At 37.8% G+C, this 115,343-nt stretch carries 95 protein-coding genes (2 of these 95 cut by a window edge); 50 read left to right on the top strand and 45 right to left on the bottom strand.

Annotated features, from left to right (window positions below; translation table 11 throughout):
- The 6 genes from B154_RS0111600 to B154_RS0111625 form a co-directional block, all read left to right on the top strand.
- Positions 1–2,569, top strand: the 3' portion of a protein-coding gene (locus B154_RS0111600) for a hypothetical protein (RefSeq protein ID WP_157580677.1). Its footprint begins 275 nt before the window's first position; the window shows 2,569 of its 2,844 coding nt (coding positions 276–2,844); the start codon falls outside the window, past its left edge; the stop codon is at positions 2,567–2,569.
- A gap of 133 nt (positions 2,570–2,702) precedes the next feature.
- On the top strand, positions 2,703–4,082 hold the full coding sequence (locus B154_RS0111605) for a GH39 family glycosyl hydrolase (protein WP_018614389.1): 1,380 nt from the start codon (positions 2,703–2,705) through the stop codon (positions 4,080–4,082).
- Between the two features lie 80 nt (positions 4,083–4,162).
- A complete protein-coding gene (locus B154_RS0111610) occupies positions 4,163–4,747 on the top strand; it encodes an NADPH-dependent FMN reductase (RefSeq protein ID WP_018614390.1) in 585 nt (194 codons plus the stop codon).
- 186 nt (positions 4,748–4,933) lie between these two features.
- The gene (locus B154_RS0111615) at positions 4,934–5,542 is read left to right on the top strand and encodes an OmpH/Skp family outer membrane protein (protein ID WP_018614391.1); all 609 of its coding nucleotides are present in this window, start codon (positions 4,934–4,936) and stop codon (positions 5,540–5,542) included.
- Between the two features lie 201 nt (positions 5,543–5,743).
- Positions 5,744–6,733 carry a bifunctional heptose 7-phosphate kinase/heptose 1-phosphate adenyltransferase gene (locus B154_RS0111620; RefSeq protein WP_018614392.1) on the top strand — a complete coding sequence of 330 codons (990 nt, stop codon included), beginning with the start codon at positions 5,744–5,746 and terminating at the stop codon, positions 6,731–6,733.
- Positions 6,734–6,841: 108 nt separating this feature from the next.
- Positions 6,842–7,786 carry an isoaspartyl peptidase/L-asparaginase family protein gene (locus B154_RS0111625; RefSeq protein ID WP_026260128.1) on the top strand — a complete coding sequence of 315 codons (945 nt, stop codon included), beginning with the start codon at positions 6,842–6,844 and terminating at the stop codon, positions 7,784–7,786.
- Between the two features lie 347 nt (positions 7,787–8,133).
- On the opposite strand, the gene B154_RS0111635 is transcribed toward B154_RS0111625, so the two are convergent.
- The 3 genes from B154_RS0111635 to B154_RS0111650 all read right to left on the bottom strand — a co-directional run bounded on the left by B154_RS0111635 (position 8,134) and on the right by B154_RS0111650 (position 13,586).
- On the bottom strand, positions 8,134–11,193 hold the full coding sequence (locus B154_RS0111635; protein WP_026260129.1) for an efflux RND transporter permease subunit: 3,060 nt from the start codon (positions 11,191–11,193) through the stop codon (positions 8,134–8,136).
- 137 nt (positions 11,194–11,330) lie between these two features.
- Positions 11,331–12,260 carry an efflux RND transporter periplasmic adaptor subunit gene (locus tag B154_RS0111640; RefSeq protein WP_018614396.1) on the bottom strand — a complete coding sequence of 310 codons (930 nt, stop codon included), beginning with the start codon at positions 12,258–12,260 and terminating at the stop codon, positions 11,331–11,333.
- A 93-nt stretch (positions 12,261–12,353) separates the two neighbouring features.
- Complete coding sequence (locus B154_RS0111650; protein ID WP_018614398.1) at positions 12,354–13,586, bottom strand: TolC family protein; 1,233 nt, start codon at positions 13,584–13,586, stop codon at positions 12,354–12,356.
- Positions 13,587–13,974: 388 nt separating this feature from the next.
- Here B154_RS0111650 and B154_RS0111655 point away from each other — a divergent pair, with 388 nt between their 5' ends.
- The 4 genes from B154_RS0111655 (at position 13,975) to B154_RS28380 (ending at position 17,500) form a co-directional block, all read left to right on the top strand.
- A complete protein-coding gene (locus B154_RS0111655; RefSeq protein WP_018614399.1) occupies positions 13,975–14,427 on the top strand; it encodes a DUF2147 domain-containing protein in 453 nt (150 codons plus the stop codon).
- A 171-nt stretch (positions 14,428–14,598) separates the two neighbouring features.
- Entirely contained in the window at positions 14,599–15,615 is a 1,017-nt protein-coding gene (locus B154_RS0111660; protein WP_018614401.1) for a DUF5074 domain-containing protein, read from the top strand.
- Between the two features lie 148 nt (positions 15,616–15,763).
- A complete protein-coding gene (locus B154_RS0111665; RefSeq protein ID WP_018614403.1) occupies positions 15,764–16,747 on the top strand; it encodes a phosphatase PAP2 family protein in 984 nt (327 codons plus the stop codon).
- A gap of 33 nt (positions 16,748–16,780) precedes the next feature.
- On the top strand, positions 16,781–17,500 hold the full coding sequence (locus B154_RS28380; protein ID WP_018614405.1) for a phosphatase PAP2 family protein: 720 nt from the start codon (positions 16,781–16,783) through the stop codon (positions 17,498–17,500).
- Between the two features lie 9 nt (positions 17,501–17,509).
- Here B154_RS28380 and B154_RS0111675 read toward each other — a convergent pair whose 3' ends face one another.
- A complete protein-coding gene (locus B154_RS0111675) occupies positions 17,510–18,778 on the bottom strand; it encodes a sensor histidine kinase (protein WP_018614407.1) in 1,269 nt (422 codons plus the stop codon).
- 3 nt (positions 18,779–18,781) lie between these two features.
- On the bottom strand, positions 18,782–19,453 hold the full coding sequence (locus B154_RS0111680; RefSeq protein WP_018614409.1) for a response regulator transcription factor: 672 nt from the start codon (positions 19,451–19,453) through the stop codon (positions 18,782–18,784).
- A gap of 346 nt (positions 19,454–19,799) precedes the next feature.
- On the opposite strand from B154_RS0111680, the gene B154_RS0111685 reads away from it, so the two are divergent.
- The 8 genes from B154_RS0111685 (at position 19,800) to B154_RS0111725 (ending at position 34,950) form a co-directional block, all read left to right on the top strand.
- Positions 19,800–22,907 (top strand): SusC/RagA family TonB-linked outer membrane protein, encoded by a 3,108-nt coding sequence (locus B154_RS0111685; protein ID WP_018614411.1) that lies wholly within the window; start codon positions 19,800–19,802, stop codon positions 22,905–22,907.
- A 26-nt stretch (positions 22,908–22,933) separates the two neighbouring features.
- Complete coding sequence (locus tag B154_RS0111690; protein WP_018614413.1) at positions 22,934–24,430, top strand: RagB/SusD family nutrient uptake outer membrane protein; 1,497 nt, start codon at positions 22,934–22,936, stop codon at positions 24,428–24,430.
- 302 nt (positions 24,431–24,732) lie between these two features.
- Positions 24,733–28,026, top strand: a complete 3,294-nt coding sequence (locus B154_RS28385; RefSeq protein WP_018614415.1) for a VCBS repeat-containing protein — start codon at positions 24,733–24,735, stop codon at positions 28,024–28,026.
- A gap of 109 nt (positions 28,027–28,135) precedes the next feature.
- Complete coding sequence (locus tag B154_RS0111700; protein ID WP_245542589.1) at positions 28,136–29,533, top strand: glucoamylase family protein; 1,398 nt, start codon at positions 28,136–28,138, stop codon at positions 29,531–29,533.
- A gap of 136 nt (positions 29,534–29,669) precedes the next feature.
- Positions 29,670–29,969, top strand: coding sequence for a GIY-YIG nuclease family protein (locus tag B154_RS0111705; RefSeq protein ID WP_018614417.1), 300 nt, complete (start codon positions 29,670–29,672; stop codon positions 29,967–29,969).
- A gap of 130 nt (positions 29,970–30,099) precedes the next feature.
- A complete protein-coding gene (locus B154_RS0111710; RefSeq protein ID WP_018614418.1) occupies positions 30,100–31,827 on the top strand; it encodes a family 43 glycosylhydrolase in 1,728 nt (575 codons plus the stop codon).
- 202 nt (positions 31,828–32,029) lie between these two features.
- The gene (locus tag B154_RS0111720; protein WP_018614421.1) at positions 32,030–34,189 is read left to right on the top strand and encodes a glucoamylase family protein; all 2,160 of its coding nucleotides are present in this window, start codon (positions 32,030–32,032) and stop codon (positions 34,187–34,189) included.
- A gap of 92 nt (positions 34,190–34,281) precedes the next feature.
- Positions 34,282–34,950: a GDSL-type esterase/lipase family protein gene (locus tag B154_RS0111725; RefSeq protein ID WP_018614423.1), complete on the top strand. Its 669-nt coding sequence runs from the start codon at positions 34,282–34,284 to the stop codon at positions 34,948–34,950.
- Positions 34,951–34,970: 20 nt separating this feature from the next.
- On the opposite strand, the gene B154_RS0111730 is transcribed toward B154_RS0111725, so the two are convergent.
- From B154_RS0111730 to B154_RS0111745, 3 genes are all read right to left on the bottom strand, one after another.
- Positions 34,971–36,152, bottom strand: coding sequence for a hypothetical protein (locus tag B154_RS0111730; protein WP_018614425.1), 1,182 nt, complete (start codon positions 36,150–36,152; stop codon positions 34,971–34,973).
- 255 nt (positions 36,153–36,407) lie between these two features.
- Complete coding sequence (locus B154_RS28390; RefSeq protein ID WP_157580679.1) at positions 36,408–36,722, bottom strand: LytTR family transcriptional regulator DNA-binding domain-containing protein; 315 nt, start codon at positions 36,720–36,722, stop codon at positions 36,408–36,410.
- Between the two features lie 320 nt (positions 36,723–37,042).
- Positions 37,043–37,453 (bottom strand): hypothetical protein, encoded by a 411-nt coding sequence (locus B154_RS0111745; protein WP_018614431.1) that lies wholly within the window; start codon positions 37,451–37,453, stop codon positions 37,043–37,045.
- 368 nt (positions 37,454–37,821) lie between these two features.
- Between B154_RS0111745 and B154_RS0111750 the strand changes: the two genes are divergently transcribed.
- The 6 genes from B154_RS0111750 (at position 37,822) to B154_RS0111775 (ending at position 43,456) form a co-directional block, all read left to right on the top strand.
- A complete protein-coding gene (locus tag B154_RS0111750; RefSeq protein ID WP_018614433.1) occupies positions 37,822–38,667 on the top strand; it encodes a class I SAM-dependent methyltransferase in 846 nt (281 codons plus the stop codon).
- A 214-nt stretch (positions 38,668–38,881) separates the two neighbouring features.
- Positions 38,882–39,457 carry a dihydrofolate reductase family protein gene (locus B154_RS0111755; protein ID WP_018614435.1) on the top strand — a complete coding sequence of 192 codons (576 nt, stop codon included), beginning with the start codon at positions 38,882–38,884 and terminating at the stop codon, positions 39,455–39,457.
- Between the two features lie 27 nt (positions 39,458–39,484).
- Positions 39,485–39,910: an SRPBCC family protein gene (locus B154_RS0111760; RefSeq protein WP_018614437.1), complete on the top strand. Its 426-nt coding sequence runs from the start codon at positions 39,485–39,487 to the stop codon at positions 39,908–39,910.
- A gap of 17 nt (positions 39,911–39,927) precedes the next feature.
- Positions 39,928–40,617 (top strand): hypothetical protein, encoded by a 690-nt coding sequence (locus B154_RS0111765; protein WP_018614439.1) that lies wholly within the window; start codon positions 39,928–39,930, stop codon positions 40,615–40,617.
- Positions 40,618–40,968: 351 nt separating this feature from the next.
- On the top strand, positions 40,969–42,162 hold the full coding sequence (locus B154_RS0111770; protein WP_018614441.1) for a glycoside hydrolase family 172 protein: 1,194 nt from the start codon (positions 40,969–40,971) through the stop codon (positions 42,160–42,162).
- 127 nt (positions 42,163–42,289) lie between these two features.
- Positions 42,290–43,456 carry an SAM-dependent methyltransferase gene (locus B154_RS0111775; RefSeq protein WP_018614443.1) on the top strand — a complete coding sequence of 389 codons (1,167 nt, stop codon included), beginning with the start codon at positions 42,290–42,292 and terminating at the stop codon, positions 43,454–43,456.
- A 23-nt stretch (positions 43,457–43,479) separates the two neighbouring features.
- On the opposite strand, the gene B154_RS30120 is transcribed toward B154_RS0111775, so the two are convergent.
- The 3 genes from B154_RS30120 to mnmA all read right to left on the bottom strand — a co-directional run bounded on the left by B154_RS30120 (position 43,480) and on the right by mnmA (position 47,523).
- Positions 43,480–45,411 (bottom strand): S8 family peptidase, encoded by a 1,932-nt coding sequence (locus tag B154_RS30120; RefSeq protein WP_083934952.1) that lies wholly within the window; start codon positions 45,409–45,411, stop codon positions 43,480–43,482.
- Positions 45,412–45,492: 81 nt separating this feature from the next.
- On the bottom strand, positions 45,493–46,245 hold the full coding sequence (locus B154_RS0111785; protein WP_018614445.1) for a hypothetical protein: 753 nt from the start codon (positions 46,243–46,245) through the stop codon (positions 45,493–45,495).
- 174 nt (positions 46,246–46,419) lie between these two features.
- On the bottom strand, positions 46,420–47,523 hold the full coding sequence (gene mnmA, locus B154_RS0111790; protein WP_018614447.1) for a tRNA 2-thiouridine(34) synthase MnmA: 1,104 nt from the start codon (positions 47,521–47,523) through the stop codon (positions 46,420–46,422).
- A gap of 235 nt (positions 47,524–47,758) precedes the next feature.
- On the opposite strand from mnmA, the gene B154_RS0111795 reads away from it, so the two are divergent.
- Positions 47,759–48,220 carry a single-stranded DNA-binding protein gene (locus B154_RS0111795; RefSeq protein ID WP_018614449.1) on the top strand — a complete coding sequence of 154 codons (462 nt, stop codon included), beginning with the start codon at positions 47,759–47,761 and terminating at the stop codon, positions 48,218–48,220.
- A 237-nt stretch (positions 48,221–48,457) separates the two neighbouring features.
- The gene (glmM, locus tag B154_RS0111800) at positions 48,458–49,837 is read left to right on the top strand and encodes a phosphoglucosamine mutase (protein WP_018614450.1); all 1,380 of its coding nucleotides are present in this window, start codon (positions 48,458–48,460) and stop codon (positions 49,835–49,837) included.
- 49 nt (positions 49,838–49,886) lie between these two features.
- Here the strand turns inward: glmM and B154_RS30685 are convergent, their stop codons facing one another.
- Positions 49,887–52,538, bottom strand: a complete 2,652-nt coding sequence (locus B154_RS30685) for a PAS domain S-box protein (RefSeq protein ID WP_018614452.1) — start codon at positions 52,536–52,538, stop codon at positions 49,887–49,889.
- Positions 52,539–52,858: 320 nt separating this feature from the next.
- Positions 52,859–54,586, bottom strand: a complete 1,728-nt coding sequence (gene ggt / locus B154_RS0111810) for a gamma-glutamyltransferase (protein ID WP_018614453.1) — start codon at positions 54,584–54,586, stop codon at positions 52,859–52,861.
- Positions 54,587–54,882: 296 nt separating this feature from the next.
- On the opposite strand from ggt, the gene B154_RS0111815 reads away from it, so the two are divergent.
- The 12 genes from B154_RS0111815 (at position 54,883) to B154_RS0111870 (ending at position 71,846) form a co-directional block, all read left to right on the top strand.
- Positions 54,883–57,720: a TonB-dependent receptor gene (locus B154_RS0111815; protein ID WP_018614455.1), complete on the top strand. Its 2,838-nt coding sequence runs from the start codon at positions 54,883–54,885 to the stop codon at positions 57,718–57,720.
- A gap of 192 nt (positions 57,721–57,912) precedes the next feature.
- The gene (locus B154_RS0111820) at positions 57,913–60,420 is read left to right on the top strand and encodes a M14 metallopeptidase family protein (protein ID WP_026260135.1); all 2,508 of its coding nucleotides are present in this window, start codon (positions 57,913–57,915) and stop codon (positions 60,418–60,420) included.
- 336 nt (positions 60,421–60,756) lie between these two features.
- Positions 60,757–61,611, top strand: a complete 855-nt coding sequence (gene hisG, locus B154_RS0111825; protein WP_018614458.1) for an ATP phosphoribosyltransferase — start codon at positions 60,757–60,759, stop codon at positions 61,609–61,611.
- Positions 61,612–61,851: 240 nt separating this feature from the next.
- Positions 61,852–62,385, top strand: a complete 534-nt coding sequence (locus B154_RS0111830; protein WP_018614460.1) for a GNAT family N-acetyltransferase — start codon at positions 61,852–61,854, stop codon at positions 62,383–62,385.
- A complete protein-coding gene (gene hisD / locus B154_RS0111835; protein WP_018614461.1) occupies positions 62,379–63,662 on the top strand; it encodes a histidinol dehydrogenase in 1,284 nt (427 codons plus the stop codon). The genes B154_RS0111830 and hisD overlap by 7 nt, the downstream gene beginning before the upstream one ends.
- Before the next feature lie 87 nt (positions 63,663–63,749).
- Complete coding sequence (gene hisC, locus B154_RS0111840) at positions 63,750–64,820, top strand: histidinol-phosphate transaminase (protein WP_018614462.1); 1,071 nt, start codon at positions 63,750–63,752, stop codon at positions 64,818–64,820.
- A 14-nt stretch (positions 64,821–64,834) separates the two neighbouring features.
- Positions 64,835–66,121, top strand: coding sequence for a PQQ-dependent sugar dehydrogenase (locus B154_RS0111845; protein WP_018614463.1), 1,287 nt, complete (start codon positions 64,835–64,837; stop codon positions 66,119–66,121).
- Position 66,122: 1 nt separating this feature from the next.
- On the top strand, positions 66,123–66,542 hold the full coding sequence (locus B154_RS0111850) for a c-type cytochrome (RefSeq protein WP_018614464.1): 420 nt from the start codon (positions 66,123–66,125) through the stop codon (positions 66,540–66,542).
- A 136-nt stretch (positions 66,543–66,678) separates the two neighbouring features.
- Positions 66,679–67,818, top strand: a complete 1,140-nt coding sequence (gene hisB / locus B154_RS0111855) for a bifunctional histidinol-phosphatase/imidazoleglycerol-phosphate dehydratase HisB (protein ID WP_026260137.1) — start codon at positions 66,679–66,681, stop codon at positions 67,816–67,818.
- Positions 67,819–67,953: 135 nt separating this feature from the next.
- A complete protein-coding gene (locus B154_RS0111860; protein ID WP_026260138.1) occupies positions 67,954–69,909 on the top strand; it encodes an ABC-F family ATP-binding cassette domain-containing protein in 1,956 nt (651 codons plus the stop codon).
- A gap of 38 nt (positions 69,910–69,947) precedes the next feature.
- Positions 69,948–70,469 (top strand): hypothetical protein, encoded by a 522-nt coding sequence (locus B154_RS0111865; RefSeq protein WP_018614467.1) that lies wholly within the window; start codon positions 69,948–69,950, stop codon positions 70,467–70,469.
- Between the two features lie 165 nt (positions 70,470–70,634).
- Positions 70,635–71,846 (top strand): MFS transporter, encoded by a 1,212-nt coding sequence (locus B154_RS0111870; protein WP_018614468.1) that lies wholly within the window; start codon positions 70,635–70,637, stop codon positions 71,844–71,846.
- Positions 71,847–71,985: 139 nt separating this feature from the next.
- On the opposite strand, the gene bamJ is transcribed toward B154_RS0111870, so the two are convergent.
- Complete coding sequence (bamJ, locus tag B154_RS28405) at positions 71,986–72,432, bottom strand: BamJ family beta-barrel-assembly machinery protein (RefSeq protein ID WP_342664113.1); 447 nt, start codon at positions 72,430–72,432, stop codon at positions 71,986–71,988.
- A gap of 92 nt (positions 72,433–72,524) precedes the next feature.
- A complete protein-coding gene (locus B154_RS0111880) occupies positions 72,525–73,337 on the bottom strand; it encodes a glutaminyl-peptide cyclotransferase (protein ID WP_018614470.1) in 813 nt (270 codons plus the stop codon).
- Positions 73,338–73,519: 182 nt separating this feature from the next.
- Here B154_RS0111880 and B154_RS0111885 point away from each other — a divergent pair, with 182 nt between their 5' ends.
- Complete coding sequence (locus B154_RS0111885; protein ID WP_026260139.1) at positions 73,520–74,281, top strand: DUF4197 domain-containing protein; 762 nt, start codon at positions 73,520–73,522, stop codon at positions 74,279–74,281.
- Between the two features lie 92 nt (positions 74,282–74,373).
- The gene (locus B154_RS0111890) at positions 74,374–75,138 is read left to right on the top strand and encodes a PIG-L deacetylase family protein (protein WP_018614472.1); all 765 of its coding nucleotides are present in this window, start codon (positions 74,374–74,376) and stop codon (positions 75,136–75,138) included.
- A gap of 108 nt (positions 75,139–75,246) precedes the next feature.
- Here B154_RS0111890 and B154_RS0111895 read toward each other — a convergent pair whose 3' ends face one another.
- Complete coding sequence (locus B154_RS0111895) at positions 75,247–75,429, bottom strand: hypothetical protein (RefSeq protein ID WP_018614473.1); 183 nt, start codon at positions 75,427–75,429, stop codon at positions 75,247–75,249.
- 555 nt (positions 75,430–75,984) lie between these two features.
- On the opposite strand from B154_RS0111895, the gene B154_RS0111900 reads away from it, so the two are divergent.
- Positions 75,985–76,344, top strand: a complete 360-nt coding sequence (locus B154_RS0111900; RefSeq protein WP_018614475.1) for a DUF4288 domain-containing protein — start codon at positions 75,985–75,987, stop codon at positions 76,342–76,344.
- Between the two features lie 433 nt (positions 76,345–76,777).
- Here B154_RS0111900 and B154_RS0111905 read toward each other — a convergent pair whose 3' ends face one another.
- From B154_RS0111905 to B154_RS0111930, 6 genes are all read right to left on the bottom strand, one after another.
- A complete protein-coding gene (locus B154_RS0111905; RefSeq protein WP_018614476.1) occupies positions 76,778–78,316 on the bottom strand; it encodes a Gfo/Idh/MocA family protein in 1,539 nt (512 codons plus the stop codon).
- An 11-nt stretch (positions 78,317–78,327) separates the two neighbouring features.
- On the bottom strand, positions 78,328–79,077 hold the full coding sequence (locus tag B154_RS0111910; RefSeq protein WP_018614477.1) for a 3-keto-disaccharide hydrolase: 750 nt from the start codon (positions 79,075–79,077) through the stop codon (positions 78,328–78,330).
- 270 nt (positions 79,078–79,347) lie between these two features.
- Positions 79,348–80,247 (bottom strand): PIG-L deacetylase family protein, encoded by a 900-nt coding sequence (locus tag B154_RS0111915; protein ID WP_018614478.1) that lies wholly within the window; start codon positions 80,245–80,247, stop codon positions 79,348–79,350.
- Between the two features lie 87 nt (positions 80,248–80,334).
- Positions 80,335–81,186: an ROK family protein gene (locus tag B154_RS0111920; protein WP_026260140.1), complete on the bottom strand. Its 852-nt coding sequence runs from the start codon at positions 81,184–81,186 to the stop codon at positions 80,335–80,337.
- A gap of 6 nt (positions 81,187–81,192) precedes the next feature.
- Positions 81,193–82,446 carry an MFS transporter gene (locus B154_RS0111925; protein WP_018614480.1) on the bottom strand — a complete coding sequence of 418 codons (1,254 nt, stop codon included), beginning with the start codon at positions 82,444–82,446 and terminating at the stop codon, positions 81,193–81,195.
- A gap of 192 nt (positions 82,447–82,638) precedes the next feature.
- Positions 82,639–83,880 (bottom strand): multidrug effflux MFS transporter, encoded by a 1,242-nt coding sequence (locus B154_RS0111930; protein WP_018614481.1) that lies wholly within the window; start codon positions 83,878–83,880, stop codon positions 82,639–82,641.
- A gap of 86 nt (positions 83,881–83,966) precedes the next feature.
- Here B154_RS0111930 and B154_RS0111935 point away from each other — a divergent pair, with 86 nt between their 5' ends.
- Positions 83,967–84,584 carry a hypothetical protein gene (locus B154_RS0111935; RefSeq protein ID WP_018614482.1) on the top strand — a complete coding sequence of 206 codons (618 nt, stop codon included), beginning with the start codon at positions 83,967–83,969 and terminating at the stop codon, positions 84,582–84,584.
- Positions 84,585–84,655: 71 nt separating this feature from the next.
- Here the strand turns inward: B154_RS0111935 and B154_RS0111940 are convergent, their stop codons facing one another.
- A complete protein-coding gene (locus B154_RS0111940) occupies positions 84,656–84,877 on the bottom strand; it encodes a hypothetical protein (RefSeq protein ID WP_018614483.1) in 222 nt (73 codons plus the stop codon).
- A gap of 467 nt (positions 84,878–85,344) precedes the next feature.
- Here B154_RS0111940 and B154_RS33615 point away from each other — a divergent pair, with 467 nt between their 5' ends.
- Both B154_RS33615 and B154_RS0111955 read left to right on the top strand, forming a co-directional pair.
- Positions 85,345–85,476, top strand: coding sequence for a hypothetical protein (locus tag B154_RS33615; protein WP_018614485.1), 132 nt, complete (start codon positions 85,345–85,347; stop codon positions 85,474–85,476).
- An 82-nt stretch (positions 85,477–85,558) separates the two neighbouring features.
- A complete protein-coding gene (locus B154_RS0111955) occupies positions 85,559–86,569 on the top strand; it encodes an SDR family oxidoreductase (RefSeq protein WP_018614486.1) in 1,011 nt (336 codons plus the stop codon).
- 229 nt (positions 86,570–86,798) lie between these two features.
- Here the strand turns inward: B154_RS0111955 and B154_RS0111960 are convergent, their stop codons facing one another.
- Positions 86,799–87,266, bottom strand: a complete 468-nt coding sequence (locus B154_RS0111960) for an SPW repeat domain-containing protein (RefSeq protein WP_018614487.1) — start codon at positions 87,264–87,266, stop codon at positions 86,799–86,801.
- The gene (locus B154_RS0111965; protein WP_018614488.1) at positions 87,218–87,778 is read right to left on the bottom strand and encodes a vitamin K epoxide reductase family protein; all 561 of its coding nucleotides are present in this window, start codon (positions 87,776–87,778) and stop codon (positions 87,218–87,220) included. The genes B154_RS0111960 and B154_RS0111965 overlap by 49 nt, the downstream gene beginning before the upstream one ends.
- Before the next feature lie 507 nt (positions 87,779–88,285).
- On the opposite strand from B154_RS0111965, the gene B154_RS0111975 reads away from it, so the two are divergent.
- Positions 88,286–88,639: a DUF1622 domain-containing protein gene (locus B154_RS0111975; RefSeq protein WP_018614489.1), complete on the top strand. Its 354-nt coding sequence runs from the start codon at positions 88,286–88,288 to the stop codon at positions 88,637–88,639.
- Positions 88,640–88,711: 72 nt separating this feature from the next.
- Here B154_RS0111975 and B154_RS0111980 read toward each other — a convergent pair whose 3' ends face one another.
- The 19 genes from B154_RS0111980 to B154_RS0112070 form a co-directional block, all read right to left on the bottom strand.
- Positions 88,712–89,104: a cupin domain-containing protein gene (locus B154_RS0111980; protein WP_018614490.1), complete on the bottom strand. Its 393-nt coding sequence runs from the start codon at positions 89,102–89,104 to the stop codon at positions 88,712–88,714.
- A 53-nt stretch (positions 89,105–89,157) separates the two neighbouring features.
- Positions 89,158–89,469, bottom strand: a complete 312-nt coding sequence (locus B154_RS0111985) for a hypothetical protein (protein WP_018614491.1) — start codon at positions 89,467–89,469, stop codon at positions 89,158–89,160.
- 3 nt (positions 89,470–89,472) lie between these two features.
- A complete protein-coding gene (locus B154_RS0111990) occupies positions 89,473–89,904 on the bottom strand; it encodes an RrF2 family transcriptional regulator (RefSeq protein WP_018614492.1) in 432 nt (143 codons plus the stop codon).
- Positions 89,905–89,908: 4 nt separating this feature from the next.
- On the bottom strand, positions 89,909–90,232 hold the full coding sequence (locus B154_RS0111995; RefSeq protein WP_018614493.1) for a metal-sulfur cluster assembly factor: 324 nt from the start codon (positions 90,230–90,232) through the stop codon (positions 89,909–89,911).
- A complete protein-coding gene (locus B154_RS0112000) occupies positions 90,232–91,515 on the bottom strand; it encodes a heme-copper oxidase family protein (RefSeq protein WP_018614494.1) in 1,284 nt (427 codons plus the stop codon). Before B154_RS0112000 ends, B154_RS0111995 begins: the two co-directional genes overlap by 1 nt.
- A gap of 1 nt (position 91,516) precedes the next feature.
- Complete coding sequence (locus tag B154_RS0112005; RefSeq protein ID WP_018614495.1) at positions 91,517–92,332, bottom strand: DUF2249 domain-containing protein; 816 nt, start codon at positions 92,330–92,332, stop codon at positions 91,517–91,519.
- 86 nt (positions 92,333–92,418) lie between these two features.
- Positions 92,419–92,709 (bottom strand): cupin domain-containing protein, encoded by a 291-nt coding sequence (locus B154_RS0112010; protein WP_018614496.1) that lies wholly within the window; start codon positions 92,707–92,709, stop codon positions 92,419–92,421.
- Positions 92,710–92,836: 127 nt separating this feature from the next.
- Positions 92,837–93,787 carry an iron-sulfur cluster repair di-iron protein gene (ric, locus tag B154_RS0112015; protein ID WP_018614497.1) on the bottom strand — a complete coding sequence of 317 codons (951 nt, stop codon included), beginning with the start codon at positions 93,785–93,787 and terminating at the stop codon, positions 92,837–92,839.
- A gap of 393 nt (positions 93,788–94,180) precedes the next feature.
- Positions 94,181–94,525 carry a 2Fe-2S iron-sulfur cluster-binding protein gene (locus B154_RS0112020; protein ID WP_018614498.1) on the bottom strand — a complete coding sequence of 115 codons (345 nt, stop codon included), beginning with the start codon at positions 94,523–94,525 and terminating at the stop codon, positions 94,181–94,183.
- Between the two features lie 6 nt (positions 94,526–94,531).
- Positions 94,532–95,020, bottom strand: a complete 489-nt coding sequence (locus tag B154_RS0112025; RefSeq protein WP_018614499.1) for a hemerythrin domain-containing protein — start codon at positions 95,018–95,020, stop codon at positions 94,532–94,534.
- A 74-nt stretch (positions 95,021–95,094) separates the two neighbouring features.
- Positions 95,095–95,466 carry a DUF488 domain-containing protein gene (locus B154_RS0112030; RefSeq protein WP_018614500.1) on the bottom strand — a complete coding sequence of 124 codons (372 nt, stop codon included), beginning with the start codon at positions 95,464–95,466 and terminating at the stop codon, positions 95,095–95,097.
- A 27-nt stretch (positions 95,467–95,493) separates the two neighbouring features.
- Positions 95,494–95,910: a hypothetical protein gene (locus B154_RS0112035; RefSeq protein WP_245542591.1), complete on the bottom strand. Its 417-nt coding sequence runs from the start codon at positions 95,908–95,910 to the stop codon at positions 95,494–95,496.
- 23 nt (positions 95,911–95,933) lie between these two features.
- Positions 95,934–96,332: a group III truncated hemoglobin gene (locus tag B154_RS0112040; RefSeq protein ID WP_018614502.1), complete on the bottom strand. Its 399-nt coding sequence runs from the start codon at positions 96,330–96,332 to the stop codon at positions 95,934–95,936.
- The gene (locus B154_RS0112045; RefSeq protein WP_018614503.1) at positions 96,329–96,733 is read right to left on the bottom strand and encodes a hypothetical protein; all 405 of its coding nucleotides are present in this window, start codon (positions 96,731–96,733) and stop codon (positions 96,329–96,331) included. Before B154_RS0112045 ends, B154_RS0112040 begins: the two co-directional genes overlap by 4 nt.
- Before the next feature lie 6 nt (positions 96,734–96,739).
- The gene (locus tag B154_RS0112050) at positions 96,740–96,994 is read right to left on the bottom strand and encodes a hypothetical protein (RefSeq protein WP_018614504.1); all 255 of its coding nucleotides are present in this window, start codon (positions 96,992–96,994) and stop codon (positions 96,740–96,742) included.
- 50 nt (positions 96,995–97,044) lie between these two features.
- Positions 97,045–98,070, bottom strand: a complete 1,026-nt coding sequence (locus tag B154_RS0112055) for a cytochrome c (RefSeq protein WP_018614505.1) — start codon at positions 98,068–98,070, stop codon at positions 97,045–97,047.
- Positions 98,071–98,142: 72 nt separating this feature from the next.
- Complete coding sequence (locus tag B154_RS28410) at positions 98,143–100,305, bottom strand: cbb3-type cytochrome c oxidase subunit I (RefSeq protein WP_018614506.1); 2,163 nt, start codon at positions 100,303–100,305, stop codon at positions 98,143–98,145.
- A gap of 31 nt (positions 100,306–100,336) precedes the next feature.
- Positions 100,337–100,771: an RrF2 family transcriptional regulator gene (locus tag B154_RS0112065; RefSeq protein ID WP_026260145.1), complete on the bottom strand. Its 435-nt coding sequence runs from the start codon at positions 100,769–100,771 to the stop codon at positions 100,337–100,339.
- A gap of 246 nt (positions 100,772–101,017) precedes the next feature.
- Positions 101,018–104,626 (bottom strand): T9SS type B sorting domain-containing protein, encoded by a 3,609-nt coding sequence (locus tag B154_RS0112070; protein WP_018614508.1) that lies wholly within the window; start codon positions 104,624–104,626, stop codon positions 101,018–101,020.
- 1,156 nt (positions 104,627–105,782) lie between these two features.
- On the opposite strand from B154_RS0112070, the gene B154_RS0112080 reads away from it, so the two are divergent.
- The 3 genes from B154_RS0112080 (at position 105,783) to B154_RS0112090 (ending at position 109,569) form a co-directional block, all read left to right on the top strand.
- Positions 105,783–107,393 (top strand): alpha-L-fucosidase, encoded by a 1,611-nt coding sequence (locus B154_RS0112080; protein ID WP_018614510.1) that lies wholly within the window; start codon positions 105,783–105,785, stop codon positions 107,391–107,393.
- Positions 107,394–107,559: 166 nt separating this feature from the next.
- The gene (locus tag B154_RS0112085) at positions 107,560–108,363 is read left to right on the top strand and encodes an SGNH/GDSL hydrolase family protein (protein WP_018614511.1); all 804 of its coding nucleotides are present in this window, start codon (positions 107,560–107,562) and stop codon (positions 108,361–108,363) included.
- 189 nt (positions 108,364–108,552) lie between these two features.
- Positions 108,553–109,569 carry a zinc-binding alcohol dehydrogenase family protein gene (locus B154_RS0112090; RefSeq protein ID WP_018614512.1) on the top strand — a complete coding sequence of 339 codons (1,017 nt, stop codon included), beginning with the start codon at positions 108,553–108,555 and terminating at the stop codon, positions 109,567–109,569.
- A 58-nt stretch (positions 109,570–109,627) separates the two neighbouring features.
- Here the strand turns inward: B154_RS0112090 and B154_RS0112095 are convergent, their stop codons facing one another.
- Entirely contained in the window at positions 109,628–110,671 is a 1,044-nt protein-coding gene (locus B154_RS0112095; RefSeq protein WP_018614513.1) for a LacI family DNA-binding transcriptional regulator, read from the bottom strand.
- Positions 110,672–110,942: 271 nt separating this feature from the next.
- Between B154_RS0112095 and B154_RS0112100 the strand changes: the two genes are divergently transcribed.
- Positions 110,943–113,291, top strand: a complete 2,349-nt coding sequence (locus tag B154_RS0112100; RefSeq protein ID WP_018614514.1) for a right-handed parallel beta-helix repeat-containing protein — start codon at positions 110,943–110,945, stop codon at positions 113,289–113,291.
- Between the two features lie 417 nt (positions 113,292–113,708).
- On the top strand, positions 113,709–115,343 hold the 5' portion of the coding sequence (locus B154_RS0112105; protein WP_018614515.1) for a SusC/RagA family TonB-linked outer membrane protein. It continues 1,428 nt past the right edge of the window; 1,635 of the gene's 3,063 nt are visible here — the first part of the coding sequence; the start codon lies at positions 113,709–113,711; its stop codon lies off the right edge, out of view.

Here is a 115,343-nt window from a genome sequence, read left to right on the forward strand (position 1 = left end):
TGCGGGTGACATAGATGAATTGACAGCTGTAGTAAATTGGCCGACACCATCCGCATCGCCGCGAATGCTAGCGCAACATAAAGATACTTATTCGGTCAATGGAAATGGGATATGGGGATATCTGTTGGAAAAAGGTTCGCCTGGTCAGGTATCACGATTGAAGGAGGATTCATGGAAACAGCCCGATGCGCCAAAACTTACGATTCAACTAAATGAGGAAGGAACGCAGGGCTTTTCCATTAGCTTGGAACAACTCGTAAAACACCGCGCTATGTGGTTGCCCGAGCAGGACGTTTTTATAACCCGCGCCGATAAACCAATTGATTTTAAAACCCATCTTTCTTCTCTAAAGGGGCAGCGCATTCTTAACGTTGTGAATAAAAGCCCTGACGCATCCCTTGAGCAGTTTAAAAAAGTATGGACTGACTTCGGTAACCCCTTGCAGTGGAATGAGCCGTGGCAGACTACATATATGGGCACGACGGGACATTTAACAGTAACAGCTGCAGCACATGGCTCTATATATAAATTCGCTGTTGATCGGTTTGGAAAAGTACGGCCTGATTTTGCTTCCCCATATAAATTCAGCATATACCCCGTTTGGGAGAAAAGCGTTTGGAAGAGACAGAAGATAACAAATGGATTACCAATTGTAGTTACTAATCTTGAAAGGAACGGACAATTTTGTGAAATGCAGCAATTTGCTTCCCCACTTGCTCACATGTCAACTTCTAATACTGGTGATATTAAAAGTGTAATGTTTACTGAGGTGAAACTTTCGGGAAAGCCCGGTCCTGTCAACTTTCGTTTTAGCTTCAATACTGTAGCGAAGTCGGGAGAACTGGAGGTTAAAAAAATCAACGATAGCTGGGTCGTTACCGATAAACAGACAGGGGATGTTTTACTGATGTTGGAAACCAGTCATGGACTATCTGTAATAACGGACAAAAATGAAGCCTTTGAAAAAGGGCAACAAATACTTTTAACCTTATCGGGCGATTTGGCAGCAGGAGAAACTAAAAAGTGTGTGGTAAAGTTACCTTCACCATCGGTTGCTTCGACAGAATTAGCCACGTTAGGTGCACTTAATAATGTAGACGCAAAGAAAAGTACCATGAGCTATTGGGAAGATTGGATTAGCAAGGGCGCCCGTTTTGAGGTGCCGGAATCAGCGGTAAACCAACTGTTTCGGGCTAATTTGTGGCATTCGCTTATTTTACCCCGGCATACAATCGATAGTCTTGGCGAATTTCATATGGATCTGCCATATGCCAATACAGCTTATGGACAAAAAAATGCAGATTGGCCGATAAACCAGGCTGTTTACGTCGATTACATGATTTATGGTTTGCGGGGGTATGATAGTGTGGCTGAAGATGAAATCGCTGCCATGTTTAAAAGCCAGCAAGAATCAGATGGCCGAATTAGTGGCTTTGCTAATTGGGGCGTGTATTCACCCGCCCATTTGTACACAATAGCGCAGAATTATCTTTTATCGCGAAACGGCGAGCAATTTAAAAGATTGCTTCCCAACTCACTGAAAACCGTTGACTGGTGTCTCTCTCAGATCAGTAAAGCAAATGCAGGATCAATCAAAACGGGGCTAATTTTAGCGCCTTTAAATGATCTTACTCACGATGAAAGAGAATGGGCATTTACTCAGGCATATTTTGTTGCGGGCCTTGAAATTTTTGGTAAGGCCTTGTCTGTATACCACCATCCGCGCGCTGAAGAGATAATCACCATTGCCGCCAAAATGAAAAAAGATGTAGTAAAAGGCTTTGCACGAGCCAGCGTACAGTCTGCGGTTGTTCAACTGGCAGATGGTAGCTGGATCAATTACGTGCCCACCGATGCTATGACTCCTCGTCGATTGCTGGATCAATGGTATCCTTCCGACGTGGATTGTGGCCCGTTGCATCTGTCAAGGCTCGGGGTATTTGATCCATATAGTTGGCTAACTTCTTCGATGCTCAACGATCATGAAGATAACTTGTTTTTCAAAAATCAGGGAGCTGCCAATGAGCCGGTGTACGTGCAGGCAGGAAATACATATTTATTACGAGACGATCCCAAGGCAGCTATCCGGTCATTCTATAGCCTGATGGCTTGCGGATTTTCGCATGAACAATTAACTTCACTTGAGCATCGTTGGGCATGGGGCCAGTATTATGGCCCGCCAAGTACAGATGGAGCATGGTTCGAATTATACAGGAAGATGCTTTTAAATGAGTTGGGCTATGACACCCTACTGATTGGCCAGGCCATACCACGAAAATGGTTAGAGAATGGAAAACAAATTGACGTTAAGAATGCCCCAACCTATTTTGGTCCTGTTTCTTTTACTATCAAAAGTGAGACTTCACAAAATAAAATAACAGCCGCCATCAGTATTTCAAACCGCAACCCTCCAAAAGAATTATTGATACGATTTCGGCACCCACAAGGCAGACTCATTCGTTCCGTTGTTGTTAATCACCACATTTGGAAAAATTTCAATGCAAAGAAGGAGTACATTATCATTGCTAAACCATCGGAAAGAAACTATGTAGTTGCTGCTACCTATTAATCTGAATCATGCATTACACGTCGTTTCGTCATAATTATAATCATCGTTTCTATAAACCCTGCGCTCTAAACAGTAAAATCTGTCAAAAGAGTTGCTTCATTTTACATATCGATTACTTTAAACTGAATTTATTTTGAAAATAAAACCCCTTTTCTTATTTATTTCCATTATTGTCAGCAGTTGCATCGCAGCGCAGGAAACTGATGTAACCGTAGGATTTGCCAACGAACTTGGCCCGATGAAAATGGAGCAAATGGGCCTAGGCCAGGGCGGACTGTCTGAAGAGCCTATGCTGGATGGCAGGTTAACAGAAATCAGGGCATTACATCCCGGTGTTATCCGGTTATTTGTCAGTGAGTATTATAACGTTCTCTCAAAGCGGGGAAAATACCATTTCAGTTCGCTTGACAGCATGGTATTGTCAATCATAAAAACAGGAGCCAAGCCACTGATGAGTTTCTGTTTAAAGCCCAAAGTGTTCTTCCCTGTAATCGACCAGGATATAGTAGAGCCGAACGATTACAAAGGTTGGGAAGAATTTGTTGCCACTATTGTAAGACATTACCTGCATATGGGTATCGGTATCAAGTATTGGGAGGTTGGAAATGAAGTGGACATTGGGGAAGATGGAGGAACCCCTTACCGTTTTAAACCCGAAAGTTATGCCCTCTATTACCAGCATACCGCAGCAGCCATTCTGCGTGCAGATCCACATGCACGAGTAGGGGGTCCCGCTTTAGCCTCGTACCAGTCGCCCATTTTGCCAAAACTGCTTAGTGTATGTTCAGCTAATAAATTGCCCCTGCATTTTGTATCGTTTCACAATTATAATAATAGTCCCGCCGCTATCAGAATGCAAATTGAATATGTAAAGAACCTGCTGCGAAATTATCCTGATTTGCACCCCGAAACCATCATGGATGAATGGAATATTGATTTGTTTAATCCTGTACTTGACCCGAGGTTTCAACCCTGTTACGTAGCTGAAACAATATGGCAAATGAAAGACGTTGGTTTAGACTGGTCTTGTTATTATCAAATCAGGGACTGGTATGTATCATATGAAACATTTGCGAAGGAATTTTCACGTAATGGCGCAGCATTTATGACCCGTTGGTGGAACAGGCAAGCGCAATTTAGTGGCCTGATTGACTATCAAAATCAAATTCGTCCCGCCTACTATTCTTTTAAGTTGCTATCCCGGATGGCAGGCAACCAATTAAAAGTATCGTCAAATGACAAAGTGCATGGTTTTGCCACACACGATACAAAGTTGCAAATGCATAATCTTATGCTTTGGAATTTTTCAGATACTGCTGTATTTATTAAGCTCCACCTTGACGACCTTCCTAAGAACATGCGTATTCGCCATATTGTCCTCGATGCGAGCGGGACCGGGCTAGACGAAAATCAGCGGTTGCGAGCTGACCCATTTATTCACTTAACAAAAGGCAGTCAAGTATTATCATTGAAATTGGAACCGTGGGGTGTACATTACTGGTCCTTTGAATGAATAGAAGTGAGAAAAGGAAAACTCGCAACAATGAAAAAAAATATAATATTAAATGTGATTAAACAATTCCATTACTTCAAATGAAAAATACGATCGTTCGAAAAAAAATCATAGCAATTTCAGGGAGTACAAGATTACGATCCACAAATCATAGTTTGATAAAAGCTATTTCCGAACTGTATGTCGGGCAGTTGGATGTAGCAATTTTTAATGGACTTTCAGAATTACCTCATTTTAATCCGGATGACGATACAAGTCAAATTGGAGGTAAAGTCGCTAATTTTAAACAACAATTAAAGCGCTCTGACGGCATTATTATCTGCACTCCTGAGTACGCTCATGGGGTTCCCGGAACTTTAAAAAATGCAATTGACTGGACTGTTTCTTCATGCGAATTTTCTCATAAGCCCACACTTTTGATTACCGCGTCAACTGACGGAAGATATGGGCACAAAGCTTTGTTGGAAACTTTAAAAGTCATCGAAGCAAAAAATATTGACCAGCTTCAGCTATTAATACAATTTGCTAAGACAAAGATTAATAGCGATAACAAAATCATTGATAATAAAACGCTTGAAGACGTAAAAGAAATTATGAATCGATTTATTGAAACAGTTAACGAAACGGCAAGTGAAAATGGATCAGAAATAAGTATTGGCAGGTAATAAGTGGTAAGAAAATAAACTTGCTATTCAGAAAAAACAAAGAGTTGAAAGAGCGAGTGGAAGTGTTCGTAAAATAATTTGAACTGGTTGTGCATTTATCAAAAAAATAAACATAATAATTCGTACTTAGCTTTTTAACACTTTTATTTTTGTCTTTACTTTTACTTTGCCACAATAATTAGAACTATGAATAGAAACTTTCTGCTTGCTTTTAACGTTGTTTTATTGATTTTAGTTGGAATATTATTTTATCTGCATTTTTCTTCTGCAAACAAAGCAGACACCACCGCCCCGGTTACTGTTGCTGATTCTGCTCCGACTGCACCCGGCTCTTTTAAGATCGCATATTTTGATATGGACAGCATAGAGAAAAATTATGATTATCTGAAAGACGTAAAGAACGAACTTAAGACTAAGGAAAATCAATTGAACGGGCAATTAAGTGCGCTAAAGAACAGTTATATGAGTAAAGTAACAAAGTTTCAGCAGGAAGCCCAGACCATGACACAGGAAAGACAAGGCGCCATGCAAAAAGACCTGATGCAGGAGCAAAAGGTGATACAAAATAAAGAACAAGCTGTCAACGGAGAACTGCAGGATGAATCTTTTAAAAAGATGCAGGACGTAAATAGAACAATAGAAGATTTTTTAAAGGACTATAATAAAAACAAAGAATACGCTTACATTCTAGGATATCAGACCGGTACTATTTATTATAAGGATCCGAAGTATGATATTACAAGTGCTGTTTTAAAAGGCCTTAACGACAGATATAAAAGTAAAAATAAAGAGTAATCTTAAAAATAGTCTTTAAGTTTCTTTTCTTATCCTGCCTTTAAAAAGACAGGATTTTTTTTGTCTTATATAACCTTTGGTGAGGAAAATGAGTATGTAAGAATCAATAATTATAGTATGAAAATTGATTTTTTATAATTGTCGTAATGGTATTCCTATTTATTTCATTTCTTTGAAGGGCTCAAAACATCAATTGGAAATATGCACGATTTTGATAAATTATTTGATGAGTTTTCTAAAACTAAAGTAGCTGTCGTTGGTGATATAATGTTAGATACGTACTGGTGGGGAAACGTAGATAGAATATCTCCTGAAGCACCTGTGCCGGTTGTTGTTTTAGATGAAAAAGAACTGAGAATTGGCGGAGCCGGAAATGTAGCGCTCAATACAGTAGCATTAGGTGCGCGCACTGTTTTATTTTCGGTAATAGGACATGACGATGACGGAAGAACGTTACTCAATTTGTTGAAAAGGAATAATATACATACAGCGAATATAGTTGTTAGCGATGACCGGATTACTACCAATAAAACCCGCATAATCAGTCGGAATCAGCATATGCTTAGGCTCGATGCTGAAATGACTAAAGATATTAATGAGAGTGAGCAACTGCTGTTATTAAATGCATTTACCGAGTTTATTGAATCGGAAAAACCATCAGTTGTGATTTTTGAAGATTATAACAAAGGTGTGCTAACAGCAGAAGTGAACCAGAAAATGATTGACATCTGTAAGGAGAACAATATAGTAACAACTGTTGATCCTAAACGGAAAAATTTTTTTTCTTATAAAGGTGTTACCATATTTAAACCAAACTTAAAAGAGGTAAAAGATGGACTGAATGTGTTGATCGATGATGTAAATGAAATTTTTCTAAACGATGTTCACCAGCAGTTGGAAAACAGGTTGAACCATTCCATTTCTTTAATTACACTTTCTGAAAAAGGGATTTTTTACCAGGATGAAAATCATTTCAAAATAATTCCCACCCATATCAGAAGCATAGCGGATGTAAGTGGGGCAGGAGATACCGTAATAGCCGTTGCTTCTTTGGTATATGCTATAACAAAAGACATTCATTTATCTGCTGCCATAGCAAACATAGCCGGAGGGCTGGTGTGTGAAGAAGTTGGTACAGTTGCTATAAATAAAGATAAACTCTTAAAGGAATGTTGTGAATTATTGGGCTGATGCGCCATAAATTCGTTGTTCTTGCAGCAGCATTATTTAAAATTCTTATTTCGTTACTTCGATAACGAACATTTTATTCTCTTAATTTAGATACCAAATCAGATTTTTATGCAAAGAATTACGATGGTTATTCATGGAGGAGCAGGTACCATCAATAGAGAAGATTTGACACCTGAGTTGGAGGCGGCTTATTTGCAAGGTTTACAAGATGCATTAGATGGGGGGTATGCGGTGCTTCAGGAAGGAGGTTCTGCCGTGAATGCTGTAAAAGCTGCTGCTGTAATACTTGAAGACAATCTTCTCTTCAATGCAGGAAGAGGTTCTGTCTTTACTAAAAAGGGTTTACAGGAGATGGATGCCGCAATAATGGATGGTGAAACGCTCGAGGCGGGGGCAGTTGCTGGAGTAAGAAATGTACGCAATCCTGTTGAGTTGGCTACAGAAGTTTTACGCAACAGCGATCATGTTTTTTTAAGTGGTAAGGGAGCAAATGATTTTGCAATTAAGCAAGGTGTAAAGCTTGAACCTGATGAATACTTTTTCTCCCAATTCAGGTATGACCAGTGGAAGGCAGTGCGCGATTCTGATAATTATAATTTAGATCATACTGTGCAGGATTTAAATGAATTTAAAGAAAAGAAATTTGGTACTATAGGAGCTGTGGCATGTGACCAAAGCGGTAATGTCGCTGCTGCCACAAGCACTGGAGGCATGACTAATAAAAAATATGGCAGAATCGGTGATACTCCACTTATAGGGTGTGGAACTTATGCCAACAATAATACCTGTGCAATAAGTTGCACTGGTCACGGTGAAGTTTTTATACGTGCAGTTGCGGCTTATGACGTAAGTGCTCTTATTGAATATAAAGATCTTTCACTTGCAGACGCGTGTAATGAAGTTGTGTTAAACAAGCTTGTAAAAATGCAAGGTGAAGGCGGATTAATAGGAGTAGACAGCAAAGGAACTTTTGCCCTGGTTTTTAATAGTGCCGGTATGTATCGTGGAGTTAAAAGCAGCGACGGCACCAACGAAACCGCCATTTATAAATAATTATTAACAAGTTGGTGATAAATCCTGAGGTCTTTTATAAAAACCCTCACAATACATGGCATAATTTTGTCAGATGAAATTATTAGTCATTAATCTAAAATTTTATGGAAATAATCGCATTGTTAGCCGTACTGCTGTTTGCATCATCTCTTTTCATGATTGCATACGTTGTTATTACTAATTACTATGCCGCAAAAAAAATTAATAAGGAGCTGGAATAAAATGAGGAGCCGCCGTCGTTAAAAAAATAATTAATAGTTATTTTCTTATTAACCTTTTTTATTGCAAGTGTGTAATAAAGGTCATAATTACAAAAATTATAGTCGTCTATGTAAATTTTTCACGCTTTAATTTTCTGACACAGCTACCGCTATTCTCTTTTTCTTATGTATTATTCTTAACACCGTCGGCAATACAACCAACAACAATGGCAGTGCTATTATAAACCCTCCTATAACTGCTATTGCTAAAGGTTGATGCAATTGTGCACCTGTTCCTATGCCCAAGGCGAGAGGCAACAGCGCAATAATAGCACCTAGTGCCGTCATTAACTTGGGTCGAAGTCGCGTAGATATGGAATAAATAACAGAGTCGTCCACGCTCTGAGTTTGTAACGCTTCCCGGAATTGTAAGAAGGTAAAAATGGCATTCTCGCCAATAATTCCTACAATCATTATAAGCCCTGTATAGCTTCCTACATTTAGTGCTGTGCCAGTTAGGTATAAGGCAAGATAGCTTCCTGAGATACCTAAAACCGCAATTACTATTATTGCCAAAGCTGCCAGGAAATCTTTAAACAAGAAAAGTATAACACCAAATACCAGCAGGCTCGACGTAACCAGAATAATAAGTAACTCATGAAAAGACTTTTGCTGATCTGCATACTCTCCACCATACTCTATATGATAACCCCGGGGTAAAGTTACCTGAGAAGAAATTTGTTGTTGTATGTCTTTAATTGTGCTGCCTAAATCCCTGTTTTCAAGCCTGGCAGTAATTACTCCCATCGATTGCAGGTTTTCCCTTTGAATTTCCGCATCGCCTGCATTTAGTTGTATTGAAGCAAGATCGGTTATTGATTTCAATCTTCCTGATGGTAAGAATATCTGGAGGTTTTTTATTCCTTGTACACTTTGTTCCCGACTGCCGGGGTATAATAATCTTACGGTTGATAATTGCTCTTTTTCTAAAATATTTCCTACAACTGTGCCTTGAAGTGATAGTTGAACCTGTGATTGAAAAGCTGCCGCTGTTAATCCAAATTGTGCCAACTTACCATTATCAGGAATAATACTTACCGAAGGGCCGGCGATCACAATTCCGTTGAATACATCTGCTGTACCCTGCACCTTTTCTACGATACCCGCAATCTTCTTTGAATAATCCTCCAGCATATTTCTATTATCACCAAATATTTTTATTTCTACCGGTTGCACTGAAGTCATTAAGTCGCCCAACATATCGCCAATTACCTGCCCAAAGTCGATAACTAATGCAGGTTGCGACATTTCTATTTTCTTTCTGATTTCTGCAATCACATCTTCCGTTGTTCTGTCTCTATTCTTTTTTAATTGTATGAGATAGTCTCCGCGGTTTGGCTCTGTTATAAAAAATCCCATCTGCGTTCCGGTTCTTCTTGAGTAAGCTTTAACCTCTGGTGTTGAAGTAATAATCTTTTCAACTTCACGAAGTATTCTGTCTGTCTCTGCCAGGGAGGTTCCGGGCGGCGAACTATAATCCAATACAATACTGCCTTCATCCATTTCTGGTAAAAAGCCTGTTTGTAACCGGGGAAGTATTAAATAGATACTAACAGCAAGCGCTGCCATTATTATAATACTTATCCAGGGTTTATGTATGAAGACGGACACCCACTTCTGCTTTTTTAACTCAACGGGTTTGTGCTGTCTTTTTATTGAAGTATTATTTTTATTACTAGTTAGCACCAGGTAAATAACGGGAAGTAAGATCCAGGTTACAAAGAAGGAGCAAACCAAAGTAATAATCATAGTATTGGTTAATACTTTGAAATAAGCACCGGCGACGCCGCTCATCATTTCGAAGGGAATAAAAATAACAATAGTGCTGACCGATGATCCAATCATAGCGGGAAACAGGTAATGAATAGCTTTTTGCAAAACAATTCTTGTAGGTTCATCAGGATGTTCTTCATGAGATCTGTGAATCTGCTCAACAATAACGATGGCATCATCTATGATTAAGCCTATAGCTGCTGCAACAGCACCCAGGGTCATTATATTTAAAGAGTACCCAAAAGAATATATACCAATAAGTGAAAGGCATATGGTAACAGGTATCGTGAGCAATATGGTTGTGCTTGCCTTTACTGACCTAAGAAAAATGATGGCTACAATTATGGCGAGCAACAAACCGACCCATAGGCTATCGGTAACGCTTTTAACCGAATCATTTACGAAATCTGCCTGCACATAATACGGTTTTATGCTAATCCCCTGGGGCAAAATTTTCTTCAGCTCTTCCACCTTGCCTTGCATTTGGTTCGATATTTCAATAAGATTGGCATTAGGTTGTTTTATTACTGCCACCAGCAATCCTTCCCGCCCGTTCGCATTAATCTTTGTATATTCTACAGCTTCATTAATCTTTACATCAGCAATATCTTTCAACTGAACAATCCTATTGCCGTTATTAGCTACTATAACCTTTTGTAATTCATTGAGAGAGTGAACAGTTGCATCAGTAACGGTCAAATAAAGCAGCCTGTAATCAGATAAATAACCATTAGATTGAATAAAATTTGTTTGATTAAGCGCATTGGTTAAAGCTTCAGGTGTAATGGAAAGTGTACTCATTTTTTGAGTATTAAGCGTAAGCCAATACTCCTTTTGTTTTCCCCCAATAATACGTACTTCGGCTACACCCGCTACCTGCGATAAGAAAGGCTTCACGGTATACAGTGCGACCTGTTTCATATCGATTGGTGTTTGACTGCTGCTATTACTTTCGAGGCTATAACCAATTACAGGAAGAATAGACGGATTCATTTTTTCTACTGAAATTTGTACGCCTGGAGGCAAGTCGTTTTGTATCTCCGCAATCTTCGATTCTATCCTTTGCTGACTTAGGTCAATATTGGCATCCCAATTTAGAAAAGCAGAAATTTCACAACTCCCGCGGCTGGTAATGCTTCTTACATCTGCAAGGTCAGGTATTTGTTTGATTGCGTTTTCTAACGGTTTTGTAACCGTAACCATCATTTTATTTACGGGCTGCAGCCCTGCGTCAGCAATAACTTTTATTTTTGGAAAAGTTATTTCCGGAAATAATGAGGTTTGCAGTTTGGTATATGCAAACACTCCGCCGGCTATTATCATTATGATAACAACAATGAGAGGATTTTTATATGATATAAAGAAGTTTTTCATTTTTTAAAAAGATAAGAGGTGGAAGAGATCAGATAGCAGTAAAAAATTAAAAAAGCTTTACTACTTCTACATCTATCCTCTGTCATGCAACAACGGTCGACTCTTTCCCGAGGTTAGCTAACAACCGTCGACTTATTCTATTCTTTTAATACTTTAACTTTAGCAGTATCGGGCAAACCATAGTTTCCTTTTATTATTATTTTGTCTGTCGGTGAAAATGACGGTTGCACAATTTCAACTTTATCGCCAGTTTCTATTCCTTTGACAACCGGTACTTTAACTGCAGTAACGGAATCAATCATTTTCATTACCCAGAAACTATTTTGGGATTCATCTGTAAGCACCGCTTCTTTTGGTAGTGACGTCGCATTGTTTTTCGCATTTTTTACAATACGAACCCTGCCGATCAAATTTTGAGGAATGGAGGAAGGTGCATCTACCTTTATTAAAACAGCCTCTGTTTGTGAAACTGAATCGACAGCCGGCATCACGTGAGCAACAGTCCCCTTCAAAACCGTTTTGTCGGGCAGTACAACTTCTACCGTTTTATTATTCATTAAGTACTGCCTAAGCTCGTAGGGTAGATTTAGTAAAAATCCAAAGCTTTTTGCATCACTCAATACGGCCACTTGTTCACCATCCTGCACATAATCGCCTGGTTGATGGTCTACTGCTGTTATGTATCCTGTTTGTGTTGCATGAATTTTTATTAAACCAGAGAACCGGAATGAGGAATCTAGTTCATTTATTGTGTTTCCTAATGCTTTCGCCTCCTTTGTCTGCATTATAAAAGCAAGTTGCCCTGCATGTACAAACTGTCCTAATTTAATATTTGAAGATTTAATATATCCATTTGCAGTTGCCTTTATAAAGCTGCTTTGCAGAAAGGAAGACATAGCATTTAATTCCACATATTCCTTCAAAGCTTCGTTGCTTACGTTTGTAACCGTTACCGGTGTCTGCACTTCTTCTGCAACGTTATCTTCCTCTTTTGGTTCTTCTTTGCTTTTGCAGGAACTGGCCATAAGAGTTGCTAAGCAAAACAAAATACAATAAACTCTTTTCATGCCTTTTTTGTTTTATGGTATAAAAGGAAGCCTGTCTACACCTTTCCAGGTTTTGCCTTTTACCCTATACCTTGTGGTTTATACTTTAGCGCTTCACCTGTTCCAATAATTAATCTGGTTTACTATTCTTAACCTGTTTATATAGTTCTGGTTCAAAATATTTCTTGCGTTTATATAATTAGTAATAGCAAGTACATAATCTGATATTTTTATATCTCCTGTTTCCAACAGTTTTGCGTTTGCGCTTATTAATGTTTTTACGTACTTTATCTGCTCATTAATTGTTTTAACCAGCAGGTCACTTGCGTGCAGCTGCTGGTTGAGTTGCGCAATCTGTTGCTTATATTGGTTTAAAAAAAATAGTTTATTATTCACACGCGTTCTTTCTCTCAGGTCAACCTGGCTCAAACGGTATTTTCTCTGGTGCGCATCGTAAATGGGAACTGTAAGGCTAAGACCAAAGCTAAAACCAAAATTTCTGTACGGATTTGCGGTAAGTGTTGATATATAACCAGCATCTGTATAAGCACCTATCCGGGGTTTATATTCATAATTAATAATCGCTTTTTCATTTGCAAGACGCATGCTGTCTGTTGCGAATCTCTGGTAAAAAACAGAATGGTAAAAATCGAACTGCGTGCTATCATTTAATGCAGGCGATTGTATTCTTTCAACAGTGGTATCAACAATTCCCGCAAGATAATTTAAAGTGAGATAATCTGTGTTGTATTGAATTTGTGCCTGCAAGTACAAAAACTGTTGCTGCTGTAGTGTTGTATAAAAGGCCAGGTAATCAGCCTGTTTATAAACACTTGACTGGGTGAGCTTTTTCAAAACCTCCTCTTCTTTTTTTAGCAGGTTATATATTTCCTGGTTAAAATCCATAATTACCAAATCGCTGTAAGCCGTTATGTATTGGTCAGTTACTGCCCTTTTTATATCCTGTTCTGAAATATGGATAGTGTCAGAAAGCGACTGACTTTGAAGGCGAATGGCGGCGAGTTGGGTTGCTACGTTATTTTGAGTTAGAAAATTACGATTAGCCTGTACTACTGCCGATATGTTTGCTCCATTGGTAATGGCTCCATCATAGCCAAAACCTTTTACAACAGGTGCATAACTATTACTACTTATAAAATTTACCTGCGTTTTTAAAGATGCTCTTAAGATGAGGCTGTCGAGCCGATTTGACAATATCTGGTTATTAAAATCCTTTATCAAAGGGCTGTTATCTCTTGCCTGACCAATGAAAAACTCCAATGTATGACTCTGACCAAAACAGCTACAAGAAATCAAAATAATACTAACGGTTAAAAAATATTTCATCCCTGGTTAAATGTAATTTCAAAAGCCGTAACTCTTCTTAGGCTTTTAAAAAAATCAGTCTTTTGGTTCTTTAATAAATTTTTAGTGTCAATCAAATATCACATCTTTTCCTTAAGATTAATTTCATTAATGTTTCTAATACTTATTTGGATTATCTTGGTAAAGCCGAAAAAATAAAATTGCGTTCAAAATCTGTTTTAAATCTGTAGAAAATATTTTTTGATCAGGAAACTATTGCAGGGTATGTAAACGTTTAAGATTAGTGGGCCAGTTCTTATAATATTTTAAGTAAATATTTTATTTAAGTCTGTACCTAATATACATTTTACATAATATTATTTTTTACTTTAGTTTATGATCCAATAACTTATTAAACTTATTTCTTTATATGCCAATAAAATACATAGCAGTAATTGTATTTGCAGCGATTTCTTCACTAGCTGTTGCTCAAAATAGTCCCGATGCCATTGTTGGCAAATGGGAAGCTGTTCCACAGAAAAACGTGATTGTAGAAGTGTATAAAGACCAAAGCGAATATAAAGCGAGGGTTGTGTGGTTTAATGATAATGATGATAAAACAAAGCCTATGAATGTAAGGCAGGACGATAATAACGTAGATCCATCCCTCAGGAAGAGGAGAATTCTTGGCCTCCAGGTACTTAATAATATGATATATAATTCAAAAAACAACAAGTGGGAAAATGGAAAAATCTACGATGCAAAATCGGGCAGAACATGGAATTCATCTGCCTGGATCACAAATAATAATACTTTGCAAGTAAGAGGTTTCTGGCATCTTGAATTTATTGGTCAAAATATGACGTTTAAAAAAATAGGTTGACTATGATTCAGATGGATGGTTGTGAGTTGTAATTAAGCCTGCCTCTCAAAAAAATGCTTTATCCCTTAAAAGAGTTATTGCCCTGAATTTCATATCTATATTCATTTGAAACTTCAGAAATACTACAGAATTTACGTATACTTTTAGCCTTTCATCATCAACTACCTCCGTATGTCTCTGCTAAAAGCACTAACTGTGCCGTCTCTTTGTATTTTATTTTTTATAAGCGTAAATGCTCAAAAGTCGTCTGGTTATAACGTTGTACAAACATTTCATATTCCAGGCGCAGGCGGTTGGGATTATCTTGCTGTTAATGATAATAAACTGTATGTTTCTCATGGTACCCATGTAAATATATTAAATAAAAATACAGGTGACAGTATAGGTGTTATTCTAAACACAGAAGGTGTGCATGGAATAGCGTTTGTAAAAAGCTTAGGTAAAGGTTATATAAGTGATGGACGTACTAATAATGTAACTGTTTTTGATTTAACAACAGGTAAAACATTACGGCAAATCGCAACAGGTGAAAACCCTGATGCGATTATGTATGATGATTTTTCAAAAAAAATATACACTTGCAATGGAAGAAGTAAAGATCTTTCAGTAATTGATCCTGAGACAGATAGAGTCATAAAGACCATAGCATTGGGAGGGAAACCTGAAACAGCGGTATCTGACGGTGCAGGTAAAATTTATATCAACATAGAAGACAAAAGTGAAATTGCAGCAGTAAACACAAATTCTTTCGAAATAGAAAAGCACTGGTCAATTGCACCAGGAGAAGAGCCAACAGGTTTAGCTTATGATAAAAAGACAAAAAGACTTTTTGCAGGATGTGATAAATTATTAGTTGTATCAGATGCGACAACCGGAAAGGTCGTTTCTAAAGTAGCAATTGGTAGCGGTTGTGATGGCATCGCTTTTGATGAGACAACGAATAATATTTTTGCTTCAAATGGCGAAGGTACTTTATCTGTGATACATGAAAATGCAGCAAACAATTATACACTAGCGGAAAATGTTGTTACCAAACGGGGTGCACGAACAATTTGTTTGGATGTTGAAACTAGGCGGTTATACTTACCCACTGCAGAGTTTGAGCCTTTGGCAGCAAGTGCAGATAAAAGAGAAAGACCAAAAGTAATCCCCGGAAGCTTCCAGGTGTTGGTCATAGAGAAAAAATAATAATACCCCGAAATTATTTCTCCTGACAACGAAAATAATAATATACTTTGCCGGAGTTTGAGTTTCCTCAAACCAAAAAACAGCGTGCTAACTTGTTGATCATGCACCAGCAAAAGTCAGCGGCTAAAGACGTAAAAGAACTAAGAATATGAAAGAATTGAGTAGGTTTTTGGTGTTATTGATATTTGTTCCAGTGGTTGGATATGCGCAGCAAACAGATACTTTAGTAAAGAAGCTTGACAGTTTAAATGTGCAGCAGGATACCCTCAAAAACGGGCAGAAAAACAATATTGCTCCCGCTGCGTATGAAGGTGCAAAACTTGATTTTCACACTTATTCTGTTTTATTGGCCGATGATATTAAGCAAGCGGTAACAAAACCTTTGCATACGAAAGGGAAAGACTGGTTAAAAGTTGGTGGTTTTGCAGTGGTAACAGGTGCCGTTTCTTTAGCTAATAAACCTGTTAATGACTATGCAGTCACCCTGCACAAAAATAACCCCGGACTTTCTTCTGTCAGCAAGTATGTTACCAATTTTGGCGGCGCTTATGAGCTATATGCCATCGCGGGATTTTACGCGTACGGTCTTATTTTCAAATCTCAAAAGGAAAAGACGACTACCGCACTGGCTACACAGGCATATATAACAGCTGTTGGAATATCTTTTGTTGCAAAATATTTGGCGGGTGAACAAAGACCTTATTACACTGATCCTCTCACCAATAAAAGAGGCCCTATTTTTCATGGACCTTTTTATGCATTTAAAAAAGGTCCGGACGGCAAAAGGCTGGGTACCGAAAACTTTTCCTCCTTTCCATCGGGCCATACAACTGCAGCATTTGCAGCCGCTACAGTCTATGCAATGGAATACAGGGACAAACCACTGATTCCGATTTTATCTTATAGTGCAGCTACTTTGGTAGGACTAAGCAGAATAACAGAAAACAAACATTGGCCGGTAGACATTCTGGTAGGAGGGATGTTAGGATACCTGAGCGGGCGGCAGGTTGTTAACAATTTTCACAGGTATTCAAAAATAAAAAAATCTGAAAAAACGGCTCTTCATCCGGTTTCTTTTAATCTTCAATATTTTAATAAACAAATAATACCTGGCCTGGTATATTCATTTTAAGGTACTTATTAAATATTAAATGACTTTCGTCTTATGCCCGAAAACACATCTGAAACAACCAGAAAAGTGAAAGGTATCTCGTTAAGGCTTTTGATGGCCTTAGCAATATTTGCCATTATTCTTTTGGTGTTTCTTTTTATAACTGACGAAATCGTACTTGAACATGAAACTGCTTTTGATAACAGCGTTTTTCAATTTCTGCACAGTTATACAACTACCGATGTTACCAATAAAATGATATTTCTTACTTTTTTTGGTTCTACTAAATTTTTGTTGCCTGCTTATAGTCTTTTAGTATTATACTTTCTTCTTTTTAAAAAGAACACTATTCGCTCTTTTAATATAGCGGCAATTGGTCTTGGTTGCGATGCACTTTTATTCATAATGAAAGATATCTTTAAACGCCACAGGCCGGTGCATCCTTTATTGCCAAATGTAAAAGGCTTTAGTTTCCCAAGCGGACACTCTTTTTCAGCTTTTACTTTTTGTGGTTTGCTCATTTACATTTTATGGGAGACGAAGACGAACATCTTTGTAAAATGGATAGGTTCAATTGTCTTATTTGTATTCGCTGCCCTGATTGCTACCAGCAGGGTTTACCTGCACGTACATTATGCCAGTGATGTGATTGCGGGATTTTGCCTGAGTGTTTTATGGTTAACTGTCTGCATTTTAGTTTTGCATGCACTAGAAAAGAAACAAAGATTGAAGAAAAATGATGTGGAATTAGAAACGTCAACGAATAATGGATGAAAAAAACAGTTAACGCTGTGTTTGATGTTTTGCGTTAAAAATAATTGTAAAGGCATGTTCATTCGTTCCGCTCGCATAGGTAATAGTGAAATTGCTATTTTCACAAATTTGTTGAACTACTGCAAGACCTAAACCCGTGCCGGAAGAGTGATCGCCTTTTTGAAAACGGTTAAATATCTGCTTAGGGTCAAAGGTTAAAGGTGGGCCGCTATTTGATATGGTAATACTTTCAGGAGTAAGAAAACAATTGATATAACCATTGCTGTAATTGTGTTTTACAGCATTGCTGAAAAGATTATTAAAAAGTATATCAGCTAATTCTTCATTAATATCAATAAATACCTCTGCAAGTTCAACACGTAATTTAATATTTCTTGCTGTAATAAGTTCTTCAAACTGTTGAAGTTTCTGCTCAATCAAATTTTTAAGATCAACCTTGTTCTGCCTACTGTATTGTTCATTATTAATTTTTGTCAGCAGCAACAAAGCCTGGTTAAGACGGGAAAGTCTTCCCGTTGCATTATAAATCGTTTGTAGTTGTTCTGCCTGCTTTTCATTCGAACTTTGGAGCAAAATATCGAGCTTTGAGTTAATGATTGCCAAGGGTGTTTGCATTTCGTGTGAAGCATTATCGGTAAATGTTTTCAACGATTCGAAGTCGCGGTTAACACGGCTCGTCATTTCTGATACTGACTTATTTAACTCGTTAAATTCATTTATTTCTGATAAGGGTAATTTCAAGACTTTCGAATGTTTTAAATCATACGCTGTAAGTTGCTGAAGTGTATAATAAAAAGGTTCCCATAATTTGCTTAACAGCAAACGATTTATCAGCCATATAATAACAAGAAGTAAAAGAAAGATTGCAGCAGTAACCAACACGATTAATTTGACTAAGCCTTCGGCTTCTACCTGCGATTTTATTACAATAGCCTTATGTAAGACTCCTTTTACAAAAACAGGAAAAACAAGCATTCGAACAGGTTCATCTTCATCTTTTCCCGTATCCGGTACAGTAGTTACGATTTTTCTTTTCACCTTAGAAGATGGAGGCGATGGTTCAAACCTGATCTCCTGTCCTTTGTAAGCAGAAGCATTGGGCAGCGAGTTATTTTCTTTTATATATTCATGTATTTCCTGTTCTTCTACTTTCAGATCTTTGTCAATCTGCTGTATAAGTATAGAACGAATAATAAAATAATACGTAATACTGCTGACAAGTAATATTACAATGGCTGTGATGAGATTTGCGCGATTATACCTTGTTAATAATTTCACTGCTTATGAAAATTTATAACCCATTCCATATACTGATTTTACGTAGTCTGCACTTCCTTTTTCCATTAGTTTTTTTCTGAGGTTTTTTATATGAGTGTAGATAAAATCATAGTTATTCGCCATATCCATTTCATCGCCCCAAAGGTGTTCCGCAAGCGCATTTTTTGAAATAACCCGTCCCTTATTGGTAACAAAATATAGAAGAAGGTCAAATTCCTTTTTTGTAAGGTCTAAAGGTTGTTGATTAAAAAACGCAACTTTTGCTATAGTATCAATCGTTATTTCATTAAAACTGAGCAAAGAATTTCCCTTGAAATTTTTTCTTCTGATAATGGCTGCTATGCGTGCGCTTAATTCTGTTAAATGGAAAGGTTTTGGCAGGTAATCATCAGCTCCTGATTGCAGGCCTGCAACTCTATCTGTTACTGAGTTCTTCGCAGAAATGATTAATACTCCATCCATCTTGTTATTTAGTTTTAATTGCTTTAGCAGGTCAAGACCGGTACCACCGGGCAGAGAGATATCAAGAAGAATGCAATCATAATCGTATAACTCTATTTTACTCAGTGCCGAATTAAAATCTTTTGCAGATTCACAAACATAATTTTCTTCTTTTAAGTAACTTATTATACTTCTAACAAGTTCAATTTCATCTTCTATAATAAGAATTTTCACTTCTGCAATTTCACGTAAAATACGAATTGAATTTTGAAGGAAAACTAAAGATTATACAGGAGTAAGCAGGTATGTGATTTGCAACAGAAATTATAAAAATTTAAGCTGATTTTAATTTTTTCTTTTTTTTCTAATATTATTTTAATCAAGCGCAGCATAAATGGTACTTCACGGTGTCTTAACACTTGCATAATCGTGGATATTTTTTAATCTAATTATTACATATGAAATACTTACTTCTACACCTCACAGCTTTACTTCCTTCCTAAGTTTTTATTAAAGCTTTTTATCGCTCTCGGTACTCCGGTACAGTTGTACGGGATTTTTTTACCTATAATCATCAATCATGAAAAGACATTTTACGAATGTTAAAAACAATTTTACTACGTTTCATATCACCTTTATTCTTATTGCTTCCTTACTGCTGTTTTTTTCCAATATTGTTATAGCTCAGCAATCCGCTGTTTCAGGTACTGTAACTGGTGAAAACGGGAATCCTTTGAATGCTGTAAGTGTAAGTGTAAAGGGGAGTACAAGAGGAACCTCTACGGATAGCTCAGGAAAATTTTCAATTTTAGCCCCTTCAAATGCTACCCTTGTTTTTTCATCTGTGGGTTATACTCCACAAGAAGTTAAAGTGGCAGGAAAATCAGATGTAACGGTCTCCCTGGTATCTTCAAACAGAGAGTTAGAACAGGTGGTTGTAATAGGATATGGAACTGCAAATAAAAGAGACCTGACCGGGTCAATCGCGCGGGTATCGGGGAAAGACATTGCAGATAAACCAAATACAAATCCTGTAGCATCCCTTCAAGGAAGTGTGGCAGGTCTTACGGTTGTCAATAATGGACAACCCGGAAAGGAGCCAGACATCCGCATCAGAGGTACTGTAAGTATTGGCTCTGTAAGACCATTGTATGTAGTAGACGGAGTGTTTAATGACAATATCGATTATTTGAATCCAAATGATATTGAGTCAATTGAAATTTTGAAAGACCCATCATCCCTAGCCATTTTTGGTGTAAGAGGTGCTCCCGGCGTTATAGCTGTGACTACTAAGAAAGCAAAAGCTGGTCAGGTAACTATAAATTTTAATACGAGTTACAGCATTAAGAAACTTGTAGATAAAATTAAACTGACAAATGCAGATGAATTTAAGACGCTATATAATGAACAAAAAGCAAACGAAGCTGCAGATAATGGAGGTACATATACACCGTTTGATTTTTCCAAATATACAGGTAACACTGACTGGATTAATGCTTTAACTCAAACAGCCAACCAAAGTATAAATAATTTAAGTGTTGCAGCCAGTTCAGAAAAAAATAGGTTTTATATGGCGGTAGGGTACACGTCTGATGAAGGCATAACAAGAAAAGAATTATTACAAAGAATTACGCTAACGGTAAATGATGAATATAAAATAAACAAAGCAATAAAAATAGGGTTCAATTTCACAGGAGCGCGCCAGCACTTGCCTTACGACCAAACAGGAGACCCTGGAAATCCTTTGAGTGGGGCTCGCTATATGCTTCCCATAAATGAGCCTTTTGACACAAAAACGGGATTATACAATATTATGCCTAATACGTTGCAAACGAGCCAGGCTAATCCCTTAATGGAAATTAATAATTATGCGGACAGAATTAAGCATTACGAAAATAGAATAGTGGGTAGCGTGTTTGCAGAAATTAATTTTCTTAAAAACTTTACCCTCAGAACTACATTATATGGAGATATAAGCAATGGCGACAGAACGCGTTATTTCCCTATTATAAAAGTTCATGATCCTTTGACTGATGCTGTCTATGTAGATCCTTCAAATAACTATACACGTTTAAGCGTAGATGATTATAGAACTAATAAATACCAGCAGGACCATATTCTTACTTATAAAAAAGGATTTGGAGGTCACAACTTTACAGCTACTGCAGGATGGACAACGTATTACCAGGCTGAGTTCCATCACATCGGTGTTGTGTCTCAAAAAATTGGTGCTGATCCAATTCCTGACGATCAAAGGTTTTGGTATTTGAGTAATGGATTTGAAGATCCATCAAGCTCTAAAGCTACAAGTAACCAGTTTGAAAGAGCTACTGCTTCTGCTTTATTTAGAGTCTTATATAATTACCAGAATAAATATTATTTAAATGCTTCCTTTAGAAGAGATGGATCATCCATTATATCTCCATCGCAACGTTATCAGAATTTTTATGCAGTAGGTGCCGCCTGGGAGTTGACAAAAGAAAAGTTTATGAGTAATCAGAATTTGTTTGATTACTTAAAAATAAAAGGCTCATGGGGTGTATTGGGTAATCAAAATACATATAGTTATAATTATCCTTTCTATCCGGGATTAATAAGCGGGGCAGGTGCTGTATTTGGAGGTAATGTATTTCCTGTTTATTCGCAGGAATATCTACCCGATCCAAACTTGAAGTGGGAGACTGTAAATTCGAAAGAAGCAGGATTTGAACTAAATTCCTTTAAAAACCGCCTTCATTTTGAAGCAGTGTATTATAACAAACGTACAGATGGTTTATTGGCAATTGTGCCGGGAACAAGCGGTCAGCCAAATGGTTTAAGAAACCAGGGAAGTATTTCAAACCAGGGCTTTGAATTTACAGCGGGTTGGACACAAGCCGTTTCCAGGGATTTAAATTTTAATGTAAATGCTAACCTGGCAACTATAAAAAATAAAGTAATATCTCTTTCTACTGAAGGCTACGCTATTTATCCTGAAGGTACAGAAGTCGCACCTACCAAAATTGCAGCTGGTCTGCCTGTTGGAGCATTTTATGGTTTTGTACGCGAAGGAATTTATCAAACCCAGGACGAAATCGATAAGTCACCTAAAGTAACAACAGGCGGTTGGACTCCAAAACCAGGTGATCAAAAATTTAAGGATGTAAATGGAAATGGTGTAATTGATGATAGTGACAGAACGTTGATAGGTAATCCTACTCCAAAATTTACTTATGGAGCGTCTTTTAGCGTTAGCTACAAAGGATTTGATTTAGGTGTTACAATTAATGGTGCGTATGGAAACCAGATTTACAGAGTGTGGGGCGTTTCTGAACACTTGTTTAACCAGTATAACTACCCGGCGTCTCAGTTGAACCGCTGGCATGGGCCCGGCACTTCAAATACAGTACCTATATTAGCTACAACACGCGATATAAATTTTAAAGGAGTTTCAACGCTCGGCATTGAGAGCGGCAGTTACTGGAGGATTCGAAATCTGCAGTTGGGATACAATTTTAGTCAGGGTATTATATCCAGGGCTCATATTAAAAGCCTTCGGGTTTTTGTAAACGCTCAGAACCTAAAAACATTCAAACATAATTCCGGATACACACCCGAATTTGGCGGCAGTGCTATAGATTTCGGTCTCGATACAGGAGGGGGCGCAATACCTGCGGTATTCACTGGTGGCATTAATGTTACATTTTAATCATTTCTATTTTTAAATTCACAGGTATGAAAAAAATAATAAATATAAGTTGGAGCATCCTGTCTGCTATCTCCATTTTTATAATGTTTTCCGGTTGTCAAAAGTTTTTAGACCGGAAACCTTTATCGGCCACTCTAAATGATTTGCCCGGCGGTGGTCTGGAAGGACAGGTATTAGGCTTATATGATGCTTTAAGACAAAACGGACATGGCGGCGACGGATTTAACTCTCTGCCTTTTATGTGCATGCACGAAATTCGTTCCGATGATGCGATTTACGCGGTTGACCCTGGTGCTGCAAGTTATAAGCCCTGGCTCGATCAATTCAAATATGATAAGACAGCTTGGTTTAACGGCCTTTACTGGAGTGATCACTATGCGGTAATTGGTAAAGCAAATACAGCATTGCAATTTGCAGATTCATTAAAACTAACAGATTCTGCTTCTACTGTTTTTGTAGCTGAGGCAAGATTTGTGCGTGCCTATTCTTATTTTGACCTTGTAAGAACCTACGGCCAGGTGCCTTTATTAACTAAACGTGTCTATAACAGCGCCGAAGCTAATATTCCAAAATCTTCCGAAGCTGATATTTATAAGCAAATAGATGAGGATTTAGCTTATGCAAGTGCCCATTTGCCTTTGACATGGAAGGGAACTGCGTATATCGGGCGGCTTACAAGTGGTGCTGCTAAGACACTACAAACCAAAACTTACCTGTTCAGGCATCAATACCCACAAGCTCTTGCAACTGGCAATGATATTATTAATTCGGGTGTTTACAGTTTGAACCCAAATTATTCGGCAAATTTCAATTATTCTACCTCTAATGGGCCTGAATCAATTTTTGAATACCAAGCTTATGGTAGTCCCGGAGGAAGTGTTCGGTATGATGTAGAATGGGCCGAGCCGCAACTAGTTAGGGGATCAGGTGACTGGAATTTGGGTTGGGGATGGAATATTCCTGATAAACCTTTAATAAATGCTTTTGAACCGAGTGATCCTCGCTTAAATGCCACTATTCTATTTTCCGGAAAAAATGACGGTTATGGTAATACAGTGCCTGATACTCCTACGGTAGCCTCTCCTTACTGGAATAAAAAAGTATATACAGATCCGGCATTAAGAAAGACTTTTGCTGATAATGGCAGTCATTTTTTAAATCATGTTATTTATCGCTATGCTGATGTTTTGTTAATGACTGCAGAGGCTGCCAATGAAACAGGCGATGGGGCAACAGCAGCTCCTTTGTTAGAACAGGTACGAGCGAGAGCCAGGGGACTTAATACTAACACATTGCCACCTATTCCTTTTGTAGACCAGGCGCAAATGAGAGCTGCTATTCAGCACGAACGGAGGGTTGAATTAGGAATGGAATCAGAACGGTTCTTTGATTTAGTCCGATGGGGACTTGCTGTTCAGGTACTGGGGCCGGCAGGTTATACAGATAAAAACAGGTATTACCCGCTACCTCAGGACGTAGTGACGCAGTCGAACGGAGTGCTCGTACAAAATCCGGACTACTAAATAGATTAAAATGGAAATTTCGTCGTGAGAAATATTGCGATAAAGTTTAAGTAAAAGATAGTTAGTTTAAGAATTGTTCTGTAAGAGGTTACCTCGGATTTTTGAGGTAGCCTCTTTTTCAATTAATACGGAAAGACGTTATATTGTGATTATGAACAGCATTAAATCAAAATGATTGCGGTCTAATTAAGATGAATGGATATAACAATCTTTTACTTTACTTATAAAAATGTTTATTCCTTAGTTACTATTAGTTTTATAGTATGTGAGCTTGTAATAGCAAGCTTCATAAAAAGTTAATTATGCCTTTCAAAAGTCTTTCAATATTTTATTTTGTAGCAGCAACCTTTTTTTTCATATCGTGCCACAAGTCCGGCAAGTTATTTACAAGTTTATCTTCTTCCGATACGAATATTCGTTTTGCTAATAATTTAGAAAAGCGAGAGGGCTTTGGCATCTTGTATTACTTATACTACTACAATGGCGGAGGAGTTGCTACGGGCGATATTAATAATGACGGGTTGCCTGATATTTATTTTACTGCAAATAGCAATGGTGGAAATAAATTATATTTAAATAAAGGTGATTTTAAATTTGAAGATATTACAGAAAAAGCAGGAGTGGCAGGTGCATCCGATTGGTGCAGCGGTGTTACAATGGCAGATGTAAATGGTGACGGATTTGTTGATATATATGTTTGCGCTGTTAGCAATGCGTATGGGTTAAAAGGCCGCAACCAGCTTTTTATTAATAATGGTAATGGTTCATTTACTGAAAGTGCTGCAAAATATGGACTCGATTTCTCTGGTTATTCCGTTCAGGCTTCTTTTTTTGATTATGATCATGATGGAGATTTAGACTGTTTTCTTCTGAATGAATCACTTGCACCTAATGAGAAAATAGTCGATACCAGCTACAGGAGAAAATTTGATCCCTATGCCGGTGGAAGGCTGTATCGAAATGAGGTGAATGCCTCTGCTCATAAGTTTACAGATGTTTCCGGGCAAGCTGGTATTTACCAAAGCAGTGTTAGTTATGGATTAGGGCTTGCAGTTGCCGATATTAATAACGACGGATGGGAAGACATATATGTTGGTAATGACTTTCACGAAAATGATTATTATTATATTAATAATCATAACGGAACTTTTACGGAAAGTGGTGCCAGTCATTTTAAACACTACAGCCGGTTTAGTATGGGCAATGACGTCGCAGACTATAACAACGATGGAAATTTAGATATCATTACTGTAGATATGTTGCCACCTGATGAACCAACTTTAAAAACATACGGCAGTGACGACAGGATGGATATTTACAATTATAAAATTATTAATCCCGGTTATCAGCCCCAATATTCCCGCAATTGTTTGCAAAGAAATAATGGCGATGGAATAAGTTTTAGTGATGTTGGCTTAATTGCAGGAGTATCAGCAACGGATTGGAGTTGGAGTGCTTTAATGAACGATTTTGATAACGATGGAAATAAGGATATTTTTATTTCAAGTGGTATTGTAAAACGACCGGGAGATTTAGACTATATACGTTTTGTCTCAGATTTAAGCAGGCAAAAAGGTATGGAACAAACAACAAAGTATGATGAGATGGCTTTGGAAAAAATGCCAGATGGTGCAAGTCATCCTTTCTTTTTTAAAAACAACGGTAAATCCGGCTTTGCAAATGTTAGCGACACCTGGGGAACCAGCGACATGAAAGGTTATTTCAATGGAGCCTCTTACGCAGATTTAAATAATGATGGAAATATGGATGTGGTAATTAATTGCATAAATGCTCCAGCTGTGGTTTTAAAGAATAATGCTGAAAAGAAAAATTATATCTCCATTTCTTTTAAGGGTGATAATCTAAATTCACAAGGCATAGGGGCAAAAGCTTATCTTTTTGCTGCTGGTAAAATGCAATACCAACAGCTAATGCCTACACGGGGCTTTCAATCTGCCTCAGAGCCACGACTGCACTTTGGTTTAGATACTTTATCCAGGGTAGATAGCCTTTTGATTGTTTGGCCAAATCAAAAATTCCAGGTGATTAAAAACGTCTCTATCAATAAACAATTACTGGTAGGTCAGAAAGATGCACCTGCTGATTTTAACTACGAGTTATTTTTCCCAAAAAGGAAACAGGTATTAGAAGATATTTCAACACAGGTTCAATGTAATTGGAAACATAAGGAAGACGATTTTAATGATTTCAGCCTACAATACCTTATACCTCACGAGGAAAGTACAAGAGGTCCAAAACTGGCGGTTGCAGATGTAAATAAAGATGGATTGGATGATTTTTTTGTTTGTGGGGCAAAAGGCCAGCCCGGATGTCTCATGTTACAAACTAAAAATGGAAAATTTTTGAACTCAGATACTGCCGTCTTTAACAAAAACAGGGAAAGTGAAGGTGTTGATGCAGTTTTTTTTGATGCAAACAATGATGGCTACATGGATCTATATACTGTAAGTGGTGGTAATGAATATGAAGATGGTAATATAAACCTTGCTGACCATTTATACTTAAATAATGGAAAAGGCCATTTCGAAGAAAGTAAGGACGCGTTACCTAAAATTCTTACTAATAAATCCTGTGTGTCTTATGCAGATATTGATAAAGACGGCGATATAGATTTGTTTGTTGGGGTGCTGGCCAATGCAAAAACATACGGTCTACCACAATCCTCAAATTTGTTGTTAAACGATGGAAAGGGACATTTTACATTGGCTGACCAGTCAATGATTAATTTAAAGGAGATCGGCATGGTTACTACGTCCGCTTTTGCTGATATAAATAACGACGGATGGACAGATTTATTGGTAACGGGAGAGTGGATGCCAGTAAAAGTTTTTATCAATAGCAAAGGCACTTTTGTATCAAAAGATCTTGATCATTCTTCAGGTTTATGGCAAACTATTTATTCCACCGATGTTAATGGTGATGGCTTTACCGATATACTTGCCGGGAATTGGGGACAAAATTCAAAATTGTATGCAGGAAAAGATGGTCCGCTAAAATTGTATGTAAAAGATTTTGACAAAAATGGAACCGTTGAACAGGTTATGGCTTATACCGTTAATGGACAAGAATATACATTCCTGCCAAAAGATGAACTTGAACAATCTCTTCCGGTCCTTAAAAAGGCATACTTGACTTATGGCGAAGTAGCGGGTAAAACGGTTCAGTATATGTTTTATGATTTGTTCAAAGACTACAAGGAGCTAAAGGCGGAGACTCTCGCTTCCTCCTGTTTTATAAATGATGGCAAAGGAAATTTTAAAAGAATAGATCTGCCACAAGATGTACAGTTAGCGCCGGTTTTTACATTTGCTCCTGCTATCAATAATGGCAATACCTATCTGGCGGCAGGAAATTTTTATGGTGTATTTCCGTATGAGGGCCGTTATGATGCTTTGCCGCCCACTTTTTTTTCATATAAAAAACAAATGGTATTTAATTCTTATTCAAACCTTCCGGCTATTGACGGAGAAGTGAGAGATGCCAAGTGGCTAACCTATTCGACGGGCGATAAAGTATTAATTTTAGCAAGAAATAACAAAGAACTGCTTTTTTTTAAACCTCGCAATAAGGAGTAACTGTTTACAAAGGTTTATTTCGAACTATAGTAATGGCATTCTTATACTTTATCAGGAGTTTTATCAATCTTTATGAAAGTGAATTGTCTATAAAAACTAACCGTGTGCCATGATGAAAAATAAAATAAAGCTTGTTGCCTGTGTTGTGATATTGTCAGCAACCTTTTCTTGTACAAATCGAAAGAAAATGTCAGTTGCCGCTTCCGCTCCCGGAGACACTTCAAAAAGTGTTAGCGACACTCACATCATTCCTGCTGAGTATGAGAAAATATATACCGATGTGGAGCGTACTACTTTTCAATATTTCTGGGACGGTGCTGAACCAAATAGCGGTATGGCAAGAGAGCGCTTTCATGTGGATGGTGTATATCCTGAAAATGATAAAAACATTGTAACTACAGGAGGGGGAGGGTTTGGAGTTATGGCTATATTGGTAGGTATCGAAAGAAATTTTGTAACCCGACAACAGGGATTTGAAAGACTGCAACGAATAGTGAACTTTTTGGCAAAAGCAGATCGTTTTCATGGAGCATGGCCACATTGGATAAATGGGGAAACAGGCAAAGTAAAACCCTTTGGTAAAAAAGATGATGGCGGAGACCTTGTTGAAACTTCTTATATGATACAGGGTTTGCTGGCTGCAAGACAGTATTTTTTAAATGGAAACGAACAGGAGAAAGCTTTGGCAGAGAAAATTAATAAACTCTGGCAGGAGGTAGATTATAACTGGTACCGCAACGGTAAGAATGTTTTGTACTGGCACTGGTCGCCCGATTATGACTGGCAGATGAATTTTCCGGTTACCGGGTACAATGAATGTCTAATTATGTATGTACTTGGTGCATCATCGCCGACACATGGTATACCTGCAGAAGTGTACAATGAAGGCTGGGCGAAAAGCGGAAAGATAAACGGACAAACTACAAAGTATGGACATACGCTTCACTTTGTTCATAACGATAACCCCGAATATGGCGGTCCCCTGTTTTGGGCTCATTACTCGTACCTCGGCCTTGATCCCAGGGGATTAAAAGACAAATACGCGAACTACTGGGAAGAAAATAAAAACCAGGTTCTGATAAATCATGATTGGTGCGTCGAAAATCCGAATCATTTCAAAGGTTATGGCGAGAACAGTTGGGGGCTTACTGCCAGCTACTCTATTAATGGTTATGCTGCTCATGCTCCCGGCAAAGACCGAGATCTTGGGGTAATTTCTCCTACTGCAGCTTTATCATCCATGCCTTATACTCCTGACTTTAGTATGCTGGCAATGAAACACTGGTACCAGGATCTGGGTGAAAAGGTTTACGGCGTCTACGGATTTTATGATGCCTTTAGTGAAACCGCCAATTGGTATCCCAAAAGATACCTCGCAATAGACCAGGGACCTATCGTAGTAATGATGGAAAACTACAGAACAGCTTTATTATGGAACTTATTTATGAATGCTCCCGAAGTGCAGCAAGGCTTAAAAAAACTCGGATTTCAGAGTCAGCATTTCTAGCGGCGGTGCTAAAGGGAGAAACGTTCGTCATTGCGAGGCACGAAGCAATCCCCTTCCACTTATAATCCAAGAATAATAATTGAAGAATTGCCAAGTTTGCCCAGTAAAAAAAGCAAAAAAAGAAAAAAGCGTTAAAATGAAATACGCCGGATGTATTTATATACTTACAAATAGTCATCACACTGTCCTTTATACCGGAGTTACATCGGATTTAAAGAAAAGAATATTTCAGCATCAAAATAAAGAATTCTCAAACAGCTTTACTTCAAAATACAATTGTGACAAGCTTGTTTATTATGAAAATTTCATTCAAATCGAAGAAGCAATTGCGCGAGAAAAGCAAATTAAAGCCGGAAGCAGAAAAGCAAAAGAGACTTTAATCAATAATTTCAATCCTGAATGGAATGACCTGGGAGAATTGATTAAGAATTGGTAACATTTTTCGGACAAAAAGGTCTACACGTCCTGTTTGATTTCTGTCTAATTTTATGGAGATTGCTTCGTGCCTCGCAATGTCGTAACAGGACCTAAATGTCCTTTCGTAGAAAAGAGAATTATTAAATATTATGGATAAAACCTTCCTTGCTTTTTTTGCCATCTTCTTATCTACTGCCCATAACCTTCATGCGCAGGAAACCCAGATGAGTACCTATTGTAATCCACTCAATCTCGATTACACTTATATGATCTATAATGCTGACAAAAATATATCATATCGCTCGGGGGCAGATCCGGCAGTGGTGAGATTTAAAGATGAATATTATATGTTTGTCACCAGGTCTTTAGGATACTGGCATTCGACCGACTTATTGAACTGGTCTTTTATAACCCCTGAGAAGTGGTACTTCCAGGGTTCTAACGCACCCGCTGCCCACAATTATAAAGACTCTGTTTTATATGTAGCAGGAGACCCGTCTGGATCAATGAGTGTTTTGTACACAGACAATCCTAAAAAGGGAGATTGGAAAGCAGTGCCTTCTATTTTAAATGATCTGCAGGATCCTGATTTGTTTATAGATGATGATGGTAAAGCGTATATGTTTTGGGGCTCATCTAATGTGTACCCTATAAGAGCAAAAGTTTTAGATAAAAATCATCGGTTTAGTGCTTCTGATTCTACTTATCAATTGTTCGGCCTCGATATGAAGAAACATGGCTGGGAACGTTTCGGAGAAAATCATTCTGATACCGTTCTTGGCGGTTACATGGAAGGGGCATGGTTGACTAAACACAATAATAAATACTACATGCAGTATGCTGCTCCAGGTACAGAGTTCAATGTTTATGCAGATGGTGTTTACATGAGTGACTCAGTTCTCGGTCCTTATCATTATGCACCTAATAATCCTGTTTTTTATAAACCTGGCGGATTTTCTAATGGTTCAGGTCATGGTAGCACAGTTGTTGGTCCTGCTGCGCAATACTGGCATTTTGCTTCCGCTGCTGTAAACGTAAATGTTGGTTGGGAACGGCGAATATGTATGTATCCTGCATGGTTTGATAAAGACGGTTTAATGTATTCTAACACTTCATTTGGCGATTATCCTCATTTTGCGCCACCAGTTGCAGGAAAGATGGGACAGTTCACGGGATGGATGTTACTCTCATATAAAAAAGCGGTTAAAGCATCTTCTTTTCTTGATAAGTTCCCAGCGGAAAATATTTCAGATGAAAATGTAAAAACATTTTGGGTAGCACAAAAAAATGACGATAAACAATGGTTAGAGATTGATATGCAGAGACCTGGTAAAGTGTACGCTGTTCAGATCAATTATCATGATTATAAATCTGATTTGTATGGTCGCGTTCCTGATCTTTATCATCGCTATATTGTTGAAGGCTCAGTAGATGGCAAAAGTTGGACTACGTTAGTTGACAGAAGTAATAGTTTTAGAGATGTCCCAAATGATTACGTGGAATTAGGCACACCTTCAACAGTACGATATGTTCGTTATAAAAACATTCATGTCCCAATGTCAAATCTTTCTATTTCCGATTTTCGTGTTTTTGGAATCGGAGAAGGTAAAGCACCATCAGTAGTAAAAAATTTTTCAGTAGTTCGACAAAAAGATCCGCGTGATGCAATGATAACATGGAATGCACATCCAAATTGCCAGGGCTATAATATTCTTTGGGGAATCGCCCCTGACAAGTTGTATAACTCGTGGATGGTGTATAATAAAAACTCTTTATTGCTAAAAAGCCTTACAACGGACCAGCATTATTACTTTGCTATTGAAGCTTTTAATGAAAATGGGGTATCAGCAAGAACGAAGATTATGAGGATTGAATAAAAAGGAAAAATTCAAAAGGAAAAATTCAAAAGGAAAAATTCAAAAGGAAAAATTCAAAAGGAAAAATTCAAAAGGAAAAATTCAAAAGGAAAAANAAAAGGAAAAATTCAAAAGGAAAAATTCAAAAGGAAAAATTCAAAAGGAAAAATTCAAAAGGAAAAATTCAAAAGGAAAAATTCAAAAGGAAAAAATTAAAAATTAGATGTTTAAAAATTTATTGCTTCCATTCTTATTAACAACAGTTGTTCAGGTCTTTTCACAGGAAAAATTTTATGATAATGTCTTGTTTCTAAACAGCAGGATGGATGGTAATTACTTTTATAGCAAGGCTTCTTATACTTCACCTTCGTCCATTAAAAATATCGACAACAAATTACCCGTCAGTGAGGATACTTTTTTTACTCCCGGTAATTCGCTGCAATTAGATTTTGTAAATGGGAAAAATGGATCGTGGAGTGCTAAGATAGATAAGCCTGAATGGCGGGGGCAGGATAAATTGAAAGAAGGTGAAATACTTTCTTTTGCCGTTAACGTTTCATCAGCCACAGACATCTCTAACTTACCTGCAATACAAATAGGGCTTGCCGACAGCACGATCTCACAACCTTTACCTGTTTCCCGGTACTTCGTTATCATTCAGCATGGCAAATGGACGAAAGTACTTATCCCACTAAAAGATTTTGCCGGGATAAAATTGAAAAATTCAGATGATGTAAAAGCAGTAATTTTTTCTCAAAACAGCACTGATGGCAATGAGCATGTAATGTATGTTGATGATATAGAAATAAGGCCTTCGGTATTGCCTGCTTTACGGTCAGACAGGGCTTCAATATCGCTGGCAAACGGATATGCAAAACATGTAGATATTGAGTGGAAGCCGGTAACAGATACATCTGTAAGGTTTATAAAAATTTACCGGTCAGTCGATGGGAAAAACTTTCATCCCGTTGGAGTGCAAATACCGTCTAGTTCAAGATTTGCTGATTTTACACGCGAAACAGGTAAAATCTTTTATTACAGAATTTCTTTGTTAGGTTATGATGATAGAGAAAGCTCTGCATCGCCGGTCGTGTCTGCAAAGACAAGAGCTATGACTGAGCAGGAACTGCTTACAATGGTACAGGAAGCGTGCTTTCGTTATTACTGGGAAGGTGCTGAAGAAAACAGTGGCTTGGCAAAAGAAGATATCCCGGGAAGACATAACATGATTGCCATGGGCGCGTCAGGTTTTGGTATAATGGCTCTGATTGCAGGTACGGAAAGAAAATTTATAACACGGGATGAATCAACTGATAGATTTTTAAAGATCGCAAATTTTTTAGAACGAACAGAAACTTTTCACGGCGCTTTTTCTCATTTTGTTGATGGACCTACAGGCAAAGTTGTTCCTTTTTTTGGAAGTAAGGATAATGGAGGAGATTTGGTAGAAACTTCTTTTTTGATGCAGGGATTGATTGCCGCGAGAGCTTATTTTAATAAGAATAATACTAAAGAAAAAGAGATCAGGGATAAGATAACGGGAATATGGAATAATGTTGAGTGGAGCTGGTACCGAAAAGAGCCGGAAACTAAATTTTTAACCTGGCATTGGTCGCCCGACCAGGGATGGATTTTAAATCACCAGTTGATCGGATGGAACGAAACGATGGTTACCTATCTTTTGGCTATAGCTTCTCCAACACATCCTGTTCCTGCATCATTGTACTATACAGGCTGGGCTAACAGGGATAGTACGGGTCAGCAATATCGTAAAAACTGGGGGCAAACCGACCAGGGTTCTATGTATACAAATGGCAACAGTTACTACGGTATTAAACTCGATGTGGGTGTTTCTAATGGTGGGCCGCTTTTCTTTACTCATTATTCTTACCTGGGTTTTGATCCACACTATCTGACTGATGTTTACACAAATTATTTTAAAAACAATCGAAACATTGCCTTGATCAATCATCGCTATTGTATTGAAAACCCCGGTCATTATATTGGCTACAGCGATAGTTGCTGGGGCCTTACAGCAAGCGACGGTCCTTACCATTATGTTGCTAACGAACCGATTCTAAGAGCAGATAATGGTAAAATTGCTCCGACCGGAGCAATCAGTTCGTTCCCATATACCCCCAAACAATCTATGAAAGCCTTAAGTAACTATTACTACAATTATGGTCATTTCTTATGGGGTGAATATGGTTTCAGAGATGCCTTCAACTTAAGTGAGAATTGGTGTTCGGAGATCTTCATGGGGCTCAACCAAGCGCCAATGGTAGTGATGATAGAAAATTACAGAACGGGTTTACTATGGAAATTATTTATGAGCGACCCGCAGATAAAGAAGGTTGCAAACAAAATCAGGCATAAACAATAGAATACAATAGAATTAGATAAAAACAAGCTAAATCATTTTTCTATCTGTAACCTTGTAAAAGAAGCCTTGTCTTAAACAATAATATTTAATAAATGAAAAAAGTATTCTATTACCTTCCAAGTCTTTTAGTGGCAGTTTTTGCTTTTCAATCGCTTTACTCACAACCGGCTTTTTACAGTGACATACAAAAATTTAAGAAACAGGATAGCGCATCTTTTCCGCCCAAAAATGCTATTTTATTTGTTGGCAGTTCTTCCTTTACAAAGTGGCAGGATGTACAATCTTATTTTCCAAATTATACAATCATAAACAGGGGTTTTGGAGGTTCAACGTTACCGGATGTAATACGATATGCAAAGGATGTTATCACACCTTATCACCCTAAAGAAGTTGTGATTTACTGTGGCGATAACGATCTTGCATTGTCAGGTACAATTACGCCTCAAATTGTTCTCAATCGTTTTAAAACCCTTTTTCACATTATCAGATCAAATTTGCCAAAAGCAAACATTGCTTTTGTTTCTATTAAGCCAAGCCCAAGCCGCAAGCAATTAATGGTGAAAATGGAGCAAACAAACAGGTTGGTAAAATCATTTCTAAAAAAACAAAAAAATACTTCTTTTATTGACGTTTACCATCCGATGCTGATGCCAGATGGAAAGCCTATTCCTCAAATTTTTATTGAAGACAGCCTTCACATGAATGAAAAAGGGTATGCCATTTGGAAAAAGGCAATTCAGCCATATCTGATAAAGAAATAAAGATGCACGATGGTATCTAATCACTTCTGTTCCTTTGCCTTTTGTATCACAACTGCAAAGGCATTCACAATTTCGGTTGGCGTAAAAGGGCAAAAGCCGTAGCGATCAACTGGCATACCAGTAAGTAATGCGCTTTTGCCTTGCTCGATCACTTTATGCTCGTACATCGTAAAATTATAAAAAGGTACAACGGGATCAAGGGTAGCACTCATTTGTACAAGCGGCGCCTTTATATCACCAGTGGTCTGGTAGTACCTTTCAACGTTTTCCCGAGCAATTTTATCTGCAATGAAACGTTGTACTCCTAAATTGAGTTTAAAATCTTCCTTAAAGCTGCCGGTACCCCAATATACCTTTGTATAATTGCCATATGGTTGCCCCTTTAGTTTTTGCCTTATATCAGTGGTAAAAAAGGTATGGTGAAAAAGCACAAGCTGAAAGGTTTGTTCTATTGAGCTGGTATTTCCGGCGATGTAAGGAGCATTGGCAATATTAAGAAGTTTTAATGCAGCGGCGGGTTTTTGCCTGATAGCCTTTAAGATGGCGGGGACATATGTAGTTGTCCAGTTGCGCCCGAGTTTTTCAGGAATATGTATCGCATCTCCAGGAAGAACATTGGGGAAGAAATAATCAAAGAGTACTCTAAAGTCACCCCAATAATTTAATCGTTTTTGAAAATCACCAATTGGGGCACACATACACAAACCACCATCGGCAACTTTGGGATACCTTTCAAGGAGTAAGGCGACAGCAAGCCCGCCAAAACCTGCACTTGAAAAATAGATGTACTTAGGCTCTCCATATTTTTTAATAAATCGATTTTGTAAGTCTATGATATTGATAATATCTGATTGTATTGAGAAGCCCTTTTCGCTATAACTGGTCATGGCCCAGGCATACCCTTTACTGGTGTAGAGAGGAATAAAAGGAGCTACTTCGTCGGGAAGGTGCAAAGGTTCGAATGAAGAAGCGTTTCCGGTAGCAAAAATTATCAACTCTCCATTCCAGTTAGCCGGTTTGCAAATCTCAATTATTTCCCCGGTTTTCAAGGTGTCAATCGTACAAATTTCGCCGGTGGCTCTTCCTTCTGTTTTTGCTTTCTCTATCTCCACCGATTTGTTAAAATCAGTGGAGATTAATTCTTTCTTACAGCCCACTGTCAAAAGGGAAAAAAACAACAGTAATAAGCAATGATTTCTCATGACCTTACTATTTAAAGGTTAAAAAGCGATGGAATACAGCGGAAAATGAAAGCTTAAATAATGTTATTGGCTCTAAGCTCGTTATGGATAGCAAGTATTTAAAGTAAAAAATAGCCGTTATATTTTTTTTATTGGCCTTTTTTAATCTTTTCTAAAAATAAACAGTGAAAGCAGTACTTACAAGTGAAATAACGTGAACAAGCGCAGCAAAAAACGTAAAGACAGGTAAAAGTGCGTGAAACTGAAAGCAAGTTTTCATTTGCCAATGTTTTTAAAAGTAGCCAGTGAAATGGCATGTTTAAGTTTTATTGAAACTTTAAAATCAAATTCAAAAGACTGTTGATTATAATTACCCCCTGATAGTCTGTCGACGTTTACTGCACAAAAACGACCAAGACGAATAAATTGGTTTTGAGGAAGCTGCGATAAAAAGTCCTTTAAGGTATCATATCGCATTGTTCTTTTTATTTTATCGTCGTAAGCTAAATACACGTTTACCAAATGATCGCAGCTCTCTATCATGATTATATCGTTCGCCCTCGCATAAATGTATTCTCCGTTTTTTACCACTAGACGGAAAAGGTTAGGTGTAACTGGAATGCGAGCAGACCGCGGAAACGATAGTTGTTCGGTTTGTGTTTTAATATTATACCCTGTTATCCTATTTGTAGTTAATTCGTTACTTTCAGTTTTGCTAAGATTCCTTCATTCGTCCATTTATTTCCATCAACTACCACTCCAAGTTATATTGAATATTTTAAAGTTGCAACACCTTAAAGGTTTATTTCTAATAATTATTGCACCTGCTTTTTTAATATATGTCTAACAGTACTCATTTTACAAATCCCCCCAGAACACGTACAAAGATGAAAAGAAATGGGTTTGTTGACTCAGATCAGACTCTCAATTATAATTTCTTCGCCTGTTAAATCGTAATATAAATTTTGAAGTTGATGTAAATACTGTAATCTTTTTACTGGTATTCTCTGCCCTTCATACAGCACAAGTATTGTTGGCGAAATTTGCAAACCGCTTAGTTTATCATCTTGCTCTATAGAAATAGTAAAATCACCAAAAAACTTACAATTTATCAGGATCTGAGGTGTTAGCTCTATAGGGTCAATACTTTCAGCATAAACAGGCTCTTGCGTACCCTCTGTTTCTACCCATACTCCACCTTTTCCTAAGTCAGGAATATCACGACCTAAGAAAGCAATTTTCGCATAGACATCCATTCCTGTTAGAGGCTGTTCTTTTACTTTTACGATATTCCCTAACCGAAGTTCTTTTAGCGGTATCATACTGCAAGGTAAATATTCCTTTCTTTTTGTCACCGTTGTGGGTAATCTTACACTTTATCTTTTCCAAATAAATAGAAATACTATTTTAGAAAAAAGCCCTTATTTTATTTAATAGTACCCCCATTATTTTATTTCCAATTCCTACACTTATACCTTATCGGCTAAGTAACCAATCTAATGTTTCCTGCTTACTCTTGTAAAAGAAAAATATTAAAAGTATATTACGTCAGGCTTATACCGGCAATTTAAAAAAGCGAACAAGAGTAATTATTAATTGCAATCTTTTTAGGAGTCAAAGCGAGACCTACATTTTAAAAATTGCTTAAAGGTTTTATTTCAAATCATGTAGATAAACCAAAATTAAAGTTATGGAAACACAACTTGAACAAATTCGGGAACAGCAAAAAGAAACGTGGAACAAGTTTTCCCCCGGCTGGAGAAAATGGGATGATTTTACTATGGAATTTTTAAAACCTATGGGGGATGAAATTATTCGCTGCCTCAATCTAAAAGATACAGATGTAGTTCTTGATGTTGCTTCAGGAACCGGAGAACCCGGACTAGCGATAGCGAAAATCGTTAAAAACGGCAAAGTGGTGATTACCGACCTTGCAGAAGGTATGCTGGAAATAGCGCGTGACAATGCAGCAAAAAAAGGTATTACCAATTTTGAAACTGTTGCCTGCGATGTTTGTGAATTACCATTTGATGACGAAACTTTTGATGCAGTAAGCTGCCGCTTTGGCTTTATGTTTTTTCCTGATATGCTTACAGCCGCAAAAGAAATGGCTCGGGTACTTAAGCCTGGAGGAAAAATGGCAGCATCAGTATGGGGAGCCGCTGATAAAAATTTTTGGGTTACAGCTACCATGATCACTCTCAATAAAAATATGCAATTACCAACTCCGCCGCCGGGCGCTCCGGGTATGTTTCGTTGTGGCAATCCTGGTTTTTTAGCAGATAAATTTAAGCAGGCGGGATTAAAAAATGTTTCCGAGAAGGAAATTACCGGCAAGGTATGTTATGGAAGCAACGATAATTATTGGGATTTTATGAACGACGTTGTTGCACCGGTGGTAGCTGCAATGAGTAAAGCCGATGATGCGATGAAAGATAAAATTAAAAAAGAAGTGTATGATTTAGTGAACCAGAAATGCCCTGATAAAAAGGCTGCTATTGACTATGCAGCTGTAGTAGTTTACGGAGAAAAGTAGGTTCTTTTTGAAAGTTTTATTTAACAAGCTGCAAAGGGTAGAACTTTGCGTAACACGATAAAATGAATGGTACTTTAAAAGACTACATTAAAGGAAGGCTTGATTGAAGTCTGGGGTGTTAACAATTGTCGCAATTACCCCTTACAATGTCGCTTCTGTGCCTGCGATAGAAAGCATCAAATTTTTAGTTTTGTATTAAAATAACTGTTGCTATATGAGAAAATTAGTTTTATTGATGCATACATCACTCGATGGGTTTGTTGCCGGACCAAACGGCGAGATGGATTGGATACAAGTTGGCGATGAAATGTTTGATATTGCAGGTGAAAGAACCGGTGAAGCTGACACAGCATTATATGGCCGAGTGACTTATCAAATGATGGAGAATTACTGGCCAACTGCAGCAGACAAACCTGGTGCATCTAAGCACGACAGAGAGCATTCCACCTGGTATAATTCTGTAAGAAAAGTAGTAGTATCAAGAACAATGAAGGATGCCGATATTGCAAATACAAAAATTATTAGTGAAAATATACCCGGTGAAGTTGAAAAGTTAAAACGAGAACCAGGTAAAGATATTCTTATTCTTGGCAGTCCATCGGTTGTTCATAGTTTAATGGAAGATAATTTCATCAATGACTTCTGGCTTTTTGTAAACCCGATTTTGCTTGGGCAAGGTATTCCGTTATTTAAAAACATTAATAACCGCATAAAACTAAACCTGGTATCAAGTAAAGTCTTTACAGGCGGTGTGGTTTGCCTTCACTATACAACACAAACGGGCAAATAATTGTAGGATCAATAAAAATTTTTTAAAATGACAACAACAGAAAAAACGCAGATAACGGTAGAAACAAATGTAAAAGCTCCAATAGAAAAAGCGTGGGAAGTTTTTACTACTCCAGAACATATTACTCATTGGAACAATGCTTCTGATGACTGGTTCACACCAAAAGTAGAAAACGACTTACGGCCGGGCGGAAAGTTTGTTTACCGGATGGAAGCAAAAGATGGAAGCTTTGGTTTTGATTTTGGTGGTACTTATGATGAAGTAAAAACAAATGAACAAATTGCTTATACCCTTGGTGATGGAAGAAAAGTAAAAATAACTTTTATGGGTAACGGGGCTGAAACTAAAGTCGTGGAAATTTTTGAAGCAGAAAGCACAAATCCTATAGAAATGCAGAGAGGTGGATGGCAAGCAATTCTTGACAATTTTAAAAAGTATGCTGAAACAAATTAAAGGAAGTTGATGGTCATATGGAACCTATAGCTGCCACTATATTGGTACTTGTTGTTACTAATCATAATCTCATTCTTGCCGCAGATAGCAGAAAGACAAACCTTTACCCGGGTGGCATAGGTGAAAAGGGGAGTGTCGAAAAGATTTGTCGAACCAATGATTATTATTATGCCGTTGCGGGTCTGCATTCAGACGAAGATGGAAGTTTTAATATGCGGAGCATTTTACATCATTTGCTTCTTGAACAAACAGATTTTGACACAGCAATTAAACGTATTGCGGTTACCCTGACAACAGAGCTAAAAAATTACTTTACCAAGTTAAAAAAGCTAAATTTTGCCCTTTTTAAACAGTTTCAAAAATACAGTTATGCAGGCGGTGAAATCATTATTGCTAAACGAATAAACAGTATACCTACTGCTTGCCTTTTTGATTATAAGATAATTGATGACACAACTATAAATGTTGTAATGAATACAGGAAAAACAGATATAAAAAATATAAAGGGCGGTGAAGAATGTTTTTGGCGGGCAATTGGCAATACTTCTTTCCTTGATAAAAATATGCCGACTGAAGAAGAAATGGCGACAAGCCCGGTAGAAAAAGTAAAATGGATAATAGAGGAGGGAATAAAAAATTATCCGGCCTTCGTGGGTGAACCAATTCGTATTCTTGAAATGACGGAAGCCGGTGAGCAATGGATTTGAAAAGATTATAAAAGCGGTTAAAAGTACCACTAGAGAACCGTTGTATTGAAGCCAACAATGGGAGGAAACCTTCCCTTATATTTATTTGAAAAATATTTTAAACGCCAAAACAATTACCGTTCCTATAGCTAACCATACTAATAACTAGCATGCAGAAAATGAAAATATCCATGTGCAGAATCTGTGGGATGGTATTGAAACGATGGCGGCTGTAATGATGATGGACCCTTCAAACCGGTGAAAGGCTTTTGAATAAACAAAAGTATTATTCTGGGTATTTGTACATTAGGTTACAATTTGCAAAACTTACTATTTTTTGTGCCTCTTTTTAAAAGGTAAAATATAATACCAATGTTTAAAAATATTTTCACCGCTTCATTATTATTAATTTATCTGCAATCACAATCGCAGCAACTGTACGAAATGCAGAAAGGCTTTGAAAGTAAGGTAAGCAGTTTCGAAAATCCAAACGGGAAAAAAGGGCAGGGAGGGAAAACCAATAAAACAGCAAAAGGCAATGCTTTTGAATGGATATATCCGGGGCAATCGAAAGTATTGTTAGACATAAAAGATAAAGGCATTATTCAACGGATATGGCTTACAGTTAACCAAAGTCCTGTTTTGCTTCGTAGCCTTAGGTTACAAATGTTTTGGGATGGTAATTTAAAAGCTGCTGTAGATGTTCCCCTCGGTGATTTTTTTGTTTCTAACCTTGGCCGGCCGGCGGCTTTTCAGTCTTCATTTTTTTCAAGTCCCGAAGGAAGGTCTTTTAACTGTTTTATTCCTATGCCTTTTCGAAAAGGTGCAAGAGTAATCATTACAAATGAATCGATAAAAGATTCGGCGAGGTTGTTCTATGATATCGATTATGTACTTGCACAAAATTTGCCTGAAGATGCTCTTTATTTTCATGTCTATTGGTCAAGACAGATGAATTCAAAACCGGGAGATGATTTTGTAGTATTGCCTAAAGTAAATGGCAAAGGAAGATTTTTGGGAATGAGCGTAGGTGTAAATACAGACTCTGCATACGATAAAACATGGTGGGGAGAAGGTGAGGTAAAAATGTTTTTAGATGGAGATACAAATTACCCGACAATTAATGGTACAGGCACTGAAGATTATGTTGGAACAGGGTGGGGAATGGGCGCATTTTCAAATTTATACCAGGGTGCACCTGTAGCTGATGAGCCTAAACGACAATTCGTTTTTTATCGCTGGCATATTCCTGATGTTATATGGTTTCAAAAAGACATCAAAGTAACGCTGCAGCAAATAGGCGGTGCACCAAAAGATATTGTAAAAGAAAAAATAAACCAGGGTATACAAATGCAACCTGTGACAGTAGATAATGTAAACGGATTCGTGCGATTATTTGATCTGAAAAGTACGCCGGCAATTAACGATGAAAATTTTCCTGAGGGATGGGTAAACTTCTATAGAAATGATGATTATAGTGCAGTAAGTTATTTTTATCTCGATAAATCTTCTAATAATTTACCGGCTCTTCCTGCTATTGGCGTGAGGACTAAAAATGTAAGGTAGAATCGAATCGGCATTTTTTTATCATTATCTGTATTAATGTATATAAACAATATTGCGTTTTCACTCTTAAATGATTATATAAAAAATCTATTGTTTTTATATTTCATGTACTATTGCATGCATTAATATGTCGCGATTTTATTCTTATATAAACACACCTAAAACAATTCTTTCACTGTACACTGGTGACATTCCCTTCAGCGCTTTTCTTAAAAACTTTTTTTCAAAAGAGAAAAAATATGGCTCACGAGACAGGAGAACCATTTCTTCATTGTGCTACTATTATTTTAGAACAGGCCATGCAATAGAAGACAGAGACTTAGAAGAACGAATACTCACAGGCCTCTTTTTATGCACGACTACACCAAACGAAATACTCGAAAATAAAAAACCCGAATGGAATGAAAAAGTAACCTTGCCTCTAGCAGAAAAAATTTCAGTTGCCAAAATTGATGTTGAAAAGATCTTTGCTTTTAATGATGAGTTATCAAAAGATGTAAATGCAAAATTGTTCAATACTTCTTTTCTCATTCAGCCAAAATTATTTGCCAGGGTGCGACCGGGAAAACAACAGGTTGTAAAACAAAAACTTGAAGCTGCTCAAACAAATTTTGAAGAAATTAATAATACCTGTCTTGCTTTTGCAAATGGAACCAAGCTGGAAGCAATTCTTGATATAAATAAAGAAGTAGTTATACAGGACTATAATTCTCAAAGGGTTGGGGAGTTAATGACTGCAACAAATATAAGCGCGCCAGTAAGTGTTTGGGATTGCTGTGCGGCAAGCGGAGGAAAAGCTATTATGGCTTACGATATACTTAGAGACTGTAAACTTACAGTATCTGATGTGCGGCAAACGATCATACAAAATTTACATAAGCGCCTCAAAGATGCGGGGATTAAAGATTATTACGCTTTTGTTACTGACCTTACCAATCATAAAAATCTGCAGTCTGCTTTAAATAATAAAAAGTTTGATTTTATTATTTGTGATGCGCCCTGCAGTGGCTCAGGTACCTGGAGCCGTACTCCCGAGCAACTGCTTTTTTTAAAAAAAGAAGAGATAACAAGATATAGCGATCTTCAAAAAAGTATTTGTGTAAATACAATACCATTTTTAAAAAAGGGTGGTTATTTTTTATACATCACCTGCTCGGTATTTAAAAAAGAAAATGAAGATATTATACATTTTATACAGGATAAATTTTCTCTTACATTGGTAAAAATGGAACTGCTGAAAGGTTATGAAATACAGGCCGATACAATGTTTGCCACACTATTTCAACTCACTTAATCATATGAGTTTTTACAGACAGTTTATTTAATTAAACGAATAATACGTTTTTGATTTTTACTTAAATATTGAAGGTAGTACACTCCTCTTTGCAATTTTGCCACCGTATTAAAGTTAATGGTTCTGATTTCATTTTGCGTTACTGTCGTAGTTACTGTTTCAACGATACTTCCTTTCGCATCTATCAAACGAAAATTAATTTCTCCGGGCTCTGGTGCTTTTAAATAAATTGATAAATAATTTTGAAAAGGATTTGGAACAGCTAGCAACCAATCCTTAGTGAAAATATTTCCTTTCTGTAGAGAAACTGTTTGTACCGTTGTGCTATCAGAATATTTTAGAGTGTAAAAACCAGCAGGCTGATTTGCAAGATTTGTAAATGTATAATTATACATTTCTTCTTTTTCGGTAGTAAAAGTTTGTGAAACAATTGCCTGTCCCGCATTATTGATTAATTCAACTTTAGCTGGTCCGTCTATGCGGCCTATAAATTTTGTGTCAATTTTTTCTGTGAATGGATTTGGGGTTACAAACAACCATTCATTGCCATATAAAGCCACATTTTCATCATGCTTTAGCAATTGGTAAGCTATTCTAAAGTTTGGTAAACCATATCCATATTGGCTATCAGGAGCAGCATACTTATCAGCACTTTTATAAACTGCATCAAGAATTTTCATGTTGTTAAAAGAAGGAAAGGCTTGCCACAGACAAGCTATTAATCCTGCAATATTCGGGTTTGAAAAAGAGGTGCCGTTTCCTGACGCGGGCTGATCATCCAGCCCTGCTATTACAGTACCTGCACCTACAGAAACAATATTCGGCTTTACTTTACCACTATAACCATAACTACTAAAACCTGCTATTTCTCCCGTAGCATTTACTGCGCCTACCGAACACACGCTGTCAACATCCGCGGGAAAAACAATGTACTTCCATTGATGGTCCCCTTCGTTGCCTGCACTGTTGGCTACTATCATTCCCTTTCTTACGGCTATACTTGCTCCAAGAGAAATCATGGTAGTGTTTTTATAAAAATCAGCATATGTGTGATTAAAAGTCGAGTCGTCAAAATCAGAATAACCAAGTGAGGATGAAATCATATCCGCCCCTGCACTGTCTGCAAATTCAGCGCCTACAACCCAATTATGTTCTTCAATAGGATATTCACTTGCAGCATTTTCGGTTCTTATTAGCCAGTAGCTTGCTTTAGGTGCAGTTCCCACCATTTTACCGGGCCAGTTTGCACACAAAATGCTAAGGCAATACATGCCATGAGAATCATCTTCGTTCACACTGTTATCAAATGCAACAAAATCACGCTCTCCTAAAATCTGCCCATTCATTCGTACGCTGTCAAAAGCTGTAATTGTTTTGTATTGCAGAAAACCCGCGTCTAATACAGCGATTTGAACTTTTTCTCCATGAAAACCTTTATTGTGTAAAAATTCGCCGTCGTGTACATGTACCTGGCTATAATTATTCCCATAATCAAAAATGTTTCCTGTCGTTTGTAAAGGGCGATTTGCCCCGGAAATATTTACAGGCAACGGCAACTTTTTAAATTTTTCGATATGCCGGTTATTTATTGGACGATAGCCTATTCCTTTCGCTGACTTTACAAAAGGGAATGCCATAATCTTATTGATGGCATTTTGGTCTGTCGTTTCAATTAAAACCTGGTTTAGCCACTTTGATTCACTTAAGATCTTTACTTTTCCTGCAAGACGAATGCTATCAATAAATCTTTTTGTTAATGGCAGGTCTGTGCTGTCAATACTAATATTGTAACGTTTACGACGGTCGATAGCTCTTTGAGAAAGAAACTGAGAGGGATTTGCTATACTATAAGTATTACTGCCTTTATCTGTTAATTGAATAATGAGTTTTGGATATTGCGCATTTGCACTCAGAATGCAATACACCAAGAAAAATACAAGTAGAGAAATTTTCATTCAATAAATTGTCATCTCAAAGCTACTGAAAAACTAAGGGCAAATACATCTAAACGAGATGCAGTTAGTCCCGTTCGAATTTTAATTATGACTGATAAGCTGCAGTTTCACTCCATAGCTCGCATCCTGGTATTTGGGTGGGGGAGGGTTTCTTTGCCAGTTCCAATATAGGAATTCTTTATAAATAAGCCCTACACCTTTTGCAAATACTTCTATGCCATACGTTCTTATCTGTACTTCTAAATTAGGGTCAAAAGGTCCTTCGGGAGTTGTCTCATCGTGCTGGAAGACAGTAACAGTACTATCATACGTTGTATTTAATACATGATAACTTGAGTCCAAATTTCTGTATTCATATTCCCAATCATCAAGGTAACTAACTGTTGTATTAAATGATTTGGTATCGATAAAAGAATGAGCCAGCCATGAATAGCCTTCCATTATAGGAGCATGTAATTTTAAAAATCTTAAATTATTATCAACATACTCAATCCATTTGTCTGTAGGTGTTGCAAAAAAAGTTGTGGCAAAAGTCCACGGCTGCGATCCGAGAGTATCTCTTGTAAATCTAAAGATACGGTAAGAAAGCCGGCCTTCATTATCTGTAAATGTTGACTCTATCGAATCTTTTGCCTGGTAACTTTTTACTATTAAGGAACTTCCGAATGAAGCAGGCACAGTAGAATCTAACCGGTACAAATAAGTCTTGCCAACAGTGAGGGGAAAATAATTGGTTAATGCAGATGTTTGTAAAGTTTGAGTCTCCTTTTTGCAGCTAAACACGCCAACTAATAGCAATATAATTACAAAGCAAACTGCAAAAGATTTTTTCATTCGTGAATATTCAAACTGTAAGATAAATACTTTCTTTTGTCAGAATTGAAATTTATCTCTGCACGTATTTATGGAATTATTAGAATTTGGAAGGATGTTTTTTATTCCATACAATATAGGCAACATAGAGTTATACATTTTTTAAATTGCTTTCTTCTATGTGCCTATAACTGGTTATATTAAGCCGCTTCTTTGAATAACGCCTCCAGCAATTACATCGTCTCCTTCATAAAAAACGGCGCTTTGACCCGGAGCGATGCCCTTTACATTCTCATAAAAATTAACCCTAAGTCTATTGCTTTCAGGGTACATGTTACATAGACTTCCGCTGTCTTTGTACCTTATTTTGCCAATGGCTTCCATGCCTGGAGTTATTGTATCATATTTTCCCATGTTTAGTTTACCAACCATCATGGTACTTTCATTCAAGTCCTCTGCATCTCCTAAAACGACAGTGTTGGTTTCAGGAATAATTTTAGTTACAAACACAGGTCTTCCCATCGCAATTTCAAGACCTTTTCTTTGACCTATTGTATAAAATGGATAACCCTTGTGTTGACCAAGTATTTTTCCTTCTTTATTTATAAAATTGCCGCCCGCCACTTTTTCTTCAAGGCCGTCAACTTTTCTTTTTAAAAAGCCCCTGTAATCATTATCAGGAACGAAACAAATTTCATAGCTCTCACTTTTCTTGGCGAGTTCGGGATAACCCATATCATGAGCCATTTGCCTTATCTCTGTTTTATGGTAAGTTCCCAAGGGCATAATGGTGCGGCCAAGCAATTCCTGGTCAAGACCCCATAATACGTAACTCTGGTCTTTTGTTGAGTCTTTTCCTTTGCTGATTACATACCTGCCGTTGTCATGTAGGCGAACATTGGCATAGTGCCCTGTTGCTATATATTCGCACCCCAAAGCATTTGCTCTTTTTAGCAACGCCCGCCATTTTATGTGTGTGTTACACATAACACAAGGGTTGGGTGTGCGGCCGGCAAGATATTCATCTACGAAATTTTCTATTACAAATCCACCAAATTCTTCGCGTATATCTAAAACAAAATGCGGAAAACCATGGTGAACAGCGGCAGCACGTGCATCATTGAAACTATCAAGATTGCAGCATCCTGTTTCTTTTTTGCTGCTGCCTGCGCTTGCATAGTCCCACGTTTTCATAGTTATGCCTATCACTTCATACCCCTCGTTATGCAGCATGAGAGCCGTAACGGTACTGTCGATACCGCCACTCATAGCTACCAAAACCTTTCCTTTACGGCTCATTGTAAATAATTTAGCGTGCAAAATTACAATAAACTGTTTTCATTGTAAGCTTGCTATAGGTCACGGATTTGCAATAAATTCTTATTATTAATGTAAAGTTTATTTTATCAGTAACTACATTACGTAATAATTTATCATCTTTCTCGTAATAACCATTATTACGTTCGTTAAGAAGTTTTTTGCTTATTTTGCCTTTTACTCATAAAAATTATATTCAAATAAAAATAAACGCGATATGCTTAAGTTACAAGTTATTGGCAATCTGGCAAAGGATTGTGTAGTGAATAATGTAAACGGTAAAAATGTAATAAACTTTAATGTGGCGCATAATGAGAAATATAAAGATGCCCAGGGCCAGCAAAAAGATAAGACCGTTTGGGTAGATTGTGCTTACTGGACGGATCGTACCGGGATAGCCCCTTATTTAAAAAAAGGTACCCAGGTTTATGCTGAAGGTGTACCAGACGTTCGTACTTATACAACAAACGATGGCAGGCAGGGCGCAACGCTAAGCCTACGTGTAAGCGTAGTGCAGTTATTAGGTGGCCGAGGCGAAAACCAGGGTGCAGAAGGCGGCGGAGCTTCAAACTATCAGGGAGGTCAAGGTTACAATCAGCAAGCATATAACCAGCCATCTTCACCTGCAAGTGTGTCTTCCAGCGATATCACAGAACCGTCGGACGATCTTCCTTTTTAAGCTAAGAAAAAATAGAGGTCAAATTTTTTAGAAGGCTGTCTCAAAAACAAGAGACAGCCTTTTCTTTATCAATAATTAGCAGGCGTACTTGTTTTTTTGTTATAAATATTCACCCTATCAGTCATTATTAGACATTTTTTAAAAAATGTCATTTATAAAAACTGTCGCAGTAATATTGATATCTCTTATTGAAGTAATAAAATTTCTGTTATGTTTGCAAATGATAAAACTAACTGAATGTCGCTTATAAAGAGTATTTCCGGTATACGTGGAACTATTGGAGGGAAACCGGGCAACAACCTAACTCCACTGGATATAGTAAAATTTACTGCAGCATATGGAACATGGCTGATGCAACAGGGAAGTAAAAGAAAAATAGTGGTAGGCCGCGATGGAAGAATAAGTGGTGAAATGGTGCAGGGGTTGGTTGTAAGTACTTTAAATGCATTGGGATTAGATGTTGTAGATGTCGGACTAAGCACCACGCCTACAGTTGAAGTGACAGTGATATCAGAAAATGCAGCTGGAGGAATAATTCTAACCGCCAGTCATAACCCAAAGGAATGGAATGCATTAAAATTACTAAATGATAAAGGAGAATTTATAGACAGCGAAGACGGTGCAACAGTACTGGCTTTGGCTGAAAAGGAAGATTTTACCTTTGCTACGGTTGATAAACTAGGTTCTTACACTAAAAACGACATAGCCCTTCAAAAGCATATTGACGCTATTGTTAATTATCCTTTAGTTGATGTAGAAGCTATTACCAAAAGTAAGTTTAAGATTATTGTTGATGCTATTAACAGCACAGGTGCTATTGCAGTACCGGCTTTATTAAAAGCCCTGGGCGTTAAGGACGTAACTGTATTAAACGATGAGGTAAGCGGCAAATTTGCTCATAATCCTGAACCCTTGCCCCAGCATTTAACCCAGTTATGTAACGAGGTGAACCGCCAAAAAGCCAGTCTTGGTATCGCAGTAGATCCTGACGTGGACAGGCTGTGTTTTGTAAACGAGGACGGATCTTTATTCGGCGAAGAATATACGCTTGTAGCTATCGCAGATTTTGTGTTGCAACAAAGGCCGGGAAATACAGTAAGCAATATGTCGAGCACGAGAGCGCTAAAAGATATAACTGTAAAATACGGTGGAGAATATTTCCCGAGTGCGGTAGGGGAGGTGAACGTGGTAAATAAAATGAAAGCTGTAAACGCAGTTATTGGTGGTGAAGGAAACGGAGGAATTATTCTTCCTGATCTTCACTATGGCAGAGATGCATTAATTGGTATTGCACTTTATCTTACTTATTTAGCCAAAAGTAAGAAAAGCAGCAAGCAGCTTCGTGGTACTTTCCCTGATTATTTTATTAGTAAAAATAAAATTGAACTTGACAAGGCAGTAAACGTTCAATCAATATTTGATAAAATAAAGAAGAAATATAAAAATAATCCTATCAATACAGAAGACGGTTTAAGGATAGAATTTGAAAATGACTGGGTGCATTTAAGAACCAGTAACACTGAGCCTATCATCCGTATTTATGCCGAAAGTAATTTTGAAACTACTGCTGAAAATATTGCCCGTAGAATCATGCACGACATTAAAGAGCACTTGTAAGAATACACGTAAGAGTAATTGTAACGGCAACACAAAAAAGTAGAAATTATTAATTACTGCATTTTAATAATTCTTCTTCATTTTTAACCATTGCATATTGCAAAATTATATTGTATAAATCTTCAGGATTAAAAGGTTTACTTATGTAATCATTCATACCCGCATCGAATGCCTTGTCTTTTATGTCTAACATGGCAGAAGCAGTAAGGGCAATTATGGGAAGATTTGAGTACTTACTATCAGGAAGAGCGCGAATAGCAGCCGCAGTTTCATAACCATCCATATGTGGCATTTGAAGATCCATTAAAACAATATCGTAATCGTTTTTCTGAATAAGTTCAAAAGCTTCTAATCCATTTTTAGCAATATCAAATTCAAAATGCCATTGTTCGAGGAAAAGCTTAATAAGCAGGATGTTTATTTCATTATCTTCTGCCACCAACAATTTTATTTTGGGATGAGATTTTACGTAAGAAGATCTTGTTTTTAAAGATTTCCTGGTATGTTTTGATTTGCTTACGGGGAAAGTTAGCGTAAAATAAAAAGTAGATCCTTTTCCTTCTGTGCTTTTCAACTTTATTTTGCTTCCCAACAATTCAAGTATTCGTTTTGTAATGGTTAGTCCAAGACCTGTACCACCAAACTTTCTTGTAGTGTCTGAATTGCCTTGGGTAAAACTTTCAAAAATCGCATCATATTTTTCATTAGCAATACCAATGCCGGTATCTGAAATTTCAAAATCAATGGTTGCATTGTTCAAATCCTGGTTTTTGATACTGGCTGAAACATTTACCATTCCTTCTTCGGTAAATTTTACGGCATTGCTTATTAAGTTTGTAAAGATCTGGCCGATTCTAACAGGGTCGCCTGTTACCTTTGGCAGGTTTCGGTCAAGAAATAGATTAAATGCAATATTCTTTTCTTCTGCTTTTTGCAGCAGGCTTGCCCGTACATTATTTATCAACTCCTGCAAATCAAAATCTATTTCTTCGAACTCAATTTTGCCGGATTCTATTTTATTATAATCAAGAATATCGTTTATAAGTACGAGAAGATTTTTTGCTGAAAACTGCAGGATTTTAAGATGATCCAACTGGTCGGGGCGGGGATTTTGCTCCATGAGTAAATTTGTAAAACCGATGACAGCATTCATCGGTGTACGTATTTCATGACTCATTACAGACAAAAATTGTGTTTTAGCCTGCGCCGCCATTTCAGCCTGTTCTTTTGCAAGTAACAATTGCTCCTGATCCTGCTTTCTTGCAGAAATATTATTGGTGATAGAAATGTATTTCGACAACTTTCCATGCTCGTCAAAAATGGGTGTTCCATCAATTGCTACCCATATTTTCTCGCCATTCTTATTGTACTGAAGTATTTCTTCTGAAAAAGGTATGTTTTTTAAAAAACTTTCTGACAGTCTTTTTATCACAGTTTTATCCGTTTCTTTTCCAAAGAAAATATTGTCGGGAACTTTCCCAATAACTTCCTCAGGTAAATATCCACTTGATTTTACAAAACTTTCATTAACCCATTCTATTCTCTTTTTATCATCTACAATTATAACTGCAGAAGAAGTTTTACTGGCAACCAGAGAGAGTTTTTCTAACTCGGCCTGGGCTTTTTTCTGATCGGTTATATCCATAAAAAAAACAGCAACGCCATCTTCTCTTTTATACATGTTGTAGCTATAAAAGCCATCTTTTGTTCCGAAACGGTCTTCAAAACGGCAAACTGCTTTCGAAGTATAAACCTCTATATAATTTGTATAAAAGTCCGTTGCATATAAGTTAGGAAAAAGAGTTAAAATGTTTTTTCCTAAAATTTCCTCTTTTTCTTTTCCGATTATTTTCGCTCCAAAGGAATTGATCGAGCTGAAGCAATGATTTTTATCTAAAGAAAAAAAACCTTCTGTAATACTTTCTAAAGTTGTGTCTAATGTAATTGCCTGCTCCCTTACTAATTTGTCAGCTCTTCTCAAAGCGGTATTGTCTTTTGCAATTCCGTGTACACCCCCTAATTTGCCCCAGCTTTTTACCGGGTAAAGTGTGATTGAAAGCTCTTTTACGGTACCACTTTTGGTAACCACTTTTATTTCACCACTTTGGCATTTTCCGGCAAGCGCCCGAATAAAAGCAGCTTTTGCTGAATGAATATCAGAATCCTCAACTATTGAACAAAAATTAGTATCAATCATTTCTTCTTCTGAAAATCCAAAAATCTGTAAGGCACCGGTATTTATGGAGAGAAAATTGCCTGCAGAGCAAAGCGAAAAAACAGCATCGGGATGATTTTCGAATAGTGACTGGTACAGTACCTGGGAATCCCGTTTCAACAATTCTGCCTTTATTTTCTGATTTATCAGTCGCGCATTTATAACTATGCCGTTCACGCTTTCATCATCAAGCATATTTGTTATTGAAAATTCCATCCATCTCCAGCCATTATTTTTAGTGATAAACTTTACTTGTAACTGGCTCACGTGCTCTTCATCAAACCCACCTTTCATTATTTTTTTTGCATATAACTGGTAGTTAGGGTGTAAATAGTCGAAAATGTTTTTTCCCCTGATTTCTTCAGTAGTGTAGCCTACCGCGTTAAATAAAGAGTCACTGGCAAAAAGAAAATTTCCATCAGTGTTTACAATTAAAATGATATCAGAGCTATTTTTTATAATAGCTTTAAAAAATCCTTCTGTCATAATTTCCAGGACAAGATTTTAATTCCGGTTATTAATAGGTATTGAACTTCTAAAAAAATACTCGCTAATATAGAACGCTAATATTTATTTAAATTGCTTATTTGTAAGCAGTTACGGAAATAAAACCTTTTGGGTTAATGCAAAAGCCAATTGGACTAGAGAAGGTTAATATGAATAATAAACGGTTGCAATAGCAGTAAAAGGAGTATCGACTATTGTACTTGCGCGATAAAACGAACAGATCAGTTATAAAGAGTTTTAATAAGATATAGAAAGAACAGATGCAAGAAATGCTTTGGATTTCTTTTTATGGCTGTATTTTAAAATCCGGCTACGGTATCATCTCCTCTAATATCAGCAGAGGCTTCCAGTTTTCCGTCAGTCACTTTTATCAGTTCTACCCGGCCAATAACTACTTCGTAACCTGGTACATTGTATCCTTTTATTGTGTAGCCCATTTTTTTAAGTTCATCAATAATATTTTCCGGAAAACCTTTCTCTACCACAAGTTCATCGGGCAACCATTGGTGGTGAAATTTTGGTTTGTCTACCGCATCGGCTGGCTCCATCTTAAAGTCAATTATATCAACAATTGTCTGAAACACGGAAGTTGGAATAGTGGTACCTCCCGGAGTACCGACAACCATAAAAGGTTTACTATTTTTCAAAACTATGGTTGGAGCCATAGAACTCAACATTCTTTTACCTGGCGCAATTGCATTTGCTTCGCCGCCCACAGCGCCATACATATTTGGTACGCCTGGCTTTGAGCTAAAGTCATCCATTTCATTATTTAAAAAAAATCCTGCGCCTCCAACCACTGTTTTGCTTCCAAAGTTCCCATTTAAAGTTGTGGTAACAGAGGCCATATTGCCCCACTGATCGATAATGCTGATATGAGTTGTCTCTGTGCTTTCAACAACGCCTGCTTTTATACCTGAACTGTTTCCGGCTTTTGTACTATCGTAATCGGCCATTCTTTTAGTTAGATATGTGTCACTTGTTATTTCTTTTAAAGGCACTTTCCAAAAATCAGGATCGCCAAGGTGTTCTGCCCGGTCGGCGTATGCTCTTCTTTCTGCTTCTGTCATTAGCTGTACACTTTTTACCGTTTCAAATCCATAAGAAGCTAAAGGTCTTTTTTCGACCATTTTCAACATTTGCCATAAAAGAACTCCCCCGCTGCTTGGAGGTGGCATACTTACAATTGTGTATCCTTTGTAATCAAATTCAATTGGTTTTCTTTCTTTTGTCTGGTAATTTTTAAGGTCGTCAACGGTGATCAAGCCCTTGCCTCTTTGCATTTCTGCAGCTATTAGCTTTGCAGTTTCTCCTTCATAAAATCCTGCTGCCCCTTTATCTCTTATTCTTTTTAATGTAGTTGCAAGATCTTTTTGCACCACGGTATCACCCTCTTTCCATCCTCCTTCTTTTATAAAAACAGGCACAACAGTATTGTATTTTTTAAAATCGTTTTGTGCATTATTAAATTTAGCAGCTTCAGCTTTTGTTAATGTAAATCCTTTTTCTGCAAGGTCTATCGCTGGTTGTATCAATGTTTTAAACGGAAGTTTTGCGTATTTCATACCGGCAAATAATCCGCTTATCGTTCCCGGAACCCCGCTTGCCAAGTGACCGTATTGCGATAAATTGCTTTGTGCATTTCCTTTGTCATCAAGATACATATCACGGCTTGCTTTTGCCGGCGCTGTTTCCCGATAGTCTAACGAAAAAGTTTTTCCATCTTTTAATCTTCCTACCATAAAACCGCCACCACCTATATTACCTGCACCGGGATATACTACTGCAAGTGCAAGCTGCGTTGCGATAGCTGCATCTATTGCATTACCACCTTTTTTTAAAATTGCTGCGCCTACCTTACTGGCTATTGGGTGAGCACAGGCCACAGCGCCTTTTGAAAAAGTCTTGTCTTTTTGAATGGTATAATGATAAGGATCAACCGCTTTGCCTTTTCCCACTATGCTTTGTGCATATATAAAAAAAGGAAAAAGAAGGATAATTATTGAAGCTGAAAAGGGTTTTCGCATTGCTGCAAATTATAGCATTTCTGCAACGATCGTATGATGAAGATGTATAAAAAAATTGAGATTGGAAAATTAGTTACTTTTTGCTTCCAGTCATCAAAGCGCAATATGTTTAAAAAATAAGATGCAGCATTTTACGTTGTTTATTGCTCCATATTGTTATTTAGCACAAGAGTGACAGGCCACTCTGCTGCTGTATAAAAAGATTATTACCAAAGCGTATACTCCTTATTGAGGATATATGAACTCTTTCTGTTTTTTTCGAATCTGTAAAAAATATTCATTTAAAAACCACCAATATGACTTCATATTCTACCATCTGCAGATTTACAGCGTTATTTGGTTTTTGCATTATTATTTGCACGGCTACTAGAGCTCAATCTGTAATTAAAGGAACGGTAAAAAACGCAAACCTGGAACCCTTGTCAGGTGCATCGGTCATAATACAAGGTTCTAAAAAAGGAACTACTACTGATAATAATGGCACTTATACCCTTTCTGTAACTCCTGGCAGGCACACACTTATTGTTTCTTATGTTGGCCTGGCGACACAACATTTTGATGTAACTGTTACCGCAGCCGAAACAACGCAGGATGCCGTGCTTATGGATGCAGTAGACTTAAGTATGGTAACTGTAATCGGTTCGCGAAATGTATCACGTACAAGAACTGAAACAGCAGTACCTGTCGATGTCATTCCTGTTTCACAGGTTATTAATGAAATAGGACAGGTAGATTTAAATCAAATTCTTACTTTTATTGCTCCTTCATTTCAATCTTCGCGGCAAACCGTTTCTGATGGCACCGATCATGTTGACCCGGCTCAGTTAAGAGGTTTGGGAACAGACCAGGTTTTGGTATTGGTAAATGGAAAACGACGCCATCAATCTGCCTTGGTAAATGTGAATGGAACAATAAACCGTGGACAAGTAAGTACTGATTTGAGTGCAATTCCTGCAACGGCGATAGAGAGAATCGAAATTTTGCGGGATGGTGCTGCCGCTCAATATGGTTCAGATGCAATTGCTGGAGTTATAAACATTGTTTTGAAGAAGAAGACAGGTTTACTTGAAGCGGGCGTAAGCTACGGTGAGAATATTACAAGCTATCCTAAAAACTATGCTTTATATAAAACCACCGCCAATAGTTCAGACCCTAATGTGAAGGTGAATGACGGCGGAACATTTCAAGGTTCACTCGGGTATGGATTTAACATAGGCAAAGGCTATCTAAATCTCACCGGTGAATATATTAGCAGGCAAGCGACTAACAGAACCGGCACTTATACAGGTCAAATTTACCCTGCGGTAAACGGAGTAGTCAGGGATGACTCAATTATGCAGGCAAAAGGTACCAACAGGAATACATTTGATATGGTCGTGGGTAACTCTGCCATGAAAAGCGGAGCTGGTGCTTATAACTTTGGTTATCCAATAAGTGATAATACTGAAATATATGCCTTTGGTACTTTTAGCAAGAAAAATGGTGAGGCCGCCGGGGTTTATCGCTATCCAACCAGTATTGTAAGTAATGCAAAAGTTTATGCACCCAATGTTTTTGCTGTTTACCCAAATGGTTTCTTGCCCCAGATACATTCTAATATTATAGATTTTTCTACTGCCGTTGGTTTGCGAACTAAATTCAACGGCTGGAATTTTGACCTCAGCAACACTTTTGGAATTAATACATTTGATTTCGGTGTTGAAAACTCAGTTAATTATAGCCAGTTTGCAATTGCCGGAAATAACCAGACCAAATTTGATGCAGGTGGATTAAAATTCTGGCAAAACACGGTAAACGCAGATTTCTCTAAAAAATATAATTACCTGGAAGGGCTTAATGTGGCCGCAGGAGCAGAATACCGGATTGATGCTTTTGGAATAAAAAGTGGTGAAGAAGCATCTTATAAAAACTTTGATGTGCCGTCCGGTGCTCAATCCGGTGCACAGGTATTTGCCGGTTTTATAAACACGCTGGGAAATACCAAAACAAGAAATTCTCAGTCAATTTATTTAGATGTAGAGCAGGATGTTACAAAAAAGCTTCTATTAACAGGTGCATTGCGATTTGAGCATTACAGTGACTTTGGTTCTACGCTTAATTTTAAGTTCTCAGGCCGTTATAAAATAAGCGACTTTTTAAGTGTAAGAGGATCTATCAGTTCAGGTTTTCGTGCTCCTTCTATGCAGCAGAAGTATTATTCAAAAACAAATACTTTGTTTGTTTCTCAAATGGGTACTCTCGTGCAGCAAGAAAGCGGGACCTTTACTAATGACAGCAAAGCAGCCCAAATTCTTGGCATTCCAAAGCTTAAACAGGAAACCAGTAATAATTATTCGGTTGGCTTAACGGCAAAACCGTTCAAAGGATTCGAAATAACAGTAGACGCATACCAGATTGATATTAAAAACCGCATCATCCTGACAAATAATTTTACAGGTGGGTCCGATTCTTTGTTAAAACAAGAACTCCTTGCTGCTGGCGCTACAACAGCTAACTTCTTTACCAATGCGATCGATACACGCTCAAAAGGACTGGAGGCTGTTCTTTCTTATAATACTAATTTTTCTGCAAAGCAATCGTTGCGAACAACATTGGCAATGACTTTTATTGATAATGAAGTTAAGAAAGATGCCGCCGGAAAGGTCATTATTCACGCATCTGATATACTGGTCAATAGCGGTCAGTTAGGGAACTACTATAATCGTGAAGATCAAAGCCGCATGGAAGTTGCGAGTCCAAAAAATAAAATTACGTTAGGTTTTAATTATAAGTACAGCAAATTTGCTGCAATGGTGCGTGTTGTACGGTTTGGTGAAGTAACCTATCTTGATCCATCTAATCCTTCTGCACCTACAATTATAAACAATGCTTTTACAGGAAAGTCTGAAAGTACAGACCAGACATTTTCGGCTAAAACAGTAACCGATATTTCATTGTCTTATGATATTTTAAATTCTTTGACTGCCACTATTGGTGCCAACAATATATTCGATGTGTACCCCGACCTGCAAAGTCACAGCAGCAACATGAGTAGTGGACGCTTTATATATAGCCGGCGTGTTATGCAAATGGGTTTCAACGGAGCCTATTATTTTGCCCGTTTAAAATTTAGCCTCGATACCAGAAAAAAGTAACTCGATGTATTTTAGTAAAAAAGCTACTGTCTAAAAAGTACAGTAGCTTTTTTATTTCTTTCATTAGTACATCAAAGCAAAAAACAAAAATTTAGGCGAGTTCGAAATAATAACACATATATGCTCAGAAAATTTTCGATTTATTGGGCATGTTTTTTTACTTTACCTACTTTCGCGCCTTTATTTGATTATATGAAAAAATGTTTTTTAGTATTCTTTATTTCTGTTATTTGTTTAGTGTCTAAAGCACAGGGACTTCAATCTCCCGAACAATTTCTTGGCTATAAAATTGGAACTCATTACACACCTCACTACAAAATTGTAAATTATGTAAAAGCTGTTGCTCAGGCAAAGCCTGATATGGTTAAGGTAGAAAAGTATGGTGAAACTAACGAAGGTAGAGAATTGCTTGTCGCTTATATTGCTTCGCCTGAGAATTTAAAACGACTGGACGAAATCCGTCAGAATAACCTTCGTATTTCCGGTATCGAAAAAGACAAACCGGCTTCAATAGATAATGCACCTGCTATAGTCTGGCTTAGCTACAATGTGCATGGCAACGAAACTTCTTCATCAGAGGCAGCAATGCTGACTTTATATACGCTTGTTAATCCTTCAAATGCAAAAAGCACAGAATGGCTGAAAAACACAGTTATTATCATCGATCCCTGCATCAATCCTGATGGAAGAGACAGGTACGTAAACTGGTTTAATTCTATAGAAGGCAAAAACATTAACCCAGATCCACAATCGAGAGAGCACCAGGAGCCATGGCCCGGCGGAAGAAGCAATCACTATAATTTTGACCTTAACAGGGATTGGGCCTGGCAAACACAAATAGAAACGCAGCAACGCGTGGCAAAATACAATCAATGGCTTCCGCAAATACACGTAGATTTTCATGAGCAGAGTTATAACAATCCATATTATTTTGCTCCTGCAGCAGAGCCTTACCACGAAGTGATAACACCGTGGCAAAGAGAATTTCAAAATACTATTGGACGCAACAATGCAAAATACTTTGACCAAAATGGCTGGCTGTTTTTTACCAAAGAAAGGTTTGATTTGTTTTATCCATCTTATGGCGATACATACCCCTTGTACAATGGAGCGATTGGCATGACGTACGAACAGGGTGGAGGGCCTCGCGGAGGATTGGCTGTAATAACAAATGCGGGTGACACGTTAACACTTGTAGACAGGGTTAATCACCATTATACTACAGGTTTATCTACAATAGAGGTAGCGTCTCAAAATGCAAAAAGATTGGTTACAGAATATAAAAAGTTTTTTGACGACAGCAGGGCAGGCACAGGGAATGTAAACAAAACATACATTCTTACATCTGATAATGCAGCTAAAATCAACAGTATTGCTCATCTTCTGCAACTAAATGAAATTGAATTTGGTACGACTGCAAATGCTGGCTTTTCCGGCATAAATTATTCGAGTGGAAAAGAGGAAAAAGGACAATTAAAAAAATACACTATTGCCGTAAATACTTTGCAGCCAAAATCTGTTTTAGCAAGAGTATTGTTAGAGCCAAAAACAAAGCTGGCAGATTCTGTAACATATGATATTACAGCCTGGTCGTTGCCTTATGTTTACAATGTTGATGCTTATGCGGTTAAAAATGCAATTTCGTTGCTGCCTTATACTGCACCTTCCGGAACAAAATCAATTCCTGCATCACCATATGGATATTTAATAAAATATAATTCTGTTAATAGTGTCAGATTTCTTGGTCAGTTGCTGAAGCAAGGCATTAAAGTACGATATTCCGAAAAGCCTTTCACTTATAATCAAACGGTGTACGACAGGGGTACATTAATAGTGCTTGAGAATGGAAACCCTGGAAATCTTTCATCTGTATTGAGCAATCTTACTGCAAATAATGAAGTAGAAATTGAGTCTGTTTCTACTGGCTTTATGGATAAAGGCCCTGATTTTGGATCACCTGATATTAAAGTGATTCAAAGGCCGAAAGTAGCGTTGATTACGGGCGAACAAACATCTTCACTGGCGGCGGGAGAGATCTGGCACTTCTTCGAACAACAAATTAATTACCCGGTAACTTTAATTAACGCAGCTGATTTAAGCAGGACTGTATTGAAGGATTATAATGTTTTAATAATTCCCGATGGCAATTACAAAAATCTTTTAGAAAAAAATGTGTCTGACAAGTTGAAGCAGTTTGTAAATAATGGGGGCAATTTGATAGCCCTTGAAAATGCCGTTCGTCAACTGGCTTCAGCAGACTGGAACATCAAATTAAAAGAAGACAAAGATGAGGATTCTGCAAAAGAAAAGAACAATTATACTGCTTTAAAAAAATATGAAAATCGCCAGCGTGATGAGTTAGCAGAAAGTATTCCGGGAGCCATTTATAAAGTACAGTTAGATAATACACATCCTCTTGCTTTTGGATATCCTGATACTTATTACACTTTAAAGCAGGATGCAAATGTTTATGAATTCTTAAAGGATGGCTGGAATGTCGGCGTTATTAAAAAGAGTAATTATGTAACAGGCTTTGCAGGAACCAAGGTAAAAAGTCAATTAAAAGACGGATTAATATTTGGCGTTACAAGCATAGGAAGCGGATCTGTTGTTTTTCTTGCAGATAATCCACTGTTCCGTGAGTTTTGGGAAGGTGGTAAATTGCTTTTTTCGAATGCTGTTTTTCTTGTAGGGCAGTAAAAATAAGAAGCTAAAGAGGGAAGTGAGGAGAAAGGTAAAGGGTTGAATCATGTCACCTGTAAACAATCATTCATCATCTTTTTTTGGTACTACGAAATCCAATGTTATCTTTGCCACATGAAAATTGATCTGCATAACCATCACCATCATTTCTTACTGTAAAATGTAAGCCGGTGTTGTATTGTGCATTCACTATAAAACATGTAAGGGCTTACCGCACGGTAGGCCTTTTTTATTGTGAGAAAATGGGTTGAGAAGGAAGTGGAATGTTTGGAAGAAAATAAAGATGCTTATTTTATATTACCTGCAAAACGGGGTTAAAAAATCAAAGAAAATATGGTTCTTAAAATTGCTATACAAAAGTCTGGAAGGCTTAATGAAGACAGTATGAAGCTGCTAAAAGAATGCGGTATTGATATTGCAAATGGTGTAAATAAGCTAAAGGCAGAAGCAAATAACTTCCCTCTTGAAGTTTACTTTTTACGTGATGACGATATACCCCAATATGTAGAAGATGGTGTAGCTGATATAGGATTTGTAGGTGAAAATGTTGTGTATGAAAAAAATAAAAAGGTGCAGGTTGTAGAGCAGCTGGGGTTTGGTAAATGTCGGCTTAGTATAGCGGTAGCGCGTAATGAAGAATATAATGATGTAAATTTTTTACATGGAAAACGCATAGCAACCAGCTACCCGGTCATCGTGAAAAAATTTATGCAAGAAAGAGGCGTTGAGGCGGAAATTCATGAAATAAGCGGTAGCGTTGAAATTGCTCCGGGCATCGGTTTGGCTCACGCGATTTGTGACCTCGTTAGCAGCGGCTCTACATTATTTATGAATGGCTTGAAGGAGGTTGAAACTATTTTACGTTCCCAGGCAGTGCTTATTAAAAGCATAGGTTTCACCGAAGAAAAGCAAAGGCTTCTTGACAAGCTGCTATTTAGAATTAAGGCTGTTAAAAAAGCTAAAAACAATAAATACGTTCTTTTAAATGCGCCTGATGATAAACTTGATGAAATAATTCGCCTTTTGCCTGGCATGAAAAGTCCATCGGTTTTACCTTTGGCTCAAAGCGGGTGGAGCAGCGTTCATAGCGTACTAAATGAAAATGATTTTTGGGATATAATAGAAAAATTAAAAGAAGCTGGTGCACAAGGCATATTGGTTGTGCCGATTGAGAAGATGATTGTGTGAAACTGGGATGCATAGGATCATTTGGATTTATGGGATTATTTTGGGTGTTGCGGGCTCGGAAGGGAATTGTTGGAACCCTGATTACTGAGATATTAAGGACAAAGTATTATGTAAAATGATTTGCAATAGATTATGTAGAATTGAGAGGATTGATTAAAATTGTTATTACAAAGAGAATTAAAAAAATAAAAAGTCCCGTTAAGATTTGCCGATAAAACGGAGCGTCGCAACAATGATGGTTTGAAAAAATCAGGCTGGTATCAAAAGAAAAGAGACGAAAATAATTATAATAAAGAAATGGAAGATTTGACGATTTTAGATTACGAGGAAGGAATGCTTGATGAGATGATGCAATTGTTTTATGACACTGTACATACTGTCAATGCACGCGATTATAGAAAGGACCAGTTAAATCGTTGGGCACCTTTAGATGTTGATAAAAAGTTTTGGCAACAGCGGCTTAAAAGAAATGTGTGTAAAGTAGCTTTTATAAATAATATAATGGTTGGTTTTACAGAGCTGGAAGATGAGCATGTTGAGACAATGTATGTTCACAAAGATTTTCAGCGTAGAAAAGTTGCGGCAAACCTGATAGATGAGTTATTGCAGATAGCTAGTGAAAGAAAGTACAGTGTTTTAACGACCGAAGCAAGTGTTACGGCAAAGCCTTTTTTTGAGGCATTTGGATTTCAGGTGACAAGGGTAAAGAAGAAGCTTTTCAACGGCAAAGACTTTACGAATTTTCAAATGACAAAAGACCTTTCATTATGTTAACAGTGTATGAGTACCCGGAAAAAAAAACGTGGAAAAGTTTATTAGTAAGACCGGGATTCGATGATTCGTCTTTGGAAGCAAGTGTATCAAACATTTTAAAGGAAGTAAAACAAAATGGCGATGAGGCCGTAAAAAGATTTGCTACCATGTTTGATAAAGTAACCATTAAAAGCTTCCTGGTTACAACCGAAGAAATAAATGCTGCGGCTTCGTTAATTGATGATAAGCTGAAACAAGCTATTGAACAGGCAAAATCAAACATTGAAAGATTTCACCAGCCACAGTTGCAGGCGGAAGAGCCCATAGAAACATTGCCTGGTATAAAATGCTGGAGAAAATCAGTCGCGATAGAGAAAGTAGGTTTATATATTCCCGGAGGTTCTGCGCCTTTGTTTTCAACATTGCTGATGTTGGGAGTTCCTGCTAAGATTGCAGGTTGCAAAAACATTATTTTGTGCTCTCCGCCTAACCGCGAAGGCAAACTTCATCCGGCAATTTTGTATGCAGCAAAGCTGGTAGGAGTAACGCAAATTTTTAAGGCAGGGGGGGCGCAGGCGATTGGCGCTATGGCTTATGGTACTGCCACTATTCCTAAGGTGTATAAAATATTTGGGCCGGGAAATAGATATGTAACTTATGCAAAGCAGTTGGTTCAAAAAGATGGAATAGCGATTGATATGCCCGCCGGCCCAAGTGAAGTTGCTGTATTAGCAGATGAAACTGCAAATGCTTCTTTTGTAGCGGCAGACCTTTTATCGCAGGCCGAACATGGAAATGATAGCCAGGCAATATTAGTGACCACTTCTGAAATTTTGGCGACAGATACAAAAGCTGAAATTGAAAAACAACTTGCTGTTTTGCCAAGAAAAGGCATTGCAGAAGATGCCATTAAAAACAGCAGGATCTTTTTGGTTAAAAGTATAAAAGAAGGCATTGAGCTGATAAATGAATATGCACCTGAGCATTTGATTATTAGCTGTAATGACGATGAAACAATTGCTGAAAAAATAGTCAACGCTGGGTCTGTTTTCCTTGGAAATTATTCTCCTGAAAGTGTTGGTGACTATGCAAGTGGCACCAATCATACTTTGCCTACAAACGGTTATGCAAAAGCTTACAGCGGGGTTAGTGTTGATAGTTTTATTAAGAAAATAACTTTTCAGAAGCTTTCCAGGGAAGGCTTGCAGGAAATAAGCAAAACAGTTGAACTTATGGCTGAAGCTGAAGGACTGGAAGCACACGTAAATGCAGTGAGAGTGAGACTTTCAAATGAATAAAAAAGAGACGCAAAAGAAAAATTACCAAAGAATCCCAGCTTGTTAATGTTTTAGTCTTTATAGCAATAAGTATAACATAAAAATTAAATGTTCGATTTAAACAAATTAATAAGAGAAAATATAAAAAGACTTACACCTTATTCTTCGGCGCGAGATGAGTTTAGTGGAGAGGCTAAGGTGTTTTTAGACGCGAATGAAAATGCTTTGGGTTCTCCTTTGCTAAAATGGTACAACCGGTATCCTGACCCACACCAGGTGAAGGTAAAAGAAGCCATTTCTAAAGTAAAGTCTGTACCCCCGGAAAAAATATTTTTGGGAAACGGAAGTGATGAATGTATAGACCTTTTGTTTCGTTGTTTTTGCAATCCAGGAAAAGATAATACAGTCATTTGCCCGCCTACTTACGGAATGTATGAAGTAAGCGCAAACATAAACGATGTGGAAATCAGGAAGGCGCCGTTACTGGATGACTTTCAGCTTGATTTAGTGCATTTAGAAAACCTGGTTGATGAAAATACAAAGCTCATTTGGATTTGTTCTCCCAACAATCCTACGGCAAACTCCATGGACAGGGAAGATATCGAGACCATTTTAAACAACTTCGACGGCCTTGTTGTTGTTGATGAAGCATATATCAACTTTTCAAGGCAGAAGTCTTTTATACAGGAATTAAATGATTATCCAAATCTTGTTGTCTTACAAACATTTAGCAAAGCGTGGGGCCTTGCTGGATTACGTTTAGGTATGGCTTTTGCATCCGAAGAAATAATTGAGATTTTAAACCGGGTAAAGCCGCCTTATAACATCAATCAGGTGACACAGGAACTGGCACTAAAAGCTTTGGAGGAAGTCGGGCAGGTTAATGACATGATTAAAGAGCTGGTGCAAATGAGGATAGCCTTGAAAGGGGTGTTTGAAAAAATTCCTTTTGTACTAAAAGTATACCCATCAGATGCAAATTTTCTTTTGGTAAAAATGCATAATGCAAGAAAAGTGTACGAGTTTTTATTATCGCGTGGTATTGTTGTAAGAGACCGAAGCAATGTCAAGTTATGTGATGACTGCCTTCGGATAACCGTAGGTACAGAAGAAGAAAATACAGAATTGATCGAAGCGCTGATGGATTGGTATGTTGAAACAAAACAAGTAAAAACTTAAATAAAACTATAATAATGAAACATTTTTTTAAAATTGTTTATTGCATAGCTATTCTTTGTATTGCCGATACCAGTTATGCGCAAAGAAAAACTGCTGTTAAAGCTAAGACTACTACTGTTAATGCAGGTCTTAAACTTCCAACAGGTTTTCATGCCTCAATAATAGCACGTGATCTGGGAGTAGCACGGCATATGGCTGTAAATAGCAAAGGTGATATATATGTAAAAATGGACAGGGTAAAAAACAGCGGGGGAATTATAGAACTTTCAAATCCGGCTGACAATGGAATAGCAAGAAAAAAAACAGTATTTGGTGAATATGGCGGAACAGGAATTGCCATAAAAAATGGTTATTTATACGCATCTTCCAATTCCAATATATATCGTTATAAATTGAACGCTGACGAACAGGTTGAAGATACCGGCAAGGCTGAACTTATTGTAAGCGGATTATTAGACCGCGGTCAACACAATTCTAAATCTATTGCTTTAGATAACGACGGAAATATTTATGTAAACATTGGTGCTTACTCCAATTCTTGCCAGGAGCATGACCGTGAAAATGGGTCAAAAGGCATGGATCCGTGCCCGATTTTAGACTCAGCAGGCGGTATCTGGCAGTTTAAAGCGGACAAACAAAATCAAACCTATGGCGATGGTGTTCGTTATGCTACCGGAACAAGAAATGTAGTTGGCCTTGACTGGAATAATGAAATAAATTCTTTATTCGTAATGCAACACGGCAGAGACCAGATAGGTACTATGTTTCCACAATTTTATGAGGCAAAATATGCTGATGAAATACCTGCAGAAGAAATGTTTCTTGTAAAAAAAGGAATGAATTTCGGCTGGCCTTATTGTTATTACGATCCCATGCAAAATAAAAAATTGTTGGCGCCCGAGTATGGCGGCGACGGCAAACAGGTTGGACGTTGTGCAGAAATGGAAAAGCCAGTTGTTGCGTTTCCGGCGCATATGGCGCCAGATGGATTGTTGTTTTATACCGGCAATATGTTTCCCGAAAAATATAAAAATGGCGCATTTATTGCTTTTCACGGATCCTGGAACCGTAATGTAACGGGGCAGGAAGGATATTTTGTGGCATTTGTTCCGTTTAAAGATGGTAAGCCAAGTGGCAAATGGGAAGTTTTTGCTAATGGATTTGCAGGTGTATCAAAAATAGAATCAACAGGAGATGCTAAATATCGTCCGTGCGGGTTAGCCCAGGCTCCTGATGGTTCATTATACGTTTCTGATGATAATAAAGGTAATATCTGGCGTATCACTTATAAGGGAAAATAGTATGAAAAAAATCATTATCACTGGTATTCTTTGTTTACTTGTAGTCGCTTATATTTTTGCACAGGCAAAAAAACAACCGTTGGCACAGGCATCAATAAAACGCGGACAAAAAGTGTTTGAAAGCACCTGTATTGTTTGTCATCAAAAAAACGGTGGTGGAGTGCCAAGATTGAATCCTCCACTGATAAAAACAAAATATGTATTAGGTGACAAATCGCAACTGGTGCAAATTGTATTAAAAGGTCTCAATCAACCGATAGAAATTGAAGGTGAAACTTATAACAATGTTATGCCTTCTTTTGCGCAGTTAACTGACGAACAAATAGCTGATGTGCTTACTTATGTGAGAAACAGTTTCGGCAATAAAGCGTCTGCGGTTACACCTGCTTTGGTAAAAGCTGAGCGGGCGAAAACGCAATAAGTTTTTTGGTAGAAGAAATTAATCTTCTGTTACGCGATCATTTTCAACTGCACCTAATTAATCTTAGGAATACTGCTTCGTCAATTCGAAGTAATATTGATTGAGTTTTTACGTCACTTAATAACTAATATAATTCTTGAAACGAGTACTTTTTATAGACCGCGATGGAACATTAATCGATGAGGCCCCACCAACTTACCAGATTGATAATTTCAACAAGCTCTCCTTTTATCCTCATATGTTTCAATACATGAGAGCGATAGCAACTGAGTTAGATTATGAACTGGTAATGGTTAGTAACCAGGATGGTTTAGGAACGGCGGCATTTCCTGAAGACTCGTTTTGGCCGGTTCAGAATTTTATAGTGAAAAGCCTTGAAAATGAAAATATTCATTTTACTGCCTTTCATTTTGATCGCACTTATCCTGCAGATAATGCACCTACGCGAAAGCCTGCGATAGGTATGTTTACCTCGTATCTGAATAATCCCAATTATGATATTCCAAATTCCTATGTTATTGGCGATAGAATTACAGATGTACAACTTGCCAAAAATTTAGGTTGTAAAGCAATCTGGATAAATAACGATCCTAATCTTGGTGGTGCTGAAATAAAAGATGAAAGGGTGGAGTTGGAAAAAGTAATTTCTCTTGAAACTACGGCATGGAAAGACATTTATGAATTTTTGAAATCAGGCTTGAGAATAGTTCATCACGAGCGAAATACGAATGAGACCAAAATAAGTATTGAATTAAATATTGACGGAAGTGGTAAATCTGAAATTTCAACGGGACTTGGCTTCTTTGATCATATGCTCGACCAAATTGCCCGACACGGAAAAATGGATTTGAAAATTTCTACAAAGGGGGACTTACATATCGATGAACATCATACCATAGAAGATACAGGCATTGCTTTAGGCGAAGCATTTGCAAAGGCCTTAGCAGATAAACGCGGTATGGAGCGATATGGTTTTGCTTTACCAATGGATGAAGCGGAAGCAAAGGTCTTAATAGACTTCGGAGGACGAAACTGGATAGTGTGGAACACTGATTTTAAACGTGAGAAAATAGGAGAGATGCCAACAGAAATGTTCTTTCATTTCTTCAAGTCATTCAGCGATGCTGCTAAGTGCAACCTCAATATAGAATGTAAAGGCGACAATGAACATCATAAAATTGAAGCTATTTTTAAAGCATTTGCTAAAGCGATAAAAATGGCAGTAAAACGAGACCCTTTGAGTAACTATTTACCGTCTACAAAAGGAGTTTTATAATTCCGAAAATAAATTTCCTTACTGATAATCTTTAAGATTGCATTGATCATAAAAAAATCCTTCAAAAAAACTTTGAAGGATTTTTGCATTTCGAGCTTACCCAATCTTCTTTGTCTACCATTACCTTTGCGAAATATGCATTACGTTACAGTTGAGAATTTGACAAAGAGTTTTGGGGTAAATCCCTTGTTCAGTAATATATCTTTCCACATAAATGAGGGTGATAAGATCGCATTGGTTGCCAGGAATGGTGTTGGAAAGAGCACGCTTCTTAAAATTTTAGCAGGTGAAGAAACTCCGGATGAAGGCACTGTCTGGATAAATAAAGATGTTACCGTGGCATTGTTTGAACAGGATCCCAAATTTGATGAATCTAAAACAGTACTTGAAAATATTTTTCATACTGATAATCCTGTTATTACTGCTATCAGGGATTATGAAGCGGCCGTAGATGCTGCGGAGGAAGCTGCAGCATCAGGAAAGGAAGATGACGGGCAAAGCATTAGCGATGCGTTATCGCGTATGGATGATTTGAATGCCTGGAGCTTCGAAAGCAAGGTAAAGGAGATCATGGATAAGCTTAATATTCATCATTTGCATCAACCGGTCGCGAAGCTTAGTGGCGGACAGCGTAAACGTGTTGCGCTTGCCCAAACACTTATCGATATCGGATTTGAACACCAGCATACTTTGCTGATAATGGATGAACCTACCAACCATCTGGATGTGGAGATGATTGAGTGGCTGGAGCATTACCTGAATGGAGAGAACATTACATTATTGCTCGTGACCCATGACCGGTATTTCCTGGATGCAGTTAGTGAGGAAGTGTGGGAGATGGAGCGTAGTGAGCTGCATAGTTACAAAGGCGATTATGCAAACTATCTTGAAAAGAAAACGGCGCGGATAGAAAGTGAGTTAAGCACAATTGATAAGGCTAAAAATACATACCGTAAAGAATTGGAATGGATGCGTAAGCAACCCAAGGCCCGCACCACAAAGAGCAAGAGCAGGCAGGATAATTTTTACGAGGTGGAAGCGCAGGCTAAAAAGAAAATTGAAGATGCCCAGCTTCAGCTTGAGGTCAAGATGACCCGCCTGGGTGGCAAAATCGCTGAATTGAAAAAAGTGTATAAGAGCTATGGCGATAAGGTAATTATGAAAGGGTTTGAATACACCTTCAGCCGGGGCGAAAGGATAGGCGTAGTTGGTAAGAATGGTGTTGGTAAAAGTACCTTTTTAAATATTCTGCAAGGGCTTGAACAACCCGATAGCGGTAAGATAAATATTGGTGATACAGTTGTCTTTGGAAACTTTAGCCAGCAAGGTCTTGAGTTTAAAGAGGATATGCGGGTAATTGAATATGTGAAGACCTTTGCAGAAACTTTTCCATTAGCAAAGGGCGGAAGTATGAGTGCGTCACAATTTCTTGAATTGTTCCTGTTTCCTGGCGATAAGCAATATACTTACCTGAGCAGTCTTAGCGGTGGAGAAAAGAAGCGGTTGCAACTGCTGGTAGTTTTGTTTATGAACCCTAACTTTTTAATCCTTGATGAACCAACGAACGATCTTGACCTGCCAACATTGGGAGTGCTTGAAAATTTCCTGAGTGAATTCCAGGGGTGCGTTATGATAGTCAGCCACGACCGCTATTTTATGGACAGGTTGGTAGATCACTTATTTGTGTTTGAAGGAGACGGAGAAATCAGGGATTTTCCCGGAAACTACACATTGTATCGGGAATGGTTAAAAGCGAATGAAAAGAAGGGTAAGGACAAGTGGGGCGAGTTGGGTAAAATGAAGAGTGAAGGGGTGACCACAGATGCCGCAGCCGGATCGCAGTTACCGGTTTCGGGCAACCAGAAGCAAGTAGCTGGCAACCAGCGGAAACCTACATATAATGAGAAAAAAGAGTTTGAGACCCTGGGAAAGGAGATAGCATTATTGGAGGCCGAGAAAGATAAATTGGAGGCCAGTCTTGCCTCTTTACCCTATGAAGAAATACAAAAGGTAAGTGTGAGAATAGGGGAAATAGGAACGTTGTTGGCCGACAAGGAGATGAGGTGGCTGGAGTTAAGTGAAATTGTCTAAGCCTTGCTTAACAAAAAAAGAACTAACAAAATAGCTTTATGGAATTATTAGGAATCGGCTCAAGAATCAAACATCCCTCTTTCGGTGTTGGAGTAGTTATTCACTTACATAAAAGAATATACGACGTATGTTTTATTGAAGGTGGAATAAAACCTGTGTCAAAAGATTTTAGTGTTGAAATAATTGAAAAAATAGAACCGGAATATACTGTATCATTTAGCGAAGCTGAAGATGCGCTGATAAAGATTTTACGTGAGTGGAGTGACATCACTGAAATTGTATCAATGGGAGATAAGTGGAAAAATGGAACGATGGTGTTAAGACCTGCTGACAAATTATTAAAGGAAAATGAATTTCCAATTGATGTTTTTTTTAATAAAATAGTGATGCTGCGCGACCGATTACGTGTTATGGAGCAAAAGATTAATGCTCACAAGGTACTGACGAACGAAGAAAAGTTTGACCTGCAGCAATATATTACCCGAATTTATGGCAGCTTAACAACTTTTAATGTTTTATTTAAACACAAAGGTGACCAGTTTGAGGGAGTAAAGAGTTAGTAAAAGTTGTAGGCTGACAAGTGCTTCTTGACAGAGTTACGCAATTAATTTAAGTTTAAAAAATGATGATGATGCCTAAATTTCGTTGTACCTGATTTACTCGTTCAACAAAAAATAATAAATAATCTGCGTCATCTGTCAACGGTCATCCGTTACCTGCTTTTCATGCCTGCCATACTGCACTTATACAAAAAAGCCTATAAAGGACTTACTAAGGAAACATGGTACCTGTCGTTGGTTATATTAATTAACCGATCAGGAACAATGGTCATCCCGTTTATGACTATGTACGCCACGCAAAAGCTGGGTTTTAGTATTGCACAGGCTGGTTTTATTATGTCATTTTTTGGAGTGGGTTCTATCATTGGAGCATTCCTTGGCGGTAAAATAACAGATGCGATAGGTTTTCATAAGGTACAATTGTTTGCATTGTTAGGTGGCGGCATTATGTTCATAACCGTTGGTTATCTCAGCACTTATCTTTCGCTTTGCATCGGCATACTGCTGCTGAGTGTTGTAAATGAATCTTTTCGTCCGGCAAATGCAGCAGCAGTAGCTGCCTATAGTAAACCGGAAAACCGTACAAGATCCTATTCTTTAAACAGGTTAGCTATTAACTTAGGCTGGGCTTTTGGTGGCACCCTCGGTGGCTTTCTTGCTGCAAGAAATTATCATGCGTTATTTTGGGTTGACGGACTTACAAACATATCAGCAGCAATTTTATTGATGTTTGTATTGAAAAAAGCTAATAAGGAAAAAGCTATCATTTTAAAAATAAAGGAAGAAAATGTATCAACTGCTCCGTCTGCTTATAAAGACAGGCAATATCTTGTTTTCATAGCGCTTACTATACTTTTTGCTTTTTGTTTTTTCCAGATGTTTACTTTGCTTCCTGTATTTTATAAAACACAACTGGGCATTTCCGAAGACGAGATTGGAATGCTGATGGCAGTTAACGGGCTGATCATCGCATTTGTTGAAATGTTTTTAGTGTATAACCTCGAACGTAAAAGCAAACCTTTAAAGTTTATCAGTTATGGAGTTTGGCTTGTAGCTATTTCCTACGTATTGTTCAACTTGTTGCAAGGTCAATTTATGCTTGCGTTGATATCAATATTAATAATAACAGTGGGGGAGATGTTATCTATGCCCTTCATGAACACCTACTGGATAAGCAGAAGCAGTGAGAGCAACCGCGGACAATATGCCGCCCTGTACAGCATGTCATGGGCAACATCTCAAATTGCAGCTCCATCTATTGGTGGATGGATAGCAGAGAAATATAGTTTTAATGCACTTTTCTGGGTATTGTTTGTTACGGCAGGCCTCTCAGCATTAGGATATAGTTTTCTAATGACAAGAGTTATAATAAAATAAAATGTTTTTGTAAGACTTTCTGGTTTTTCAATTATTTATGAAAAAGGAGAAAACAGTTTAGATTCGTTTTCTCCTTTTTTAAATATAACTAGTTTTCAATATTTAACTCTTAAAAAACCAAATTTCACATGATTTGGTTCTAAACAATATCCAACAATTCGACATCAAAAATCAATGTGCTGTTTGGACCGATAACCGAACCTGTTTGCCTGTTCCCATACGCTAGTGAAGGGTGAAGAAACAGCCTGTATTTACTGCCTACTGACATTAACTGCAAAGCTTCGGTCCAGCCTTTTATAACCATATTTAAAGGGAAAGTAGCAGGTTGACCTCTTTGAACTGAACTGTCAAAAACTGTCCCATCTATCAGTGTTCCATGGTAATGGCATTTTACCTTATCCGTTGCTTTTGGCTTAGCTCCGGTTCCTTCGTTAAGTACTTCGTATTGCAATCCACTTGGAGTGGTGATTACAGATTCTTTATTTTTATTTTGTGCAAGAAATTCTTCTCCTGCTTTCAGATTAGCTTCTGCTTTTTCTGAGTTCATTTTCATCAATTTTTCAAATGCTGACATTATAGAATTAATATTTAATGCAAGATAAGGACTCTTCTACATAAGTTTATTTTCCTTTCTCTAAATGAAATAATTGAAGTGCGATTGTACCTTCAATAGTAAAACTAATTCACTTTCATTTCAAATATCAGCGGCCATTTTTTGCCAGTAATATACATAGATTTTTTAGCGCTGTCATATGCTATTCCGTTCAGTACATAACCTTCGTCAGTATCAACATTTTTTCCAGCTTTCGTCAGTAATCCACTCAGGTCTATCTTGCCTAAAATATGTCCGTTTGCCGGGTCTATTTTTATAATATAGTCTGTCAGGTAAATATTTGCGTATATAGCGCCATTCACATATTCCAGTTCATTTAGATTTCCTACAGGTCCGGTGTTGTCAGATACACCTATAATTCTTTTGATTTTAAAAGTTTCCGGATCGACAATATAAAGGTTGCTTTCTCCTGTGCTTGCAATTAAATCTGTGCCGTTGTTTGTTAATCCCCATCCGTCATGCTCCCATGTTAGTTCCTTTAATTTTTTAAGTGTTTTTGCATCATACACATAGACTTTATGATTCTGCCAGGTAAGCTGATATATTTTATTGTTAAGGATTGTTATTCCTTCTCCGAAAATGGAAGGATCAAGAGCAACTGACTGACTGGCTTTTCCATTTTTAAGATTAACGGTCATAAGGCGGCTGTGCCCTTCGAGTCCTGTACCTTCGTACAAAGTATTGTTTTGCCATATTAGTCCCTGTGTAAAAGACGAGGTATCGTGAGGGTAAGTAGCAACAATGTTATAGCTGATATTCGCCGGAGGCGCTACCGTATTGGGTGTAGCATTTGTTGTTGTATCATTATCGTTAGATGATTTAGTATTGCAGGCTGCAACAGAAAGTGCTAATAAACTAAAAGCTAAAAATTTTTTCATTTTGATTGTCTTAAAACAAAAGTAGCAAAGTTGATGTATGGAAGTGGTTAAAAAATAATTATAGTACACTGCATTGTGCACGAATCAATGTTTTACTATTTGTTTTAACCGAACCTAAACAGTATTTTATTAAAACTGAAAATGAATGGTATCATCTTTGACTTGCAATGTCAAATTCTAACATGAAAAAACTTATAATAATTCTTTCTTTATCTACTTTTTTTATTTCTAATACTAATAGCCAGGGATTAAAAGGACTTGTAAATAAGATTGCGAAGGATACCTCGACCGTTTCTTCAATAAATAAAGTTGTAAATGCTGCAACTGCTTCCAATAAAGATACTTTATCAACCTCTACTATTGCAAACGGATTAAAAGAGGCTCTACAGGTGGGGACAGAAAGAGGTGTAACAAAACTTTCGGCGGTGGATGGTTTTTTAAAAGATGCGGCTATAAAAATTTTAATGCCTGAGGAGGCTAAAAAGGTTGAGCAAAGATTAAGAAGCATAGGGTTAGGGAAACAAGTGGATAATGCAATTGTAAGTATGAATCGTGCAGCAGAAGATGCAAGCAAAAGCGCAGCCCCAATTTTTATAAACGCAATAAAGCAAATGAGCATACAGGATGCTGCAGGCATTTTGAAAGGAGGCGATTTTGCTGCCACCGATTATCTTAAAAACAAAACCACCAATAATCTTACCGAAGCTTTTCGACCAGTAATAGAACAGTCTCTTTCAAAAGTAGACGCCACAAAATATTGGAACACTGTCTTTTCAACATATAATCAATTTAGTTTGCAAAAAGTAAATACTGATCTTTCTGCTTATGTTACAGAAAAAGCATTAGCAGGTATATTTCATGAAATTGGTTTGCAGGAGCAAAAAATCAGAAAAGATCCAATGGCGCAAACAACGCAGTTATTAAAAAAGGTTTTTGGAAAGTAACGACATATTGCTACTCTCGTTGCAATTATTCAACTAAAATTTTACTATTCTGGTTTCTTCATTTCAATCGTTATTTTTACCAAAAATTGCCATTGAAAGTTTCCTCAAAGTCCCGAAGACAATTTGTAAAAAATGCAGCAGGTGGATTAGGTTTAGTATCGCTGCCCTCTATATTGCAAGCTCAAAAGCTAGAACGTATTGAAAAGAAAAAGATTGTCTGTGTAGGTGGTCATCCTGATGATCCTGAAAGTGGATGCGGTGGCACGTTGGCAAGGTTAGCGAAAAGCGGCCACGATGTAACGATTATTTACTTAACAACCGGAGAAGCTGGCATTGAAGGAAAAAGCCATGCAGAGTCAGCTGATATTAGAAAACAGGAAGCAATTAAAGCCTGTGATGTGATAAAAGCAAAACCGGTTTTTGCAGGCCAGATAGATGGTGATACCATCATGGACAATGCGTGGTTAAGTAAAATACAAAACCTGGTTTCGATAGAAAAGCCTGATATTGTTTTTACCCACTGGCCTATTGATTCTCATAAAGATCACCAGATTGCTAGCTTATTAACCATACAGACCTGGATGCGTTCCCAACAAAAATTTCTTCTGTATTTTTTTGAAGTATGTGCAGGCGAGCAAACTATGACTTTTCATCCTACGGATTATATTGATATAACCGATACCCAGGAGCAAAAAAGGAAAGCACTTTATTGTCACGCCAGCCAGGATCCTCCGGGTATTTATGCCTGCGGTCACGCTGCTATGGAAGAATTCAGGGGAAGAGAATTAGGTGTAAAAGCAGCAGAAGCATTTATTTGTATGAACGGTAAAAAACAAGGTGGCTTCAATTTCTTCTAAAATAATTGTAAACCTGGAAATATGGATTTTTAGAAGCGTTTAATATTTTTGTGTGTTGGAGGAAACGGCTCTGCAAATATTTTGGGAATCAGTAGCGTGTCATAAACCTTAAAACGCATATCGTATGGGGCAATAAGGCATTTGTTCATGTACCATATCTACTAAAGTATCTACCAAATCTTTTTTAATTCCCCGTTTGTAACGCACATTCCGGCCACCTGTTTGGCTGTATTTTACTTCCTGCAATTCGGGTCTCCACAAAACTTCTTCAGCTTTAGGATGCCAACCCATGTTAACCTCGTGCAGTTGCTGGTTCTATGGTCTTATTATGCATCATTTTAATCTCATTTTCGCCATTACTCTTTTTATAACCTTTTTGAAATAGCAAATGTTCATATCTGACAATCTTTTACCTGCTTTTTCGAAGATTCCGATTTTATCATCTTCTTAAACCTAAACGCTATTATAGGAGTTTCTTGAGATAATTAGTTTTGTTGCATTAAATAAAGAATTGGGACGATAAAAGACCAGAGTAATCTGGGGCAACCGGACCTGCAGAAAATTTTAGCGTCAAGAGGTATAGGTTTTTGGTGTCATCGCCATCATGAGTTATTACCGCTCATCCAAAAAGATGAGACATTTTTGAAGTTTCAATTGTAACATAAGAAAAGATGCCAAAAGGTTTATAGTCAAAACGGAGCGTCGCAACAATGAAGCATGAAGAACAAAATGTCGGCTTCAAAAAAATACCGTTTATAAAAAATCGTTTTTATTGGGTCTTTTTTCTTTTATTTTTCGTTTTTTTTCTTAAAAGTATTATTTGGGCCTCACTTAAAACATGTTAGTATGAAATGGTACATGGCAAAAATAGTTTACCAGATAATTTGCGGAGAAGCCGATCATAATTCTCAATTTGATGAACAGTTACGTTTAATACATGCAGAAAACAATATACATGCTTTTCACAAGGCAAGGAACATTGGCAAACAAGAGGAAGATTGTTTTTTAAATTATGTAAATAAGCCTGTACAGTGGAAGTTTATTGATGTTTCAGAAATACATCTTTTAGACGTACTCTCAGATGGTGCAGAGGTATATTCAAAAATCTATGAAGACGAAAGGCCAGATATTTACATTCGCTCTATACGTGTAAAAGCAGCCCATTTACTTGCAAGCGGTTCTTATCAGGCAACGGGTCTAAACTAGATCACAAACGGGCTGTATCATAATTTTTCGGATACCCGGTTTAGAATAGCTTTTTCAACGTTAGAGCTTGTTTGGCTGATTATGCCAGTCGTTGTGCTAATGTCAACTTTGGGTTTCGATGTGAAGATTGCCTTGGCTGGCAGTATTATAAGTAACATAATACTTATCAGTAACAATACGCGGTATTTTTTTGCCGAGTCAGGAAAGATATTGGTATGTACTTATTATTAGTTTAGGATCAAGTTCTTTTTTGGTTACAATAAAATGTTTTTGCCAACAACAGATGCCAGGCTGCCTGTAAGTAAAGCAGGATATATAAAACTAAAGGAAGTTTTAGTAATATAAATTTCTAAAACTTCCTTTAAAAGAATTCATTGATTATTCTTCTTTTCTTTTATATGTCGTATTTATTTTACGATTTCAATATAAAAACCTACAAAGACACATTTCCCCAACCTTTCCTGTATTCCCTTCTTATAAATTGGTTTGCGGGTTCAAAATTGGTTACCTTCATATTTGCTCCGTCCCATTTAAGGCTGACATACCTGCCAGGAAATTTGTTGCCTTCCATATTGCCGTAAACAGGATCTTTCCTTTTTATCTTTTCCTGAATATTGAAGCTGCGTAATAATAAGTTGCCGAGCAAAACGGTTTCTGTAAGCGGACCAGCATAACCTTCAAAAGGAGAATCTACTTCCATTTTTCCATAACCAGCAATGCATGCGTCTACCCATTGCCACCAGTGGCCGTCCATGTCTCCCTGCACACGAGGATATTTTTTAGGAATGTTAACATCTTTGTTGAGTGAAAGAGGTAATAATCGTGGATGACTGCCACCCCAGCCACATGAAACTTTGCCTTTAGTACCAATGAATAACGTGCATCCTTCAAAATCATTCTCCCCGGGCCAGTCCCCTAGCGCTTCATTCATATTAACACTGGGATCCAGTTCCGAAAGGCGTTCAGGAGTAATTCCTCCGTCCATCCAGTACAGATCGAGGTCGTTACCGTTCTTTTGCTTAAATTTAAATTTAATTGAGCTCGATACCGGGCCGCTCTCAGGATAAATTCCTTCTTTAAAAATGCCCTTGTACACTGTACTGGCGCTGCCAGATATTTCTGACGGGTAGCCAAGCTCAAGTAATTTAAATGGTGGGCCCATAATGTGACATCCCATATCTCCCAGCGCCCCGGTTCCAAACTGCCACCATCCGCGCCAATTAAAAGGAACCAGGTTGTCTATGTAATTGGTTTGTTGCGCTGTACCCAACCACAGGTCCCATTTAAGTTCTTTTGGCACCGGCGGTTTTGCATCTGGCCACGAGATACCCTGCGGCCATACCGGACGATCCGTCCAGCAATATACTTTTTCGATATCTCCAACAAGCCCTGCTTCAAACCATTCCCTAAGGGTTCGCATTCCGTCACACGACGACCCCTGGTCTCCCATCTGGGTTACCACTTTATATTTTTTCGAAGCTTCAGTTAAAACCCGAGCTTCATAGATATCGTGTGTCAGGGGTTTTTGCAGGTATAAGTGTTTATGGAGTTGCATTGCACTGAGACCTACGATCGCGTGGTTGTGATCAGGTATGGCCACGGTAACTGCATCGAAATGTTTGCTTTCCTTGTCAAACATGTCTCGCCAGTCATGATAAAATGGTGCATTCGGAAACTCCTTACGGCGTGGGGCAGCCTGCCTTTCATCTACATCGCAAAGAAAGGCAACCACGGCATTTTTTTTAGGCGCGTTAGCATAATGATGAATATCATTTTCGGCTTCTCCACCGCAGCCCACAGCGGCGATATATAATTTATCACTCGGAGCCACAAATCCTTTTCCACCTAATACAAACCGAGGTACAATATAAAATCCGGCAGTTGCTAATGCAGTTTTTTTAATAAATTCGCCCCGGCTGATAGCTCCCTTATCCGAATTACTATTATTGTTGTTATTATTGCTATTTTCCATTATAAAGGTAATTATTTGCTGGTAAGAGGTTTTACGGAAACTTGCTTAAAGTAAACCACATCATCATCACCATGATTTTGCAATCCAAAATAACCTGAATTGGGACGAATGCCACGATATGGCTCAAAATCAAATTTTCGCTCAGGAACCGGGTCTCCTTCTTTATAATCCGTCACCTTTACACCATTTACAGAAACAATAGTGCGAGGCCCGTCTAATGTAATTTCCATAGTATTCCATTCAGGACCGGGCTTGCCCGGATGAGCCAACGGTTTGGTTAAAGAATAAAGCGTGCCTGTATAGTGATAATCATCTTCATTAGAGGTTTCGGGATGGTTATCTATCTGCACTTCATAACCATAAAATACAGGCATCCACTCTTCACGAGGCTCAATAGGTATGCGGATAAATATACCTGAATTGCTGTTCTCTTTTTGCATCTTGTACACTATGCGGAAAGTGCAATTGCTAAATTTTTCCTTTGTCCAGTACAATAAACCCATGCCTCCGTGGCCACGGATCATACCGTCTTCAACAGACATGCTTCCCTTGCCCACATGTTTCCAACCGGTAAGATCTTTGCCATCAAAGAGTTGCCTCCAACCTTGTTCATTACCTTTATTCGTAGTTAGATTCATTTCGTCTTTTTTTTCATTTACAGAAGTTGCATGCGAAGCATGTGAAGTCTGAGCTTTGCTGTAGCCTGATAATAATAAAAAACTAAAAGTTGTCAGGAAACTATTAAAAATTATCTTTTTCATATTGCAGTGTAGGTGCTTTTTTACAGTCACCTTTTGTCATTTTATAATGGGGCAACAAGTTAAAAATATTTGTTTAAAGCTTGGATTATTTTTAAAATTTTAGGAGTAATACTAATGCCTAAGTTAGAATCATTGTTAGTTATAATTTTACTGATTTTAAAGACATAGTTATTATTTATTCTTATTTTCTAAAAGACAAAAAGCATAAATAAATTATAAAAGCGAAAAACATCAAAGAATTAATTATTAACCCTGGTTCTTCTGTCATTTTTAATTTTCTTTCTTTGCAAGCATAGGAAATAATCTGCGTATTTCCTCATCATTTGGTTGTGCGCCGTATTCACATATCTCAAATGCTTCTGCGTTCTGCACTTGCGCCGCCTTGTCTTTTCCGTACCATTTTTCGAGTGCTGCGTGTACATCAGGAGTAATTTTTACTGCACTTCTTTGTCCCAGCCATTTCTCCCTTTCAGTTTTGCCTTGAGGAACCTGGTCGAGGTAGTGACCGATCCAGGGCAACCATTCGTACATCTGAGACTCGTGCGCGTCCATTGCATGAACTTTTTGATTATATACACTGCTTATGTCAACTGCTATATCCGGACGAAAAGGATTGGGCCTTTTAAAACCGTCCTGGAAATAAACGAAGACCGGATTCTTTTTCAAGGCAGGTGTTTCAGGCGCTACATTAGGAACAGCTACCATATATGCGGCATCCTGTACAAGTACACCTGTATAACGATGATCAGGATGGTAGTCGTTGGGTCTTGGTGCAACTACAACATCTGCATTCCATTCCCGAATTTTTTTAATTATTTGCAAACGTACATCTAGGGTAGGCAGTAATTGCCCGTCGTGGTTATCAAGTACGTCATACGTCACACCGAAACGTTTACCTGCTTCCTGTGCTTCTGCAAATCTTCGTTTAGCGAGTGCTGTGCCCTTCATAGTTTGGTGACCTGCATCGCCGTTTGTAACAGAAACGAATTTTACTGCATATCCCATCTTTGCAAAAACAATGGCTGTACCGCCACCATCCTGATCACAATCATCGGGGTGGGCGCCAATCATTATAACGCGTATTTTGCCGTTGTCCTGGGCTTTAGTAGTGGCAACATTAAATAATAGAAGCAGTGTTAATAGTGAGAGGTAGTTGTAAATAATTTTCATAAATGTTTTATTTGTTAATGGGAGAGAAATATTAGTAAGATTTTATATTCTGTCACGAAAAGATATTAACGATTACTGTAAGATTTTTTATTGAACGTAATCATAATAAAGTGCTGCAGCACCAAGTATGCCACTGTTTTCGAGTTCTGATATTTCTATTTTAATACGTTTTGCTGATTTTGTATAAGCAAACGTTTTTATCCTTTGCCACATCGATTGCTGAAAGAAATCATAAGCCATTCGTACGGAGCCGCCAAGTATGATCAACGAAGGATCGTAGGCATACATAACTAGCTTGATTGCATTTCCCAAATGTGTTCCCATTTCTGCATAGAGTTCCAGGGCTTGCGCATCACCTTTTTTTGCTCTTTCAAAAACCTCTTCACCATCTAACTGGTATACGTTTTTAAAGAATGAGCCGCTGCAGTAGTACTCATATACTTTATCTAAATAATCGACCATGCCAAATTCGCCGGCCCCGCAATTATATCCCGCATACAATTTTTTATTTATGATAATGCCCGCGCCAACCCCGGTTCCTATAGTTAGTCCAATCATCGATTCACTATCTATGCCTTTTCCAAAATAGTGCTCCCCCAGGGCAAAGCAATTCGCATCATTATTTACAAAAACTGGCAGGTTGTAACGTTGTTCCATCTCTCTTTTTAACGGCACTTCTTTCCACGATGGAATGTATTGTACATCGTAAACAACTCCCTGTTCTACGTCTACCACCCCAGGAACTCCTATACCTATCGCCGTTATGGAATTGTCAACTAAAGTATCTACAATTTCAAAAACGTCTTTCAAAACTTCTTCTACTGAGCCCCTGCTATTAATACGTTTTGACTGTATGCCTGAAATCGTATCTTTCTTAACTGTGGCCGCCCTGATATTTGTGGCCCCAAGATCTACGCCTATAACTTTTTCATTTGTCATATACATTCAATTGTGTGCTTTTTTCTTATCAAAAAGCTTAATGGTTTTATTAGTAATAATTGGTTTTGACCAAAAGCCTATACTTAAAATATATCCCATTGTTAAATACAAAAACAGCATACCTACCCGCAACCCCAAATGGTCTCCTAACCAGCCAATGATTAATGGAATAATTGCGCCACCAATAATGCCGGTAACTATGATGCCGGCAAAGGACCCGTGGTGTTCTTCAACGGAATTTAATGCTAAAGAAAATATAATAGGGTACATGACTGAGGCAAAAAAACCAACCAGCGGAAAAGCAACAAAGGAAACTTTTGCCGGCGCAAAAAGGGCGAGCGTTAAACATACAAGAGCAAGAAGGGTAAAGATAATTAAGACTTTACGGCTATCCATAATCTTTAAAAGAAGCAAACCTACTACTCCGCCGGCAGTCATCAACCCCCAGAAATAAGCAACATCCTGCGCACCTTTCGTTTGCGGATCATACCCGTGGTAAGTTGATAGAAATTGTGATATCCAGTTGGCAACTCCCTGCTCCGTACCTACGTAACAGATCATGGCAATAAAGAATAAAACGACTACAGGTTTTTTAAATAGTTGAACATGTGTTTCTAATGGTCCCGCTTTTTCTTCATTGCTTAATTCAACCTTTGGAAATCTTGAAAGAGCAATAACGATGATCATTAAAAGGCAAATGACTGCAAATAACCAATAAAGAGATATCCAGGGCAGGTTAACGGGAACCAGTGATTGAAATATTGACAAGGAACCCGGCTTGCCTTTTTGAAGATTTAAAACAATATAAGAGTAAACCAATGGACTGAGGAAGGAAGCCAGGCCAAATATTAATTGAGCTAATACAGAATTAAATGCATAATGTTCTTCCCCTCCTGAAGTTCTCAACAATGGATTGATTACCACTTGCAACATAGCCATGCCGGAACCTATTAAAAAAAGAGACAACACAGCCGATAAATAGCCGGGCATCAGCGCTAAAAGCAATGAGCCGAAGAAAGCAACTATAAATGCTGCTATCATTATTTTCTTTTCTTTATATTTTTCAATCAGCATACCTGACGGTATAGACATTACTCCATATGCTATAAAAAATGCAAAGGGTAAAAGAGCTACGAGTGTAAGGCTTAAATTAAATCCTTTAATTATATCGGGTATTAGTGGGCCAATGACATTTGTTAGAAAAGAAATGACAAAGAAAGTAAGCATTATAAGGGCTACAATATAGTAGTTGCGTTTCATGAAGCAGTTGTTATTCGTTAGAACAAAGCACTAATATCGGTTAAATACCTTTACGGCAATTATTTTGCGTACGTAAAAGTAAAATAACACTTGTTTTAGACACGATTGATTTTACCTTAGAAATAACGGGTAAGAGGCTAAAACTTAATTGACAAGCTGAACAATAATAATAACAGTAATAGTCTCCCAGTCCTAGTATTTCTCTATCAGTTCAAAACACTGCGCTTCTACGTCTTCGTGCCTTGCCCGGTAATAAATTTTCTTTCGGCCGATAATAAGAATGGTTAAACCCAGTACGCTGCAACCGGCCATTATAGCTGCCATAGGTAAAGCAGTGTGGTTAAAAAACAATCCAACCAACGCCGAAGCTATAGCGCCACAACCCATCTGTAAAGCACCCATTAATGCAGAGGCGCTTCCTGCTCCTTTGGTGAAAGGTGCCATAGCAAGAGCCGCCGAATTGGGAAACGTAAAACCCTGGCAACTTAAAAACAGGAAAATAAGAAATATCGTACTGTAAAGCTGCAAGAGGTGAAGAGCAATTCCGGTAACTAGTAACAGCCCGATAACAGACTGTGAAAACAACACCACTCTTATGATCTGGGCACTGTTATATTTTTTTAAAATGATGTTATTAAGCTGGCTGCTTCCAATCAGGCCAACGGCTATCGCTGAGAAGATCCATCCGTATTGCTGCTCACTCACGCCATACAGTTCCATAAAAACAAAAGGGGAGCCCGCAAGGTAGGCAAACAGGCCGGCAGAGGCGATAGCACCTGCAAATGCATATGTGTAAAACTGTGGTTGTTTTAGTACGTTACCAAAGCCTGTAAGAATAGGTTTCGGCAGAAGTGAAAATGTTGGATCGGGTTTTTTGCTTTCAGGTAACCAAAAGATCACCGCCAATAAAATTAAAGCCGTTACTATAGCAAGCACCACGAATACGATGGGCCACCCAAAGGATGCAATAATGTAACTTCCTGCGGTTGGGGCCAGTATAGGAGAAACCCCAAGTATCAGTATTAATAAAGAAAAAATTTTTGCGTTTTCGTCCACAGGAAATACGTCTCTTACAATAGCATTGGGAGCCACCATTCCAACGCATCCCCCCAACGCCTGCAGGAAACGAAAGGCTATCAGTATCTCCACCGATTTCGACAGGGCACATCCTATTGAAGCGAATATATATAGTACAAGGCCTATGCAAAGTGGTCTTTTCCTGCCAAAGCGGTCTAGCAGCGGACCGCAAAGCAACTGACCGGCACAAATACCTATAAAGAAACTAGACAATGAATAAGCAACATGATCAACCGATGTATGCAGGTTAGCAGCAATAGCGGGAAAACCCGGGAGATACATGTCGATCGAAAAAGGACCGATTGCAGAAAGAAGCCCAAGGATCAATATCAGTAAAGAACGGTTTCTTTTGGCCATAATTTGCAAAGGAAAGCGATTGCAGAGAGGTAAAGAAATCTTTCATCCAAAATATAAGATGGCATAACTTTTTTCTATAAAAATATATGAAAGAAAATCATCGATCTCAAGGCATTCCACCTAATGAAACAGGTGTTGCCATTAACGCCGATAATTCTTTAGAACTTAAAGATGTAAACGAAGCGCGTTCATTCTATAAAACCGTCAGGCAACGGTTGCTTGATGTTAATAACTGGCAAAAGCTTGCAGGTAAAGCCCTGGCAAGTTTTCAATTAACAAATGAAAAAGGTGAACTTTTAAACCGCCTGGCTCAGCAAGGTGATTATTTTAAAATAGATATTCCGGGACCGGGACCAAAAGCAGGCGAAGGTTTCGACTGGGTACAGATTGAAGAATTAAAAGAACAAAATGAAGCGGAAATAGAAAGCATTTCAATAATGGTAAGACCTGCAAAAAAACCAACCAACTTGTCAAATGATGTATCCCATTTTTTTAGTAAAGAATCTACGAGCACGTTCAAGGCGATTCGGGAAGGAAACAAAATATCAGCAAGCATTCATGACCGAAATGCGAAACCTAATATTGATGTAGATACAATAACAGACAAAGCGCGTAACGCCGCCGTAGGTTCAGGCGCAATTGCCGGTTTTGCAAAAATTCAATGGCAATCTCTGGTTGATGGATTATTAAAAAGAGAAGAATAAATACTAAAAGAGCATTTTTAAATTATAAATGCTCTTCTTATTTCAAATGCAATAGTGGGGAAGCTGATCCTTTATCCGGCTTTATTTTGTGCATTTTTTACTGAAGAGCTATTATTATTTTCATTCGCGTTTGTACTAGGGTTTGTATTATCATTGTTATTATCAACACCCATCCCTATATTTTGATAATCGTTTTTAGCGTCTTCGTAATTACTATTTTCATTATAACCTCGGCGCTCGTCCGACTTAAAGTTAGAGCTCTTTTCAGCATTTTCCATGTTTTCGCTGTTCATAGTATTGATGTTTAGCGGTTAATTAATCGTTGTCTTATTTTAGCTTCAACGTACTTAATAACTAACCTTTTTATGACTGTTATTTTTAAATTATCGATTCCCACTCATTACGTCAAATGCAAATTGCAAAACATCAGCTGAACTTTTATGTAAATCAGATTAGAATGCTGTTAGAGTTTGATCTTGTAAGTAAGATATCAGGTATGCAATTAATATGCGAGCTACTCATTCTTCTTCAACTTGCAATACTAAAAAAGGTAGAATATGTTACACATAATCTGGTGCTCTATTAAATCTCCTTTCTTTATATAAATTCTAATAAGATTCTAATCTTCTATTAATCTGCATCTAAAAACAAAAATTTAAATTGCTTTACGTCGAAATGGTACACATCATTAGCATAGAATATGCTGCTAATCCCTGATAAAGAAGCGGATGTTTTCCTGCCACTTACTTCTCTGTAAAAAATGCAGTTATTAGATGGTTTTGCTGCATTAAAAATTATTGACGCGCTTGCCGGGCTAGTTATAATTGGGTTATCTATTCCCAAAGGCGTAATAAAAGAAAAGTATGGAGTATGGGATAAGTATGTGTTTTAGCAAGTGCTCATGCGAGTATAAACAGACAGCAGAATTGGGAGAAAATGATTGAGATAAAAAAAGATAAAAAAAAATAATAATCATGTCAAAAAGATTTAAAGATAAGGTCGTCGTAATTACAGGAGCAAGCGGTGGTGTAGGAAGAGCAACTGCGTGGGAGTTTGCAAAGCAGGGAGCGAAAATAGTATTGTTAGCTCGTGGAATAGAACAACTGGAAGCAACTAAAAAAGAAGTAGAAGCTTATGGAGGAAAGGCATTAGCCATACCAACCGATGTGGCAGACGCTAACGCGGTGGAGGCAGCGGCAGAGAGGGCTGAGAAAGAGTTTGGACCGATAGATGTTTGGATAAATAATGCGATGAACAGCGTTTTTGCTAAGTTTATTGATATTACTCCTGAAGAGTTTAAAAGGGTGACGGAAGTTACTTATTTGGGCCAGGTTTATGGAACAATGTCTGCATTGAAAAGAATGTTACCAAGAGATAAAGGCTCTATTGTTTTAGTAGGTTCTGCTTTAGCTTATAGGGGGATTCCCCTGCAATCTGCATACTGCGGATCAAAACATGGCATCCAGGGGTTTTATGATTCTCTCAGAACTGAATTAATGCACGAGAAAAGCAACATAAAAACATGCATGGTGCAATTGCCGGCAATGAATACAACACAGTTTGGCTGGGTGCTTAGTAAGCTTCCGAATAAGCCAAGGCCAATGGGTAAAGTATATGAGCCAGAAGTAGCTGCCCGGGCTATAGTTTTTGCTGCTGCACACAACAGGAGGAGCGTATGGGTTGGTTATCCTACTTATGAGGCTATCATCGGAAATAAAATAGCACCCTGGTATGCTGATATTGTGTTGGCAAAGACTGGGATAAAAGGACAACAAACAGATGAGCTAGCAGACCCAAACAGAAAAAATAATGTATGGGAGCCAATACGTGAAGACCGTGGAGCTCACGGAAGTTTTGCGGATATTGCTGCCAAAAAAAGCTACACTTTATGGGCGGGCATAAACAGGAATTTTGTCAGAGTCGTTGCTGGTATCGGCGTTGGGGCTTTGGTGATTGTGCTTAATTCTGGTAAAAATAAAGGTTGAACTAAAAAACATGAATCTTGCGCAAAGTAAGAGCAGAAGGGAGCTAGCGGTAAGTTTTTAGAGATGCATTTCGGTGTTATTATTACAGTTTTTGAAGTTATAATTGTTACAACTTTTACGTATACCAGTCACCGGTTTCCGCAATTGTTCGGCGAGAAGTAACATTTAAAAGGATATTTGTGGTTAATGATTATAAAAAAGAATATAATTTCTGCAATCTAACTCTCTCTTATGCATTATTTGAATCCTGCTGCTCTGCTGCCTTTAAGTGCATTGGTTGTTTTTGAAATAAAGAGCTCCATCCGCCACCGTACCTGTTATTAATTTTGGCTTTAAATACGGAGAAAACAATAACTGCAACACCTGAAAGAATATCTGTTATACGTGCGGAGGCACCAAAACCCAATAGAAAAGGAGAGAAGACCAGCCACGCGCCCGTAACGATGTTAAACCGTCGGACATTTCTATTGATTTCCCAAAGTGAAATGATAGCAAATGTTAGCACTAAAGGTCCAACAATATGATTATTATCAGCAGCTATCTTATTAAAATTGCACATGGCCGGAGCCACCATTATTCCTATCCCGATTAATATGTTTACTATTTGTGCCCACATAACATTTGCGTTTATTGTTACACTGCTTAATTTTATGGTACGGTGCTTATAATTTTCTGGTCTCCCAAAAATGCTTTCCATACCGGGTTTCCACTTCTTTTTACCCTTTGTAAAAATTGAAGACTTGCAAGCATTTCATCCATTGCCGGGCTTATCATACACACGGAGATAACTGCGCTACATAAGCACAAGGTACACCAGGCGTTAAATAATACCGGTTGAGATATTACCAGCAAAATGCTTACTAAACCTAACGGCCCTACTGCTACTCCAAAAACAATCACTATCCATGGTTTTGTTTTCCATCTTTCAGGTCCTCCTACTATTCCTGAAACAGCGTCAACTATATAACCAAAGGCACCTAAAAGTGCATCTGGAACAGGCAGCAATTTTGAAATGGGGGAGGTTAATACTTTTTCGGTTCCACTACCAAAAAATGGATCCCAAACACTATGTATAATCTTAAGTTGAAAAAGAGAAAGATAGATTGCTATACAAAAGCCAAGTAAAGCAACAAGCACTAATGGCAGCCTTTGTTGTAAGGTAGAAGGATTGTAATCCCAGCCAGGAGGAATTTGTTTTGTCCTCTCCATAACTTTTCATTTGTTATAAAAAGAAACAAAAACAAAACCATTTGCAGCAGTTAAGATTAGAATGTTGTTAGAGTTATTAGCTCCAATGAAAACACCGTAAAATATTCTAACAAATTAAAACACTTTTGAAATAAAACAACAAAAATAAGAAGTGACATGCTCTTAAAAATGTTTCTCGATGGTTGAAAAAGTTTTCAACGCACTTTCATTAAAAACGTTAATGCATTTTCCCGGGTTATTCGTTTATTGTATTCTTATAAAACTAAAAAGAATTCTAATAGTATTCTAATAATTCGTTATGGTTTATGGCATGAGCATTTATGAGATATAATCTGACATTAAATGAATTTTTTACACCAAAAATCTTCAAATGATTATTTCCTTCATCATAAATTGAGAAAGCGCTGACGTATTTTTTATTACTTATATTGGAATATTTATTGAAGCATTTTTGAGAAAGCATGTAAGGCGAAAGGGTTTACATAAACTCCATAAGAAGTAGAAGTTATGAAAGATATAGCTGAAACAATTACAAAGCATTTAAGCAGCACAGTAGAAGTTATCGCTGCAATAGTTATAGGAATTTCATTGCTTAAGTTTTTGTACCGATATTTTATAAACATATTTCACCCTAATGATGGTGCAGCTAATCAAGCTATTAGAATACAATTTGGAAGTTCGTTAACAGTAGCACTTGAATTATTGCTAGCTGCAGATATACTTGCCACTGCAATAGCGCCAACTTGGGATGATATAGGAAAACTGGCTTCTATTGCTGTTTTGCGAACTGCTCTTAATTATTTTTTAGAAAGAGAATTAAGAGCCTCTGAAACTAACACGAGCAAACAAGGCATTAAATAGGAGCTAGCGAATTCGCCAAAAATGCTTATTGACAAATTTAAAATAAACTTCCGTTATTGTATTTCACATTTCTTACGCAATAGCCATTGTAAGCAGAAAGAAAGTTTCTTTTAAAGCTACTACGCCGTGTGGAATTTTTTTATGTAGTGTCAGCATTTGACCTTTTTGCAGTTCTACCGTATTTTGCTCTGTCGTAAATTTTATAAGCCCTTCAAGTACCTGTACACTGATAATGCCGTTGGCGGTATGTGTTTTTAGTTCAGCGCCAGAATGTAAACCAATGAGCACAACACGCATGTTGTCTGATTTAAAAATAGTGATGGAATTGCGGTCACTATCTTTCCAGGAAGACTCTTTTCTCACCTGCTCCATCAAATGATTCAAATCCATAGTAACCAGAGCTGCATCCAACACTCGGTCGCCTTCGGGGCGTTGTGGCGTAGCTTCGTTCGATTTGTTTTCCATGTACTTATTTTAATATAAAATTTTACTAATGCTTGTTAATTAAATAATACAACCTACTCATGGTGCTGCTGCAACTTCTCCACGAGCGCAGCGGAAGCATCATCTGAATAAATTCCATATCCATTCACCAGCAATCCTTTTACGTTATACTTTGGCGAAGAAATCGCGTACAGAACAGATTCATCATCGGGATCAGATTCTCCCTCAAAACGATAAGCTCTGTCAATTTCAAAATCTTCAGGTGATAATGCCGTATTTGTCTGATGGCAAACGATACACTGCTCCTGAATATTGAAGTCAAGGTCGTAGCCTTCTTTTTTCAAACCGTTGATGGTTTCCGACAAAGTTCCATAACTTGTTTTCATAATTTATCCTGTTAAATATGCTAATCCATTAGTTACCGGGTGACAAAGATCCTTTACTTTTTTTTCACGAAATAATTTTTCAATCATATCTCTTGCCACTTTATATTCATCATGAATGGGACAGGGATGCCTGGCAGAACATTTGCTTAAACCCAAGCCGCATTCTTTAAAAATTTGGTTGCCTTCTATGGTTTCTACAATATTGCTGATAGGCTGATTTTGCTGCGTTTTATTAATAAAAAACCCGCCCGAAGGACCTTTTAAACTATTGATTAAATTTTGCCTCGCCAATGTCTGCAAAATTTTACCTACGGTGTGTTCACTTGCATCAATGTGCTCTGCAATTTCTCTTATTCCCGCTTTTTCGCCACGATCACTTCTTGATGCCAGATAGATTACTGCCTTAATTGCTGTTTTACAAGTATAGCTCAACATAAAGTTAACGATTTAAAAATTCTTGCCCCTCAATAGAAATTCGGTCTGCGTTCCAAGCTGGATTAAATATGAGTTGTACACTTACCGAATAATCTTGGAAAGCGTTAGACGCCGATTGTTTTACGCCATTCGTAATGCTTTCACCCATTGGGCAAAATTGGGATGTAAGAGTCATGCTAACATAAATTTCCTTTGCTTCTTCATCAAAATCTATTTGATAAATCAATCCCAGGTCAACAACGTTCAAACCAATTTCAGGGTCATGTACATTATACAAGCCTGCAAGTGCGATGGTGCATTTTAGGTTATTGTTCGTAATTACTTCCATTATTTTTTGGGTTGATGAAAAATGACTTTAGCCACATTGGAAACATAACATACCGCAGATGCCAACAAACAAACAGCGCCCGTTTTTAAGAGAGTATCATTTAATAAGATAATTCCGAAGATAAACAGTAAAAATCCCAGCAGGTAAAGCAATGACATAATTTGAAATAATGTTTGGCTAAATAATTCTTTGGGCGCCGGCGTTTTTCCTATAAGCGCATTAGTTGTATATTCCTTGTTCCAAACAATAAAAGGCAATGTTTTAAAAGTCATACCAAAGATGATGGCGGTTATCCATCCAAAGAAAATACAAAAGCCATACAGCAAAACAAGATTTGTTTTTATACTGCTTGAAATAAAATAAATAACTGCCAGCAAACTAAGCAATGGTAAAAACAATAATGCTACCGACAACAATGACACTTTCATTTGCTCATCTACCTGTTTACGGATACGAACTTTATATGCTTTAAAACAGTAATTTCCAAACAATATAAGCGCAATGAGTGCCAGTATAAAAGGTGAGTAATAAAAGCCTGTGAAACTGCCATTCGTCTTTAATAAGATAAAACCAATCAATGCTGCATTAATCAAAGCATACAACGACCACAAAGTTCTGGTATTAGTGTATTTTGAAATTAAAAACATAGGAATAAGCCGCGAAGCGACTCCAATCACCAATAGTAAAAACCATCCTGCTAACCCCATGTGAGCATGAACAGATAGATACTCAGTAGAATTATTTGGCAACCACGAACGAGTGAAATTGAATACCAACAACAATCCAAAAAAAGTAGTGGCAAACAACCACAGCGAGGCAGTTGCCATAAACCAGGCATATACGTTATACTTTTTACTTTCGTAAATGCTGCTGATTACATTTACGAGATAGGAAATTACTGCTGCATTTATCAATATTGCTCCGGTTTGGAGTACCGAGCCGGTATTGAAAAAATAAAATCCCAGGATCAGGAATGGAATTCCAATAGCGGCAAAAATGAATGAAAAATATGCTAGCAACTCACTGTCCAGCTTTCCTTCTATCAGAACCGGAAGCAATTGATGACTTGCGCCTAATATTATCATTGTTCCCCATCCCAATGCCATTAGGTGGGTGATGGCTAATGTTTTGGGATGAAAATAATGCTGGTGAACAACACTCGTGTTAACTAATAATAAGATACAAGCCAATAAGAAAGACAGCCCTGCGAAAATGTAAAACGGCAGCACTATTTTGTAAGACGTGGTTTTTTGTAGGCCAGTATTTGATGTAAATGGAAACATATTAGCTTTTAAAGATCAGCAAAAACACGTCACCATCGCTCACTTCTTTAATGCGATAATCAAATTGCCGGTCTTTCAACTCGGCAAGCAGGAAAACAGGAACTCGTTTATGATGCACATAAAGTGCGTTTTCGACTGGCAGCTTTTCCAAAGCTTCCAGGATAGTCGTCATAGGTAACGGCATCTCTAAATTACGAACATCAATTGCCTGCAATTTTTCTTCATAACGTTTCAGCAGTTGATCCCAATTGTTTATTTCGTTCGCGGGTGACTCCGCCTGAATATTTGGAGTGGCTGTTTTTTTGTAAAAATAAGTTTCCACCAAATCTTTTTCCACTACATCTACATGCCATTGAAAGCCTTGTTTTTTCAGCAGTTGTATTAGGGGGGTCGGTTCGAATGTATTGATGATTTTCAATACCTGGTCTTGCTGTAACCCTTTTACTGTTTGCTGAATTAGCTTTAACGGATCATTTCCACTTGCAAGAATTGAACGAACATCAAGCGAAACAATATTTTCTGCTTTTGCGTTTTGTAAAAATGGGGGAGTCAGCTTTTGGTCAGTTAGAATTTCTTCTTCCACTTTTTTCGAAATTTCCATTTCAAAACCATAAGGCTGTAGCTTTTCAAAAAAGTCGAAAGGAGTGCAGCCTCCAATTTTTGATGCCATTGCAATGCTGGTTCTACCTGCCATCAACTTTCGCAATACAGGATTTCGTAATTTTTTAAAATCAGGACTAAGTGCCACAATAGCTTCCAAAGCGTCGGGATGATATTTGAGTAACGCGGAAATTTTTGTTTGAGAATTAATAAGCATAACCTAATTAAAATATTGATTAAATTTTCTTACATCAGTATTATAAGATTAAGAAATGTAAAAAGAGTTAGGGCGACAATGAATATCTAAAGAGTTTTAACATCATTGAAATTAATCCTTGCTTCTGCGTTCAAAATCACGTTTGCACTAAAGTCTTCTAAAATCTCCATCTTATGTGTCTCATTTGCCTTAATTAACAAGCTCTCTCCTTGCATCAATGTTACCTGCCTGTCTGCAAAACTTATTCTGCCTTTTCCTTTTTTAACAATAATAAACGCATCAGAAGTAGCATAATGTAATGGCATAGCCTCACTTACATTCAGCGAAACACTTAGAATTTTATACAAGTCATTTTTATAAACCTCTTTCATTTCCATAACTCTCTTTTTAACTTTTTGCTATTGATTGTGTTATACATCTTGGTTGCGGCAGCAGCAATCCTGTTAAGATGTAGCTATTGTAATCCCATCAGCAAAAACAGCATTTATAATACACAAATTCTTTTTAACCTAAGTTTTTTTCCATTCTTATTGCTTTAGGAAAAAGGATGTTGTTTTCTAAGTGTATGTGTAGGTGCAGGTCATCTTCAAACTCCTGCAACATTTTAAATAATAATTTATAACTGGCACAAGCATCTTCAGGAATTGCATAGCCCTTACACAACACTCTTATTTTATCAAAGCTTTCTCCTATAAAAGCGTGGTCTTTCTCTAGTTCTTCAATTAACGTTTCCAGGTCTTTTCCTTTTTTATCAAGTGGTTGATTAGTGTTTTTTGCCTGCACAATTTTTTTCACGTAAGCAAATAGCACTTTTTCTTCCTGCTCTAAATGTTGTGTTAGTTCCTCGTTAATTCCTTCCACTAGTTTTTGAATTTCTAATAATTCTGCATGTCTCTCACCATGTACCTGTGCCACTTTTAAGGCATATCCGCGAAGTTCAGGTAAATATTTACGTATGTATCTATGGTGTGTATTTGTAATGTAGTCAGCCAAAAAATCGAGGTTCCAATCATCATAGGCATTATTATTTGTTTTGTTTTGCTGATTCATCTGCTGCAGCTCCTGCTCGACTTTAGTGGCATCAATACCCTTTTCAGCACACACCTGGCGAATTGTTTTTTTGCCACCGCAGCAAAAATCAATACCATATTTTTTAAACACTTCAGCTTTGCGCAGATCCTTTACCGCTATTTGGCCAATAGTTTCTTTATCGTCTTCACCTTTTTTTGTAATACGAACATCCCACCAATCGGGTCCCTGCTGTAAGTACTGCCAGTTGAAAGTGTCCCCACGTTCGCCCAACAACTGGTAATAAACCGGTTTTGGATCGTGATCGTTATGAATGATTAGGCTTTCACCACCCGATAAGTTGTCAAATACCTTAAAGATAGTGGGGTGTTTTGATTTGGGTTCAATGAGGGTAACATCAATAAAATTCTCCTGTAAAGTTTCCATGAAATTTATATTTAGAGTGTTATAATTAGATACCAAAGATAACTATAATAAAAGTATTAAAGTACTTTTATACTTAATATTTTCTAATTTTTTTAAACTTTTATGACAATGATATTGCAACTGCTATGTTTAGGAGTAAAAGGGTATGAAGCAATGATATTAAATAGAAGTTCTACTGGCGGGCTTATTGCCACACGGTAAGTTCATTTGGCATAATAACTACTATTTTTATTGAGAGAGATGAGAATTGGGGCTTCCTGAAAAAGGAAGGTGTACTTATGTAAATAACCCTTTTTTATGCAGAAACGAGATCGGCAGTTTTGTTTCTTGTCAAATAAAATTAGGTTTTAGCGAACAAATAGGAACAAGCTTTTTTGAAGCACTTTAATAAGTTTATAACAATGACTCTCCGCCAATAATTTCCACGTTTATGTTCTTTAAGTTTTCATCCACTAATATCTGGCACGCAAGGCGAAGTTCAGATGATTGTATGCCCATTTTATAAAGTGTCCTTTCTTCATTTCTCTCCAGGGTATTCATTCCGGCAGGCAGCCCTTCAACTTTTACAACACATGTGCCACATCGGCCCATGCCTTTACATTCACCAAAATCTTCAATATAGATTTTATCGTACAGTAAAACCATGAGGTTTCTATATTCGCCTTCGTAGGTTTGCAATTCATACTTTTCGCCTTGATAGTAGGCGGTGAAGTGAATGTACGTCTTATTTATTGCCATCTGGAGTTAGTCCTTTTTCTTCAGCCAAAATTCATCTGCAAAGTCATCTTTTAACGTCGGATCATTTTGAGCTGCTATTTGTTTTCCAATGGTTTCCAATTGCTCATTTGTCAATACCTTTTCCAGGTGAGGAAATAATTCTCTTTCTTCATACCGAACATGATTATCTACTGTACCGGCGAGAATTGATAATTGATCTGCCAGGTTATTTCCAGCAGAAGGCAAAGTGTTTATCTGTTGAGTAATTTGTGCATGTTCATCAAGGGCTTTTTGCACCGCGGCATCTTTCACCGGGGCAAATAAAATAGTTTCTTCTTCCTTAAAATGCGGTTGAAGGTGGTGTTGCCAGAAGTATTGTACATACTTTTCTATTCTGCCGGGTTCTATTTCGAACTTTAATCCGTTTCTTATTTTCCAGCAAAACAACAAAGTGAAGTGGTGGTCTTTTGAGAGCTTAACAATATGCTCGTTTCGTTTGATAGGTTTTTTTTCCATTTTAAATTATAGTGAATAGTGAATACCTATTGAAAGGAATTGAAAGTTTTTTACAAATCTGGTGTATAGTTTCCTTAATCAGTTTCCTTTGTATTCTTATTCTTTGCCAGCAAATCTTTTAAAACGACTGCCTGGTTATGTTGTTCGTCTTTAGCCCCGTAAATTAGTGTTACCGTTTTATGTTTATCTATAAACGATGACAGTTCTTTTAATGCATTCGATTGTTGTAGTTCCGTTTCGTACCTGTTTTTAAATTCTTCCCATTTTGCGGGATCATGGTTAAACCATTTTCGCAGTTCATTTGAAGGAGCAATTACTTTCATCCAAAGATCAAAATGAGCATTTTCTTTTTTTATACCGCGGGGCCATAACCTGTCAACCAGCACACGAAATCCATCAGATTTTTCTGCAAAATCATAAACTCGTTTTATTTTTATTGCAGCCATATTTCAAGTATAAAAAGCGACGTTTAGTTAACCTGTAACAAACCCTTTAAACAACTTAAAACCAAGCACAAAGAGCGTGCAAAGTTTAATAACCTCAGCACCCACAAAGTACCAATGTAATGAAGAAGGCATTAAAGTCTTTCCGCTAATAACTATATTAGCCCTGGCATCTAAAGCAGGTAACAGCCAAAATGTTTGCACAATCAGAAACCAAACAGCAATTCCAAATAACACGATGTTGCTGGAGACTACTTGCTGCTTATTAGAAATGTAACTAATGAAAATTATAGCTGCAAACAACCATTCAATTTTATTAAGAGCGCCGAAGACAAGTTTTCCAATACTTAAGCCTATAGGTACAGTAACGCCGGGCGCACGAAACTTTAGCCAAGATTCCATAAAGCTAATGGCAATGAGGCACCCTGACCATACTAACACTGACATAAGCATAACATATTGCTTCCACATTATACGAGGGTTTTGAATTTTTGATTTCTAAAATGTTCGATTTTCATTTCAAACATTTGTGCCATTTTATTTGCACGCCACAATGCTTCATTTGCTTTTTCGCCACAAAACAGTTCATCGATTGTCTTAGTAAATAGCGTTAGCCATTGTTCAAAATGTTGATGATCAACAGGAAGGTTTGCGTGAGGCGGAAACGGGGCGCCAAAATAAGTATGTTCTTCAAGCAACACTGTTTGCCAAAAAGTGTACATTTTTTCTAAATGTTGCGGCCATCGATCTTGGATTCGGGCATCGAAGACCGGCCCTAAAAAACTATCACTCCGCACTTTATCATAAAAAGTATCAACCAATAATTTTATATCATTCATCCCTTCTATATCCGTTCTCCCGTTCATCATTTTTGAAACAATTGGGTGATTAAATAATAAATGGCCCAGCCTCCAAACAGTATGTGGGCTATCCAAACCCAGCCTGGAATACTGCGCGGAGTTTCACTTCCTTCAATTAAAAAAACTTTTTGGTCGCCTTTGCCATAAGCGCTGATCATTATAGGAATCACTCCATCTACCACTTCATTTTCTTTGAGGCCTTCTATTGAAATATCAGGTCCATTACGTACAGTAAAGGGAATTTTACGTATGCCTTCCGTGCCACTTGGGTCTTTGCTTACTATCCGTAAAAAATGTTCGCCGTCAACCAACTTACGCGTATCAAGTTCAAAATTAATCGGCGACTTAAATGAGCCGACGGGTTGTTGCTCGTCATCTATAAAAATTATAAGAGAGCTTTTGTCTTCCATTTTAAATCAATTTAGTACGGTTCTTTTAATATGGTTCAGGTTTTTTTCTTCAGGTTTTATCAGCCATTTTATAGTGTAGTAAAGTGTTATCAATACAATAAAAATAGTTGCCCACACAATTACATAATCCCAACTGCTATCGGGGCCGGTGCCATGCGTGATACCCTGTAATATTTTTGGCTGCCTCTTTTCACATGCCGGGCATGCAATAGCTGCTATCCTTACAATTACCAGGCAGATGATTAATAGCATTTTTTTCATTGTAAGCTTTTTAAATTTTCTATTATATTTTATCAATTTAAAAGGTTGACCTATTTAGTTGCAGGTGTATCTTTTGACTTCAATTTCACTAGGTCCATTAATTTTTTTATATCTGCAGACGTTACTTTTTTTGCATTGTTTCCCCAGCTTGTTTTTTCATGGCTCATGATTGCTGCGATTTCCTCAGGAGTTAAATTATTATTGGTTCCAATTGCAGGCATTGGGGGAAACCCTTCCTGCACACGTCCGCTATAGCCATTCATAATTATATCTACCATTAGCTCAGGGTTTTCATCCAGTACTACTTTGCTTCCTTTTAAAGGGGGAAAAGCACCTTTTAATCCTTCACCGTTTTCCTGGTGGCAGCTTTGACAATTGGCTGCATACAATGCGGTTCCATCAAGCTGCTGTTCCTGGGGAGCGCCAGACTCGTTTTTCTTTTCCCTTTTATATAAAAATTCGAGGTTCGGAGTGCCATCGGGCAATTTAATTTGTTTGAGGGTTTGCAGGTAGGCGACTAATTGCAATGCTTCTTTCGTTGCTACCACTTTGCCTTCCTGCCCTTGTAAATATTCTTTGGGCACATTTACCACAACATCTCCTTTGGCAGGTACTTTTTTTACTTCAAACATCCAGGGGTAAGCAGGCATAATGGATTGTTTTACCACAATTCTCGGGTTAAACATGTGCACGAGGTGCCAGTCAATGCTCGGCTGGCGTGTTCCAATACTTGCAAGGTCCGGTCCTGTACGCTCTGTACCCATTACGGTTGCTGTGTTACGCCACAAATCGGTACGGTGCAAAGAGGCATAATCAGCAGCAATGCTGGGACGTTCTCCCCACACTTTATCCATGTCTACATTTCTTACCTGTTGGGTATGGCAGGCAACGCAACCATTCGCTACATAAATTGCCTTACCCTGCAAGGCATCGCCGCTCAATGCCTCTGCCTGGGGTAGTGGTGCGTTATTTTTCTGATTATACAGGGCGGGCAGAATTGCTACAAGTATGGTTAAAAAAAGAAATAAGCCGAGAGCTGTTAAAAAGAGTTTTTTATGGTCGTTGAAATACTCCATTTTATAATTTTTTTTGCTGGTTCAATCCGTAATAATTCTTCTTTTAGTTTTGATAGAACAAAACCGTTTATATTACTGTACATCTACTAATTCATGGCCTTCTAAAGTCAGTTTTTCTAAAGCTTCTTCGTTAATATTGACAACCTTTCTCGGATTGATCATTTTATACATATTGAAGGCAAAAACCAGGTGAGACGCCCACATTAATGTTCCGCCAATAGCTCGCCAAAGCCAGTAAGGAGCCATGAAGGAAACGCTGTCAATAAATGGTTTTCCATCCAGCCACATCATGCCTCTTAAAGTTCCCCCGATCATTAATGGAATAGTATAAAACAATAGCCCGATAAACGCCATCCAAAAATGAATACCTACTGTTACCTGCGGAGGCTCCTGCCGTGTAAGCCTTGGAATAATGGCATAAATGCCACCCCAAAGAAAAAATGCGATAATGCCATACATGGTTAAATGAGAGTGCGCTACTGTAAAGTCGGTAAAGTGCCAGACAAGGTTAGTGAAACGAAATGCTTCTGCTGTACCCTGAAGGGATCCCGAAAAATAAAATATGGTTCCAATAATAAAGAAGGGGAGGGTATAACTACCTGAAACTTTATTCCATGAACCCTTGAAGGTCATTAAAAAATTGGTAGTACCGGAAACGACGGGTATCACCATTCCCACGCTTCCAACAATGGCAACTGTCTGCAAAGACCAGGGAATAGCACTGAAAACAAAGTGATGGGTACCTATAAGTGTATAAAAAAATATCTGCGACCAGAAAGCAAGTATGCCCAGGCTGTAGGAATAGATAGGTTTATTTAGCTGCTGGGGTAAATAATAATAAACAAGCCCCAGGGTAAACAACATAAACCACATACCTACCCCCTGGTGCATATAGTAACCCTGAGTAATTGTTTCACCTAAACCGTCTTGCCAAAATGGAAGATAAGCTACTACTGAAATCGTGATAGCAAACATAACGGCGGCGATAATGTACCAGTTTGATACATATATTTCTTTGGTTTTACGAGTGGCAACTGTTTTAAGAAAGTTGGCTAATGTAAGAGCAAGGCCGATACCAAACAAAAGCTGAATAGGCCATACATATTCCCGGTATTCGCCGCCGCCGTTATTAATACCCGCCATTAGCAAAATACTGCCCAGCAGTACTGTAGCATTGATTAAATACAAAGTGTACCATCCCCATTTTAAACTATATATCTGTACGTTGCCAACGCGTGGTACTACATAATATCCTAATCCTAACATAGCTAATGAAGACCAACCCCAGAAGACAGAATTAGTATGAACTGGTCTAAGCCTTCCAAAGCTGAGCCAGCTTAGATGATCTGCATCAGGCGCTACAAACTTAATACCTGCATATTCTCCGATTGAAGTGCCAAACACCAGCCAAACGGTAGCAGTAATTAAAAACCAGATAATAAGTTTTGAAAGTTGGGGATCTACATCAGGCCGTTTAAGCGCTTTTCTCTTTTCAGCGATAAAACGAATATTCGCATGTTCATTTACATTAGTAATTATACCTTTATCATCATTGGGTGGAAGTGATCCCGAAAGTTCATTTTGTCTAAGCTTGTAATCAAGCACTGCTTTGCGTTTTCTTAAAGCGTCCGATATTTCTTCTTCGGGTAAAGTTTTTAAATATTCGGTCAACCGCTCTACTTCTGCAAGATTCTGATTAAAGCGGTAGCGTTTTACAATATTTGACACTTTTAATGTCATAAGTATAATACCGGTAAGAATGGGAGTAAGAATTAAAATAAGCGTTATAACAATGCCGCCTTCGCTAAATAAGGAAAAAGGCTTTTCCGCTGTTGTTTGAGCAAATACATTTGTACTTAATAATGTTGCGCCAAGAAGCATAAAAAGCAGGAGAGGGAGATTTGTACCTGTCGCCTTCAGCTTCCTTGTTTGTTTGTATTTTAAAAAAGTATCAATCTGTTTACTGTCAAATGCATTAAAATATTCCTCTACTTTTCCTGTATATTCACCCTTCATTTTTTTTCTCACCAGTTTCATCATCTCGTGTGTTTCGACCGAAAGAAATATTGCGGCCGCCAGTACTATCAATACCAGCAAACAAAGCACTATTATTTCCCCTATTCCGGGGGAGGCAGACGGCGGTACCGTTCTTTCAGATTGTGCTAATAAAGGAAAAGGGAATAATAAAGATACAATAGCAAACCACCGCGGAATGCCATACTTACTTGTGTTCATAATAAAATAATTATTATTTTTTCTATAAAAACTATCGCTGCTTCAGGTAGGCCAGTTTGTTTTCCAGTTGTTCCTGCAACTCATCTAGCTTTACACTTTGCAGCATGTCATAAATATCCTTTCGTACTTTTTTAAATTCATTATGAATCGGGCACGGCTTTATTTCTGAGCAATAATCGAGTCCTAAGCCGCAACCGGAAAAAATTTTATCTCCATCAATAGCTTTTACTATATCAGCTAAAGAACATTGTAGAGAATTTTTGTTAAGGTAAAATCCTCCGGTGGGACCTTTTAAAGATTGTAACAATTCCTTTTTTATTAATTCCTGCAAAATTTTAGCAATGAAATGTTCCGGAGCATCAATTTCTTTAGCAATTTCCTTAATGCCTACTTTGCTTCCATCCTTTGTTCTTCTGGCTATAAAAATCATCGCCCTTATGGCGTACTCACATGTTTTCGAAAACATTCATCATATTTATGGTGCAAATATAAGGTGTTTCAATAATAGAGGACAAATTTATCTTCTATTAAAAAATGTTTATAGGGTTATGGAAAAATTAGTCCTGAAAAATTAATAATAAGGGGAATGTTTATAAGAGAAGCTATCATAAAGGAAAGACGTTTTTTCTATCTCTTTATGACAACTAATACAGTATGTGAATGTAAGCAACAGGAATTTGTATAGGAAGATATTTGCGGCTTTTTGTTTCTCTTACCTCAATAATGTTATGTCACCTTTTTTCTCGTATTTCGAATTGTCTGAAAATTGAACAGCCAGCGAATAATGGTAAACTTCTTTTGGTTGAATACTCCCTTTAAAAGTTCCATCCCAGCCTTGTGTTTTGTCATTTGTTTCAAAGACCATTTGTCCCCAACGGTTATAAATTCGCCAGGTCATTTTACTTATTGCAAACCCACGTACAAACACTTTGTCATTTATTCCATCTCCGTTTGGAGTAAAAGCGTTGGGAACATCAATCAGAGGAGTTATTCGTGCGACAATATGCTGGCAGGTGGTATCGGGGCAGCCGAAGTTATTTAAAGCAACCAGGCAGGTATTAAAAGTTCCGGTTTCGTTGTAAATGTGGGAAACAGGTTCCTGTGAGCGGGCGTTCAATGAATCGCCATCGCCAAATTTCCAAACATAATGGGTTGCACCGATAGAATTATTTGAAAAATTAACGGCGGTGTTTTCTTGCGGAGGATTTGGGGTAAACGTGTACGAAGCCGTTGGTTTATCACTGACTACTATTGTCATACCGGTTGTATCCATCATGTTGCATGTTCCGGAATCAACTGCTCTCAAAGTAATTGAGTAGGTGCCGGGAACAGTATATACATGGGTGGGACTAGCTTCAGTAGAAGTTTCTCCGTCTCCAAAGGCCCAAAAAAATTGCTGTCCTCCGGCAGATATGTTATCAAATACGGCATTGTAGGGGGCGCAACCACCAGGAGGAGTCTCAAATTGCGCTTTCACGTTCGTAGCTATTCTTAAGGGAATTTCAACAGAATCCGGTGCATTACAAAAAGACGTGTCTGTCAATACCAGTTTTACTTTATAGACGCCCGGTCCCGGAAATGCATGTGTAACAAGGTTAAGGCCAGCGGTAACAGGGGGAGTGCTATCACCAAAATACCACGTAAAAGATGTATTTGTAAAGTTTCTGCCTGGCGTGTTTATAAGTGAAGTATTTGTAAACTGGTAATTAGCAGATTCGCACGGAAGTAACTTTTGTGATGCAAAGCCCAGGTTTACTTTGTCGCTTCTCACCTTTATGTGCGTATAGGCAGAATCTGCAATATTACATTTTGAGCTATCAATTGAGATGAGTTTAACCTGGTAAGTGCCTGCGGCGTTGAAAGTATGACTTATAGTTGGGTCTGCAGTTGCAACATCTGCGGAGCCATCTCCAAAATTCCAGACATATTTTTTAGCTGAGGCAAGGGTGTCAGTAAAATCGACCGTTAAAGGTACACAGCCGGAAGTGTCGCTTATGACTCCATTGATAGAAGCCCTCACACTGCTTGCCACACCTGCGAGATTAAAAGCTATTTTGACGGCTGCCAGGTTACACCGGGTAGAACCATTTGAGGGAGACCAAACGCCGGGAGTTGTAGGAAAAGGGACATCACGGCCACAATTGGCACACAAGGCCTGGTAAATGACCCCGTTTCGGTCAAAGCGGCTTGTTCCTCCATCTACGTGTTCGCCAAGTCCACCCACCTGACCAAAAAAACTGCCGTATAACTGACCTGCTGCGTTTCTTTCTAATACAAAAAAGTAAAAATCGCTATTATCAGTTTTTGATTGAATTGCGTCTGGGGTTACAGACAAACCTGATGTGCCTGCATTTGGATAATTCATATCAGAATTTGTCGTTCCACCCCAGCCTGAAACGTAAACATTTTCACACCTGTCGACCAGGAAGGCAATGGGTGAGATGTTCGGCGTTTTTGCACCGCTGCCAAAGACCGTTGAATATTCATAGGCAGACAAGTCCGGCTTCAGCTTCGCGATAAACTGCTTGCCTTTGCTTTGGGAAAAAGCTGCATTTACTATCGGCCAAGTATCACTTGTTGTTGTGCCCATAATATAAGGGAAACCAAATTTGTCGAATTGTATGCCATATAACATATCAATATCTGCAGTACCTATGAATGTTGTTTTTAATAAAGCACCTCCGTCAGGCGATACAATAGAGACAAATCCATCTGTTTCACCTCCCTGGTATGCAGGGTGTAAAGCATTTGTTTTATTGCCGGGAAAATCGGCACCATCAGTATTACCACCTACATAAATATTATTATCAGTAGGGTTTATGGCCAATACAAAAGCGGCATCATTTCCACTTCCGCCGATCAGGGTGCTGAAAAGAATATTACTAAGATTAGAAGTCAATTTTATAAGAACTCCATCCTGTTTTCCACCAGAAGTTTTTTGAAAAGCGCCCCCGGTAGTTGGAAAAAGCGCAGATTGTGTATTAGAGGCAAGTATTATATTTCCATCATTATCAAGTATTACTTCACCTCTTGCATCATCACCATAATTTCTGCGAATGCTTGTAACGGGTGATTGAGGGTATTTCGGCCTAATGTTCACTCCATCTGACTCTTTTCCACCTATTTTTCTGGAACCTACAAGGGCCGAACCTGCTGCATTTAATTTGGTAACAATTATATCATAACCTCCGCCTCCATTGTCTGTAACTGTTGTAGGAAAGTTGGGCGAATTGGAGCGTCCGGCTAATACTAACTCGCCCTGACCATCAACTACAAGGCTATGGGGTTGTTCATTTCCACTTCCGCCAATATAAGTAGCATAAGTACGGTCCGAACCATTTGGGCTGAATTTTATAATGCCAATATCGTAAGGACCAATTCCTTCATCATCGATTCCTCCATTGAAAGAAGTGCTGAACGCACCCGGACTTGTTGGGAAACCCTGATCAAATACAATTCCTCCGGCATAAAAACTCCCATCAGGACCATAAGTAGCAGTGTATCCCCAATTGTCTGCAGTGCTGCCCGTAAAAGTTGAAAAGACAAGTGTAGGATCTATAATTAATTCGGAAGATTTTGAATAATTGTTTACAGCAAATTGAACTGTTTTTCCGGCTACTTTAAACCGGCAGCCTACTTCTTTTTTAACACCAGCTACTACCTGGTAGGCGTATGGCGCAAGTTCGCGTGTTTCACCTACAGATGTTTTGATAACCAACTGTTCGTTTTTTACCTGCAAACCATCCACACCATCATACTTCATTGCCAGATGAGAAAGGTCTGCTCCTGCATGAACTACAATATCATACTTTAGTTTTCCATCATTTGTATAATACCTTATATCGATGCCCGGGTAAATATTCTGGTAAGTAATTGCCTGGTATATACGACAATTGCCTTTCCATTTAGAAGGATCATTACCAATTATATAATTATTATAGGTATTTAAAGGCTTATCTCCGACAATTGCGGGAGTTTGTGCATTTATAAATTCTACATTATAGGCGTGTGAATGTACAGTTATTCCATCTTCATCCTTTGGTGGAATAACAGATTTAGCAGCAATATTGTGAGCAGAAACATGAGAAAAACCATGAAAAAAATCAGACATTTTTTCAAGATCTTCAGCTTTACTTTGTAAAACACGAAAACCTTTTTCCGTAAGGAAAAAAGCCCCATTATTCATAACGCCCTTAAATTTTACGTTTTCATTCCATTGGCCTTTATTTTCAATAAACTCAATATTTGCATATTGGCAATATGCTGATTTTATGCTAAAAAAGAAAGCAATTGCGATAGTAATTAAAATATTTGGTCTCAATTTCCGTTCTGATTTTTTTTAATGTTACTGGTGATTCCGCATAAAGCTATTACACTGTTCAAATCAAATTTGTTAAAAATAGATGAACTAAAATGTAACATTAAATTACTTTCCTTTGGCTAATGGAGGTACAACAACTTTTTATTAAGTTAGATTGGTGCTAATATTTGCCTTTTTGCGGAAAAATGATTTGTTATTTCTATGCACTTGATATTACAGCAGCCTGGAACAGAAGTGGAAAATTTTTACAAGAATTATAGATTATGGGTTTATGGGCAACGTTTTATCCCCTTTTATAAAAATGAGTAAAAACTGGCATTGGTGGCACGTTTTCTGAAGTATCAGAAAAACGAAAAAGAAACCGACAAATTAAATCAATGACGCTACCGAAATATACTTACTCTAAATTAATCGCCCATATATCAACAGCAGGTTTGGAAGAAATAAAAGAAATTCTTTCTACTGTAACGTCTGAACAAGAATTATACGAATCATCAACTTTTACAGAGATTCTGCTATTAATAAATAAAAGAGTCAATGATTTAATTAACTCCTTCTATTCTAAACCCTTCCATTCATTGCAACTGTAATGATGAAAAATAGACCTTAACATTGTTACTAATAAAGCTTTAAGCATCTAATCTAAAACTTACGAACCGTTCCTGGCCATTATGTGACTTCATCGGTCTTAAGAACTGCTTACAAAGCGGAGACAGAAGATATACGATGTCGTGCGTTGTTCAGCTTCCCGTTTTTTTTTGCAATCTTCAGCAACATACTTCATTTTAATAGGTAACCTCACTTTTTCCTTTAGCTGAAAGTGTTTGCAATTTTTTATACGAGTTATAAAAGTTGATCATCACTACTTTAAATAGATTCACTGTACAACCGATACAATTTCAAAGTTTACTTGAAATCTACTTTTTGCTCCATTGTTCCCAGAAGTTATGGGCGAAAAACTATGAATGAAAAAAACCTATTTTTATGAAATCGATTTCTAAAACTTTTACTTTTGTTAAGGTTGCCTTTCGTAAAACCGGTTACTACCAGTTTTATGTAAATAAACAAGTAGATTAAAGTCAAATGATATAATCAATAAGATATTTAATCAGATAAAAACGTAAATAGATAAATCACTAAATAATATATCTGCCATATGCCTATTTCAAGAAGAGACATTTTAAAAAGCCTCGCGTTAGGGGTTCCTGCTTTGCAACTAAATCCTGCTTCAGCTTTTAACAGTAATAATGCTGCTACTGAAGTACCACTTTTAGATAATATTGATAAAGGCCCTTTTGTTGGAACCAGGGCTTCTCTTAGAACTTATGAAATTCCAGATTGGTTCAGGGATGCTAAGTTTGGCATATGGGCGCACTGGGGACCACAATCGGCGGTAGAGGCGGGAGACTGGTATGCACGAAACATGTATATCGAGGGTCATAAACAATACGATTACCATGTAAAGACTTATGGACATCCATCGAAGTTTGGTTTCAAAGACACAATTCCTGCATGGAAAGCAGAAAAGTTGGATGCTGATTATTTGATGGGATTATACAAAAAAGCAGGTGCTAAGTATTTTATGACCATGGGGGTACACCACGATAATTTTGATTTATGGAATTCTAAATATAATCGATGGAATTCTGTAAACATGGGTCCTAAAAAAGATATAGTAGGCATGTTTAAAACAGCGGCGCGAAAACATGGTTTAAGATTTGGGATAAGCGATCACTTGTGGATCACCTATAAATGGTTTTCGTCAAGCAAAGGGAGTGATAAAGAAGGTCAACTGGCAGGGGTTCCATATGATGGCGCCGATCCTAAAAACTTTGAATATTACGGCCGTTGTGAAGAAGTATTTAGTCCAAATTTAGACTGGAACGAGAACGGGATTCCTGAAAGCTGGAAAAAGCATTGGTTTGACAGAATTAAAGATTTGGTAGACCAACACGAACCAGATCTTTTGTATTGTGACGGCCAAATGCCTTTTGAAGAACATGGACTTAACATGTTGGCGCACATGTATAATAAAAGTGCTGCAAAATACGGGGGGAAAACACAGGCGGTTTATACAAGTAAAAGATCTGAAGACTCAGCCCCAGGAACTGGGATTTGTGTGTTTGATGTAGAAAGGGGAGTAGTGGAAACCATCTGGCCTCTTGCATGGCAAACAGACACGTGCATTGGCGACTGGCATTACAACAGGGAAAGAGTGGGTAAATACAAAACAGCAAAAACAGTAGTAGATATGCTGGTAGATATTGTTAGCCGTAACGGTAATCTAATGCTGAATTTTCCCCTGCCCGCGAGCGGCATGCTTGATAGCGACGAATTAAATGTATTGGATGGTATTACCAAATGGATGGCTGTAAACAGCGAAGGTATTTATGGCACCCGTCCCTGGAAGATCTTTGGGGCCGGGCCACAAACAGAAATAACAAAAAACCCAAAAGAAGTAAATTCTGCGCAGCAATTCAATGAAAAAAACCGCAAAGATTTTTCTTATGAAGATGTACGGTTTACTACCAAAGGTAAAAATTTGTATGCTTTTTTTATGGGCTGGCCAGAAGGCGGCCAGGTAGTCATCAAACCCTTGGCTACAACCAGTGAACAAAAAGTTGGCAACATAGAAAATGTGGAATTATTAGGTGTTGGCAAGGTTCAGTTCACAAGGGACGGAGAAGGTCTGAAGGTAACACTTCCCTCTAAAAAGCCCGGAGAGCACGCTTATACTTTAAAAATTTCAGGTCAGGATCTAGTTTAGAACTACCAGTAAATAAATATTTAATTATCAATTCTGCTAAAAGAGAACAAGTTTAGACAGAACGGCAACAACACAATGTCATCTGGCATTGTGTTGTTGCACAACGAGGAAAAGGAAATAAAATAGCTGCATTAAATTGATCTTTTTCTAATAGTTTTATCTATTAATGACAAACGAAAAATTAATTAATAACCGAAGATGCTTCTTAAAAAATACAGCGGTATTAGGAGCTATGGCTATAGCGGTACCACAACTCTTACAGGCAAATCCATACATAAGAAGTGATGACAACAAAGAAGGCAATAATTTTACTTTTTTATTCCAGGGTGATTCTATCACCGATGGGAACAGAAGTCGCAATAATGATTGGAATCACGTAATGGGAAACGGCTACCAATATATCATTGCAAGCAAATTATGGTACGATTTCCCTAAGAAAGGGTTTCATTTTTTTAATAGGGGCATCAGCGGTAACAAAGTAACCGACTTAACTGCACGTTGGCAACAGGATACGCTGGAATTGAAGCCAGACCTGTTAAGTATTTTGATTGGCATAAATGATACTTCAGCATTCATAAATGGTGATAAAAACTTTTCTGCTGAACAATATGAAAGTGGCTATCGTTCCTTACTGCAGCAAACAAAACAACAACTACCGAATGTGCAATTCGTTCTTTGCGAACCGTTCATTCTGCCCGTAGGTAAAGTGAAGGAAAAGTGGGACGATTATTTAAGGGAAGTTGAAAAACGGCAGCAAGTAGTTAAAAAATTGTCGGTTGAATATAAGACTGCTTTTGTGCCATTTCAGAGTGCATTCAACGGAGCATTATCAAAAGCTCCGGCGGAATATTGGATATGGGATGGCATTCATCCAATGCCCGCTGGTCACGAATTAATGGCAATAGAATGGCTTAAGCAGGTAAGTAAAAAATTAAAGTTTTTAAATAACAGGCCTGTCTTTAACCAGTAATGCGCTCAATCTTTTGCATCATACGAAATAAAGAAGTTGCCAGAGCTAAAATACTCTGTTTGATTTTACAAGGAATTGGATAAAAAGCAATAATAATTATTAATTCTGCAATAGAATTAAAGAAAAGGTTTACTAAAAGGATATTATCCTTTTAGTAAAAACTGGTTATCTGTAATAAAAATATTAGAAATGAAGACATTAGTATGTACTCAACCGGGGCAATTCGAATATATATCTGAAGAAAAACCTCAACTGGAAAAAGGTCACGCTATTATAAAAATAAAACGTATTGGAATTTGTGGAACTGATCTTCATGCCTTTGAAGGAACTCAACCTTTTTTTGAATATCCCCGTATTTTGGGTCACGAGTTAGCCGGGGAATTAATAGAGTTTGATGGAGCGCCGGGTTTCAGCGTTGGAGAAGCAGTTACGTTTGTTCCGTACTTCAACTGTGGTCATTGCATTGCCTGCCGTTTAGGAAAACCTAATTGCTGCAGCAACATAAAGGTATGTGGTGTTCATTGCAATGGTGGCATGAGAGAATATCTTTCAGTTCCGTCTTATTCTCTTGTGCATGGAGAAGGATTAAGCTTTGACGAACTTGCACTTGTTGAACCGTTAGCCATCGGCGCTCATGGTATACGGAGAGCAGAAGTGAAGGAAGGAGAATTTGTATTAGTAGTAGGTGCGGGACCTATAGGACTGGGAACAATGGAATTTGCGCGCATTGCCGGGGCTAAAGTTATTGCCATTGATGTTAATGATAATCGGCTGCAGTTTTCTAAAGATAAATTGAAAGTAGAATATGTTATCAACGCATTAGCTTCTGATGTGTTGGAGCAATTGTCAGCCATTACAAATGGAGATATGCCAACCGTAGTAATGGATGCAACAGGTAATTTGAAAGCTATCAATAACGCATTTCGGTATATGTCTCATGGAGGGCGGTATGTATTGATTGGCCTTCAAAAAGGAGATATTTGTTTTAGTCATCCGGAATTTCATAAAAGAGAGGCGACATTAATGAGCAGTCGAAATGCAATAAGAGCAGATTTTGAACATGTCATTGATGCTATGAAAAAGATGAAAGTAGATCCTACAACTTACATTACTCACCGTGTTGTATTTGAGAATGTAAAGGATGAATTTGAACAGTGGTTACATCCAGCTAATGGAGTGATTAAAGCAATGGTTGAAATTGCGTAAGTTGAGAGTAGCATGCATCTTTATTAGTAGGGTAGGGGTTGAAATTTAAAGTGAATGTTTAAATTTTTACTGCGGCCATTGATCTTAAAGAACTTTGCCTGACAATTATTTCACTGTTAATTATTTCTTTTTTATCTGTTTCTGTTGAAGCGATTCTTTGTGCAATGGTTCTGAAATAAAGATTAGCAGCACACTTTCCCAATTCCTTACCTTTTTGGTCAACGGACGATAAAGCAGGCTTTATTAATTCGGTAAAAGCTTCATTTGCAAATCCAAAAATTCCTAATTTTTCTGGTACTTCAATACCCAAGGATTCCGCAACTTGCAACACCCCTAATGACTGATGGTCTGATACGGTAAAAAATGCATCGGGTGGTTGCTTTAGCTTTAACAACTCGGTTGATATGTTTACAGCTATTTCTTTTGATAAAGCATTATCAACAATAAAATGACACGGGATGCTTAGACAGGCCTCTCTGATGGCTTTTAAGTAACCCTCCTTGCGGTCTTTGAAAATAGTTAGATGTTCCGGCCCTCCAATGAAAGCAACCTGGCGATATCCTTCCTCAATCAGTTTTTTTACGGCCTCATACGAAGCCTCTTTGTTATTGTTTACAACTCTACTGCTATTTACTGTATCAAGATAACGATCAAATTGAATTAGTTGTATTTTGTGGCTAATTACTTCATTGAGGTAGTCCGGTGATTCTGTTTCAGCAGAAATAGAAATTAAAATACAATCAACATTTTGGTGTATTAATGTTTCTATAGCCGTACATTCTTGTTTATAGGACTCATGTGACTGGCAAATGATTAAACTGTGATTATTTGCAAAGCATACTTCTTCGATTCCTGCTATAGCTTCTGAGAAAAAGCTTTGATTAATATGTGGTACAATGACGCCGATTGTTTTAGACGAACCTTGTCGAAGATTGGCAGCATGAGAGTTATGCTTGTAATTTAATTCAATTGCTTTTTTCTTTACTGTCTCTACAATTTTTTTACTTACTAGCGGATGGCTGTTAAGTGCCCTTGAAACATACGATGCAGAGATACCAAGCTCGGCTGCCAGATCATAAATAATTATTCTTTTGCCATTCATTGCAATTCAAAAATACAATATTTGCCAACAGAATAACTTGTGCCCTTATGTTAGTAAGACGGATTTTATAAGGAGTGAAAAAGATTTTAATAAGTTGAAATCGATTGTGAATGAAGTAGTTTTGATCAGTTGACTAAAGCCCGTTAATGCCAGATTGAAATTTAAAAAGATGATAATAACGGTTACCCTTAACGACCTACTTATCAATAAGTTTGTTTCATCGCAATGAGTCATTAGGGAATAGATAATAAACTTTTACAACTAATTATTAATGAAGCAAATTTTTTTATCGATTATTCTTTTTCAAACTTTTCTGTGTTGTACGGGCCAAACCAATTTTTATGTCGCTGTCAATGGAAACGATAATAATGCAGGAACTTTAAATAAACCTTTTAAAACAATTGAAACTGCATTAGATAAAGTAGGTATCGCAAAAGAAAATAAAGTGAGAATATGGTTAAGGAGCGGCAGGTATGGTTTAAGTAAGACACTAGAGATTACAGCGGAATTACTGAAGGATCGTCAATTGCAAATTTTGCCTTATAATAATGAACAGGTAACAATTAGCGGCGCTGTAAAAATAAATCCGGAATGGAAAACGTATAAGGGGCAGATATTACAGGCATCAATTGACACGAGATTTTCTATTGATCGCTTATTGTGTAATGGAACGCCTTTGAATATGGCTCGCTATCCCAATTTTGATAGCTCAATTCGTGTTTTTAATGGCTGGGCGGCGGACGCAATAAGTCCTCAGCGTGTTAAGAATTGGTCCCATCCTGAAGGTGGCTATCTACATGCTTTACACCAGGCTGAATGGGGTGATTTTCATTACAGGATTACGGGTAAAACGGACAGGGATAGTTTATCGCTTGAAGGTGGCTGGCAAAATAACCGTCCGGCTCCTATGCACAAAGAGTATCGTTTTGTTGAAAATATTTTTGAAGAACTAGATGCGCCGGGAGAATGGTATTATAATGCATCATCCGGTATCTTATATTTATATCCACCGAGGGGAGTGAACTTACATACAGCATTGTTTGAACGTTCTGTGCTGGATAATATTATTCGAATAAAAGGTACTGAGCAAAAGCCAGTGTCAAATGTTACTATTAAAGGCATCACTTTTACGGGTACTAATCGCACGTTTATGCTTACAAAAGAGCGGCTGCTTCGTACCGACTGGACCATTTATCGGGGTGGTGCTGTAATAACTGAAGGTGTAAAAAACATCAACATCAGCAATTGTACTTTTAATGCTTTAGGTGGTCATGCAATCTTTGTCAGTAAATACAACCGAAACGTTTTAATCGAGCATAATTACATTCATAATATTGGTGGTAATGCAATAGCGTTTGTGGGAGATACTGCCGCGGTTCGGTCTCCGGCTTTTGGTTATGAATCCTTTGTTCCTCTTGATAAAATGGACATGACGCCCGGCCCTAAAACAAATAATTATCCTGCAGCATGCAAAGCATATGATAACCTCATTCATACAATCGGCACCGTAGAAAAACAGGTAGCAGGAGTGGAAATAGACATGGCAATGAATATAACTGTTAGCCATAATACGATATACCATGTTCCCCGGGCCGGCATTAACGTGGGCGATGGTTGCTGGGGTGGCCACATGATTGAGTTCAACGATGTTTTTAATACTGTACTCGAAACTGGCGATCATGGTGCTTATAATTCGTGGGGAAGGGACCGATACTGGTTGCCTTCTATAAGCGCTGTTGACAGCAATGTTGAGAAGTTTCCTGATCTTCCATTACTCGACGTTATTAAACCCATAACCCTTCGTAATAATCGTTTCTATTGTGCACATGGATGGGATATTGACCTCGATGACGGCAGTAGCAACTACCGTATTTACAATAATCTATGTCTTAATGGTGGATTGAAACTTCGTGAAGGTTATTATCGTGTCGTAGAAAATAATATTGTTGTCAACAATACTTTTCATCCACATGTCTGGTATACCGGAAGCATGGATGTGTTTGCGCATAATATTGTTACTGCAGAATATGCCCCTATCAGGATTTCTGTCTGGGGAAAAGAGGTTGATCATAATTTTTTTATACAAAAGACAGCTCTTGCAGCAGCACAAAAAAAGGGAACAGATGAGCATAGTCTCCAGGGTAACCCCCAATTTGTTGATGACGCAGGCGGTGATTTTAGGGTTATGCCAACATCAAAGGCATTATCGATTGGATTTAAAAATTTCCCGATGAATGACTTTGGTGTAGTAAGTTCTTCATTAAAGCAAAAGGCACAAAAGGCGCCGATAGCAGGTGTACGAACCTTAGCTGTTGAGAAGAAGGGATTGTCGACAGAATGGCTTGGGGCAATAATTAAAAATGTCGAAACGCCAGGTGAACAATCTGCCTCTGGACTGCCCGATAAAGAAGGGGTCTTGATAGTAAAGGTAAGCCGGGGAAGCTTTGCTGAAAAAAGCGGATTGGAAGCCGGTGATGTGATAAGGGAAATTAATGGAAAGCCTGTGGCAAACGTGGCAGAAATGCTAAACAGTATTCAGGTTATTATGTGGCAGGGAGGAGCACAGGCAGCGGTTTTACATAACCAGCAAATGAAGAATGTACAATTGCATTTTAAATAATTTGAGAGTAATTATAACACAAGTATTAATTATAAAACAAATGATCTACTCTGGAAATTTTTTTATTTTTGTGTTCTCCCCACACCAATAAAGACTGTTTTAACAGATGCTGAATCTGTTTCCGAAATATAACATCTCAAAACGGTAATATTTTGACCAATAACAATTTGGCTAATGCAAATAAAAAGAGGTTACATTATTGGTAATTCCGTTTTACCTGACCATTAACCATTACTGGTTTTCTTTTAATTTTTTCTACTCACATAAACGCAAAGGGTGAATTTGTAAAAAAGATAGTTAAATAATAAAAATTATCAAATTTTTAGGAAATCGATTTCGAAACTATATTTTTGATTATTCGATTGCTGTTTAACAGGACAATCATATCCACTATTTTCCAAACCTCAAAGCATTGCTATGACGAACTGCTCTCTGCGTGAAACCTGTTTTTCTTTTAAAGCGGGTATTAGGCCTAAAAGCCTTAAACTTCTTTTTCTTGTTATTTTCAGTATTTTTTCATCCGTTGTTTTTGCACAACACGTTATTACAGGCAGAGTCTCAGTTGGAGATACTGCTTTAACTGGTGCTACGGTGCAGGTAAAGGGATCGAATACCGCTACCCAGACCGATGCCAATGGAAGTTTTACAATCAATGCTCCATCTAATGCCACACTTGTGGTTAGCTCTGTTGGATACGTAACCCAGGAAGCAAAAGTAGGGGGGCGTTCTACAATTAATATTTCATTACAATCTGCTACATCACTTATGAGTGAAGTTGTAGTTGTAGGATATGGAACACAGGCAAAAAGAAAGTTAACAAGTGCTGTAGTAACGGTTTCAGGCGAGGAACTGAACAAACGAGTAGCAACAAATCCAACTACTTTACTGCAGGGCCAGATGCCGGGATTGCAGGTAATACAAGGATCAGGTGAGCCAGGCAATGAAGGCGTAAGTTTTCGGGTAAGGGGTATAAGCACATTTAGCGGAGCCGGAAATGACCCTCTTGTAATTATAGATGGTTTGCCAGGTAGTCTTACCGTTCTTAACCCCAATGATATTGAATCTGTGAGTCTTTTAAAAGACGCAGCCTCGGCAGCTATTTATGGCTCAAGAGGTGCCAACGGGGTAATCGTGGTAAAAACAAAAAAAGGAAAAGCAGGAGGATTTTCACTACAGTATAATTATAACCTGGGAATTTCCAACCCTACGAGCCTTCCCGATGTTGTCAGCAATTCTGCAGAATATATGGAGTTGTCCAACGAAGCTTATACTAATTCTGGCCGCGCTCCTTTATATACCCAGGCTCAGATCGACTTATATAGAAATGCAACCGACAGGGTTAAATATCCAAATCATAAGTGGCTCAATGATCTTTTTAAGACTGCTTATACCAATAACCATTATTTAAACCTTAGTGGTGGCAGGGAAAATACCAATTACAGCCTCGGTATCGGAATTACCGACCAACCAGGAACTATGATTGGTTTTGAATACAAAAAATACACAATGGACTTAGGTTTATCCTCTAAAGTAAATAAGCGAGTGACTATTGGCACAAATGTGCAGATGCGGTATGGAGATAGAAAATATCCGCCCCAGGGAGCTGGCGATATGTTCTTGTCTACCCTGGCTCAATCACCGCTTTATCCACCAAAGTCTCCTGATGGCCGATGGATAAAAAGGGCTTACCCTAATGAACAGGGAAATAAGAACACTGTAGCAATAGTGGGGGAAGATGTGAGGGTAAGATCCTACGATTATTACTTGCAGGGTAATCTCTCAATGGATATAGAAATTGTCAAGGGATTAACTTGGGAAAACAGGGCAGGAGCTAATTATGATTCCTATAAATCCAATGATTTCAGGCCGGTGGTACAGACCTATTATTATAATGACATGAGCTCTGCGGGGCTTCTGGATGTTGGAACGCCGGGCTTAAATGTTGGAAGAACTGATAATATTTACACAGTTTATTATAGCCAGTTAAACTTTAAAAGAACTTTTGGTGATCATACTCTTTCTGCATTTGGTGGCTATCAACAGGAGCATAAC

The organism is Segetibacter koreensis DSM 18137, assembly GCF_000374045.1.
GTDB lineage: Bacteria > Bacteroidota > Bacteroidia > Chitinophagales > Chitinophagaceae > Segetibacter > Segetibacter koreensis.

Excerpts from the sequence above, each read along its gene's own strand:
- B154_RS0111985 (WP_018614491.1), bottom strand. The coding sequence starts at position 89,469 with ATGAAAACAAGTTATGGAACTTTGTCGGAAACCATCAACGGTTTGAAA.
- B154_RS0111920 (WP_026260140.1), bottom strand. The coding sequence starts at position 81,186 with ATGACAAATGAAAAAGTTATAGGCGTAGATCTTGGGGCCACAAATATC.
- B154_RS0111625 (WP_026260128.1), top strand. The coding sequence starts at position 6,842 with ATGCAAAGAATTACGATGGTTATTCATGGAGGAGCAGGTACCATCAAT.
- hisG (WP_018614458.1), top strand. The coding sequence starts at position 60,757 with ATGGTTCTTAAAATTGCTATACAAAAGTCTGGAAGGCTTAATGAAGAC.
- B154_RS0111870 (WP_018614468.1), top strand. The coding sequence starts at position 70,635 with ATGCCTGCCATACTGCACTTATACAAAAAAGCCTATAAAGGACTTACT.
- B154_RS0111815 (WP_018614455.1), top strand. The coding sequence starts at position 54,883 with ATGACTTCATATTCTACCATCTGCAGATTTACAGCGTTATTTGGTTTT.
- B154_RS0111955 (WP_018614486.1), top strand. The coding sequence starts at position 85,559 with ATGTCAAAAAGATTTAAAGATAAGGTCGTCGTAATTACAGGAGCAAGC.
- B154_RS0111705 (WP_018614417.1), top strand. The coding sequence starts at position 29,670 with ATGAAATACGCCGGATGTATTTATATACTTACAAATAGTCATCACACT.
- B154_RS0112020 (WP_018614498.1), bottom strand. The coding sequence starts at position 94,525 with ATGGCAATAAATAAGACGTACATTCACTTCACCGCCTACTATCAAGGC.
- B154_RS0111640 (WP_018614396.1), bottom strand. The coding sequence starts at position 12,260 with ATGAAAAGAGTTTATTGTATTTTGTTTTGCTTAGCAACTCTTATGGCC.
- B154_RS0111965 (WP_018614488.1), bottom strand. The coding sequence starts at position 87,778 with ATGGAGAGGACAAAACAAATTCCTCCTGGCTGGGATTACAATCCTTCT.
- B154_RS0111725 (WP_018614423.1), top strand. The coding sequence starts at position 34,282 with ATGAAAAAAGTATTCTATTACCTTCCAAGTCTTTTAGTGGCAGTTTTT.
- B154_RS0112055 (WP_018614505.1), bottom strand. The coding sequence starts at position 98,070 with ATGGAGTATTTCAACGACCATAAAAAACTCTTTTTAACAGCTCTCGGC.
- B154_RS0111610 (WP_018614390.1), top strand. The coding sequence starts at position 4,163 with ATGAAAAATACGATCGTTCGAAAAAAAATCATAGCAATTTCAGGGAGT.
- B154_RS0112030 (WP_018614500.1), bottom strand. The coding sequence starts at position 95,466 with ATGGCTGCAATAAAAATAAAACGAGTTTATGATTTTGCAGAAAAATCT.
- B154_RS0111760 (WP_018614437.1), top strand. The coding sequence starts at position 39,485 with ATGACAACAACAGAAAAAACGCAGATAACGGTAGAAACAAATGTAAAA.
- B154_RS0111700 (WP_245542589.1), top strand. The coding sequence starts at position 28,136 with ATGATGAAAAATAAAATAAAGCTTGTTGCCTGTGTTGTGATATTGTCA.
- B154_RS28380 (WP_018614405.1), top strand. The coding sequence starts at position 16,781 with ATGCCCGAAAACACATCTGAAACAACCAGAAAAGTGAAAGGTATCTCG.
- B154_RS0111995 (WP_018614493.1), bottom strand. The coding sequence starts at position 90,232 with ATGGAAGTAATTACGAACAATAACCTAAAATGCACCATCGCACTTGCA.
- B154_RS0112035 (WP_245542591.1), bottom strand. The coding sequence starts at position 95,910 with ATGTCAGTGTTAGTATGGTCAGGGTGCCTCATTGCCATTAGCTTTATG.
- B154_RS0111820 (WP_026260135.1), top strand. The coding sequence starts at position 57,913 with ATGAAAAAATGTTTTTTAGTATTCTTTATTTCTGTTATTTGTTTAGTG.
- B154_RS0112010 (WP_018614496.1), bottom strand. The coding sequence starts at position 92,709 with ATGGAAATGAAAGAGGTTTATAAAAATGACTTGTATAAAATTCTAAGT.
- B154_RS0112045 (WP_018614503.1), bottom strand. The coding sequence starts at position 96,733 with ATGGAAGACAAAAGCTCTCTTATAATTTTTATAGATGACGAGCAACAA.
- B154_RS0111755 (WP_018614435.1), top strand. The coding sequence starts at position 38,882 with ATGAGAAAATTAGTTTTATTGATGCATACATCACTCGATGGGTTTGTT.
- B154_RS0112050 (WP_018614504.1), bottom strand. The coding sequence starts at position 96,994 with ATGAAAAAAATGCTATTAATCATCTGCCTGGTAATTGTAAGGATAGCA.
- B154_RS30685 (WP_018614452.1), bottom strand. The coding sequence starts at position 52,538 with ATGACAGAAGGATTTTTTAAAGCTATTATAAAAAATAGCTCTGATATC.
- B154_RS0112000 (WP_018614494.1), bottom strand. The coding sequence starts at position 91,515 with ATGTTTCCATTTACATCAAATACTGGCCTACAAAAAACCACGTCTTAC.
- ric (WP_018614497.1), bottom strand. The coding sequence starts at position 93,787 with ATGGAAACTTTACAGGAGAATTTTATTGATGTTACCCTCATTGAACCC.
- B154_RS0111850 (WP_018614464.1), top strand. The coding sequence starts at position 66,123 with ATGAAAAAAATCATTATCACTGGTATTCTTTGTTTACTTGTAGTCGCT.
- B154_RS0111960 (WP_018614487.1), bottom strand. The coding sequence starts at position 87,266 with ATGGAAAGCATTTTTGGGAGACCAGAAAATTATAAGCACCGTACCATA.
- B154_RS0111885 (WP_026260139.1), top strand. The coding sequence starts at position 73,520 with ATGAAAAAACTTATAATAATTCTTTCTTTATCTACTTTTTTTATTTCT.
- B154_RS0111980 (WP_018614490.1), bottom strand. The coding sequence starts at position 89,104 with ATGGAAAACAAATCGAACGAAGCTACGCCACAACGCCCCGAAGGCGAC.
- mnmA (WP_018614447.1), bottom strand. The coding sequence starts at position 47,523 with ATGAGCCGTAAAGGAAAGGTTTTGGTAGCTATGAGTGGCGGTATCGAC.
- B154_RS0111650 (WP_018614398.1), bottom strand. The coding sequence starts at position 13,586 with ATGAAATATTTTTTAACCGTTAGTATTATTTTGATTTCTTGTAGCTGT.
- B154_RS0112040 (WP_018614502.1), bottom strand. The coding sequence starts at position 96,332 with ATGATGAACGGGAGAACGGATATAGAAGGGATGAATGATATAAAATTA.
- B154_RS0112005 (WP_018614495.1), bottom strand. The coding sequence starts at position 92,332 with ATGCTTATTAATTCTCAAACAAAAATTTCCGCGTTACTCAAATATCAT.
- B154_RS0111615 (WP_018614391.1), top strand. The coding sequence starts at position 4,934 with ATGAATAGAAACTTTCTGCTTGCTTTTAACGTTGTTTTATTGATTTTA.
- B154_RS0111845 (WP_018614463.1), top strand. The coding sequence starts at position 64,835 with ATGAAACATTTTTTTAAAATTGTTTATTGCATAGCTATTCTTTGTATT.
- B154_RS0111880 (WP_018614470.1), bottom strand. The coding sequence starts at position 73,337 with ATGAAAAAATTTTTAGCTTTTAGTTTATTAGCACTTTCTGTTGCAGCC.
- B154_RS0112025 (WP_018614499.1), bottom strand. The coding sequence starts at position 95,020 with ATGGAAAAAAAACCTATCAAACGAAACGAGCATATTGTTAAGCTCTCA.
- B154_RS0111770 (WP_018614441.1), top strand. The coding sequence starts at position 40,969 with ATGTTTAAAAATATTTTCACCGCTTCATTATTATTAATTTATCTGCAA.
- B154_RS0111910 (WP_018614477.1), bottom strand. The coding sequence starts at position 79,077 with ATGAAAAAGATAATTTTTAATAGTTTCCTGACAACTTTTAGTTTTTTA.
- B154_RS28385 (WP_018614415.1), top strand. The coding sequence starts at position 24,733 with ATGCCTTTCAAAAGTCTTTCAATATTTTATTTTGTAGCAGCAACCTTT.
- hisC (WP_018614462.1), top strand. The coding sequence starts at position 63,750 with ATGTTCGATTTAAACAAATTAATAAGAGAAAATATAAAAAGACTTACA.
- B154_RS0112095 (WP_018614513.1), bottom strand. The coding sequence starts at position 110,671 with ATGAATGGCAAAAGAATAATTATTTATGATCTGGCAGCCGAGCTTGGT.
- B154_RS0111940 (WP_018614483.1), bottom strand. The coding sequence starts at position 84,877 with ATGAACAGCGAAAACATGGAAAATGCTGAAAAGAGCTCTAACTTTAAG.
- B154_RS0112100 (WP_018614514.1), top strand. The coding sequence starts at position 110,943 with ATGAAGCAAATTTTTTTATCGATTATTCTTTTTCAAACTTTTCTGTGT.
- B154_RS0111795 (WP_018614449.1), top strand. The coding sequence starts at position 47,759 with ATGCTTAAGTTACAAGTTATTGGCAATCTGGCAAAGGATTGTGTAGTG.
- B154_RS0111690 (WP_018614413.1), top strand. The coding sequence starts at position 22,934 with ATGAAAAAAATAATAAATATAAGTTGGAGCATCCTGTCTGCTATCTCC.
- B154_RS0111635 (WP_026260129.1), bottom strand. The coding sequence starts at position 11,193 with ATGAAAAACTTCTTTATATCATATAAAAATCCTCTCATTGTTGTTATC.
- B154_RS0112085 (WP_018614511.1), top strand. The coding sequence starts at position 107,560 with ATGACAAACGAAAAATTAATTAATAACCGAAGATGCTTCTTAAAAAAT.
- ggt (WP_018614453.1), bottom strand. The coding sequence starts at position 54,586 with ATGCGAAAACCCTTTTCAGCTTCAATAATTATCCTTCTTTTTCCTTTT.
- B154_RS0111655 (WP_018614399.1), top strand. The coding sequence starts at position 13,975 with ATGCCAATAAAATACATAGCAGTAATTGTATTTGCAGCGATTTCTTCA.
- B154_RS0111900 (WP_018614475.1), top strand. The coding sequence starts at position 75,985 with ATGAAATGGTACATGGCAAAAATAGTTTACCAGATAATTTGCGGAGAA.
- B154_RS0111710 (WP_018614418.1), top strand. The coding sequence starts at position 30,100 with ATGGATAAAACCTTCCTTGCTTTTTTTGCCATCTTCTTATCTACTGCC.
- B154_RS0111730 (WP_018614425.1), bottom strand. The coding sequence starts at position 36,152 with ATGAGAAATCATTGCTTATTACTGTTGTTTTTTTCCCTTTTGACAGTG.
- B154_RS0111905 (WP_018614476.1), bottom strand. The coding sequence starts at position 78,316 with ATGGAAAATAGCAATAATAACAACAATAATAGTAATTCGGATAAGGGA.
- B154_RS0111765 (WP_018614439.1), top strand. The coding sequence starts at position 39,928 with ATGGAACCTATAGCTGCCACTATATTGGTACTTGTTGTTACTAATCAT.
- B154_RS0111895 (WP_018614473.1), bottom strand. The coding sequence starts at position 75,429 with ATGGGTTGGCATCCTAAAGCTGAAGAAGTTTTGTGGAGACCCGAATTG.
- B154_RS30120 (WP_083934952.1), bottom strand. The coding sequence starts at position 45,411 with ATGAAAATTTCTCTACTTGTATTTTTCTTGGTGTATTGCATTCTGAGT.
- B154_RS0111745 (WP_018614431.1), bottom strand. The coding sequence starts at position 37,453 with ATGATACCGCTAAAAGAACTTCGGTTAGGGAATATCGTAAAAGTAAAA.
- B154_RS0111785 (WP_018614445.1), bottom strand. The coding sequence starts at position 46,245 with ATGAAAAAATCTTTTGCAGTTTGCTTTGTAATTATATTGCTATTAGTT.
- B154_RS0111860 (WP_026260138.1), top strand. The coding sequence starts at position 67,954 with ATGCATTACGTTACAGTTGAGAATTTGACAAAGAGTTTTGGGGTAAAT.
- B154_RS0111660 (WP_018614401.1), top strand. The coding sequence starts at position 14,599 with ATGTCTCTGCTAAAAGCACTAACTGTGCCGTCTCTTTGTATTTTATTT.
- B154_RS0111750 (WP_018614433.1), top strand. The coding sequence starts at position 37,822 with ATGGAAACACAACTTGAACAAATTCGGGAACAGCAAAAAGAAACGTGG.
- B154_RS0112090 (WP_018614512.1), top strand. The coding sequence starts at position 108,553 with ATGAAGACATTAGTATGTACTCAACCGGGGCAATTCGAATATATATCT.
- B154_RS0111930 (WP_018614481.1), bottom strand. The coding sequence starts at position 83,880 with ATGGCCAAAAGAAACCGTTCTTTACTGATATTGATCCTTGGGCTTCTT.
- hisD (WP_018614461.1), top strand. The coding sequence starts at position 62,379 with ATGTTAACAGTGTATGAGTACCCGGAAAAAAAAACGTGGAAAAGTTTA.
- B154_RS0111775 (WP_018614443.1), top strand. The coding sequence starts at position 42,290 with ATGTCGCGATTTTATTCTTATATAAACACACCTAAAACAATTCTTTCA.
- B154_RS0111935 (WP_018614482.1), top strand. The coding sequence starts at position 83,967 with ATGAAAGAAAATCATCGATCTCAAGGCATTCCACCTAATGAAACAGGT.
- B154_RS0111865 (WP_018614467.1), top strand. The coding sequence starts at position 69,948 with ATGGAATTATTAGGAATCGGCTCAAGAATCAAACATCCCTCTTTCGGT.
- B154_RS0111915 (WP_018614478.1), bottom strand. The coding sequence starts at position 80,247 with ATGAAAATTATTTACAACTACCTCTCACTATTAACACTGCTTCTATTA.
- B154_RS0111720 (WP_018614421.1), top strand. The coding sequence starts at position 32,030 with ATGTTTAAAAATTTATTGCTTCCATTCTTATTAACAACAGTTGTTCAG.
- B154_RS0111665 (WP_018614403.1), top strand. The coding sequence starts at position 15,764 with ATGAAAGAATTGAGTAGGTTTTTGGTGTTATTGATATTTGTTCCAGTG.
- B154_RS28410 (WP_018614506.1), bottom strand. The coding sequence starts at position 100,305 with ATGAACACAAGTAAGTATGGCATTCCGCGGTGGTTTGCTATTGTATCT.
- B154_RS0112065 (WP_026260145.1), bottom strand. The coding sequence starts at position 100,771 with ATGTTTTCGAAAACATGTGAGTACGCCATAAGGGCGATGATTTTTATA.
- glmM (WP_018614450.1), top strand. The coding sequence starts at position 48,458 with ATGTCGCTTATAAAGAGTATTTCCGGTATACGTGGAACTATTGGAGGG.
- B154_RS0112080 (WP_018614510.1), top strand. The coding sequence starts at position 105,783 with ATGCCTATTTCAAGAAGAGACATTTTAAAAAGCCTCGCGTTAGGGGTT.
- B154_RS33615 (WP_018614485.1), top strand. The coding sequence starts at position 85,345 with ATGCAGTTATTAGATGGTTTTGCTGCATTAAAAATTATTGACGCGCTT.
- B154_RS0111975 (WP_018614489.1), top strand. The coding sequence starts at position 88,286 with ATGAAAGATATAGCTGAAACAATTACAAAGCATTTAAGCAGCACAGTA.
- B154_RS0111685 (WP_018614411.1), top strand. The coding sequence starts at position 19,800 with ATGAAAAGACATTTTACGAATGTTAAAAACAATTTTACTACGTTTCAT.
- B154_RS0111990 (WP_018614492.1), bottom strand. The coding sequence starts at position 89,904 with ATGTTGAGCTATACTTGTAAAACAGCAATTAAGGCAGTAATCTATCTG.
- B154_RS0111620 (WP_018614392.1), top strand. The coding sequence starts at position 5,744 with ATGCACGATTTTGATAAATTATTTGATGAGTTTTCTAAAACTAAAGTA.
- B154_RS0111925 (WP_018614480.1), bottom strand. The coding sequence starts at position 82,446 with ATGAAACGCAACTACTATATTGTAGCCCTTATAATGCTTACTTTCTTT.